The 113,899-nt window shown below is 64.4% G+C and carries 100 protein-coding genes (2 of these 100 running past the window's edge); 36 read left to right on the forward strand and 64 right to left on the reverse strand.

Annotated features, from left to right (window positions below; all coding sequences use genetic code 11):
• From SR858_RS23420 to SR858_RS23430, 3 genes are all read right to left on the reverse strand, one after another.
• Positions 1-626, reverse strand: the start of a protein-coding gene (locus SR858_RS23420) for a PAS domain-containing hybrid sensor histidine kinase/response regulator (RefSeq protein ID WP_019923316.1). It extends 1,516 nt beyond the left edge of the window; 626 of the gene's 2,142 nt are visible here — the first part of the coding sequence; the start codon lies at positions 624-626; the stop codon falls past the left edge of the window.
• A gap of 71 nt (positions 627-697) precedes the next feature.
• A complete protein-coding gene (locus SR858_RS23425; protein WP_019923317.1) occupies positions 698-2,146 on the reverse strand; it encodes a sensor histidine kinase in 1,449 nt (482 codons plus the stop codon).
• A gap of 63 nt (positions 2,147-2,209) precedes the next feature.
• Entirely contained in the window at positions 2,210-2,716 is a 507-nt protein-coding gene (locus SR858_RS23430) for a hypothetical protein (protein ID WP_019923318.1), read from the reverse strand.
• Between the two features lie 80 nt (positions 2,717-2,796).
• On the opposite strand from SR858_RS23430, the gene SR858_RS23435 reads away from it, so the two are divergent.
• Entirely contained in the window at positions 2,797-3,885 is a 1,089-nt protein-coding gene (locus tag SR858_RS23435; RefSeq protein ID WP_019923319.1) for a porin, read from the forward strand.
• Between the two features lie 7 nt (positions 3,886-3,892).
• Here the strand turns inward: SR858_RS23435 and SR858_RS23440 are convergent, their stop codons facing one another.
• Positions 3,893-4,138 carry a hypothetical protein gene (locus SR858_RS23440; RefSeq protein WP_154820010.1) on the reverse strand — a complete coding sequence of 82 codons (246 nt, stop codon included), beginning with the start codon at positions 4,136-4,138 and terminating at the stop codon, positions 3,893-3,895.
• A gap of 239 nt (positions 4,139-4,377) precedes the next feature.
• Here SR858_RS23440 and SR858_RS23445 point away from each other — a divergent pair, with 239 nt between their 5' ends.
• On the forward strand, positions 4,378-4,764 hold the full coding sequence (locus SR858_RS23445) for a hypothetical protein (protein WP_019923320.1): 387 nt from the start codon (positions 4,378-4,380) through the stop codon (positions 4,762-4,764).
• Positions 4,765-4,770: 6 nt separating this feature from the next.
• On the opposite strand, the gene SR858_RS23450 is transcribed toward SR858_RS23445, so the two are convergent.
• Both SR858_RS23450 and queC read right to left on the reverse strand, forming a co-directional pair.
• Positions 4,771-7,845, reverse strand: coding sequence for a CHASE domain-containing protein (locus tag SR858_RS23450; protein WP_322534027.1), 3,075 nt, complete (start codon positions 7,843-7,845; stop codon positions 4,771-4,773).
• An 18-nt stretch (positions 7,846-7,863) separates the two neighbouring features.
• A complete protein-coding gene (gene queC / locus SR858_RS23455) occupies positions 7,864-8,571 on the reverse strand; it encodes a 7-cyano-7-deazaguanine synthase QueC (protein WP_019923322.1) in 708 nt (235 codons plus the stop codon).
• Positions 8,572-8,724: 153 nt separating this feature from the next.
• On the opposite strand from queC, the gene SR858_RS23460 reads away from it, so the two are divergent.
• Both SR858_RS23460 and SR858_RS23465 read left to right on the forward strand, forming a co-directional pair.
• Entirely contained in the window at positions 8,725-10,650 is a 1,926-nt protein-coding gene (locus SR858_RS23460) for a BamA/TamA family outer membrane protein (protein WP_322534029.1), read from the forward strand.
• A complete protein-coding gene (locus SR858_RS23465; protein ID WP_019923324.1) occupies positions 10,650-15,188 on the forward strand; it encodes a translocation/assembly module TamB domain-containing protein in 4,539 nt (1,512 codons plus the stop codon). Before SR858_RS23460 ends, SR858_RS23465 begins: the two co-directional genes overlap by 1 nt.
• Positions 15,189-15,203: 15 nt before the next feature.
• On the opposite strand, the gene SR858_RS23470 is transcribed toward SR858_RS23465, so the two are convergent.
• Positions 15,204-17,696 (reverse strand): alpha/beta hydrolase family protein, encoded by a 2,493-nt coding sequence (locus tag SR858_RS23470; protein WP_019923325.1) that lies wholly within the window; start codon positions 17,694-17,696, stop codon positions 15,204-15,206.
• A gap of 168 nt (positions 17,697-17,864) precedes the next feature.
• Here SR858_RS23470 and SR858_RS23475 point away from each other — a divergent pair, with 168 nt between their 5' ends.
• Positions 17,865-18,392 (forward strand): hypothetical protein, encoded by a 528-nt coding sequence (locus SR858_RS23475; protein ID WP_322534030.1) that lies wholly within the window; start codon positions 17,865-17,867, stop codon positions 18,390-18,392.
• 57 nt (positions 18,393-18,449) lie between these two features.
• Here the strand turns inward: SR858_RS23475 and SR858_RS23480 are convergent, their stop codons facing one another.
• From SR858_RS23480 to SR858_RS23500, 5 genes are all read right to left on the reverse strand, one after another.
• The gene (locus SR858_RS23480) at positions 18,450-21,299 is read right to left on the reverse strand and encodes an ATP-binding protein (protein WP_019923327.1); all 2,850 of its coding nucleotides are present in this window, start codon (positions 21,297-21,299) and stop codon (positions 18,450-18,452) included.
• A gap of 3 nt (positions 21,300-21,302) precedes the next feature.
• The gene (locus tag SR858_RS23485) at positions 21,303-22,106 is read right to left on the reverse strand and encodes a hypothetical protein (RefSeq protein ID WP_019923328.1); all 804 of its coding nucleotides are present in this window, start codon (positions 22,104-22,106) and stop codon (positions 21,303-21,305) included.
• A complete protein-coding gene (locus SR858_RS23490; RefSeq protein WP_019923329.1) occupies positions 22,099-23,454 on the reverse strand; it encodes a hypothetical protein in 1,356 nt (451 codons plus the stop codon). The genes SR858_RS23485 and SR858_RS23490 overlap by 8 nt, the downstream gene beginning before the upstream one ends.
• Before the next feature lie 246 nt (positions 23,455-23,700).
• Positions 23,701-24,462 carry a DUF3108 domain-containing protein gene (locus tag SR858_RS23495; protein ID WP_019923330.1) on the reverse strand — a complete coding sequence of 254 codons (762 nt, stop codon included), beginning with the start codon at positions 24,460-24,462 and terminating at the stop codon, positions 23,701-23,703.
• A gap of 1 nt (position 24,463) precedes the next feature.
• Positions 24,464-25,654 carry a DUF3108 domain-containing protein gene (locus SR858_RS23500; RefSeq protein WP_019923331.1) on the reverse strand — a complete coding sequence of 397 codons (1,191 nt, stop codon included), beginning with the start codon at positions 25,652-25,654 and terminating at the stop codon, positions 24,464-24,466.
• A gap of 141 nt (positions 25,655-25,795) precedes the next feature.
• On the opposite strand from SR858_RS23500, the gene SR858_RS23505 reads away from it, so the two are divergent.
• Positions 25,796-26,533 carry a PhaM family polyhydroxyalkanoate granule multifunctional regulatory protein gene (locus tag SR858_RS23505; RefSeq protein WP_154820008.1) on the forward strand — a complete coding sequence of 246 codons (738 nt, stop codon included), beginning with the start codon at positions 25,796-25,798 and terminating at the stop codon, positions 26,531-26,533.
• A gap of 323 nt (positions 26,534-26,856) precedes the next feature.
• On the opposite strand, the gene SR858_RS23510 is transcribed toward SR858_RS23505, so the two are convergent.
• The 3 genes from SR858_RS23510 to SR858_RS23520 form a co-directional block, all read right to left on the reverse strand.
• Positions 26,857-27,072, reverse strand: a complete 216-nt coding sequence (locus SR858_RS23510; RefSeq protein WP_019923333.1) for a hypothetical protein — start codon at positions 27,070-27,072, stop codon at positions 26,857-26,859.
• Positions 27,073-27,140: 68 nt separating this feature from the next.
• Positions 27,141-28,841: a response regulator gene (locus SR858_RS23515; RefSeq protein ID WP_019923334.1), complete on the reverse strand. Its 1,701-nt coding sequence runs from the start codon at positions 28,839-28,841 to the stop codon at positions 27,141-27,143.
• A complete protein-coding gene (locus tag SR858_RS23520) occupies positions 28,838-29,587 on the reverse strand; it encodes a sensor histidine kinase (RefSeq protein ID WP_019923335.1) in 750 nt (249 codons plus the stop codon). Before SR858_RS23520 ends, SR858_RS23515 begins: the two co-directional genes overlap by 4 nt.
• An 83-nt stretch (positions 29,588-29,670) precedes the next feature.
• Here SR858_RS23520 and SR858_RS23525 point away from each other — a divergent pair, with 83 nt between their 5' ends.
• Positions 29,671-30,024, forward strand: a complete 354-nt coding sequence (locus SR858_RS23525) for a hypothetical protein (RefSeq protein ID WP_154820007.1) — start codon at positions 29,671-29,673, stop codon at positions 30,022-30,024.
• Positions 30,025-30,157: 133 nt separating this feature from the next.
• Here the strand turns inward: SR858_RS23525 and mnmC are convergent, their stop codons facing one another.
• The 4 genes from mnmC to SR858_RS23545 all read right to left on the reverse strand — a co-directional run bounded on the left by mnmC (position 30,158) and on the right by SR858_RS23545 (position 36,157).
• Positions 30,158-31,942 (reverse strand): FAD-dependent 5-carboxymethylaminomethyl-2-thiouridine(34) oxidoreductase MnmC, encoded by a 1,785-nt coding sequence (mnmC, locus tag SR858_RS23530; protein WP_019923337.1) that lies wholly within the window; start codon positions 31,940-31,942, stop codon positions 30,158-30,160.
• Positions 31,939-32,493, reverse strand: coding sequence for a DNA-3-methyladenine glycosylase I (locus tag SR858_RS23535; RefSeq protein ID WP_019923338.1), 555 nt, complete (start codon positions 32,491-32,493; stop codon positions 31,939-31,941). The genes mnmC and SR858_RS23535 overlap by 4 nt, the downstream gene beginning before the upstream one ends.
• Positions 32,494-32,552: 59 nt before the next feature.
• The gene (locus SR858_RS23540) at positions 32,553-35,453 is read right to left on the reverse strand and encodes a sensor domain-containing diguanylate cyclase (protein WP_019923339.1); all 2,901 of its coding nucleotides are present in this window, start codon (positions 35,451-35,453) and stop codon (positions 32,553-32,555) included.
• Positions 35,454-35,662: 209 nt separating this feature from the next.
• Positions 35,663-36,157: a winged helix-turn-helix transcriptional regulator gene (locus SR858_RS23545; protein WP_019923340.1), complete on the reverse strand. Its 495-nt coding sequence runs from the start codon at positions 36,155-36,157 to the stop codon at positions 35,663-35,665.
• A 416-nt stretch (positions 36,158-36,573) separates the two neighbouring features.
• Between SR858_RS23545 and SR858_RS23550 the strand changes: the two genes are divergently transcribed.
• The gene (locus SR858_RS23550) at positions 36,574-36,849 is read left to right on the forward strand and encodes a hypothetical protein (protein ID WP_154820006.1); all 276 of its coding nucleotides are present in this window, start codon (positions 36,574-36,576) and stop codon (positions 36,847-36,849) included.
• A 130-nt stretch (positions 36,850-36,979) separates the two neighbouring features.
• Here the strand turns inward: SR858_RS23550 and SR858_RS23555 are convergent, their stop codons facing one another.
• The 4 genes from SR858_RS23555 to SR858_RS23570 are packed head-to-tail and all read right to left on the reverse strand — an operon-like array spanning position 36,980 to position 41,617.
• Positions 36,980-38,011 carry a Csu type fimbrial protein gene (locus tag SR858_RS23555; protein WP_154820005.1) on the reverse strand — a complete coding sequence of 344 codons (1,032 nt, stop codon included), beginning with the start codon at positions 38,009-38,011 and terminating at the stop codon, positions 36,980-36,982.
• Complete coding sequence (locus SR858_RS23560) at positions 37,993-40,344, reverse strand: fimbria/pilus outer membrane usher protein (RefSeq protein WP_019923343.1); 2,352 nt, start codon at positions 40,342-40,344, stop codon at positions 37,993-37,995. Before SR858_RS23560 ends, SR858_RS23555 begins: the two co-directional genes overlap by 19 nt.
• A gap of 40 nt (positions 40,345-40,384) precedes the next feature.
• The gene (locus tag SR858_RS23565) at positions 40,385-41,098 is read right to left on the reverse strand and encodes a fimbrial biogenesis chaperone (protein ID WP_154820025.1); all 714 of its coding nucleotides are present in this window, start codon (positions 41,096-41,098) and stop codon (positions 40,385-40,387) included.
• 33 nt (positions 41,099-41,131) lie between these two features.
• Entirely contained in the window at positions 41,132-41,617 is a 486-nt protein-coding gene (locus SR858_RS23570) for a Csu type fimbrial protein (protein WP_322534633.1), read from the reverse strand.
• Positions 41,618-41,889: 272 nt separating this feature from the next.
• On the opposite strand from SR858_RS23570, the gene SR858_RS23575 reads away from it, so the two are divergent.
• Positions 41,890-42,714: a response regulator transcription factor gene (locus tag SR858_RS23575; RefSeq protein ID WP_019923346.1), complete on the forward strand. Its 825-nt coding sequence runs from the start codon at positions 41,890-41,892 to the stop codon at positions 42,712-42,714.
• A 2-nt stretch (positions 42,715-42,716) separates the two neighbouring features.
• On the opposite strand, the gene pnuC is transcribed toward SR858_RS23575, so the two are convergent.
• From pnuC to SR858_RS23590, 3 genes are all read right to left on the reverse strand, one after another.
• Entirely contained in the window at positions 42,717-43,295 is a 579-nt protein-coding gene (gene pnuC, locus SR858_RS23580; protein ID WP_019923347.1) for a nicotinamide riboside transporter PnuC, read from the reverse strand.
• Between the two features lie 25 nt (positions 43,296-43,320).
• Positions 43,321-44,550: a pilin gene (locus SR858_RS23585; RefSeq protein WP_019923348.1), complete on the reverse strand. Its 1,230-nt coding sequence runs from the start codon at positions 44,548-44,550 to the stop codon at positions 43,321-43,323.
• A gap of 83 nt (positions 44,551-44,633) precedes the next feature.
• Positions 44,634-46,655, reverse strand: a complete 2,022-nt coding sequence (locus tag SR858_RS23590) for a hybrid sensor histidine kinase/response regulator (RefSeq protein WP_051120359.1) — start codon at positions 46,653-46,655, stop codon at positions 44,634-44,636.
• Between the two features lie 118 nt (positions 46,656-46,773).
• On the opposite strand from SR858_RS23590, the gene SR858_RS23595 reads away from it, so the two are divergent.
• Both SR858_RS23595 and SR858_RS23600 read left to right on the forward strand, forming a co-directional pair.
• The gene (locus tag SR858_RS23595) at positions 46,774-46,980 is read left to right on the forward strand and encodes a hypothetical protein (RefSeq protein ID WP_019923349.1); all 207 of its coding nucleotides are present in this window, start codon (positions 46,774-46,776) and stop codon (positions 46,978-46,980) included.
• A gap of 191 nt (positions 46,981-47,171) precedes the next feature.
• On the forward strand, positions 47,172-50,162 hold the full coding sequence (locus SR858_RS23600) for a TonB-dependent receptor (protein WP_019923350.1): 2,991 nt from the start codon (positions 47,172-47,174) through the stop codon (positions 50,160-50,162).
• 316 nt (positions 50,163-50,478) lie between these two features.
• Here the strand turns inward: SR858_RS23600 and SR858_RS23605 are convergent, their stop codons facing one another.
• A complete protein-coding gene (locus tag SR858_RS23605; protein WP_019923351.1) occupies positions 50,479-51,585 on the reverse strand; it encodes a catalase family protein in 1,107 nt (368 codons plus the stop codon).
• 246 nt (positions 51,586-51,831) lie between these two features.
• Here SR858_RS23605 and SR858_RS23610 point away from each other — a divergent pair, with 246 nt between their 5' ends.
• The 11 genes from SR858_RS23610 (at position 51,832) to SR858_RS23660 (ending at position 63,254) form a co-directional block, all read left to right on the forward strand.
• On the forward strand, positions 51,832-52,389 hold the full coding sequence (locus tag SR858_RS23610; protein ID WP_019923352.1) for an outer membrane beta-barrel protein: 558 nt from the start codon (positions 51,832-51,834) through the stop codon (positions 52,387-52,389).
• A gap of 129 nt (positions 52,390-52,518) precedes the next feature.
• Positions 52,519-53,037 (forward strand): sigma-70 family RNA polymerase sigma factor, encoded by a 519-nt coding sequence (locus SR858_RS23615; RefSeq protein ID WP_019923353.1) that lies wholly within the window; start codon positions 52,519-52,521, stop codon positions 53,035-53,037.
• Positions 53,037-54,038, forward strand: a complete 1,002-nt coding sequence (locus SR858_RS23620; protein ID WP_019923354.1) for a FecR family protein — start codon at positions 53,037-53,039, stop codon at positions 54,036-54,038. Before SR858_RS23615 ends, SR858_RS23620 begins: the two co-directional genes overlap by 1 nt.
• Before the next feature lie 89 nt (positions 54,039-54,127).
• Positions 54,128-56,575 carry a TonB-dependent receptor gene (locus tag SR858_RS23625; protein ID WP_019923355.1) on the forward strand — a complete coding sequence of 816 codons (2,448 nt, stop codon included), beginning with the start codon at positions 54,128-54,130 and terminating at the stop codon, positions 56,573-56,575.
• Positions 56,576-56,585: 10 nt separating this feature from the next.
• On the forward strand, positions 56,586-58,382 hold the full coding sequence (locus SR858_RS23630; protein WP_154820004.1) for a PepSY-associated TM helix domain-containing protein: 1,797 nt from the start codon (positions 56,586-56,588) through the stop codon (positions 58,380-58,382).
• A 281-nt stretch (positions 58,383-58,663) separates the two neighbouring features.
• Positions 58,664-58,957 carry a hypothetical protein gene (locus SR858_RS23635; protein ID WP_051120360.1) on the forward strand — a complete coding sequence of 98 codons (294 nt, stop codon included), beginning with the start codon at positions 58,664-58,666 and terminating at the stop codon, positions 58,955-58,957.
• 101 nt (positions 58,958-59,058) lie between these two features.
• Complete coding sequence (locus tag SR858_RS23640) at positions 59,059-60,282, forward strand: MFS transporter (RefSeq protein WP_019923358.1); 1,224 nt, start codon at positions 59,059-59,061, stop codon at positions 60,280-60,282.
• A gap of 184 nt (positions 60,283-60,466) precedes the next feature.
• The gene (locus tag SR858_RS23645; protein ID WP_019923359.1) at positions 60,467-61,411 is read left to right on the forward strand and encodes a dihydrodipicolinate synthase family protein; all 945 of its coding nucleotides are present in this window, start codon (positions 60,467-60,469) and stop codon (positions 61,409-61,411) included.
• A gap of 20 nt (positions 61,412-61,431) precedes the next feature.
• Positions 61,432-62,082, forward strand: coding sequence for a GntR family transcriptional regulator (locus SR858_RS23650; protein ID WP_040378042.1), 651 nt, complete (start codon positions 61,432-61,434; stop codon positions 62,080-62,082).
• 226 nt (positions 62,083-62,308) lie between these two features.
• Positions 62,309-62,848 carry a hypothetical protein gene (locus SR858_RS23655; protein WP_019923361.1) on the forward strand — a complete coding sequence of 180 codons (540 nt, stop codon included), beginning with the start codon at positions 62,309-62,311 and terminating at the stop codon, positions 62,846-62,848.
• A gap of 70 nt (positions 62,849-62,918) precedes the next feature.
• Positions 62,919-63,254: a carboxymuconolactone decarboxylase family protein gene (locus SR858_RS23660; protein ID WP_019923362.1), complete on the forward strand. Its 336-nt coding sequence runs from the start codon at positions 62,919-62,921 to the stop codon at positions 63,252-63,254.
• A 12-nt stretch (positions 63,255-63,266) separates the two neighbouring features.
• Here SR858_RS23660 and SR858_RS23665 read toward each other — a convergent pair whose 3' ends face one another.
• From SR858_RS23665 to SR858_RS23745, 17 genes are all read right to left on the reverse strand, one after another.
• Positions 63,267-64,871 carry an alkaline phosphatase D family protein gene (locus SR858_RS23665; RefSeq protein ID WP_019923363.1) on the reverse strand — a complete coding sequence of 535 codons (1,605 nt, stop codon included), beginning with the start codon at positions 64,869-64,871 and terminating at the stop codon, positions 63,267-63,269.
• A gap of 151 nt (positions 64,872-65,022) precedes the next feature.
• A complete protein-coding gene (locus SR858_RS23670; RefSeq protein ID WP_026637555.1) occupies positions 65,023-65,358 on the reverse strand; it encodes a DUF2004 domain-containing protein in 336 nt (111 codons plus the stop codon).
• A gap of 92 nt (positions 65,359-65,450) precedes the next feature.
• Positions 65,451-65,909, reverse strand: coding sequence for a hypothetical protein (locus SR858_RS23675; RefSeq protein WP_154820003.1), 459 nt, complete (start codon positions 65,907-65,909; stop codon positions 65,451-65,453).
• A gap of 297 nt (positions 65,910-66,206) precedes the next feature.
• The gene (locus SR858_RS23680) at positions 66,207-66,980 is read right to left on the reverse strand and encodes an enoyl-CoA hydratase (RefSeq protein ID WP_019923365.1); all 774 of its coding nucleotides are present in this window, start codon (positions 66,978-66,980) and stop codon (positions 66,207-66,209) included.
• A 75-nt stretch (positions 66,981-67,055) separates the two neighbouring features.
• Positions 67,056-68,252 carry an acetyl-CoA C-acyltransferase gene (locus SR858_RS23685; RefSeq protein WP_019923366.1) on the reverse strand — a complete coding sequence of 399 codons (1,197 nt, stop codon included), beginning with the start codon at positions 68,250-68,252 and terminating at the stop codon, positions 67,056-67,058.
• Between the two features lie 15 nt (positions 68,253-68,267).
• Positions 68,268-70,667: a 3-hydroxyacyl-CoA dehydrogenase/enoyl-CoA hydratase family protein gene (locus SR858_RS23690; protein ID WP_019923367.1), complete on the reverse strand. Its 2,400-nt coding sequence runs from the start codon at positions 70,665-70,667 to the stop codon at positions 68,268-68,270.
• Positions 70,668-70,679: 12 nt separating this feature from the next.
• Positions 70,680-72,470 carry an acyl-CoA dehydrogenase C-terminal domain-containing protein gene (locus tag SR858_RS23695; protein ID WP_019923368.1) on the reverse strand — a complete coding sequence of 597 codons (1,791 nt, stop codon included), beginning with the start codon at positions 72,468-72,470 and terminating at the stop codon, positions 70,680-70,682.
• A gap of 68 nt (positions 72,471-72,538) precedes the next feature.
• Positions 72,539-73,126 (reverse strand): TetR/AcrR family transcriptional regulator, encoded by a 588-nt coding sequence (locus SR858_RS23700; protein WP_019923369.1) that lies wholly within the window; start codon positions 73,124-73,126, stop codon positions 72,539-72,541.
• Positions 73,127-73,407: 281 nt separating this feature from the next.
• The gene (locus tag SR858_RS23705; protein WP_019923370.1) at positions 73,408-73,779 is read right to left on the reverse strand and encodes an RNA-binding S4 domain-containing protein; all 372 of its coding nucleotides are present in this window, start codon (positions 73,777-73,779) and stop codon (positions 73,408-73,410) included.
• Positions 73,776-74,942, reverse strand: coding sequence for a cardiolipin synthase ClsB (clsB, locus tag SR858_RS23710; RefSeq protein WP_019923371.1), 1,167 nt, complete (start codon positions 74,940-74,942; stop codon positions 73,776-73,778). The genes SR858_RS23705 and clsB overlap by 4 nt, the downstream gene beginning before the upstream one ends.
• Positions 74,943-75,116: 174 nt before the next feature.
• A complete protein-coding gene (locus tag SR858_RS23715) occupies positions 75,117-75,935 on the reverse strand; it encodes an endonuclease/exonuclease/phosphatase family protein (RefSeq protein ID WP_026637556.1) in 819 nt (272 codons plus the stop codon).
• Positions 75,936-76,019: 84 nt separating this feature from the next.
• Positions 76,020-76,421 carry a type II toxin-antitoxin system MqsA family antitoxin gene (locus tag SR858_RS23720; RefSeq protein WP_019923373.1) on the reverse strand — a complete coding sequence of 134 codons (402 nt, stop codon included), beginning with the start codon at positions 76,419-76,421 and terminating at the stop codon, positions 76,020-76,022.
• A gap of 2 nt (positions 76,422-76,423) precedes the next feature.
• Positions 76,424-76,729 carry a type II toxin-antitoxin system MqsR family toxin gene (locus SR858_RS23725; RefSeq protein WP_040378000.1) on the reverse strand — a complete coding sequence of 102 codons (306 nt, stop codon included), beginning with the start codon at positions 76,727-76,729 and terminating at the stop codon, positions 76,424-76,426.
• Between the two features lie 116 nt (positions 76,730-76,845).
• On the reverse strand, positions 76,846-77,298 hold the full coding sequence (nudB, locus tag SR858_RS23730; RefSeq protein WP_019923375.1) for a dihydroneopterin triphosphate diphosphatase: 453 nt from the start codon (positions 77,296-77,298) through the stop codon (positions 76,846-76,848).
• Between the two features lie 70 nt (positions 77,299-77,368).
• Entirely contained in the window at positions 77,369-79,168 is a 1,800-nt protein-coding gene (gene aspS / locus SR858_RS23735) for an aspartate--tRNA ligase (protein ID WP_019923376.1), read from the reverse strand.
• Positions 79,169-79,227: 59 nt separating this feature from the next.
• Positions 79,228-79,857 carry a DUF502 domain-containing protein gene (locus SR858_RS23740; RefSeq protein WP_019923377.1) on the reverse strand — a complete coding sequence of 210 codons (630 nt, stop codon included), beginning with the start codon at positions 79,855-79,857 and terminating at the stop codon, positions 79,228-79,230.
• 20 nt (positions 79,858-79,877) lie between these two features.
• A complete protein-coding gene (locus tag SR858_RS23745; RefSeq protein ID WP_019923378.1) occupies positions 79,878-80,189 on the reverse strand; it encodes an FmdB family zinc ribbon protein in 312 nt (103 codons plus the stop codon).
• A gap of 243 nt (positions 80,190-80,432) precedes the next feature.
• Here SR858_RS23745 and SR858_RS23750 point away from each other — a divergent pair, with 243 nt between their 5' ends.
• On the forward strand, positions 80,433-80,675 hold the full coding sequence (locus SR858_RS23750; RefSeq protein ID WP_154820002.1) for a hypothetical protein: 243 nt from the start codon (positions 80,433-80,435) through the stop codon (positions 80,673-80,675).
• Here SR858_RS23750 and SR858_RS23755 read toward each other — a convergent pair.
• The 5 genes from SR858_RS23755 to ubiE all read right to left on the reverse strand — a co-directional run bounded on the left by SR858_RS23755 (position 80,623) and on the right by ubiE (position 85,357).
• Entirely contained in the window at positions 80,623-81,216 is a 594-nt protein-coding gene (locus SR858_RS23755; protein WP_019923379.1) for a methyltransferase domain-containing protein, read from the reverse strand. The genes SR858_RS23750 and SR858_RS23755 overlap by 53 nt on opposite strands.
• A gap of 15 nt (positions 81,217-81,231) precedes the next feature.
• The gene (gene ubiB / locus SR858_RS23760; protein ID WP_019923380.1) at positions 81,232-82,797 is read right to left on the reverse strand and encodes a ubiquinone biosynthesis regulatory protein kinase UbiB; all 1,566 of its coding nucleotides are present in this window, start codon (positions 82,795-82,797) and stop codon (positions 81,232-81,234) included.
• Entirely contained in the window at positions 82,794-83,405 is a 612-nt protein-coding gene (locus tag SR858_RS23765) for a ubiquinone biosynthesis accessory factor UbiJ (protein ID WP_026637558.1), read from the reverse strand. Before SR858_RS23765 ends, ubiB begins: the two co-directional genes overlap by 4 nt.
• Positions 83,406-83,493: 88 nt before the next feature.
• A complete protein-coding gene (locus tag SR858_RS23770) occupies positions 83,494-84,483 on the reverse strand; it encodes a Tim44 domain-containing protein (protein WP_026637559.1) in 990 nt (329 codons plus the stop codon).
• Positions 84,484-84,622: 139 nt separating this feature from the next.
• Positions 84,623-85,357 carry a bifunctional demethylmenaquinone methyltransferase/2-methoxy-6-polyprenyl-1,4-benzoquinol methylase UbiE gene (ubiE, locus tag SR858_RS23775; RefSeq protein WP_019923383.1) on the reverse strand — a complete coding sequence of 245 codons (735 nt, stop codon included), beginning with the start codon at positions 85,355-85,357 and terminating at the stop codon, positions 84,623-84,625.
• A gap of 116 nt (positions 85,358-85,473) precedes the next feature.
• Here ubiE and SR858_RS23780 point away from each other — a divergent pair, with 116 nt between their 5' ends.
• A complete protein-coding gene (locus SR858_RS23780) occupies positions 85,474-85,851 on the forward strand; it encodes a lysozyme inhibitor LprI family protein (protein WP_019923384.1) in 378 nt (125 codons plus the stop codon).
• A gap of 14 nt (positions 85,852-85,865) precedes the next feature.
• On the opposite strand, the gene SR858_RS23785 is transcribed toward SR858_RS23780, so the two are convergent.
• The 3 genes from SR858_RS23785 to SR858_RS23795 are packed head-to-tail and all read right to left on the reverse strand — an operon-like array spanning position 85,866 to position 90,681.
• Positions 85,866-87,146, reverse strand: a complete 1,281-nt coding sequence (locus tag SR858_RS23785) for an alpha/beta hydrolase family protein (protein ID WP_019923385.1) — start codon at positions 87,144-87,146, stop codon at positions 85,866-85,868.
• Complete coding sequence (locus SR858_RS23790; protein WP_019923386.1) at positions 87,146-88,438, reverse strand: LLM class flavin-dependent oxidoreductase; 1,293 nt, start codon at positions 88,436-88,438, stop codon at positions 87,146-87,148. Before SR858_RS23790 ends, SR858_RS23785 begins: the two co-directional genes overlap by 1 nt.
• Positions 88,438-90,681, reverse strand: a complete 2,244-nt coding sequence (locus SR858_RS23795) for a TonB-dependent receptor (RefSeq protein WP_019923387.1) — start codon at positions 90,679-90,681, stop codon at positions 88,438-88,440. The genes SR858_RS23790 and SR858_RS23795 overlap by 1 nt, the downstream gene beginning before the upstream one ends.
• 224 nt (positions 90,682-90,905) lie before the next feature.
• Here SR858_RS23795 and SR858_RS23800 point away from each other — a divergent pair, with 224 nt between their 5' ends.
• The 4 genes from SR858_RS23800 to SR858_RS23815 all read left to right on the forward strand — a co-directional run bounded on the left by SR858_RS23800 (position 90,906) and on the right by SR858_RS23815 (position 93,769).
• A complete protein-coding gene (locus tag SR858_RS23800) occupies positions 90,906-91,958 on the forward strand; it encodes a LacI family DNA-binding transcriptional regulator (protein ID WP_019923388.1) in 1,053 nt (350 codons plus the stop codon).
• Between the two features lie 8 nt (positions 91,959-91,966).
• Positions 91,967-92,908, forward strand: a complete 942-nt coding sequence (locus SR858_RS23805; RefSeq protein ID WP_019923389.1) for a sulfonate ABC transporter substrate-binding protein — start codon at positions 91,967-91,969, stop codon at positions 92,906-92,908.
• Positions 92,909-92,991: 83 nt separating this feature from the next.
• Positions 92,992-93,483, forward strand: a complete 492-nt coding sequence (locus SR858_RS23810; protein WP_019923390.1) for a PIN domain-containing protein — start codon at positions 92,992-92,994, stop codon at positions 93,481-93,483.
• Complete coding sequence (locus SR858_RS23815; RefSeq protein WP_019923391.1) at positions 93,464-93,769, forward strand: hypothetical protein; 306 nt, start codon at positions 93,464-93,466, stop codon at positions 93,767-93,769. The genes SR858_RS23810 and SR858_RS23815 overlap by 20 nt, the downstream gene beginning before the upstream one ends.
• Here SR858_RS23815 and SR858_RS23820 read toward each other — a convergent pair.
• From SR858_RS23820 to SR858_RS23835, 4 genes are all read right to left on the reverse strand, one after another.
• Positions 93,766-94,209, reverse strand: a complete 444-nt coding sequence (locus SR858_RS23820; RefSeq protein WP_019923392.1) for a gamma-butyrobetaine hydroxylase-like domain-containing protein — start codon at positions 94,207-94,209, stop codon at positions 93,766-93,768. The genes SR858_RS23815 and SR858_RS23820 overlap by 4 nt on opposite strands.
• Positions 94,206-94,640 (reverse strand): HIT family protein, encoded by a 435-nt coding sequence (locus SR858_RS23825; protein WP_019923393.1) that lies wholly within the window; start codon positions 94,638-94,640, stop codon positions 94,206-94,208. The genes SR858_RS23820 and SR858_RS23825 overlap by 4 nt, the downstream gene beginning before the upstream one ends.
• Positions 94,640-98,656 carry a DUF3683 domain-containing protein gene (locus tag SR858_RS23830; protein ID WP_019923394.1) on the reverse strand — a complete coding sequence of 1,339 codons (4,017 nt, stop codon included), beginning with the start codon at positions 98,654-98,656 and terminating at the stop codon, positions 94,640-94,642. Before SR858_RS23830 ends, SR858_RS23825 begins: the two co-directional genes overlap by 1 nt.
• Positions 98,657-98,879: 223 nt before the next feature.
• Positions 98,880-99,371: a YqaA family protein gene (locus SR858_RS23835; protein WP_019923395.1), complete on the reverse strand. Its 492-nt coding sequence runs from the start codon at positions 99,369-99,371 to the stop codon at positions 98,880-98,882.
• 281 nt (positions 99,372-99,652) lie between these two features.
• Here SR858_RS23835 and ilvA point away from each other — a divergent pair, with 281 nt between their 5' ends.
• The 7 genes from ilvA (at position 99,653) to SR858_RS23870 (ending at position 105,427) form a co-directional block, all read left to right on the forward strand.
• Positions 99,653-101,188 carry a threonine ammonia-lyase, biosynthetic gene (gene ilvA, locus SR858_RS23840; RefSeq protein ID WP_019923396.1) on the forward strand — a complete coding sequence of 512 codons (1,536 nt, stop codon included), beginning with the start codon at positions 99,653-99,655 and terminating at the stop codon, positions 101,186-101,188.
• Between the two features lie 177 nt (positions 101,189-101,365).
• Positions 101,366-102,199: an NADPH-dependent 7-cyano-7-deazaguanine reductase QueF gene (gene queF / locus SR858_RS23845; RefSeq protein ID WP_026637562.1), complete on the forward strand. Its 834-nt coding sequence runs from the start codon at positions 101,366-101,368 to the stop codon at positions 102,197-102,199.
• Between the two features lie 196 nt (positions 102,200-102,395).
• Positions 102,396-102,878 carry a PTS sugar transporter subunit IIA gene (locus tag SR858_RS23850; RefSeq protein WP_019923398.1) on the forward strand — a complete coding sequence of 161 codons (483 nt, stop codon included), beginning with the start codon at positions 102,396-102,398 and terminating at the stop codon, positions 102,876-102,878.
• 62 nt (positions 102,879-102,940) lie between these two features.
• A complete protein-coding gene (hprK, locus tag SR858_RS23855; protein WP_040378044.1) occupies positions 102,941-103,876 on the forward strand; it encodes an HPr(Ser) kinase/phosphatase in 936 nt (311 codons plus the stop codon).
• A gap of 110 nt (positions 103,877-103,986) precedes the next feature.
• Positions 103,987-104,847 carry an RNase adapter RapZ gene (rapZ, locus tag SR858_RS23860; protein WP_019923400.1) on the forward strand — a complete coding sequence of 287 codons (861 nt, stop codon included), beginning with the start codon at positions 103,987-103,989 and terminating at the stop codon, positions 104,845-104,847.
• A gap of 60 nt (positions 104,848-104,907) precedes the next feature.
• The gene (locus tag SR858_RS23865) at positions 104,908-105,213 is read left to right on the forward strand and encodes a type II toxin-antitoxin system RelE/ParE family toxin (RefSeq protein ID WP_019923401.1); all 306 of its coding nucleotides are present in this window, start codon (positions 104,908-104,910) and stop codon (positions 105,211-105,213) included.
• Positions 105,206-105,427, forward strand: coding sequence for a hypothetical protein (locus tag SR858_RS23870; protein ID WP_026637563.1), 222 nt, complete (start codon positions 105,206-105,208; stop codon positions 105,425-105,427). The genes SR858_RS23865 and SR858_RS23870 overlap by 8 nt, the downstream gene beginning before the upstream one ends.
• On the opposite strand, the gene SR858_RS23875 is transcribed toward SR858_RS23870, so the two are convergent.
• The 8 genes from SR858_RS23875 to SR858_RS23910 form a co-directional block, all read right to left on the reverse strand.
• The gene (locus SR858_RS23875; protein WP_019923402.1) at positions 105,357-106,451 is read right to left on the reverse strand and encodes an enoyl-CoA hydratase/isomerase family protein; all 1,095 of its coding nucleotides are present in this window, start codon (positions 106,449-106,451) and stop codon (positions 105,357-105,359) included. The two genes, SR858_RS23870 and SR858_RS23875, sit on opposite strands and share 71 nt — an antisense overlap.
• Positions 106,448-107,410: an alginate lyase family protein gene (locus SR858_RS23880; RefSeq protein ID WP_019923403.1), complete on the reverse strand. Its 963-nt coding sequence runs from the start codon at positions 107,408-107,410 to the stop codon at positions 106,448-106,450. The genes SR858_RS23875 and SR858_RS23880 overlap by 4 nt, the downstream gene beginning before the upstream one ends.
• Before the next feature lie 60 nt (positions 107,411-107,470).
• Positions 107,471-107,830: a ribosome hibernation-promoting factor, HPF/YfiA family gene (hpf, locus tag SR858_RS23885; protein WP_019923404.1), complete on the reverse strand. Its 360-nt coding sequence runs from the start codon at positions 107,828-107,830 to the stop codon at positions 107,471-107,473.
• Positions 107,831-107,905: 75 nt separating this feature from the next.
• Entirely contained in the window at positions 107,906-109,390 is a 1,485-nt protein-coding gene (locus SR858_RS23890) for an RNA polymerase factor sigma-54 (RefSeq protein ID WP_019923405.1), read from the reverse strand.
• 3 nt (positions 109,391-109,393) lie between these two features.
• Positions 109,394-110,146: an LPS export ABC transporter ATP-binding protein gene (gene lptB, locus SR858_RS23895; protein WP_019923406.1), complete on the reverse strand. Its 753-nt coding sequence runs from the start codon at positions 110,144-110,146 to the stop codon at positions 109,394-109,396.
• Position 110,147: 1 nt separating this feature from the next.
• Positions 110,148-110,750, reverse strand: a complete 603-nt coding sequence (lptA, locus tag SR858_RS23900; protein WP_019923407.1) for a lipopolysaccharide transport periplasmic protein LptA — start codon at positions 110,748-110,750, stop codon at positions 110,148-110,150.
• A 9-nt stretch (positions 110,751-110,759) separates the two neighbouring features.
• Positions 110,760-111,362, reverse strand: a complete 603-nt coding sequence (gene lptC, locus SR858_RS23905) for an LPS export ABC transporter periplasmic protein LptC (protein ID WP_026637565.1) — start codon at positions 111,360-111,362, stop codon at positions 110,760-110,762.
• Positions 111,362-112,360 (reverse strand): KpsF/GutQ family sugar-phosphate isomerase, encoded by a 999-nt coding sequence (locus SR858_RS23910; protein ID WP_019923409.1) that lies wholly within the window; start codon positions 112,358-112,360, stop codon positions 111,362-111,364. The genes lptC and SR858_RS23910 overlap by 1 nt, the downstream gene beginning before the upstream one ends.
• A 126-nt stretch (positions 112,361-112,486) precedes the next feature.
• Here SR858_RS23910 and SR858_RS23915 point away from each other — a divergent pair, with 126 nt between their 5' ends.
• Positions 112,487-113,899 carry the 5' portion of a monovalent cation:proton antiporter family protein gene (locus tag SR858_RS23915; protein ID WP_019923410.1) on the forward strand. 570 nt of this gene lie beyond the right edge of the window, so 1,413 of the gene's 1,983 nt are visible here — the first part of the coding sequence; it begins with the start codon at positions 112,487-112,489; the stop codon falls past the right edge of the window.

Genomic DNA, 113,899 nt, shown 5'->3' on the forward strand with positions numbered 1-113,899 from the left:
GTAACATCGAGATACTGCCCCAGCAGGCGGGTACTGTGTTCCATGATGGTGGCCGGCTCGGCGGCCAGGCGGGTGGCTTCGCCGATCTCGTCGAGCAGGCGCAGGCGCTCCTCGACCTGGCGCACCTTGCCGGTGGTTTCGCTGCACACGCACAGCACGCCGGCAATCGCGCCCGACTCGTCGCGGATCGGGCTGGTGGAAAAGCTGGCGTAGATGTGTTCGACAAAGCCGTTGCGGGTGAGCGTAAACGGCTGGTCTTCGTACCACAGCGATTCACCGGCCATGGTGGCGGCCAGCATGGGGCCGACCTGGTCCCACACCTCGGCCCAGACCTGGCTGAACGGCTGCCCCAGGATCTGCTGCGGCTGGTCGGCCTTGGCGCCCAGCACCTCGCGGTAACTGTCGTTGTAGAGCAGCGCCAGCTGCGGCCCCCACGCCACGTACATCGGGTGGCGCGCCGCCAGCATCATGCCGGCGGCGGTGCGCAGCGACTGCGGCCAGGTTGCCAGGGGACCGAGCGGCGTACCGGTCCAGTCGAACCCGCGCACCACGGCCCCCATCTCGCCGCCGCCGGCAGCAAAACCGAGGTCGGGGTTGTAACCGGCGGAGCAAGGTGCAGTGGGCATGGCGGAACGAGAGTGCTCGAAAAAGTGGACAAGCCGCACCATAGCATTTTTGCGCTAAAGCAGCCGCGCTCTTATTTGCGTTTGACCTTGGGGAACCGCAGCTTGTAGTGGAGGCCCATGCCGGGCGCGCTGGCCACCTTGACGGTGCCGCCCAGCGCGCCCGTGACCAGGTTGAACAGGATGTGCGCGCCCAGGCCGCTGCCGCCGGTGCCGCGCTTGGTGGTGTAGAACGGATCGAACAGCTGGCCCAGGGTGGACGTATCCATGCCCACGCCGTCGTCGCTGTAGTCGAAGTTGACGAAATCACCATCGACCTTGCCGGTGATCTTGATGCGGCCCGGCTGCCCTTCGTCGAACCCGTGGACCAGCGAGTTGACCACCATGTTGGTCAGTACCTGCGACACGGCCCCTGGAAAACTGGCCATGTTGATGTTGTCGTCGCAATCGATGTCGATCGTGACCGGCTTGCCCTTGAGCTTGGGCTGCAGCGACAGCAGCACTTCGTCGAGGTACTTGCGCAAATTGAAACTGCGGATGTCGTCCGACGACTGATCGACCGCCACCTGCTTGAAGCTGCGCACCAGCGCCGCCGCCCGCTGCGTGTTGGTGGTCATGATGCGCAGCGACTGGTGGACGATGTCGAAGAACTGGTTCAAGCCGTCTTCGTCGAGGATGCCGGCCGCCATGTCGGCGCGCGTGAGCTTCAGTTCTTCCACCAGGTGGCTGGTGGCGGTGACGCAGATGCCCAGCGGGGTATTGATTTCGTGCGCCACGCCGGCGACCAGCCGGCCCAGCGACGCCAGTTTTTCCTGCCGTACCAGCTCGCCCTGGGCGTCCTTGAGCGAGGTCAGGGCGTTTTCCAGCGCGGCGTTCTGTTCTTCGAGCGCATCGTTGGCGTGGCGGATCTCGTCTTCGGCGCGGCGCCGTTCGGCCACCTCGTGCGCCAGCAGCGCGGTGCGGTCCTGCACCGCGCGCTCGAGCCGGTCAACACTCTGCAAGCCGCGCAGCGCGGCCGAGACGAAGTCCGCGATCAGCGCGAACAGGGCCTGGTCTTCGCCGCTGAACGTATGCTGGCGGTCGTAGCTCTGGATCACCATCGCGCCCAGCGCCTGGTGCTCCTGGTCCAGCAGCGGGCAGCCCATCCAGTGCTCGGCAATGGTGCCGATGCCGAAGGCGGCGTTGTCGAGCCTTTTGGAGACGTGCTCGGCGGCCGTCATCGCCATCGGCCGGCCGCTGGCGATCACGGCAGCGGTAGGCGATTCGCCGTCCGCCAGTTCGAACAGCTCGTCCCTGGCCGGGGCCGCATCGACCTCGTCAACGAAATACACGAAGCGCACGTGGTTGGCCGGTCCCTCGTGGTCGCTGAGCGCGACAAAAAAGTTGGCGGCGTACATGATGCGTCCCAGCGCCGCGTGCACCGATTGCAAAAATTCGCTGATATCGGTGCAACTGCCCGATTTACGGCCGATTTCAAGCAAGATGGCCTGGACGGCTTCAAGACGGGCGAGACGGTCTTCCATAGTATTTCCTGTAATTAGTACGCACAGGAAATACTATCAGTCAGCCCCGGCAAGGGCCAGTGATCATTGCGGTTTGCGATACTCGTTGTCTATCCATGTGGTGGCGCTGGTCACACTGAGCTTGAAAGTCGGCACAACGCGCACTTTGGCGATTTCTTCGCCATACACGTCGAAGGCGGAGAGCATGGCGTACGGGTCGTCCTCGTCGGGCACGATATCGAGCGTGACCTTGATCTGGCCGCCGTCGTCGGTGTTGACGAAGACGTTCTTGTGCAGTTGCGCGTGCAGCTGCTGTTCGTGGCGGCGGATCACTTCGTTGGCGGTCTTGACCAGCGTGTTGAAGGCGTTGACGTCGAGTGGCTTGGGGTTTTTCTTGTCGCGGCCCATGGTCCAGGGACCGACCAGCGCCGGTTCCGGCTCGCCGTCCTTGATCATCGCCACCGCCCAGCCTTCGTCATCGTCGTTCTTGATCACGCGCGCGGTCCAGCCATTGCCCTGCCACAGGCGCGGTTCCTGGATCGGGGCGTCGTTGTCCGGGGTATCCGGTACATCGGGGAAGTCGTTACTCATACTTTAGGCTCGGGTGTCTTGGCATCGGGGGTGAAATAATAAGCGCCTTATACCGGAACAACAATAGAAAGTCACCACGGATGCATAAACTTGGCCTCGCCCTCCTCCTCACCGCCACCACTGGCGCCGCTTGCGCGCAAAGCAACGTCACCGTGTACGGCCGCCTCAACACCGGCCTCGAATCGTTGCGCAGCTCGGGCGCCGGCTCCAGCGTCGCGCGCATGAGCAATTACCGTTCGGTACTGGGCTTTCGCGGCACCGAGGACCTGGGCGGTGGGCTGAAGGCAATCTTCCAGATCGAGGGCACGCTGGCGCTCGACACCGGCGCTGGCGGCCTGGCCTCGCGCGACACCCGGGTGGGCCTGGAAGGCTCTGCCGGCACCGTATTCATGGGGAACTGGAACTTGCCCTATAACACCGCCACTGCCAGCCTCGATCCGTTCTATCCCACCACGGCCGGCTACATGAGCATCATGGGCAACGGCGCGGGCGCCACCGTCAACAATACCAGCGACACGTCCTCGTTCGACCGCCGCCAGCAAAACAGCCTGCATTACTGGTCGCCCGTGTGGCACGGCGTGCAATTACGGGTGGCGCGGTCGGCTGCCGAAGAACGCCCGGCTAGCGGCGCCAAGCCCTATCTGAACTCGGGAGCGCTGGTGTTTGAACAGGGCAGCTGGTACGCCACCGGCGCCATCGAGCGCCACCACGAATACCAGGGGCCGGGCAGCAGCGACACCGGCGCCAAGCTGGGCGCCGCCTACACCGCTGGCGCCACGCGGGTGGCGCTCGTCGGCGAACAGTTGAAGTACGAGCTACCGGGCGGCACGCTCAAGCGCCGCGCAGCCTATGTGTCGGTCACGCACCAGGCCGGGCGCCATGCGTTCAAGCTCGGGATCGCGCGAGCGGGCGATGGCAAGGGCAGCGCCCCCGACGGCGTCCAGGTGGGCAAGGTGCGCAAAGGGGCCGATACGGGCGCCACCCATTACACGGCCGGCTACGACTACCTGCTCAGCAAGCGCACGACCGTGTTCGCGTTTTACACGCACCTGAAAAACCAGCGCAATGCCAGCGTGGATTTTGCCATCAACGGTTTGGGCGCCGCTGCGGGCGCCAGCCCGGGCGCCACGCTCAAGGGCGTGTCGCTGGGCTTGCGCCACAACTTCTAAATGACAGTCAGCACACCACGCTGGGCCGGCGCTGCACCAGCGGCGGCTTCGGTGGCTTGTAGCGCGGATCGATCGCCGGTTCGGGCGTGTGATAGCTGAACGGCGTGATGATGATCGGCGGGATTGCCGGCGGCGCCGACGGCGGGCCCTTTGGGCCACCGCCCGAAGAACGCGTGGCGCCGCGTTGGCGCCCGGTTGTGTGTGGACACGCGGCGGGGATAGTTTGCCCCTCGCTCCATACTAGCCATGCCATGTTGTGGTCCTCCCTCAACTGCGTAGAGATTCAGTATAGGACGGCATAACTTTAAATCAAGGAACAATCGGGCTACCTGGCAACTCCGGCCTGCCGCGCGGCTGGTCGCCGCCTGCCGGCGTTCCAACCCGCCATTTCTACGTTTTGTCGCAATCCGGTGGCTGGCAAGGCCCCTGGCCGGTACAGTTCAACCATGCCAAACGGCACCTGAACAACACACACAACAACGGGGAACCACCATGACCAGCACCGCCAAAAAACTGTTAGCCGCCGCCATCGTCTTCGTGCTTGCCCTGTCCCTGTGGGACTCGGTGCTGGGCAATAACATGCACATCAATATCGACGGCGATGAATTCGACGGCCCGCTCGGCGCCCTGTTCGGCCTGGTGCTGGCCGGCGGCGGCATCCTGATCGCGGCAGTGGCCGTGACCTGCGCCGCCGTCTTCGTGGGCGTGCTGTGCGCCGGTATCGGCATGGTGCTGGTCAGCGCGCTGGTACTCGCTGCGGTGATCGTGCTGGCGGCCATGTCGCCGCTGCTGCTGCCGCTGCTCATTCCCGTGGGCCTCTACTGGATTTTCACCGCCCGCGCCCGCCGCCAGCGCCGCGCCTACCAGCAGACCGCTTAAACCCTTTCAATCGGAAGCGGTCGGGGTTTGCAGCCCCGGCCGATCCGACCCAATACCGTCCTGTAGCTCCACCCGATTGCGCCCTGCGCGCTTGGCGCGGTACAAGGCCTGGTCCGCGCGGATCAGGGCTGCGTCGCCACCGGGCAGTTTGCCCCCCATGACCGAAATGCCGATGCTGACCGTGACGTGCAAGCTCACGCCGCTGCCCAGTTGCAAGGGACTCAGCGCCACCCGCTGGCGCAGCCGCTCGGCAAACACGGCGGCCGCCGGCAAGGTGGTCCCCGGCAGCAGCATGGCAAATTCCTCGCCGCCCATGCGGCCCACCATGTCGATCTTGCGCTGCTCATCGAGCATCAGCACGCCGAGCTGGCGCAGCACCGCGTCGCCGGCCGCATGGCCATGTTCATCGTTGATGCGCTTGAAATGGTCGATATCGAGTTGCAGCACCGCCGTGCAGGCGCCGATGTCGCGCCGCAGCCGCGCCTCCTCGTCGGCAAGGCGGTGCATGAATTCGCGCCGGTTGGCCAGCCCGGTGAGGAAGTCGGTGGTGGCCAGCACGCGCAGCTCGTCGTGCATGCGGCGCTTCTCGGTCGTGTCCACGGTGGAGACGATGACGAAGTCCAGGCTGTCGGTGTGGCCGGGCATGATCATCAGGGTCAGCTCGTTGTGGCGCATCACGCCGTCGAGACGGCGGAAACTGCCCTCGCACACGAAGAAATGCTCGCCGCGCGCCAGCGCCGCCAGCGCCTGGGCAAACGCCGGCATGGCGGCGGCTTCGAAGTTTTGCGCCAGCGTGATGGCGGCCAGGTCCTGCGGACCGGCGCCGACCTGGCGCCGCGCCGCCGCATTCAAATCGACGATGCGCACCAGCGCCGCCAGCCGCGCCACCTGGCTCGGATTGGCTTCGAGGTAGCGGCCCATGTCGTCGATGCCGGACGCGGTGAGCTCGGCCAGCGCGGTGTGCAGCGCCGACCAGTCCTGCTGCCACAGCGCCACCGGCGCGTGGTCGTACAGGCGGCGGAAGCGGGCCTCGCCGGCGCGCACGGCCTGCGCCGCCTGCGCCTGTTCGATGGCGATGCCGGCCAGCCGCGCGGCCTGTTCGATCAGGGCGATATTGGCCATGCTGGGCTGGCGCGCTTCGCGCTGGTACACCGAGAAGGTGCCGATCACCGCGCCGCCGGCGCCGAAGATCGGATCGGACCAGCCGGAAGCGATGCCAGCGCGCAGTGCGATGTCGCGGTGTTCCATCCATGCCGGCGCGTTATGCAGGTCTTCCACCACCACCCGGCGCCCGGACAGCACGGCTTCCACGCATGGTCCGCCGTTGCCGTGCAGCGCGGTGCCGTGGATGGCGGCGTTGAAGAACGGCGGCAACCTTGGCGCAGCCGCCACCAGCAGGTGCTCGCCCTGCTCGTCGAGCAGCAGCACGCTGCACAGCAATTCCTCGTTGTCCGTCTCCACCCCGGCCACCACGCTCTCGAGGATGGTCTTGAGCGGCGCGCCGGTGGCCAGCAGCTCCAGTACGCGGCGGCGGGTCTGTTCGCGCCGTTCGCCGTGCACCCTCTCGGTGACGTCGCGGAACGACCAGATGCGCGCCGGCTCGCGGCCCAGTTGCAGGCCGCGCGTGTGCTGCTCGATCACGCGGCCGTCCTTCAACCGCAGCAGCGCCTGCTGCGGCGCTTCCCAGTCGCCATCCTGGTCGGACGGTGATGCTCCGGGTTCGAACTGACCCTCCTCGGGGCGCGAGAGCTGGGCGCGCAGGTGCGCCATCAGCACCGCGCCGTCGCTGTCCCAGTCAAAATATTCGGGCACGTTCCACAGTTCGCGGAAGCGCCGGTTGGCGTTCAGGATCGAACCCTTGAAATCATCCGCCAGGATGCCATCGACGGTGGAATCGAGAATGCTGCGCAACATGGCCTGGCTGCGCCGGGCGCTGTCGGCCATGGCCAGCAGCGCGCCCTGCCCGTCCTTGAGTTCGGCCGCCAGCGCGGTGCTGCGTGCCAGCGCCTGGTGGGCGCGCACGCGGCCGCGCGCCAGGGCCCAGGTCAGGCAGGCGGCCAGCACGCTGAGCAAGGCGCCGCACAGCGCGATCAGGCGCATGCGGTCAGTGGCGGCCACGTGGGCCGCATGCGGCATGGCGATGCGCAGGGTCCAGCGGTGGCCGCCCAGCGACAGTTGCTGGATGCTCGACCGCATGCGCACCGGCGCGGCATTGACGGCGCCAGTGGCGCCAGCGCTGCGGTAAACCAGGTTGTCGCTGGTTGCGCTCTCGCCGTCGTGGACCTCCACCACCAGCCCGGCCGTGCGCGGGGTGCCCAGGCGGACCATCAAATCGCCCACCCGGAACGGCGCGAACACCCAGCCCGTGAGCGCCGCGCGCCGTTCGGCCACGGTGGTTGCCGGCTTGCCGCGGCCGTACAGCGGCAGCAGCATCAGGAAAGCCGAGCGCGGCGCTTCGGCCAGGTCGTCGAGCAGGCGCACGGCGCCGGTCATGGCCGGCAGCCCGGTGTCGCGCGCGCGGTCAAGCGCGGCTCGGCGCAGCGGCTCGCTGGCAGCGTCGAAGCCGAGCGCGCGCAGGCTCAGGGGATTGGGCGGCTCGCTATAGACGGTGGGGGCATACCAGGCGCGTTCGCCGGCCGGGTAGATATGGTAGTCGGGATTGGCGCCCGGCTCGCGGCGCACCGCCGCCTCGTGCGCCGCGCGGGCGCCGCCGGGCACCAGCTGCATGTAGCCGATCGACTGCACGCCGGGCGAATGGCGCGCCAGTCCCTGGCCCTCGAGATACGTGCGGAACTCGCGGCGGGTGACATCCTCGGAGCTGTAGAACAGCCCCTGCACGCCGTACAGCACCTGGACATAGGTTTGCATGCGCTGGTCGAGCTGGTTGACCAGTTCGCGCACGCGTACTTCGAAATCGGCTTGCAGCTCCTGGTCGGCATCGTTGCGGGCATCGCGCCACAGCAGGCCGGTGAGGCCCAGGCTCACGGCTAGTACCAGCGCAGACAGCACGCGTGGCGATTGTGCCAACGCCAGCGCCGGCGCCAGTGCCGACGCCAGGTAGCGACGCTGGCGGGATGGCACGGGCGCGGCCGGATCCACTTAGTTCCCGGCGCCCGTGAACTGGCGGTAGCCCCGCGCGCGCAATTCGCACGCCGGACAGGTGCCGCAGCCATAGCCCCAGTCGTGCAGCGCGCCGCGCTCGCCCAGGTAGCAGGTGTGGGTGCCGGAGCGGATCAGGTCCACCAGCGGCGTGCCGCCCAGGTCCTGCGCCAGTTCCCAGGTCTGGCGCTTGTCGCGCCACATGAGCGGGGTTTCGAGCTTGGTGCGGGTGTCCATGCCCAGGTTGAGCGCCACTTGCAGCGCCTTCATGGTGTCGTCGCGGCAGTCCGGGTAGCCGGAAAAATCGGTTTCGCACATGCCGCCGACGAGCACCGTCAGGCCGCGCCGGTAAGCCACGGTGGCGGCCACCGTCATGAACAGCAGGTTGCGGCCAGGGACGAAGGTGTTGGGCAGGCCGTTGGCCTGGGTTTCGATGGCGATATCGTGGGTCATCGCGGTTTGCGAGATCTTCGAGATCAGCGACAGGTCGATCATGTGGTCTTCGCCCAGCTTGGCGTCCCACGCGGGATTGAGCGCGCGCAGGCTGGCAATCAGTTGCGGGCGCACGGTGAGTTCGACGGCATGGCGCTGGCCGTAATCGAAACCGATGGTTTCGACGCGCGCGTAATTCTTGAGCGCCCACGCCAGGCAGGTGGTGGAATCTTGTCCACCGCTAAACAGGACCAGGGCGGAATCGGTTGGCAGCATTGCTTTTCTTTCCAGATGTATCAACTATTATTAGTACGCCATGATTCGGGGCATTCCGGTACCATGCGGTGAACGCACCACCCCTGATGGAGTCTCATGTTACCGGCATCGCCCGCAAATAAATCGGCAAGACCACGAATTTTGGCACATCTTGTGACAAAAGTATCCGTGCTGCTTGCAACAACCGCAGTGACGGCCGTGGTTCCCTCGTTGGCAATCGCCCAGGAGGAGCAAACCACCGCGCCGGCGCCGGTTTCCGAACCCGCTACTGCGCCTGTCGCCACGCCCGCCCCCGTCGCGGCCAGCGAGGCCACTGTCGCCGCCAATGCCGCACCGGTCATCATCAAGTACACGGTGCGCATCGACGCGCCCGGGGACTTGAAGGAGTTACTGGAAGACAACCTCGACCTGCAACGCTTCCGCGACAGCCCGCGCATGACGCGCGAACAGCTGTTCCGGCTGGTGCGCGCCGCGCCCGAGCAAATCCGCACGCTGATCTCCACCAGCGGCTATTACACGCCCGAGGTGTCGGTGACGTTCGACCGCAACGCCACGCCGGCGGTGGTCGATGTCAAGGTGGTGCCGGGCGAACCGGTACGCGTGGGCGAGACTGACCTGGTACTCGAAGGCTTCGCGCCCAATCCCGAGCAGCCAGCCGACAAGCAGTTCGACGCCAACGCGCTCAAGGCCAGCTGGCCGCTCAAGAAGGGCACCGTGTTCCGCCAGGACGAGTGGGAAGGCGCCAAGCGCGCCATCCTGCGCCAGGTGGTGCAAACCCGCTACCCGCGCGCGCAACTGACCGACAGCCGCGCCACCGTCGATCCCGAAGCACACACCGCCAACCTGCGCGTGGTGCTCGACAGCGGCCCCGAGATGCGCTTCGGCGAACTGCGCATCGAAGGCCTCAAGCGCTACCCGGACACCGTGGTGCGCAACCTCAATGCGATCAAGCCCGGCGACTACTACAGCGAGGCGGCCCTGCAGGCCTACCAGTCCAAGCTGCAGGACACCGGCTATTTCGCCAGCGTGGAAGTGAGCGCGGACCTGAGCGCGGTGCTCGACCAGCAGCTGGCCACCGCCGAAGGCGAGCCTGGCGCCCCGGCCACCACTGCCGCCTCCATGGAGCCGCTGCCGCTGCTGGTGCGCGTGACCGAAAACAAGCGCAAGAACGTCAGCGCCGGTGTCGGTATCAGCACCAACACCGGTAACCGGGCCTCGGTCACCTACGACGACTTGCAGGTGTTCGGGCTGCGCATGAAAAGCGCGCTCACGCTCGAGACCAAGAAGCAGACCGCCAAGGCCGACCTGTACTTCCCGATCACCCCCGAGGGCTACAACCACAGCATCGGCGTGACTTACGAGCGCAGCGACATCGCCGGCGAAGTGACGGCCGTGTCGAGCATCGCCGGCAAGCGCGCCTGGGGCACGCCGCTGCTCGAGCGCAGCTTCACGCTGGAGCTGCTGTCCGAGACCAAGTCGGTCGGCGCCCTGCCCAAGGTCACCAGCAAAAGCTTGCCGCTCACGTACGCCGTCACCTGGCGCCGGCTCGACAACCTGCTGCTGCCCACCAAGGGCTACGCCATCAACGCTCAGATCGGCGGCGCCGTGCTGCCGGTGCTCACCGATGAAAAATTCGTTCGTGGCTACCTGCGCGGCGTGTACTACAAGCCGTTCGGCGCCAGCTCCAACATCATCCTGCGCGCCGAAGCCGGCGCGCTTGGTTCCGGCAGCAAGAACGGCGTGCCGTCCGTGTTCCTGTTCCGCGCCGGCGGCGACCAGTCGGTGCGCGGTTACGCGTACCAGGAGCTGGGGGTGAAGGAAGGCGACGCCACCATCGGCGGGCGCTACCTGGCCACCGCCAGCGCCGAATACCAGTACTGGTTCAAGCCCACTTGGGGCGCGGCCGTGTTCTACGACGCCGGTAACGCCGGCGACCGGGTCAAGGACCTGCATCCCAAGTCCGGCTACGGCGTGGGCGCGCGCTGGAAAAGCCCGGTCGGTCCGCTCAATGTCGACGTGGCGTACGGCCACGCGGTTCAAAAATATCGTTTGCACTTCTCGCTGGGATTCACTTTCTGATGTCCGACCAACTTAACCACGATCCCCAAGAGAGCGCGCCGGAGTCTGCCAAGAAGCCGCGCCGCTGGCCGCGCCGCGCATTCATCTCGCTGATGGTGCTGGTGCTGCTGCTGGGCGGCGCCTTCTGGCTGCTGGGCCGCGAATCGACCTTGCAGCAGCTGGTGCAGCGCGTGGCCAGCGCCAGCGGCGGCAGTATTTCCGTCACCGGCGTGACCGGCTCGCTGTACCACCGCATGCATATCGGCCAGCTGGTCTATAAAACCAAGGACAGCACCGTCACTGCGCAAAGCATCGACATCAACTGGTCGCCGTTGCAGTATTTTTCGGAAGGCCTGCAAATCAGCGAGCTGCACGTGGCGGCGCTCACCGTGCGCAGCACCGGCAAGTCCGACGAACCGACCACCATGCCCGCTTCGCTGGCCTCGCCGTTCCGCCTGAGCCTGTCCGATGCGCGGCTCGACAAATTGATCATCGCCAGCGATACCGGCACCACCGTCATCGACAACCTGCGCTTCGCGCTGTACGGCGACAAGACCAGCTGGCACTTGCAGGACGCTTCGGCCGGAACCCCGTTCGGCCAGGCCAAAGCCGATCTGACGATTGCCGGCGCGCGCCCGTTCGCGCTCAAGGGCACGGCCTCGCTCACGCAGGCGCTGGTGGCCACGCCGGCCGCACCGGGCACCGCCGCCACGCCGGTGGGCCAGGCGCCTACTCCGGCCACATTGACACTGCAGGCCGGCGGCAGCCTGGCGCTGCTCGAACTCAAGGCCAAGGGCGACGCGGGCGCTGCCACCGGCACTGCCTCGCTGGCGCTGGCGCCGTTCGATCCGGTGATCCTGCGCGCCATCGACCTGGTGGCCCGCGACGTCGATCCGCACGGCTTCAGCGCCGGCCTGCCGCCCGCCAAATTCAACCTCAAGGTGAATGCAAGCATTGCGCCCGACCAGAAGCTGGCCGGCGAGTTCGAGCTGATCAACCAGGGCAAGGCCGGTCCGCTCGACCAGGACCTGCTGCCACTGGAAGTTTTCCGGGGCCGCCTGGGCGGCACGCTGACCGTGTCCACGCTCGACAACGTGCTGCTCGACCTGGGTCCCGCCGGCCGCTTCAACGGCGGCGGCAACGTTGCCCGCACGGCCATTGACGGCGGCATCGACACGGCCAGCTTCAAGCTGCACACCGACCGCCTCGACCTGTCCTTGCTGCACACGGCCGCCAACAAGACGGCCATCGGCGGCGACATCGTCCTGGCCAGCACCGCCACCAAGCAGACCTTGAACGCCAGGCTGGCCGACAAGGGCCTGCGCCTGGACGCCGACGCCACCCTGGCCGACGCCCTGCTGCAATTGCAGCAACTGCGCCTGGTCGCCAGCAACGGTAAAAACAGCGGCAGCATCAACGCCACCGGCCAGTTGAGCCTCAAGGACCAGCAAGCGTTCAGCGCCAAGGTGCGCACCCAGAAGTTCGATCCGTCGGCACTGGTCCCAAGCTATCCGGCCGGCGACCTCAATATCGACGTCAATGCCGCCGGACATATCGCGGGCAAACCCGCCCCCGCATGGAAAGTGGCGGCCGACTTCCAGGTCAAGCCAAGCAAGCTGTATGGCCAGCCGCTCACCGGCGCCGGCAAGCTCAATGCCGATCCCACCCATATCAGCGGCGTCGATGCGCGCCTGGCCATGGGCCAGAACACCGCCACCGTTACCGGCAACTTCGGTGCGCCCGGCGAGCAACTGCGCTGGAAGGTCGATGCGCGCCAGCTGGCAGCCGTGAGCCCCGACCTGATCGGCGCCATCAATGCCAGCGGCGTCGTCACCGGCACCATGGACCTGCCACGCACCAGCTTTGAAGCCGACGCGCGCGGCCTGGGACTGGCCTCGGCCAAGCGCCCCGCCAACGACAGCGTGATCCACGCCAGCGGCGACGTCGCCATGGCCGGCGCCGCCAAGACGCCGGAACTGAAAATGACCGGCACCGTGCAGCGCCTCAATCCTGCCGCCTTTGGCGCCGCCCAGGCCGGCGCCATCAACGCCGCCTTTACGGCGGACGCGCGCCTGTCCGCCGACTGGCGCGCGGGCCTGAACCTGACCTTGCAACCATCGACGCTGTCGAACGCCCCGTTGTCGGGCTACGCCAGGTTGTCGGCCAATGCAAAAGACATCAGCAATGCCGACATCGACCTGCGCCTGGGCGCCAACAGCCTGGTCGCCAAGGGCAGCTTCGGCAGCGCCATGGATAAACTGGACTGGAAGCTCGATGCGCCGCAACTGGCCGCATTGGGGCCGCAGTTTGCCGGCATCCTGCACGCCAACGGTACCCTGTCCGGCACCACTGCCCGCCCCGCGATTTCCCTGAACCTGGACGGCAGCAAGCTGCGCGCGCCGGGCCAGCAGCAGGTCGAGAGCATTCGTGGCAGCGCCACCCTGGGCAGCACGGCCGCCGCGCCGGCAGCGCGCAATGGCAATCGCGCAGCGGCAGCAACGGCGGATGTGCCCCTGATCAGCGATATCGAGATTACCGGTTACGAATCGCCGTCGATCAAGATCGCCAAGGCACGCCTGCAAACGGCAGGTACCCGCAGCGCCAACACCATCACGCTGGCCGCCAACAACAGCGACTTCGACGCCACTGTACGTATAAAAGGCGGCTGGGCCAACGACACCTGGACCGGCGCCATCGACGCGCTGCAAAACAAGGGCCGCTTCGCGCTGGCGCTGGTGGCGCCCGCGCCGCTGCGCCTGGTCGCACCCAAGGACAGCGGCGTGGCCGGACTGGCGCGTCCCGAGCAGATCGCGCTCGGCACCACCACCATCAAGATCCGCGACGGCAGCGTGCGCATCGACAACCTGGAAAAAAATGGCGGCGCCTGGCGCAGCAAGGGCCAGGCTTCGGCGTTGCCGGTCTGGTACCTGGGCCAGTTGTCGGACGCGTGGCGTGACAGCGTGCGCGGCAACATGACCATCGGCGCCGACTGGGGCCTGAACCTGCAAGCCGGGGCGAAAAACGCAGCACCAGTGCTGGCCGGGTCGTTCCACGTGTTCCGCGAACAGGGCGACATCACCATCATCGGCGCCGACCTGTCGCAGCCCCTGGGCCTGAAAACCCTGGACGCGCGCGCCACCGTCAACGACGGCGCACTGCGGGTGGAACTCAATGTCGATGGCACCCGCGTGGGCCAGGCGCGCCTGGACGGCACCGCCCAGCTGCGCGACGGCCGCCTGGCCAACGACAGCCCGTTCACCGTGACCGGCAGCGCCAATATGGGTTCGCTGGCGTGGCTGGCGCCCCTGGCCGGCCAGCCGGGACTGGAAATCGACGGCATCCTCAAGCTGGCGCTCGATGGCAGCGGCACCATCGGCGCGCCGCAACTGACGGGCGACATCAACGGCCAGAAGCTGGTGGTCAACTTGCCCGACCAGGGCATCAAGCTGCGCAACGGCGTGCTGCAGGCGCGCCTGACAGGCGACCAGTTGCAGCTGCAAACGCTGAGCTTTGAAGGCCAGCAAGGCCGCGCCCAGGCTGACGGCTGGATCCGTTACGCCGGCAACGAAGCGACCATGCAGCTGAAGCTGACCGCCGACAAGCTCGAAGTGCTGTCGCGCCCCGATCGCCTGCTGGTGCTGAGCGGCCAGAGCACGCTGGTGCGCGACGCCAAACACTTCCAGCTCGACGGCAAATTCCGCGCCGACCGCGCGAATATCGAACTGGGCGACGAAAATGCGCCCACGCTGTCGAACGACGTGGTCGTTCTCGGCAAGGGCGCGCCAGCGCCGGCCACCAAGCCAGCGCAGGGCCTGCCCCTGAATATCGACGTCGAGGCCGACCTGGGCGATTCGTTCAAACTGAAGGGCATGGGCATCGAGACCGAGCTGGCTGGCGCGGTGCGGGTACGCATCACCGACCGCCGTCCGCCGCGCGTCAATGGGTCGATCCGGGTGGTGGGCGGCACGTACGCGGCGTATGGCCAGAAGCTGGCGATCGACCGTGGCGTGATCAACTTCACCGGCGCCTACGACAACCCGGGCCTGAACATCGTGGCCGTGCGCCGCCGTCCCGAGGGCGAGCAGCTGAGCGAGACCAACGTGGAAGCCGGCGTAGAAGTACGCGGCACAGCGCTGGCGCCATCGGCCAAGCTGATCTCCACCCCGACGGTACCGGACAGCGACAAGCTCTCCTGGCTGGTGCTGGGCCACGGCATCGAAAACACCGAGGGCAACGACATGGCGCTCCTGAGCACCGCCGCCGGCGCGCTGTTCGGCGGCAAGGGCCAGGGCAAGCTGGCCAGTTCGCTGGGGCTCGACGAACTGGGCGTGGGACAGGCGTCGGGCACCGCAGCCGGTGCGGCCACCGGCTTGCAGAACACCGTGGTCACCGTGGGCAAGCGCATTTCGTCGCGCGCCTACCTGAGTTTTGAACAGGGTGCGGGCACGGCGACCAGCCTGGTCAAACTCAAGTACAAGCTCAATCCGCGCATCTCGCTGCAGTTCCAGACCGGGACCAATAATGCGCTCGATGTGTTGTACAGCTGGGCGTTCGACTGATCCTGTATAAAACCGCTAAACCCCGCCCTGGCGGGGGTTGGCGTTCTTGACGTACTTCTCCAGCCACGCGTTGGTCTCATACAGCATGTGCATGATCGATTCCCGCGCCCGATAGGCGTGGGATTCGTTCGGCAGCATCACCAGCCGCGCCGTCCCGCCCAATCCCTTGATCGCCTGGAACATCCGTTCGCTTTGCAACGGGAACGTGCCGGAGTTGCTGTCTTCCGCGCCGTGGATCAGCAGCATCGCATCCTTGATGCGGTCGGCGTGGTTGAACGGCGACATGGCCTGGTACACGTCCGGCGCCTGCCAGTATGGCCGCTCTTCCGACTGGAAGCCGAACGGCGTCAAGGTGCGGTTGTACGCGCCGCTGCGGGCGATACCCGCGCGGAACAGCCGCGTGTGGGCCAGCAGGTTGCCGGTCATGAATGCGCCGTACGAGTGGCCGCCAATGGCCAGCCGTTCGCGGTCTCCCACGCCGCGCCGCACCACCTCTCCCACCGCCGCCTCGGCATCGGCCACCAGTTGCGCCAGGTACGTGTCGTTCGGCTCTTCCTCGCCATTGCCGATGATCGGGAACGACGGGTTGTCCAGCACCGCGTAACCCATGGCGAGGTACGCCGCCGGCCCCCAATAGCTGACCGCATTGAAACGGTACGGTGACCCGGTGGTCTGGCTGGCCGCACCGGCCGACTTGAACTCCTGCGGGTATGCCCACATCAGGAGCGGCAGCGGGCCGTCGCGCGCGCTATCGTAACCGGGCGGCAGCATCAGGGTCGCCGTCAGCTCCACGCCGTCGTGGCGCGGGTAGCGGATTTGTTCTTTATGGATGTCGCGCAGCTGCGGCGTGGGATGGGGATAATGCGTGAGCGCGCGCAGTTGGCGGTCGTCCGGTTTGGTCAGATCGCGCAAATAATAATTGGGGCGCTCGAGCGGCGACTCGCGCGTGGTGAGCAGCAGCGTGCCGTCGTCGTTCAATACCGCCGCGACGTTTTCAAAGTATGGCGCCTGGCTCTGGAACAGCCGGGTCTTTTCGCGCGTGGTCAGGCTCAGGCGGTCGAGGAACGGCCGGTCGCCTTCGGGCGTGGCGCCCGCGCCGTCGAGCAGGATGGTGGTATTGGGGCCGATCAGCAGGCGCGGGAAGCCGCTGGCGTCGGCGCGCATCACCGGCGAGCCGGGGCTGTTGTAGCGGTCTTCGTACGAGCCGGTGTGAATCAGTTCCGGTGGCGTGGACAGGTGACCGGGAGCGATCATCCACTGCCTGTACTGGCGCGTCTTGTGCCAGCGCTCGTTGACCAGCGCCACGTCTTCGCGGCCCCACGCCACGCCGCCGTAGCGCATCGACAGGCGCGCCAGCACCAGCGGCGGTGCATGGAACGGCGCCGCGTGCAGGTACACCAGGTCGCGCACGCCGTCCGGTACGTCGCGCGCGGGGTCGCCGCCGTCCTGCGCCTCGGCCCAGACCAGCGACGCCGGCGCGTCGGCCCGCCATGACACGTGGCGTACGCCGCTTGATACGGCATCGTTCCCCGGCGGCAGGCCTTCTTCGAGCGGCAGGTTGGCCACCGTGTGCAGCAGCATGCCGTGCAAATCGCGCACTTCCACCCGCTCGCCAAAGCTCGATGCGGTGACAATATACGAGTATGGGCGCGTCACACTTTGCGTGAGCAGGTACTCGCCGCCCGGCGCCACCGAGGTGCGCGAAAACTGCCCTGGCTCGCCGATCGGACGCGCCTTGCCATCAAGGCTCAACAACACCATCTGCACGGTGATGTAGTACTCGAACAGGCGCGCGTCGTCCTCGTTGCGCAGCAAGTCCTGGTAGGTGCGCAGCTGGCGCACCGCGCCATCGGCTTCGCTGTCCTGCAGGATCGGACCGGCCGGCACGCCGCTCGCCTGCGGCGGCTTGCCGATGCCCACCGGGCGCCAGTGCACCAGCAGGCCGCTGCTGTCGGGCAGCCAGTTGAAGCCGCGCGTGAGTACGGCCGACAGAGGCTGCGGCGACAGCTTGCGCGCACGGCGCGCGGCGATATCGACCAGCCACAGTTCCACTGCGCCCGTGTCCACGCCCACGCCGCCCACGCCATCATTGAGCGCCACGTGGGTAAAGGCGAGATGGCGCTGGTCGGGCGACCAGCTCAGGTCCGACAACCGCAGATCCGGCGGCAAGCCGGCAATCGTACTTTCCTCGTGGCTGGCGATATCGAGCAGCGACAGGCCGGTGCCGAACGAAAAGCGCGAACCGGCATACGTGCGCGGGTTGATGCGCAGGCCGGCCAGTTTCAGTTCGGGTTGCGCCACTTCGGCGATGCCGGGCAGCGCGGGCGTTTGCACCACGGCGGCGGTGTCGCGGCGCGGGCTCAGGCTCAGTGCCGGCGCGCGCGGCGCATCGACAATCGCCTGCAAAGGTTCGGGCGGCAGGCGGTAGCCGGTGTCGGACGCGCCCTGTTGCGGCGAGGCGGCCATCAGGCCGGGGGTTGCGGACGGCACGGTGCGTTGTTGTTTCATGGAGATCCTTTCCAGTGGCCGGCGACGCGGGCGCTGCTCGAACCCAGTGCCTGGGTCGAGTGTGCCGGGTTGAGTGTGCTTATGCTAACCGTGAATGTCAATCGCCGGGCACACTACTCTGGCGTACAATCGCTGTTCTCGAAAAATCGCTGTGGGCAGATTATGGAAATGACTACTATTGTGCTGTTGCTGCTGGTGCCGGTGGCCGTGTGGCGCATCTACTCGCGCCTGAAAGCCATGCTGGTGCGCACCCAGTCCGAATTATGGAAGCACTACACCATGGCTGGCATCATGGCCGCCGCGCTGCTGGTGCTGCTGGTGCTCTCGATCGGCAAATGGCCGGCACTGGGCGCGCTGGTGGCCGGCGCCGCGCTGGGCGCCTGGCTGGGCCGGCGCCAGTTCGGCCTGACGCGCCTGCGCAACCTGCCGGAAGGCTTTTTCTATACGCCCGACCGCCGCCTGCCACTGCTCATCATCATGCTGTTTGTCAGCCGCCTGATTTACCGCCTGTTCGAGGCCTACCTGCATATGCACGACGGTATCGCGCTCGACCCGGACTTCCTCGGCAGTCCGGTCACCACCGTCGTCTTCGGCCTGCTGGCGGGCTTTTATCTGACCTACAGCGTGCTGCTGGTACGCTGGCACAAGGGCCAGACGCCGTTACCGAAGCCGATCAACATCTTCGATATCAAGTAAAAAAAGGGGCAAGGAGTGAAGACTCCCTGCCCCTTTTACCATCCAGCCTTCTAGCCGTCAGGCGGCTTTGGCGGCTGCCTTGCCAGCTTCCACATCCGCCGCCCGCCGTTGCAGCACGAAAATCGGCTGCGCCCACTGGGTGTCCTTCTTCTTTTTGCTGGTGATCAGCGTCAGCTCCGAAGGGTCATAGACGTCGGTGTTGTGCGTGAGCGGCGTCGTCATCAGGTACTGGGCGTCGGTGTTCTTCAGGAACTCGCCCACCAGCTGGATGTTGCGGATGTCGAGGTGGGCAAACGGTTCGTCGATGAACACGAAGCCGCCGGAACCCTCTTCCGATTTCAGCAGCGCGATCAGCAGCACCAGCGACTTCATCACCTGCTGGCCGCCCGACGCTTCGCCGTCGTTCATGCCGATAATGCCCTTGCCGTCGAACTTGAAGCGCACGTGCAGGCCGGCCTGCGACAGCAGGACGTCGTCGTTTTCCAGCTTGACCGGATCGGCGTGCACCTCGATGCCGGCCAGTTCGCCGAGCTCCTTGATGTTCTTCGAATAGGTCTTGATGGTGTAGCGCAGCCGCTCCATGTAGGCCCCGCGCGCGTTGCCGGTGGCTTCGATGGCGCGGTTGTTCTGGTAGCGGCGCTCTTCGGTTTCCGACTGGCGCCCGCTCAGTTGCTCGTTCAGGCGCGTGTACTGGTCGATCACGGTGGCGTCCAGTTCCCAGTCGCTGCGGGCGAGGCTCGCTTCGAGCGTGTGCAGGCGCAGCGTGACCTGGTGCGTGTTCTGGTGCTCGGCCACCAGCGCCAGGCGGCGCTCAAGGCGGCGCCAGGCCTTGGGCAGGTGGCGCCAGTTCTTGCGCAGCGTGAGCAAGGCGCGCGCGTGGTCGGCGCGCTGCTCGATCTGGCGCTTGAGGTTCAGGCGCGTGCCCGCTTCCGCTTCCGACAGGGCAAAGCGCGCGTTCTGGCACGTGGTGTCGGCACGGGTGCGCGCCACCACGGCGGTCTTGATCAGGTTTTGCAGCTCGCCCAGGCGGCTGCCCACTTCCGTGCGCTCGGCGCGCAGCGGCACCGCGTTGCGCGCCGCTTCCTCGAACTCGTCGTGGCGCGCCGCCATTTCCTTGGCCGCGTCCACACCCGCCAGGCGGGTTTTGAGTGCGCTGATTTCGGACGCCAGCTTCGATACCGCCAGCGTCAGCGTATCTTCCTGCGCTTCCAGCGCCGGCAGCGCTTTCTGGATCGCTTCCATGCGCTGGGTGCGGCCGGCCGTGCCGAAGCGGTAGCGCGAGGCTTCCACGAACAATGAACGGCCGCCGCGGCGTTCGCGGTGATAGGCCTCGGGCGTGATCCACTCGTCGTTGTTACCGAGCCTGGCGCCGGCATCGACACTGTCCACGCGGGTGATGCGCGAGAGCTGTTCGACCAGCCACGCTGGCACCTTGGCGGCGAACTTCACCACCGACATCAGGCTGTCGTCACGGGTACTTTGAGCGTTGACCAGGTCGGTGACGATGAAGTGGCGATACCGCTCTTTTTCCGCCAGGCGGTACGCCGAGGTGGCGTCGCCGGCTTTATCGAGCAGCACCACCGACGCGTAACCACCGAGCACACCTTCCACCGCACCTTGCCAGCGCGGGTCGGTCACTTCGACGATGTCGGACAGCATGGCATGGCTGATGCCGGCGTCGTTGAGCGCGCGGCGCATGCTGCGCTGCGCTTCCGGCTCCGGCATCGCGGTCTTGCCCTGCAACGCCGAGATGGTGGCCATTTCGCCGGCGATTTTCGCCGCAACGGCGTCGCGCGCATTGCGCTGGCGCGCCAGCTCGATTTCCTTCTCTTGCAGCTGCTGCGCCACTTCGGCCAGGTCGGCGCCGGAGTCGGCCGCCAGCTTTTGCAGGCGCGCCTTTTGCTCTAACAGGCTGTCGAGCGGTTTGAGTTTGCCGTTGATCAGGTTCAGGCGCGATTGCAGCGACGTCGATTCCTGCTCGAGCACCGTCTCGTGCTGCTGGGCCTCGGTCAGCGCCTTGGCAAAACTGGTCACCGCGTTGCGCTTGTCGGCCAGCTGGGCATCGGCCTGCTGCAATGGCTTGCGCGCTTCGCGCAGCTGGCGGCTGACATTGCCCTGCTTTTCGCGCGCCTCGTGGTATTCCAGCGTTGGCAGCGCTTCCTCTTGCAGGTTGCGGCGCTCCTTGTTCAGGTCTTCCCATTGATGGTAGTTGGCCACGCGCAGGCGCAGGCCTTCCAGGTTGGTCTTGGACGCGTCGAGTTCCGCTTCGAAGCGTTTCAGTTCTTCCTCGGTGTCGCGCTGGTGGCGCTTGGCTTCGTCGTAGGCGTCGAGCACCTCCTTGTCGCCGAAGACCTGGAACACCAGGTCGAGCAGCTGGCGCGGCGCGTATTCGCACAGCTTGTCGGTCTCGCCCTGCTCCAGGGCCAGGACCTTGGCCATGGCCGGCGACAGGCCGGCGTTGGCCAGGCGCTTGCGGTAGTTTTCCACGCCGAGCCAGTCGTTGCCGACGTCGCCGATGTCTTCGATCTGCACGTTACCGGGCCGCATCAGGTACTGGCGCTTCCAGTCGCCGCCGTTCTTCTGGATCTGGCAGAACAGCGTGACTTCGTCGTCGCTGAAAAAGCCGGAGCTGCGGAAGGGGCGGTTGGACAGCTGCCGGCCGACCGCCTTGTTATCGACCACGGCGCGCAGCCAGGCCGTCTGCTGGCCGCTGTGGCGCGCATAGTGCTTATAGGTGCGGCCCATCGAGCAATCGAGGCCGAACAGGGTGCGCAGCGCGTCGAGCAGCGTGGTTTTACCGGAACCGTTCTGGCCGGCGATGGTGATGATCTTGGCGTCGAGCGGGATGTTCTTGATGCGCTGCCAGTAATCCCAGTGGACCAGCTCCAGCGATTTGATATGAAACATGGCTTAATCCTTGGGTGGTTCTTGGGTGTCTTCAAAGGGCACGTCGAAGACCGGCACGGCATTGCCATCGGCGTCGTAGTCGGGATTTTCCATCTCCGGCTCGATCGTTTCCACGGCATTCGGCGCATCGTCCTCGTACGCGCGCGGCTTCGGAATCCGGCGCGGCACGGCCATCTCCTGCGGCGGCGTGCGTTTGAAGACGTCGGCCAGCGCGCCGTTGATGATGCGTTCTTTCAGCAGGTCGGTATCCATCAATAAATCAAGCAGCGGGCCTTCGAGCACCACGTCGCCGCGGCGTTCGATGAAACCGAGCTTGGCCAGGATGGACAGGTTCATGTCCAGCCGGGTCTTTTTACCGAGCTTGTCGCCGAAGTCGGCCAGCAGCGCCTTGTAGGCGATGCCGATCGAGGTGTCTTCGGCGCGCGGCAGCGGGCGTTCGGTGCCGAACATGTCGTTCTGCTTGTCGTCCGCGTGCTGGTGGTTTTCCTGGCGCTCGCGCTTGGGCAGAATGATCTGCGCCCACAGCACGACCAGCAGGGCCACGCCGTCGCGCGACAGGCCGAAGTTATTGTTCTGCCAGACGTCCTTGGCGCCGAAAATCTTCGGTTCGATATTGCGCGTCAGGGCCACGGTCACATGGTCGGCATACACGTTGTCGAGCAGTTTCAGGCCCACGGCCAGCAGGCGCGCATCGACTTCGATGCGGAACTGCTCGTCCGCCAGTGCGCGCTTGACCAGGCGGTCGTCGCGGCGCAGGGTCTGATGCGCGAGCAGGCGCGCGATCAGGATTTGTGCATCATCATTCATCGGACTTGTCGCCTTCCGGGTTCAAAGACAGGGTAAGCGAAGCGAGGGACATCGCCGCGACGTGCAGGTCGGGCAGTTGTACCATTTCGTCGCTCGGAGTAAACGTGACGGGCAGGCGCGCCAGGTCGCCGGTGGCGCCTTGCAGGCGCGCTTCGTCGGCGTCGCCCAGCAGCGGCAGCATCGAGGCGCGGTACGACGCCACGGCAAACGACGCCGGCAACAGCGATTCGTGCACCTGGATCGTCGGCGCCGCACCGTCCACGCTGGCGGGGAATTTGCCGGGCGCGGTAAAGTCGGCCAGGCGGGCCAGCCATTCGTCGAGTTCTTTTTGCATCGGTGGTCCGTCGCTGATGGTGGTGGGCGCATCTTCGCCGCTGGGCAGGCCGCCCTGCACGGCGCTGGCGGCGCGGTCGGACAGCAGTTCGGCCTCGGCCACGTCGATCATCTCCGCCGGCGTAATAAACTGCGGCACCACCGGCAGGTCGATGGCGCCCACGGCCAGCGAGGCCAGGTCGTCATGCAGCAGCAGCCAGCGCTTGATGTCGGTGGTGGACAGGCCGGACTGGCCCAGGTGCACGCGCTGGCGCTCGATCTGGTTCAGTGCGCGCGAGAACATGCCCTGCATATTCAACAGCGACGACTGTGCGCGGCCAATCGCTTGCGCAGCGCGGTGCGTGGCGTGATCGGCGTTTTCGTCGCTGGTGATCGCGCGCAGGATCTCGGAGCCCTTCTCCACCCAATCGCACGCCACGTGCCACTTCGCCTGCGATTCCCGCAGGCGGAACTCGGAGCCGGATGCAATGGCGTCGGCAAATTCCTCGGTCAGTTCCACCAGGCGGCCCAGCAGGTGGTGCAACTGCTCCACCGTGACGCCCCCCATCATTTGCGAGCCGGCCACCTGCGACAGCAGGTAGCCCATGTCGGCCGGGTCTTCCTCTTTGCCCATGGCCAGCAGCGCGTCAATGGCCGACAGCACGTTGCGCGCCATCGGCGTGACGCGATAGACGGCCTGCTGCGGATCCCACGCCAGCAGCTGGTTGGTACGCAGGCGCATCAGCACCGTTTCCAGGCTTTCCGGCAGCAGGTAGGCCAGGCGGGTGTTGATGTCCGGGCGCGTAAAGCTGGCCGACGCCGTGTCGGACGCCAGCTCGCGCAGCACCAGCAGGCGCACCAATACGCCGTCGAAACCGCCGTGGAACAGCGCCGTGAACACTTGCAGCAGCGGCTGCGCGCGTTTCAGGTGGTAGACCTGCTCGATTTCATCGGCCGAGATGTTGGGCTTGAAGTGGGCCTGCAGGCCGTCCTGTTGCGGGTCCAGCGCCGGGTCGGGCGCGGACTCGGTTGTCATAGTTTCTATCATTCTTTGCCATGTTGGTCGCAACAATCACCGCATTAAGCACCCTGCCGGACTTGGGATCGTCAGCTGCAAAAATACCTGGTCGGTTCATATTTCGCCGCCTTCTCGGCCCATAGTCCACTATGGGCACTGCGAAATCGGCAAAATCTGTCCTCGACCAGCTATTTTTTCGCTCTGACTCCCCAAGCCCGACAGGCTGCTCACGGGGGCGACAGTATAGCAGTTGCGATCTTGCGCTTACTTTTTGGTGAATTTATCAAGTGTCTGGTCCACGTAGTCGCCATCGGCATCCTTGAACACCACGCGCACCGGGTACCAGTCCATGGACGGCGCCAGCCACAGGTCCACCTGCGAATCCTTGTCGTCGGTCTGCTGGCGCACCAGGTGCAGCGCGCTGATCTCGCTGCCGCCCACGGTGATGGTCTCGGTCTTGACGACCCTAAACACCCACTGCTCGGCGTTGCGGCGCGCGGCGACGAAATACGCCCACTCGCTGCCGGGCTTGAATTTATCGGGCGTGGCGCGGGCGTTGGCGGCCAGTTGCCACTGGATGCTCACCCGATCCTGCTCGCCGCCCCTGATCGGATAGGTTTCGTCGCCCACGCTGAAGCTGATGGTTTTCGTGTCGCGCTTGAACGTGGCGGTGGTGGCTTCCTTGCGGAAGCGCTTTTCCATGAACGACGCCGGCGCCAGGCCGTAGTCGTCGATGGCGCCCTCGCTGCGGGTTTCCAGGATCTTGCCGAAGATCGGCGCGCGGCTTTCGGCCGCCACCGAGTACTTGCCGTCGCCGGCGCGCCACTGCACGGTGGCCGTGCCGTTGATGGTGAGACCGTGCTGCTTGGCCTTGATGGCGTAGGTCAGGTCCGCCGATGGCGGCGCGCTGAAGGGACGCTTGACGGCCGGGTGCTCGCTGTCGGCAGCATGGGCGCCGGTGGTCACGGTGCCCAGCGCCAGCATGGCAGCCACGCTCACCGCGTGAAAAGTATGGTTGATTTTCATATCATTGTCCGGTAGTTGTTATTCTGGAGACGGTCTGCGTGGTGAGCGCGCCGCTCGCTTCGGTATTGCGTATCTGGACCGGGTACCACTGCATGCCCGGCGCCAGCCAGATGTCGAGCCGCGACGAATAAGTGCCCGGCTTGGGTGGCCGCGTCAGGTGCCAGGTGACCAGCTTGCCCATCTTCGTGTTCAGTTCATCTTCGCCCACCAGCTGGAAGCGGAACAGGGCGGCTTCCTTGTCCTCGCCCACCTGGATGTCGATGTCGCCGCCGAACTGGTTGACGTCGGCGCGGCCGATACCGGCCAGCTGGAACGGCACCGTGGCCTTGTCCTGCGCGCCGGCCAGCAGCGGGTAGCTGCGGTCGGAGGCCGAGAACGAGATCGTGTTCGCACCGGCCGCATTGCCGCCGCCATTACGGTTGAAGTGGGTGGCGGTCTCGGACCGGCGCGCGCGCTTTTCGGTGACCCGCTCGGGCGCGATGCCATGGTCGTCGATGGCGCCCTCGCTGCGCAGTACCAGCAGGTTCAGGCGCGTGACCAGCAGGCTCACGCCCGCCTCCACCGACGCCCGGTAGCGGCTGCCGTCAGTATGCCATGTCATCACGGCAGACCCTGTCCATTTGGTGCCGTCGGCGTCCACCCGCGCCACGTCCATATCGAACGTGGCCGACGGCGGCAACTCCACCTTGTAGCGGCGCCCGCCCTGCGGAACCGGTTCGGCGGCCGCCGGCGCGGGTACGCCGGTGGCCGTGTCAGGCATTGCTGCCGATCCCTGGGCCGCCGCCGGCTCGGGCGCGAGCGCCAGTTCGAGGTCGGCGGTGTCGATGGCTGGCGCGGGCGCTGCGCTGTCCACCGGCGTGATGGCGGCTCCCGCCTGCGCCTGCGCTGGTACCGGCGCCGGCGCAGGCGGCCTGGCAAAGGCCGGGCTGGCGACGGGCGGCTTGGCGGGCGGTGTAGCGGCAGGCGGCTTGGCAGCATCAAGCGGTGCAATCTCCTGCAACGGCGCGCTGGCCACGCGCGGCGGCAAGGCCAGGCGCACTTGCGCAGTCACCACCGACGGCGACGCGTTGACGGTGGCCGATGCCGCCAGGTGGCTGGCGGCCCAGTCGATCGCCAGTCCGTGCAGCACCACCGTGGCCGCGCAGAACAGTACCATGCGGCGGCGTTGGGAAAGGAAGGAGGCGATCGTCATGGCGCTAGTTTAACGTGTTCGGCCGAATGCTTCCGGCGCAGCCTTTGCATGGCGGTTGCCGGCGGCAAGCAACGTTGCCAGAAAACTTTGATCGGTACCGCGTTATCTGCTACGCTGAACCAACTACTACAGGAGACTTTCATGGCCCAACCGCAGATGCCGCACATTCCCGGCGCAGCAGTGATGAACGACACGCTCGATTTCGTGAAGAACCTGTGGGGTAGCATGGGCGTGCCCGGCCTGACCACGCCCACCCTGTCGGTCGATGAACTGGACAAGAAGATCAACGACCTGAAGGCGGTCGAGGCGTGGCTCAACCTGAATATGAGCATGCTGCGCGGTAGCATCCAGGCGCTGGAAGTGCAGCGCAATACCATCGCCACGCTCAAGTCGGTGGGCGCCAGCCTGGCCGCCGCCGTCAATCAGGGCGCCGCGCCAGGGCAGGCGCCAACCGCCGACCACAAATCGATTTTTGACGCCAACCCGTACACCTCGGCCTTCTTCCAGCATGCGCGCGAGGCGGACAAGCAAAAGCCGGCCGCCGAGCAGCCACCGCCGCCACCGGCCCCGGAACCCAAGGCAGCTGCACCGGCAGAAGACGCGCCGAAACAGGCCGACGCCACCGCCGGTGCAGCCGCGCTGTGGTGGAATCTGCTGCAGGATCAGTTCAAGCAGGCGGTATCGACCGCTGCTGCATCGGAATCGATGATGGCCGAGACGGCAGCGAAATTCGCTGCCGCGGCGACGGCCAAGCCGCCAACCGAAGCTGTGCCACCAGCCGCCGAGGCGCCGGAGCCGGCACCGGACAAAAAACCCGCCGCCAAACGCGCCGAAGCCAAACCTTCGGCCAAATCAGTCAAACCGGCAGCAGGAAAATAAAGCCAAGAGCGCCTGAGAAACCTTCAGAGCGAGGCGCAGCGACGAAGACAGTACGACTGTACGGCAAGGCGCTGCAACGAAGCTATGGAGGCTTTATCAGGCGCTCGACAAGCCAAGAGCGCCTGAGAAACCTCCAGAGCGAGGCGCAGCGACGAAGACAGTACGACTGTACGGCAAGGCGCTGCAACGAAGCTATGGAGGCTTTATCAGGCGCTCGACAAGCCAAGAGCGCCTGAGAAACCTTCAGAGCGAGGCGCAGCGACGAAGACAGTACGACTGTACGGCAAGGCGCTGCAACGAAGCTATGGAGGCTTTATCAGGCGCTACGCCAGGCGCAGTATGCGGATGGCGTCGATCAGCCCATCTGCCTGGCGCGTGACTTTCTGGACATCGATCAAACCTTCTTCTTCGAGCAGCTTGGCGTTGTCGAGTGCGCCCTGGAAGCTCTCGATGGTGTCACCCTTGGCGGCGACCGGTTTTACCCAGGCTACGCTGCCGACCTTCATTTTTGTATAGACTTCTTTTGCGATATCGCGCATAAATTTACATCCTCTCTCTTGGTGGTGCGTACTTGATTGCCGCACCTGTTTTAATTCATCTAAACGGTTTAGCGGTCCGGGACCGCGCCGTTGGCCGCCTCGTATTCGCTGGCGGCGGCTGCCGCCACCACGCCTGACACCGGCGCCAGCAGCGCCAGTTGTTCCATCAGCTGGGCAAAGCGCGGCTGGCCGGGGGCGATGGCATCGACATGCATCAGCACCTCGATCGCCTCGTCGGCCAGCTCGCGCACGTAACCGGTTTGCTGCAGGCGCGAGACCAGGATCTGCGCCGAATTGAACAGGATGCGCATATTGTGCGGCAGCGCGTGGCGCGCCACGCGCATCCAGTCTATGGCCTCTTGCAGCCGCTCGGACTTCCACAGCAGCACGCCCTTGTTCATCATGTCAGCCGCTTCCTTGCGCGAGGAGCGGATCAGCTCCGTGCCCTCGTCGCCCATGCGCGCCTTGTCGAAAATCTTCTGCAACTCGTCCATCAACGGCACGTTATCATGGTTGTTGCGCGCAATGTAGCACAGCAGTCCCACCGGCGCCTCCTTCACGCCCACCGCGAACAGCAGGGTCGCCATGTCCAGGCACGTGGCGGTGTCGGGCCGGTGGCGGCTTTCATCGGCCAGCATGCTTTCCAGCTCGTCGCCCGATTTGCGCGCGCGCCGGAAGTCGCCCGTCTCGTGGTACACCAGGCCCTCGGTGATCTTGGCGCGCAAGGTGACCTGATCGCCGCCGAACTGGTGGACCGCCGCGTTGAGCAGGCGGATTGCTTCCTTGGTGTCGTTCTTGCGGCCGCACACGCGCGCCATGCCGAAGTACGCATCGACCGTTTTGGCCACCGAGTACTCGCCGATGTCGATACACTTGCGGAACGCCCGCTCCGCCACCGGGATGTTCTCGAGCTTGAGCGCGGTCTGGCCTAGCGTGCGCTGGCGCGGCACCGAATTGGGCGACAGCTTGGCCGCCTTTTGCAGCACGTCGAACGCTTCCTCGTGCTTGCCCTGCAGCTGGAACGCCTGCGCCAGCTGATCGAACGCGTCGATATAGAAGCGGTTGTCGGCGATCACCGCCTGGAACATCTTCTGCGCCTCTTCCACGTCGCCGTCGTGCATCATGATCTTGGCCAGGCCGCAGCGCGCCCAGTTGTAGTCGCGCTCTTCGAGCACCTGTTCGTACACCTTGCGCGCGCCCAGCGGGTCGCCGGCCTTGAGCTGCAAGGTGGCCTTCATGCGCAGCAGGTCGATCGCGTGCAGCGGGTTGACGGGAATCTGCTCCTCGCACAGGCGGGCTGCGCGCAGGTAGTCCTTGTCGGCGTAGGCCTGGTCGATCTCGCTGAAGATCTGCTTCTTGATCCACACCCGGTTGAGGCGCGTGAGCAGCACGCCCTCGGTGATCGGCTTGATGATGTAGGCGTCGGGCTGATGCTCGGCCGCGCCCATCACCGACTCCACGCTTTTTTCGGCGGAGACCATCAGCCACACGCTGCTGGGCAGGATCAGGTTGCGGATGCGCGCTTCTTCGAGCACTTGCTGACCGTTCTTGCCGTCGCCCAGGTTGTAATCGCACAGCACCACGTCGTAGCGGGTTTTGGCCAGCAACATCATGCCCTCGCCGCCGCTGGCCGCCTGGTCGATATGCTTGGCGCCCAGGTTGCGCAGCGACTCGCGCAGCAGCTGGCGGATGCCCACGAAATCGTCGACGATCAGGTAGCGCTTCGCGCCCCAGTCGATCTCGCCGTCGCTCTGTACCATGGCCGTCATGGCAGCCGCAGGACGAAGCAGCCGCCACCCAGGTCACCGCCATTTTCCAGGGCGATGGCGCCGGTGCGCTGGCGGTGGCGGTGCATGCGCGCCACCTCGCTGGAAAAGTACAGACCCAGGCCGCTGCTGTTGCTGGAGAACCGCACCTGCACGTCACGCACGTCCATGGCTTGCGCGCCGGCTGCCAGCATCGCCGGCGGGAAACCGTCACCATTGTCTTCCACCCGCAGTTCCAGGTAGTCGCCGTCCGCCCGCACCGACAGCCGGATGCGGTCGCGCGTATAGCGGATGGCGTTGTTGATGGCATGGACCAGCACCCCGATCACCAGTTCTTCGTCGAAGGTCCAGATGGCGTCCGGCGCAAAGTCGGTGTCGAAGGCGATGCCGCGCGATTGCAGCAGGATGCGCGCCTGCCCTTCCACCTGCTCGACCAGTTCGCGCACGCTGCGCGGGCTGGGATCGAACGGGTAGCCGGGCTTGCCCACTTCCTTGTACAAGGCAAGCAACTGGATCAGGCTGTCGTTCAGGCGGCGCGTCTGGTACAGCATCTGGCCCAGTTGCTGGTACTGCACCGGCTCGGCGGCGGCAGGGACAGGTGCCGCTGCGGTCGCAGGGACGTTGGTCAGCAGGTGTTCGAGCGTGCCACTCAGGACGCTGATCGAATTTTTCATGTCGTGCACGGTCGACGCCAGGAACATCAGCAGTTCCGGCGAGCCTTGATAGTGCTGGGACAAGTCGTCATCCATCGCGTCGCTCTCCGTGGATTCAAACCGGGATTATATATTACCGCCTGTGGCCGAATGTGCGGCATTCGCCATACACTATGCCCATGAACCGAAAATCCACTTTGCGCCAGGGCTGGCGTTCACTCTGGGAGTTGCGTCCGCACCACGACACCTCCGCCGCCATGCGCCTGCTGGTCGCGTCGCTGCTGGCCGTGGCACTGGCCCTGGGCCTGATGTCGTTCGTGGCGATTTTCGGCCGGGTGTCGCGGGCCGGCTGGTGGTGGGCCTCGCTGCTGCCCAATATCGGCATCTGCCTGTGTATCGTGCACAGCATGTTCGGCGTGCTGCGCGTGGCCGAACGCGTACTGCCGGCGTCCCTGGTGGCACGCATGGCCGATGTGCGCGACATCCGCGCGGGCATGGCGCTGAGCAGCCTGGCCCTGGCATACAGCGACTGACAACTGACAACTGGCTGTTGGCTACTGGTTGCTGGACAATGGCTGATGGCTGATGGCTGATGGCTGATGGCTAATGGCTGATGGCTGATGGCTGATGGCTGATGGTTGCTGGTTGTTGGCTGCCGGTTATTAGCTACTGGCTGCGGCGCCGCTGCTTGAGCAGGAAGCGGCCGGGGTCGAGCGCCTCCACCAGCGCTGCCTCGACCGGTGCCGGCGCGCCTTCCAGTTGCGACACCAGCAGTTCGGCCATCAGCGGCGCCCAGATCAGGCCGCGCGACGCATAGCCGAGCAGGCCGTACAGACCCGGGTGGCGTGGCACGTCACGCAAGTGCTCCAGGCGACCGGCCGATTCGACATCCGGCAGCGCGCCGGCCAGCGGCAGGCGGTCCGGCGCGGCGCTGCGAAAGCCCACCCGGCCGGCCAGCGGCGCGGTATCGATCAGGGCCGCCACGTGCGCACCGGGCACGATCTCCGCCAGCCGCGCCAGGTTTTCCCGCTGGCTGCTTGCGCGCAGTACACGGTCGTCGTCATTGTCGTAGGTGGCGCCAGCGCAAACGATGCCGTCGGCAGCCGGCGTCACGTACGCTTCGCGGCATACCACGAGCGGCAGTTGCGGAGCACTGGTCCCCACAGCCAGGTGGGTCACCTGGCCGCGCAGCGACTGCAACGGCAACTGGGCCGCCTGGGCAATCTGCACGGCGCCAGCGCCGTTGGCCAGGATTACCGTGGGCGCTTGCGCCAGCAAGGTAGCGCCGGCTCCCTCCACCAGCCATTCGCCGTCACCGGTGCGGCGCAAAGTGATCGCCTCGCTGCAAAACACGCGCTGCAGGCGGTCACCGCAGGCGTCCAGCATGGCCGCGCACAACGATGACGGGCGCGCCCAGCCGCCTTGCGCGAACAGCCAGCCACCGTGCGGCGTGGCGCCGCCCAGCAGCGCGCCCGCTTCCGTTGCGTCGGCCCAGCGCGCGAACGCCGGCGGATAGTTCCAATGGTCGAGCACCGCGCGCTGGACGGCGGCGTGGCCTGCATCGCGGGCCAGTTGCAGCACGCCGCAATCGGCGCCGATGAAGGCCGTGCCCACGCCACCCAGCCGGCGCCACTCGCGCAGCGCAAACAGGTAGGCGGCACGCGCCAGGCGGGTGGGAATGTTGTCGTCTTTCGACAGCAGCGGCATGAAGATGCCCGCCAGGTTGCCGGACGCCTCCTGCGCCGGCTGCGCGTGGCGCTCGATCAACGTCACCTCCCAACCGCTGGCGCACAGGCGGCGACAGGCGCTGGCCCCCGCCAGGCCGGCGCCGATGACCACCGCGCGTTTATCGCGCAACGGTGGCGCGGCCAGGGCAGCGGATAATCCTGCGCCAGCGACAGGAGGTGTGGCGGTAGCGGCGATCGGTGCTGCACGATCAGCAGGCGGTGCGGCGGGAGCGGCAGTCGGTGCTGCACGAGCGACAGATGACACGCGGCGGCCCCGGTACTCGGCAACGATATCGTCGCCGCCATCTACCCGGCAGCAGGCGAAACCGGCAGCAGCCAGGGCCCACACCAGCAAGTCATCGGGCGCGCGCGCGTCAAGCGTGGCGCCGGGAGATGCCAGCCGCGCCAGCGTGCGCGCCTGCCCGGGCGCCAGCGCGCCGATATGAAAGGTATCGACACGGGCCAGCACCTGCGGCAGCACGGCAGTCATTTCGCCCGCCAGCAGATCGAGCGTGACGCGGCCGTCGTCGAGGATGATGCGGTGAAAACCCGGCACGTCGAGCGGCCACAGGGCGCGCAGCTGCGGATCGGCGATGGTCGCCGCATCGGCCACGCGCGCGGTCAGCGCAAGGTAATGGAGCTGCCGGTCATGCCGCGCGCGCGCCTGCGCAAAGCGCGCACCGTCGCCAAATTCGGTGTCGAGAACGACATGCGACACGGTCATCGGTGGCGGCAGAAACAGTCGGCATCATGGTCGTCCACCATGCCGATGCCCTGCATGTATGCATAAACGATGGTCGAACCGACAAACTTGAAGCCCAGCTTGGCCAGGTCCTTCGACAGCCGGTCCGACAGCGCGGTCTTGATGATGCGTTCACCGGTGTTGTTGACGATGGGCTGGCCATCGACGTAAGACCACAGCAATTGATCGAGGCTGCCGCCACTGGCGCGCAGGCGCAGGTAGGCCTGGGCGTTGGAAATGGCCGCTGCTACTTTGAGGCGGTTGCGCACGATGCCGGGGTTGGCCAGCAGTTCGGCCACCTTGTCCGGGCCGTAGGTGGCGATCTTTTCGGCGTCCCAGCCATCGAAAGCGGCGCGGTAGGTTGCGCGCTTGTTGAGCACCGTTTCCCACGACAGGCCGGCCTGGGCGCCTTCGAGATTGAGCATCTCGAACAGGCGCAGTTCGTCGTGGCACGGCACGCCCCACTCGGTATCATGGTATTCCAGGTACAGCGGGTTGGTGGGCTTGGCCCAGGCGCAGCGGATGATGGTCATGATGGATTTTTGTCGGGAAGCGAACCCGCAGTATACAACTCTGCAACCCCGCAACCGCGCTACAGCTCCAGGTCGATCGACAACCCGGTGCGGCGCCGTTCGCCATCGAGTTCCAGCGGTCCCGCCAGGTTGCTCACCACGCGCACTTCGCCGTCTTCCAGCGCTTGCGGCAGCGCGTGCATCAGGCGCGGGAAGAGGTCCACCGCATCGCCCTCCCCGGTAGCGTGCAGCGCGGCCCAGGCATTGCGGCCGGAGCGCTTGGCGATATACAGCCCCTGGTCGGCCAGTTCCACCACCTGCGGCCACGACAGCAGGCGCGGTTGCTCCGGCAGGAACGGAAAACAGGCAAAGCCGATCGAGCAGGTCTTGTGCAGTTTTTCGCCGTCGGGCAGCACGAAGTCGCGTTCGGCCACGGCGCGGCGCATGCGCTCGGCCAGGGCGCCGGCGTCGTCGCGGTGGGTGGCGCGCGCCAGCACCAGGAATTCCTCGCCGCCCCAGCGGATCACGTAATCCGATTCGCGGAATACTTCGCGTAGGCGGGCCTGCATCTGCACCAGGATCGAGTCGCCGGCGGCATGGCCGTAACGGTCGTTGACGTGCTTGAAGTGGTCCAGATCGACCATGTAGAACACCAGGTCGTTGGGCGCCTGGCGGTCGCAGTCGTTGGCGGGCCGGGGCTGGCCGCGCTGCTGCGCACGCTCCTGCATATTGTCGTAGCCGCGCAAGCTCATGGCGACGTCGGCATCGACGTTGCGCAGGAAGAAGCGGCGGTTGCGCAGGCCGGTCAGCTGGTCGGTCAGGCTCACTTCTTCGAGCGCCTGGTAGGCGCGCTCGAGTTCCAGGTTCTTGTCGAGCAGCTGCTGCTGGGTGGCAGCCACCTGGCGGTAGGCGCTGGCGTTGTCGAGGGCGATGGCGCCGTACGCGCACAGGGTGCGGAAGATCAGCCGTTCGCGTTCGCCATAGGCGTCGGCGCGCATCGACTGCACCGTCATCACGCCCAGCACGCGCTCGCCCACGGCCAGCGGCGCGAACAGCATGCTCAGCGTGGGCAGGGTGCCGGAGATGTGGTTGACATTGGCCTCGCCCTCTTGCAGCGCGACCAGCAGTTCGCGGCGCTCGCGCACGCAGCGCGCGGAATTGGCGTCGGGGTCGTCCAGCGCCACCCGCAGCGGCGGCAGCGGCCGGCCCGCTTCCACGCCAAAGGCGCTGGCCAGCCACTCGCCCCCCGGCTCGATCAGGAAAATGGAGAACAGGGTGGCGTCGAGCAGACCGTGGACGTGGCGGTCCAGCGCGCGGAACACGGCCGCCGATTCCAGGTGGGCGGTAATCTCCTGCCCCACCGCGCCCAGGTTCGCCAGCGTGGCGCTGGTGCGCTGCAGGATTTCGGCGCGGCGCGCCTCGGCCGCCGCCAGCTGGCGGTGGTGCTCGCCCTCGGTCTGGGCGCGCTCGGTCTGGTATTGCACCTGCATGGCGATGGCGCGGTTGGTCGCTTCGCGGCTATGGGTAAGATCGCGCGCGGCGCCGGCCCGCAGCGCGATGGCGTAGGCGCGCTCGAAGTCGCCCACCGCCGCGTATTCGCGCGCGGTGGCGTCGAGCAGCGCGCCGGGCACGGTGTAGCCGTCGATGGTGGCGGCGATGTCCAGCGCCAGCAACAGGTAATGCAGCGGCGCGCTGGGAGCGCTCATGCCGGGCGGCGGCGCCAGCGCCGGATCGTCCGCGCTGCCCGGGCGGGCATGGATGTTGGCCAGCACCTGCAGGGCGGCAATCTGCGCCAGCGTGTCGCCCTTGGTGCGGGCCAGCGCCAGCGCGCCCTGCGCCACGGTCAAGGCCTCGCCGGCCCGGCCCAGATGCGCCAGCGCGTGCGCCTGGCCGCGCCGCGCGCTGCTCTGGAAATCGCCCTGGCCCAGCGCGTCGCCGCGCGCGGCCAGCCGGGTGAAGCTGTCGAGCGCCGCCGCGTGGTTGCCCAGGTCGAGCGCCAGGTCGCCCTCGTATTCGAGCGCCACCGCGTAGGCGCGCGAACCGGCCAGTGGCGCGAGCACCACCAGCGATTCGCGCAGCAGGGTTTGCGCGGCCTCGCGCTGGCCCAGCTGGCGCAGGGTTTCGGCGGTCTGCATCAGGCACATGCCGATCGACAGCGGCCAGCCGGTGGGGCGCGCCAGGTCCTGGGCGCGCTGCATCCAGTCCAGCGCCGCCTCGTTGGCGTTCAGGCAGGTAAAACCGTTACCGATATTGGTGGCGATGATGATGGCGCGGCGCAGCTGGCCGCTGGTCAGCGCCGTGTCGAAACTGCGCATCAGGTGGCCGATGGCGCGGCCGTATTCGCTGTGCTGGAAGGCGCGGGTGCCGAGAAAATCGCTGATCCAGCCGGCAGCGATGGCCGGCATGGCATCGAGGTCGGTGTCCAGGGTGGCTGCCGGGGGGCGCCACGACGCCTGCACGCCCACGCCGGCGCCGTCGGTGAAGGCGGCGCAGATGCCGGCAGCGGCGCCGATGATATCGCCGCGCACCGGATCGGATGCGGCGCGGGCAGCTTCAGCCGCCTGCGCCAGCCAGCCGCTGGCGGCGATGCTGTCGCCGCGGTCGTTGGCGATCCAGGCCTGCACCCAGCAGGCGTCGGCGCGGCCGCGCGCGGCGGCAACCTGCAGCGGCGCGGGCGCTGCGGCGTCGTGGGCGAGCAGTTGCAGCGCCTGGTCGGCATGGTACTGGGCGGTATCGAGCTCGCCGCGCACCCACGCGCCCTCGGCCGCCACCAGCAGCAGCCGCGCGCGCAGCACCGGCGCGTCCTGCGGCGCCACGGCCGGCAGCATCGCCTGGGCCTCGCCGGACAGCTCGCGGGCGCGCACGGGATCGCGCTGGCGCAGGTGCCAGGCCAGCGCCGCCAGGTGCGGCAGGCGCGCCAAGCCGGTCAAGTCAGGCAAGGTGTTTTCCCATTGCGCCAGGTCTGCGTCGCGCACGAACATGTCCACTCGGTGATTCCTCCTGCTATAGGTGGCGGTCGATGCCGGCCAGTTGCTGCATTATTCCACAGTTTCCAGACAACACAGTTTCCTATTTGCAATTATTTTTTTTCTTCGGTTCAAACCCGGTACACGGTGGCGCAATCACAGCGAGACGGCAAAAAAAACGCCGGCCATTGCTGGCCGGCGCGTGGTCGCAGCGAGGGAACGGGTCAGGAAGCGTGCTTGCTGATCTCGTTGAGGCGGATGCGCATGCTGTCGGTGGCAGCCGGGCCCGGCGCGAACATATAGTCCTCGTCGTTGATGGCCAGGCCGCTGTTGGCATCCACCAGCACCTGGTCGGCTGGTTTGCCGGTCTCGCGGCTGACCACCAGCAGGCTGGCGCCTTCGGGGGCCAGGTGGTCGTTGCCCCAGGCGATGAAGGCCAGCAGCACCGGCTTGAAGTCGCGGCCGGACTTGGTCAGCACGTATTCGTAGCGCGGCGGTCGGGCGCTGTACTGGCGCCGTTCCATCAGGCCGCCCTCGACCAGGCCGTTCAGGCGCCGGGTAAGCATATTGGGGGCGATCTTGAGGCTCTTCTCGAATTCATCGAAGCGGCTCAGGCCATAGAAGGCGTCGCGCAGGATCAGGATGCTCCACCATTCGCCTACTTTGCCCAGGCTGCGGGCGATCGGGCAAGGCATGCGGCCAAAGTCGGTATGTTTCATTGTTTACTCCTCGGTTCCAGGTTTTAAATCGGAAAAAACTGCCAGACAGTCACTAAGTCGAGTTCGGTGAGATTCAGTGACTTGCATGTTTGAGGTGAAAATTTGTGAACTTTGCCGGCGGTGGATGCTGCGTGACATTGTGTGTATTTTGGTCTCTCAATTTTCTTCTCCTGTTGTGATACATGACCCGGATGTTTCTCTATGAAAACTTCGTTTTGTAGACGATCGTGACACCCCTCAAAAATAGGCTAAAAAGAGGGGTTACAAACTATCCAAATTCCACTATTTGAAGAGAAGTTGATCTCGCCTGAATTGTGTAGATTGGATAGAATGTTTATGTAGGGTAAAATTCGTTTCGTGGTTGCACGTAGAGACAAGCACTTCCGACTGATGCACACCTTACCCCTCTGACAAAAATGAAACTTCTTGTTAAAGCACTCGGCCTGGCCCTGATGACGTTGCCACTGCTGGCTTCGGCCGGCACCAAGTCCGCTTCGATGCAAGTAAGTTTCACCGTCACCGACGCCTGCACCGTGCAAGCCGGCGCCACCGCCGCCAAGGCCCCGACCGTGGCCTGCCAGCTCAACGCGCCGCACCTGATGACCCAGACCCCACCAGCGCCAGTCACCTCCGCCGAGGCCGCAGCCGTGCGCCCCGCCGCCAGCGCGCAAGACTGGACCGTCTACTTCTAAGCCCTGAACCGCCAACGTCTCGGAGCGCCCGAGAAAGCCTCCACAGCAAGGCGCAGTGCCGAAGGCAGTACGACAGTACGGCGAGGCGCTGCAACGCCGCTCTGGCGGCTTGATCAACTGCCAGGCGCGACTAGAACGACACAGTGGCGGTCACCGTATCCTTGTAGTCCCCCGGCGACGGCGTGTTCTGCGCCGGCACCATTCCATAGACCGTCATCGCCTGCGCCACCCCGGTGCCGGTCCCGGTGACCGCTACGGTGCCCCCGGTGCCATCGCCCCAACTGGCGCCGTCTAGCCCGCTGGACACCATGTAATCGACCGTCTCCGCCGTGCCGGTATTGCGCATGCGCCGCGCGGTGGTGCTGGCGCCATACGTGCCGGCGCCGAGCGTGATGCGGTAGGCGGTATTCTTGCTGCACGTGACGGACAGGCTGGACGTGGTGCGCACGGCGGCAGTCAACAGCCGCGATTGCGGAAACGCCAGGTTGCCGATATTGATATTGCAATCGTTGATCACCGGCGCGCTCACCGTGAACGGAATCGCCACCGTCTGCGGGACCAGGCAGCCGAGCAGGCCCAGCAACGCGAACTGGTAATTCATGACCGCGCTGCCGGCGCCAAAATTGGACGCAAAATTGAGGTTGTCCGGCCCCACCGACAGGCTCGACAGAGTGGAATCCGCCTCGAGCTTGCCGTAGATCGTGACGAACCGGTCCAGGCTACCCGGTCCGCCGCTCTTGGTCATGGTAAACACGATGCCGTTGCCCGAAGTCGTAGTCCCGGTCCAGCCGCCCCAGATCTTGGCCGGCGCGTAGGTGGCGTCGGTGTACAGGTTGTAGTTGACCCGCAGCGACCCGCTCGACAACTGCCGCGACGTGGTCGCGGTAGTTGACGCGTTGCCGCTGCCGGCGCCCAGGTTCAGGCAGATGGTCGCGTTGGGCGTGAGCAGGCCGGTCAGCACGTCGGTCGCGGTCCAGGTGCAGGTGATCTTGAAGGTCGACGATGCATATACGGGCCCGGGGCTGATCGAGCTGACGCTGGGGAACACGACATTGGCCGGCGTGATGCCGCAACTGTCGGCGCGCGCCTGACCGCCGCACAGCATCAGCAACAGCAGCAACGCCGAAGACACCAGGCGCGCCATCACTGCACGCTCCGGCACACGACCGGTCCGATGGTGGGCATGGCATTGCCCTGCTCTTTCACGTAGGCGAATTCGGCAATACAGCGCCGCCCTTCCACCACGGCCTGCACATGGTTGAGCGGGGCCAGGTTGTCGATGAAGGCCAGGCCGTCGAAGCCGGTGACGGTGGTGGCGCCGCTTTCCAGGTGCACCACTTCGAGGCCGGTCGCCAGTGGCTGGCCGGCAGCGTCGTGCAGGATCACGGTGGCGGCGGCATAGGTTTCGACCGGGAACTGCGCCACCACGCCCGAGCGCCGCGCCGGGACCACGGTCAGCGTGGTGCGGGCGATGCGCGCGTCCAGCGGCAGGCTGCTGGTGTCGATCGAGATCTGGTTCGACAGGTACGGCGTGAGATTGGGCACCAGCAAATAGCCGCTGCTGCTGGTGGTGCCGATCGGCCGGTTTTCCTGCAGCACCGGCAAGCCGCCCACGCCGGCCGACACCAGCGCGAAGCCGGCCCCCACCTGGCGCGCCGCGTGCACGCTGCCATCCATCACCACCACCGAGCCGGACGCGCTGAACGCGGTTTCGCGCTTGCCGCCGCTTTCCTGCAGGAAGGCGCCGACCTGGCCGTAATTGCCGAGGTAGGTGCCCTGGGCCTGGCGCAGGGTGGCGCCGTTGTTTTCCAGCGACTGCAAGCCCCAGCCGAAGCCGCCCGCGTAATCGACCGTGCGGCCCAGCGTGAGGTTTTTCGATTGCACGCCGTTCTGGCGGCCTCTGCTGGCATTGGCCGAGAGCCGGTCGCCAAAAGTGCCGCTGAGGCTGAAGAACACGCCGCGCGTGTTGGCGTCGCGAAAATCGCGGTAGGCGCTCACGCTCAGGTACAGACCGGCGCCCAGCGTGGCCGCGTACGAGAGCGCCGCCACCCGCGCCGGCGGCGATACCGGCACCCGCTGGCTGATGAACGATAGGCCCAGGGTCTGGCCGCCGAACAGGCCCATGTTGACATTCACGCGGTTGCTGGCGCGCACGCCGGGGCCGCCTTCGGCAGTACCTAGGTCGCTGTAGTGGCGGCTGGCGCGCAGCGATTCCATGTCCACCGAAAAGCCCGGGCTCAGGTACTGGTACCCGATGCTGGCCTGGGCCCCCTTGCCGGTGCCGGCGCTGGCTGCGACCGAGCCGGTCAGTACACCGATCTGGCCCATGCGCCACATGCCGCCCACGCCGCCGTTGACCACGCCGTTGCCGGCCTCGCCGTGCGCTTCCACGGTCACGCGGTCGGTCACGCCGCGCCGCATCGAGCCGCTCAGCGCCGGCGAGTGATCGTAATGAAAGGACTTGCTGGTGTAGTCGCGCCGCAGCACACCCAGCTCTACCGAGTAGTCGGTCAGCCCCTCGGCCAGCAGGCGGGTATCGACATACAGCGGCACCACCGTGGTGACGGCGCGCCCGGCGGTATCGCGCGTGACCAGGGTGGCCTGGCCGGCGCCGCTCAGGCCCGACACCTGGTTGATGACGAACGGGCCGGACGGCACCGCCGTCTCCATCTGGCGCACGCCGTTGACGTACAGGCTGACCGCGCTCGGCACCACCGACGATCCGGCCAGCGACGCCACCGGAAAGGTCAGCAAATCGGGCCGCAAATCGAAGCTCTTGCGCCACTGCACGCCGCCCATGCGCAGCGACCGGCTCCAGGTCAGCGACGAGGAAATCAGGTCGCCCACCTGCCAGGTTTCCAGCGTGTGCGGGTCGGAATGGACCCAGGAAGAATCGAGACGCACGTACTGGGTCAGCAGGCTGCTGGTGTTGAACACGCCAGTCGTGCTGAACACGCCATTGTTATTGAAATACCGCAGCTCGTTGGCCACCGACAGGTAGCGCTCGTCGCCGCGGCGGGCAAAGGCGTCGTAGCTGAACACGGCGCCGGGCGTGACGCTGGCCTCGCCCGGCTGGCGCAGGCTGCGCGCGTTCAGCGCCACCGGCGTGCGCAACGCGTCGTCGAGGCGCAGCGCAAGGCGCTGGCTGGCGGCGTCGTAGGTGTAGCGCAGCCCGGGCACATCGTCGAGGTTGACGGACTCGCGGTCGGCCACGCCCAACCGTTGCGGATCGAGCTCGAGGTCGCGCAGGTTTTGCACTGTCGTGTTCAGTCCGGTACTACCGAGCACGGTGCCGGGCTGGCGCGTGAAGCGCAAGATCAATCCGGTCTCTTGGCCGTTCAAAGTCACCTCCAGAAATAGTTCTTCCTCGGACGCCGCCGAGGTGGTTGCCGACGCCGGTGCCGAGGCAGGCACCGGCATCGGCGCCGGCGCGGCAGGCATCTGCGCGCGCACGCCGTCCATCGCGCCCCCGGCCAGCAGGGCCAGCACTGCCATCGTCACCTTCAGGCAAGGCAGCCGCCGCCACATGGCGCGGCTACTCGAGTGCCGCCACGGTGCTGGCAGTTGCGGGCTTGGCATTGATATTGGCTTTGACCGCCAGCGTGCCGGACAGGTCGGCGTCGGCTGGTACCGGCAGGCGCCATTCGCGCTCGCGGCCGGCCAGCACATAGCCGAACAGGCCTTCGGCGATCGTAAAATTCTTGCCACGGGCATTGCTCAATTCGAACGAACCGATCTGCGCGCGCAGGGTGCCGCTGTTGCGCACCTTGAGCCGCCAGTGATCGTCCTTGCGGTAAACGGACCAGGCCAACGCCGGAGCGATACGCTCGTCGGCGGGCTGGACAAACATGGGAACGGAATAGCGCAGGCGGATATCGACGCCACTGGCGGGGCCTTCGCCCTCGCGCGGGATTTCGTCGATGAGGATCCGGTAGCTCAACTCGCGGCTGGGGAGTTGACTGCTGCGTCGCACGAGGCGAATGATCTGGCTGCTTTTAGGCCCGATCTGCAATATGGGGGGACTGGCTACTACTTCTTGTGTCGGGGTCAACACATCTTCCGTGTTGTTCTGGTCCCACAAAAACACCCTGACCTGGCCATACACGGGAGTGTCTCCCATGTTCTGCATGGTGATGCCGGTGGCACCCTGGCCTGCACGCAAAATAATCATGACTGGCGATATCTGCAAATTAGCAGCGCTCGCTTCCAACCCCAGCATCCCGCTCAGCACGAGCATACCGAGTTTCATCCAGCACACCAGGCGCACGGATAAGGTCATCGTTTAGAAATACACCGTGGCCGTGATGGTCGATTTATAGGTGTCCGGCTGCGGCGTGGCCTGCGCGGGAATGGCGCCATAGACGGTGAGCGTTTGCGCGGTGCCCGAACCGGTGCCGGAGCGGGTGTCGGTGCCCTGGGTATTGCCCCAGTTGGTGGCGCCGGCGGCCTGGAACAGGTTGTAGGCGACGGTGCTGGTGTTGGCGCCAGTGCCGCTCATCACTCTTGCAGCCGTGGTGGAGCCGGTGCCGGTGCCCGCGTTCAGGCCCACGTTGTACGGCGTGGTGTTGGTGCAGGTGACGCTCAGCGTGGTGTTGACGTTGACCGTGTTGGCCAGCACGCCCTGGCTCTGGCCGAAGTCCAGCGGCTGGGTGGCGATGGTGCAGTCGGCGATGATCTTGAGCGTGACGTCGAAGTTCGCCGTCTTGCTGCCATTGGAATACGTCACGGCGTCGGCCATCGGTGCGGCGGCAAGCAGGGTGGTGGCCATGGCAGCAGCGAGCGCGGCGCGGCTGGTTTTACGGGTGATCATATAACCTCCTTCAGAAATGAATGACAAAAGTTGAGGTCCGGAGCCTTAAAAATTGCCCAATCCCAACACATGATTCAATTATTGATGATCTAAAAAAACTCTGCTTCTGCTGGAGGAGACGAAGGTTTTGCGTGCGTAGAAATCCGCCAAAAAAATTTCCAAACATGGGCATAATGGCGACAGGTGCGCAACACTTCGTATCAAAAGATGACCAACCTTCAAGGTGAGCCATGCAGACTGCCGATAGCACCATGAGCAAGATTCTCATCGTCGACGACTCGGCGTTCGAGCAGCGTTTGCTGGTCGATCTGCTGAGCGAAATGCCGTACAAGGTCTCGGTGGCGCATAACGGCCTGCAGGGTTACCACCTGGCGCTGGCCAACCACCCAGACCTGATCCTGCTCGACGTGCGCATGCCCGACATGGACGGCTACACCGCCTGCCGGCTGCTCAAGGCCAATCCGGCCACCCAGGACATCCCGGTGATTTTCCTCAGCGGCGCCGACGCCGACGAGGAGCGCATCATGGGCTTGTCGATCGGCGGCGTCGATTACGTGTCAAAACCGTTTTCGCCGGGAGAATTGGCGGCGCGCATCCAGGTTCACCTGGCGCTGGCCCAGCGCGCCCATGGCGCTTCGGCCGCGGCAGCGCCGGCGCCGGCCAGCGATCCGGCAGAAAGTCACCTGCCCGCCTCGCCCTACGGCGTCGATCCCGATGCCGTGACCGTGGCGGCCGTCAAACGCCTGATCGCCGGCAACCTGGCCTCGCTGCCGGGCCTGGCCGAAATCGCCCGCAGTGTTGGCACTTACCGCGAAAAGCTGTCGCAGGTGTTCCGCGAACAAACCGGCATGACGGTGTTTTCGTTTATCAGGGAGGCGCGCATCCGGCGCGGCGAGGAACTGCTCAAGGATACAGATATCGATGTCCAGGACATCGCGCTGTTAATCGGTTTTAACAACGCCGGCAACTTTGCCACCGCGTTCCGCGAAAAACTGGGGGTGACGCCCACGGCGTACCGGCAGGCAATCCAGCAGCGGCGCTCGCCGTTGAACTGACATCAAGCTGGCAGCTGCACCGCCGCTTGCTGCATCTTGCGCCGCCAGAAGAACCACGACGCCAGCGCATTGATCCAGTACACGCCGTACAGTACCGAGGTCAGGTACAGGCCGCGGCTGGCGTACAGCGGTACGGCGATGGTATTGACCAACAGCCAAAATTGCCAGGTTTGCAGGCGGCGTCCCATCAGCAGCAGCTGGGCGATCACGCTGAACATCAGCACGCCCGAATCGATGTACGGCGCATAGGCGTTGGTGTAGGCTTGCAGCAGCAGGCCGTAGATGGCGGTGGCAACCAGGCCGAGCGCCCCCATCCAGATCAGCGCCTGCGGCCGGGCGCGCGTGATCGGCAGCGCTGCGCCGGTGCCGCCGCGCAGCCAGCGCCACCAGCCGACCACGCAGGTGACGATGAAGAACAGTTGCAGGGTGACGTCGGCGTACAGGCGGGTGTCGTAGAACAGCACGGCGAACAGGCCGCAGCCGATGATGCCCAGCCACCACGAATGCACATTGTTGCGCCCCGCGAGAATGATCGAAACCGTCATGACGGCATTGGCGGCGATTTCCAGCAGAGAAGTCAAAAGTATCCTTGGGAGGCGAAAGCGGTCAGTCGCGGCAATCGGGTGGCAGCACGGCGGCGGGAAGGTCTTCCCCGCTGCAACGCCAGAGCACGCGCCTATTCTCGTCCACGCGGGGCGTGAACGCAAGCGCGCCGCCGCGGTACCGCATATCGGACGGGTACACCCGGACCACGCCGTTGCCGGCATCGACTTCCAAGGCTTGCACCACGTGGCCAGGGTCGATCAGCGCGTAGCCGGCCTGCTCCAGGGTGGCCGGGCTTTGGCCGTTGGCATAGTAATAGCGCTCCACCGCCGCCGCTGCCTCGCGGCCCACGGCAACCGCTTGCGTCATGCGGGTGCGCGCTTCCAGGTTCTGCCAGGCGGGCCAGGCAACGGTGGCCAGCACGGCCGCCAGCGTCAGCAGGGTCAGCAGCGCACCGGGTGCGCCCAGCCCCAGGCTCACGCGCGGCACGCACAGTGCCAGCACATACGCGAGCCCGTGCCGTGGCGCCCCAGGTTCGACCGGCGCGCCCTGCGCCAGATCGCGCACCACCGCCATGCGCTTGACCAGCCACGGACGGTCGCTGATCAGTTCGTGGAACGACATCCAGAAGCCGCCCGCCTGGCGCGCCTGGGCCGCGTAGCCGGTGCGGTCCAGGTGGCGCCAGCGCTTGCCGCCGGCCGCCAGCGCCGCCAGCCCGGCCTGGGCGCTGGCCAGCTCGGCGCAGGCGTGGAAGCCATGGCGGTCGCACGAGTATTCACGGGCGCGGGCATACGCCGCGCCCAGCAGCGGCAGCAGCGCGGCCGGCGCCAGCAGCAGCGCCCGGTGCAGGTGGCGCCGATCGAGGCCGCCGATGGCGTGGCCGATGTGGAAATTGATGGCGTCCGGGCGATCGTCGAGCGCATCGACCAGGTCGCTGTCGAGGACGATGTTGTTATTGCCGGGAAAACGCCTGGCCAGCGCATGAAAACCGCCACCCGCTTGCAGCAGGTAGGCTTCGGGCACGGACGTGCGCTCAAGTCGTGCGCAGCACGCAAGCACCCGTTGGTGCAGGTCGGGAAACTGTTGCGCCGTGATGCGTACGCCGGTGCCGGTCAGCCAGGCCACCAGCGCCGATTGCGCGACGTAGCAGGCCAAATACCAGGCCAGGTAAAACGCCGCCGCGTACAGCAGCGCCTGGCCCAAGGTGCCGATCAGCAGCGCGCCCCACGCCAGCATGGACACCGCCAGCATCACGCCGAACAGCAGTTTTTCGTTCTTGTACACCAAGTTCATGCGGTTCCCGGACCAAAAGTTTCCGGGAGGCATTTTATAGATATTTTGAGAAAAAGTTAACGCTTTATGACAACAATCTCATCTCAAGGCAAGGCGGTTTGCAGGTCGCCGAGATTAACCGGTTTGACCAGGTGGGCGTTGAAGCCGGCCGCGCTGCTGCGCGCCTTGTCGTCGGCCCTGCCATAGCCCGACAGCGCGATCAGGGTCACTTGCGCGCCATGCGGCATGGCGCGCAGGCGGCCGGCCAGTTCGAAACCGTCCATGCCGGGCAAGCCGATGTCGAGAATCGCCACCTGCGGCATCGATACGCTGGCGGCGGCGATGGCCTGGGCCGGATCGTAGGCGACACTGGCCTCGTATCCGAGCGCGCCCAGCAGTTCGGCCAGCGAATCGGCTGCATCCTGGTTGTCGTCCACCACCAGCACGCGCACGCTGCCGCTCGCTGCCGGCCCGGGGTTGGCCGGCGCTGGGGCCGCGATCGGCACCAATACGGGCGCGGGAACAGCCTCGGCCATCACCGAGTCGGGCAGGTTGATGGTAAACGTGCTGCCCCGCCCCTCGCCGCCGCTGTAGGCCTGGATGGTGCCGCCGTGCATGCGCACCAGGTTGTGCGCCAGCGCCAGCCCGATGCCGAGGCCGCCCTTGGCGCGGTCGAGCTTGCGGCTGCCCTGGACGAACAGATCAAAAATGTGCGGCATCAGGCTGGCCGGGATGCCGTTGCCGTCGTCGGTGACCAGGATTTGCAGGTCGGCCCCGCGCACCCGCGTGGCCAGCGTGATGTGGCCGGCATGCGGCGTGTAGCGCGCGGCGTTGTTGAGCAGGTTGGCGACCACTTGCGCCAGCCGCGCCGGATCGCCGTGCCAGCGCACGGTGGGCACGTCCACCAGCAGGCGGTGCTGCTTTTGTTCGATCAGCGGCGCGGCCATCTCGATGGCGCGGTTGAGGATGTCTGCCAGCGGCGTGGTCTCCTTGCGCAGCTCGACCTTGCCCCGCGCCAGGCGCGAGACGTCGAGTAAATCGTCGACCAGCCGTACCAGGTGATCGACCTGGCGCTGGATCACTTCCTGCTCGTGGCCGGTATCGGCGCCATCGTGCGCGCCCGCGCCGCGCAGCTTCATCAGCTTGAGCGCGGTGACGATGGGCGCCAGCGGATTGCGCAGCTCGTGGCCCAGCATGGCCAGGAATTCATCCTTGATGCGCGCCGTGGAATCGAGGTCGCCGTGCAGGCGCTCGCTCTCGGCCATGGCCAGCGCCAGTGCACGGTCGGCCTCGAGGCGGCTCAGCGTGGCGCACACGCTGGCGGTGAATTGCGCGAGGAACTGGCGGCAGGCGGCGTCCACCGGCAAATGCGGCGAGACGTGGAAGGCCAGCGCCAGCTCGGCGCACAATTGCAATTCGGCGCCCTGGATCACGACCAGGCCGGCATCGGGGGCCGAGACGGCAGTGCCGGACGCTTCGCCACGCAGCAGTTCCACGCTGCGCAAGTCGCGCGGATGGTCGGCCGCGCAACGGTCGATGGCGGCAGCCACGTCGGCCTCGCTGCGGCAGGCCAGCAAGGCCCGGCCCAGCAGGTCGAGCGCATGGCGGCGCCGTTCGGCCAGCACCTGCACGGTGGTCTCGGTGCACACCAGCAGCACCCCTGCCACGCAGTCGTGGTCGTCGAACACTGGCGTAAAACTGTAATTCCAGTAGACGTCTTGCAGGCGGCCGTGGCGCAGCATCGGCAGCAGCTGGTTGGCATACACCTGCGGCTCGCCGCTGCGCCGCACATGGGCGATCTGCGGGCCGACCGTGGACCAGGCCTCGGCCCAGCAGGCGGGTCCGCTTTGACCGAGCGCCTCGGGATGTTTGCCGGCGCCGAAGCATGGCGCGAAGGCGTCGTTGTAGATCTGCACCAGGTCGTCGCCCCAGTACAAGAACATCGGCTGGGCGGCGTGCAGCACGACACCGACGCAGGTGCGCAGCGAAGCCGGCCAGCCGTCGATGGCGCCCAGTGCCGTGGTGTGCCACGGAAAGGCACGCACCAGGTCGCGCATCGGCGTGCCGGCGCCGATGAAGCGGTGCGCGGGCGTTGCCGGCAGGGAGGAAACGGGTAAGGCCGCCATGATCTATTTGTCTGAGGAAAGCAGAAGTGTAGCAACTGGGCAGCGACGCGGCGCACGATAGACGGCAAGTTATCGCTGGAGAATCGCCTGTTCGGCTGCATGATTTTATATTGTCTTTATGATATTTTTCCTGCGGTTGATCCGCCATGGCGATCCGAACGGCCCCGGTCTGCCGCACTGGCCGGCGGCGGCCGACCGTGACGGGTCGCTGTCGCTCACGCTGGCCGGCGCCATGGCCGTGCATGGCTCCCGCGCGGCCGTGTGCGACTTGCTGTTTGCGCGGCGCGATCATCGGCCGTCGAGCATCGTGCCGCCCGCACCGTAGCGGTTCGCTTGCCAAACTGTAGTTATAGCGCAACGACCCGGCGGGCCCGACGGCCCGGTCGTACCAAAAGAAGTATCAATAAAATCAACTGCGTGACTGTTTCCGGCAGCCCCGGTTTTTGGTCCGGATGCCTCGCATATGATCGATTCACCCGCAAGGGGGAGACGAATCAATACTATAAGAGGATACGCATGAAGAACCGGAACCATAGCAGTCCGCTCAAGCCGTCCGTGCTGGCAGTCATCGGCGTACTTGCCGCCATGAGCGCCCAGGCACAGGAAACCACCGCACCCGCCAGCGCCAGCGAAGCCAAGAGCGCCGAAGAACAGGTCGTTGTCGTGACCGGCTTCCGCGCCAGCCTGAACAGCGCGCTGAACACCAAGCGCGCCAGCGACGGCATCGTCGATGTGATCAAGGCCGAAGACATCGCCAAGTTCCCCGATGCCAATCTGGCCGAATCGCTGCAACGCGTGCCGGGCGTGTCGCTCACGCGCGGCGACGGCGGCGAAGGCAAGCAAATCACCGTGCGCGGCCTGAACGCGGGCTTTACCCGCGTGCGCATCAACGGCATCGAAGGCGTGACCGCCACCGGCGCGTCCGACATCAACGGCAGTACCAACCGCGGCCGTGGCTTCGACTTCTCGGTGTTCGCCTCGGAACTGTTCAACAGCCTGGAAGTGCGCAAGACATCGGAAGCGGCCGTGGAAGAAGGCTCGCTCGGCGCCACCGTCGATCTGCGCACGGGCCGGCCGTTCGACTTCAAGGGCCGCACCTTCAGCATCGGCGCCCAGGGCATGCACAACTCGGTGTCCAAGACCAACGACCCGCGCGTGACCGCGCTGTACTCGGACCGCTGGAAAACCTCGTACGGCCAGTTCGGCGCGCTGATCTCGGGCGCGTACTCCAAGCGCACCGCGCAGGAAGAAGGCTACGAGGCGGTCGAACTGCTCAGCGCCAGCAACGACGGCGGCTTCTGCTCGCCACTAGGTGCGGCCGTGCAAAATCCGGCCAACAACGCGGTCAAGGGCGTCACCGCCACCAATTGCGGTTTCGGCGTGCCGCGCACGTCCAATACCGCCGCCTACAACGACGTGATGGGCCGCACCGACAATTACGGCGGCACGGTCGCCAACCCGCTGCCGGGCTCGGGCGCGTTCGCGCCGCGCATTCCGCGCTTCCGCCGCTCGCTCACCGAGTACGAGCGCACCGGCCTGACCGGCGCGCTGCAATGGCGCCCGAGCAGCGCCACCGAGTTGAACCTCGACCTGATGGGCGGCAAGTTCAACAACAAGCGCTACGACAACTACATCTCGGCCATCTCGTTCGGGCGCAGCATGGCGCAATCGAACGGCAAGCCGCAGACATCGATCGTCGATGCGCACTTCAACGACAACGGCAGCTGGGACTACGGCAAGTTCAACGCGGTGGACATCCGCACCGAGGGCCTGCTCGACGTGTATTCGACCACCTTTAAACAATACGTGCTGTCGGGCCGCCACGACGTCACCGACCGCCTCAAGCTGGAATTCCTGAGCGGGCGTTCGCGCTCGGACCTGGACGAGCCGCAGCGCACCACGGTCCAGTTCGACTCGCCCAACGCCAACGGCTTCTCTTACGACTTCCGTAACAATCGTAATGTGCCGACGATTAACTTCGGCGTCGACGTGACCAACCCCAACAATTTCAGCTTCGCGCCGCAGGAAGCGGACGGCACCTTCCACGGCCAGTTCGTGGGCCGCTACCTGCACACCCGCAACACGCTGAAAACCAACCAGGTGACCGCCGCATTCGAAGCGAACGACAACCTGACCCTGCGCACCGGCCTCTCGCGCCGCAATAACCAGTGGACCAACGTGGAAATCGGTTCGGGCGGTAACGGCCTGCGCCTGCCGGCCGGCGTCACCATGGACTCGATCTCGCGCCAGATCAGCGGCTTCGGCAAGGGGCTCGGCGGCTCCGGCGTCCCGAGCTCGTGGGCGGCGGTGGACTTGAACAAGTTCCTCGCGGTGTACAACATCGAGTGCCATTGCGCGGCCGTGCCCGGTTCCGAATATAACTACCTGAACCAGGCCAACCGGGGCGTCGAGGAAAAGATCGACGCCGCCTTCCTCATGGCGGACTTCAACTACGACCTGTTCAACATCCCGCTGCGCGGCAACGTCGGTGTGCGCCACGCACGCACCGAGATGAACTCGTTCGCGCTGGTCAACGCCAACGGCACGCTGGAACCGGTGCGTGGCCGCAACCGCTACAACGACTACCTGCCAGCGCTGAACGTGTCGGCCACCTTGCACCGCGACGTGATGCTGCGCTTCTCGGCCGGCAAAACCCTGGCGCGTCCCGAGTACACCGACCTGGCGCCATCGAGCACGCTCAACGCACAGGTGCAGACTGTCAATATCGGCAACCCGAACCTGTCGCCGATCCGCGCCAAGACCTTCGACCTGCAAGCCGAGTGGTACTACGACAAGAACGCCATGGTGTCGGTGGGCGCCTTCCACAAGAAGATCGGCACCTTCATCCAGGGCGTGTCGGACCGCGCCGTGTTCTCGAGCCTGGGCCTGCCCGACTCGGTGCTGCTGGGCGGCGGTTGCAGCATCACTGGCGGCACGCCAGCTTGCGCAACGTTACCTAGCACCACGGTGGTGGTGAACCGCCAGGTGAACACCCCGGGCGGTCCGCTGACCGGGTACGAGTTCAACCTGCAAGCACCGTTCAGCTTCCTGCCCGGCATCTGGAGCAACTTCGGCCTGCTGGCGAACTACACTTACGTCGATTCGAAGATCACCTACATCACGCGGGTGGACAATCCGAACACGCCGGCCAACGAGCAGCTGACCCAGCGCGCCAACTTCACCGGCTTGTCGCCGAAGGCGCACAACCTGACCTTGTTCTACGAGGACCCGAAGTTCAGCGCCCGGGTTTCGGCCGCGCACCGTTCGTCGTACCTGCTCAACGTGCTCGGCAACGTGCAGGGACACGACTTCACCATCGTCGATGGCTCGACCAACGTCGACTTCAGCATGTCGTACAACCTCACGCCGCAACTGCGCCTGAGCTTTGAGGGCCAGAACCTCAACGACACGCCGCTGCGCTACGGCCGCGACAACCAGCGCAACGACACGCTGTTGTACGTGCATTCAGGCCGCACCTTCGTGGTGGGGATGAATTACAAGTACTAAGTTAGCTTGCACCAATGAAGAGGGGCGCCACTGCGGCGCCCCTTTTTTTATTAAAAAACGGTCAGAGCGAGGCGCCAGCGCCGCAGACAGTGCATGAGCACGGCAAGGCGCTGCAACGACGCTCAGAGCGAGGCGCCAGCGCCGCAGACAGTGCATGAGCACAGCAAGGCGCTGCAACGACGCTCAGAGCGAGGCGCCAGCGCCGCAGACAGTGCATGAGCACAGCAAGGCGCTGCAACGACGCTCAGAGCGAGGCGCCAGCGCCGCAGACAGTGCATGAGCACGGCAAGGCGCTGCAACGACGCTCTGGCCGTTTTTAGTGTTCTTGCCAGTGGTCGAGGTTGTGGGGTTCGGCTAATGGCGTGCCATTGCGTTCGGCGCGGAATCGCGCCGACGCTGCGTACACGGCGCGCCGCACCCGCATGATCGAGCCGAGCGGGCGGTGCGCGGCGAGGCAATGCCACGGGCTGAACTGCATGCCCTTGTCCACCAGCACCGACAGGCCGTGCGTCCAGCCCGCCTGGGCCGGGGCCGCGATGCGCGCCACGGCCACCCACGGCGTGGTCCACTCCACGGTCGGGTCTTCGATCGGCGTCTCGTCGAGGTCGGTGCACAGTTGTACTCGCAGTTCCCACTCGGCCGCGTGCTCGGTCATGAAATCGACTACCGCGCCGCGCAAGCCGTTGGGCTTGTGGTCGAGATCGACCGGCTGGTCCTTGAGCATGGCCAGCTCGGGCGACACCGGCACCAGTTGCAGCTTGGCCATGTAACGACCGAACAGCACCGGCACCTGGGTGAAGAAAGTTTCGCCGAGGATGTGGGTTTCCGGATGGCCGCCCATGCTGATCAGGGTGGCGCTTTCGCCGCCGACCGCTTCGATCACTTTTTCGGCGCCCTGCAAGGCGGCCGACAGCGCTTTCTTCAAGCCTGGCGCCTTGTCGGTGGTGGCGGCCAGCAGCTTGACGCCGCCGAGGAATTTTTTGGCGGTCGGGGTCTGGAACGTCGGGCCATTGACCATGACGAAGTCCTGGGTGACATCGCCCTGGCCGTCGGCCAGGCGCTCGCCCGGCACGCCGATCACCTTGATGGCCATGCCGCGCGGCGTGGACACTTTATCGTCGAGCAGATCGCCGGGCGTGGTGGACAGGCGCATCACCACCGGGTATTCACCGCTGGCGGCAAACAGCCCCTGCGAGTAATCGGGCGGCAGGTTGTCGAGCACGCGCAGGGTGCCGCGCAGCAAGCCGTGGCTCTTGGCATGCACGCCGCGCGGGGCGTGGCCGCTGTCCTTGTGGACAGTGCCGGCGATATCGCGCATCTGCTCCTGCAGACCGGCGATGGTTTCCGCTTCGTCCTCCTCCAGTACTTCATAGGAAGGATCGTAGGGCAATGGCTGTTTCAGGTGACGGGTGGGAAAATCCATGAGGGTATCCTGCTGGCTGGTTGGCTGACATTGCCATCATGGCGTGGTTGCGAGCTGGCGTCTGTGGTGACACGCACGCACGGCCCGAGCCTTCCTTACGCTCGCGCCGGTTCCGCACCAAAGGCGCGCACGATTGCGCACCAAATTAAAGCATTTCAGCGCGAACGTTAATTTATATATATAATATTGCGCTCACGAAATATCAATTAAACCACTTCGTGAATTGACCCATTTAAAGAGAGAAATATGAAAAACACCATCTTGTTCGCCATGCTGGCAGCACTGGCCGGCACCGCCGCCGCTCAATCGCAAGGCGCTTACGTCGGCGGCAGCGTTGGCCGTGCAGAACAAAAACTGTCGATCGGTTCGACCAAGGACCACGACACCGGCTTCAAGCTGTTCGGTGGCTACAACTTCAACCAGAACTTCGGCCTGGAAGGCGGCTACACCGACCTGGGCAAGCTGGAACGCTCGGGCTTTGGCGCACGTGCTTCCTTCGAACCAACTGCAGTGTATTTCGCTGCGACCGGCACCCTGCCGCTGGACGCGCAATTCTCGCTGATCGGTAAAGCCGGCGTGGTCCGTTCCGAAGTGAAGGCCAACGCTTCGCTCAATGGCTTCAACGTGAACGACAAAGCAAACCGCAGCTCCGCTTACGTCTCCGTTGGCGCTGCCTACGCCATCAACACCAACTTCAGCATTGTTGCCGAATACGAATACTTCGGCAAAATCGCCAAGTTCGAAGACAGCAACGACAACCTGAAAGCCAACATGGTGTCGGTCGGCGTACGCTACAAGTTCTAAGCAATACCCGTTCAGTATCGATCAGCGGCAGGCGTGCACAGCGCCTGCCGTTTTTTTTGCCGATTGTGCCGGCATGCGGGTTTGCGTATAATCAAATGAGAACCATTTGCATTTACATCCACTTCACCCATGTCCGCCACCGATCACGCCCTCGCGCACGAAATCACCATGCTGTACAGCGACCACCACGGTTGGCTGCGCGGCTGGTTGCGCAAGCGGCTCGGTGACGCCCACCAGGCTGCCGACCTGGCGCACGACACCTTTATGCAACTGCTCACCCGCTCGCAACCGGTGGCCGTGCGCGAGCCGCGCGCCTTTCTGACCACGGTGGCGCAGCGGGTACTGGCCAACCATTACCGCCGCCAGCAGCTCGAGCGCGCCTATCTCGACGCCCTGGCCGTCCTGCCCGAGGCGGTGGCGGTGTCGCCCGAGGACCGCGCGATCGTGATGGAAACGCTGGTCGAGATCGACCGCATGCTGGGCAACCTGGCGCCGGTGGTCAAGCGCGCCTTCCTGATGAGCCAGCTGGACGGCATGAGCCACGGTGAAATCGCCAGCGCGCTCGAGATCTCGGTCACCAGCGTCAAACGCTACCTGGTCAAGGCAGGCGAGCAGTGCTATTTCGGCGCGCACGGGGTGGTGCTCTGATGGCGGCCGCAGCCGTCCCGCAGGATATCGCGCGGCGCGCGGTCGAGTGGATGGTGGAATTGCAATCGCCGCCGGTGCCCGACGAATTGCTGCGCGAATGGCAGCAATGGCTCGCCAGCCACCCCGACCACCAGCGCGCCTGGCAGCGCATCGAAGCAGTCAACGACCGCCTGCGCGGCCTGGGCGCCGGCCAGCAACACCCGGCCCCGGCCCTCACCGCCGCCCTGCTGGCGCCACGCGGCTCGCGCGGCCGGCGCCAGGCCGTCAAGGCGCTGTCGCTGGCGATCTTTACCGGTACGCTGGCCTGGACCGCCGAAGAACACCTGCCTTGGCGTGCCTGGAGTGCCGACGAACGCACCGGCCCCGGCCAGCGCCGGCGGGTGGCGCTGGCCGATGGCAGCCGGGTGGCGCTCAACACCGCCAGCGCCGTCGACATCGCCATCGATGGCGCCGCGCGCCGCCTGCGCCTGCATGCGGGCGAATTGCTGATCGCCACCGCTGCCGATACGGCCCGGCGGCCATTGTTTGTGCACACGGCGCAAGGCGTGCTGGCAGCGCTGGCGGCCAGCAGTGCGCGCTTTGCCGTGCGCCTGTATCCGCATGCCACCCAGGTCAGCGTGTTCGATGGGGAAGTCGCATTGCGGCCGGCCAGCCTGGCCGCGTCGCCGGTCTTGCAGGCAGGCCAGCAGGCGCTGTTCGGCAGTGCCGCCGTCATGCCCACGCTGGCAGCTGACGAGGACAGCGTGGCCTGGACCGACGGTTTCCTGATCGCCAAAGCCATGCGGCTCGACGCCTTCGTGGCCGAACTGGAACGCTATAGCGACGTCGCGCTCGGTTGCGCAGCGGAAGTGGCGGGGTTGCGGGTCTCGGGCAGTTTCCGGCTCGACGACATCGGCCGGGTGCTCGAAACCCTGGCGGCCACGCTGGCGCTGGACATCGAAACCACCACCCGCTTCTCCGGCCACTGGCGTAGCGGCATCCGGCTGGCGCCGCGTCCCTGAAAATTTTTTCTTCCAACCTGGTCTGATTTGAATTCTCGCGTGACATAGCAGGTAAGCAAGCAACTTACCTCTCCGCGAAAGGCTACTCCATGGCACGCAAGCGCCCCTCGATCCTGACCCTCACCACCCTGGCGCGCGCGCTGGCCGTTCCCACCTTCGCCGCTGCCGTGCTGACAGCGCCGCTGGCCGCATTGGCGCTGGAGACCGCGCAGCGCAGCTACAGCATCGCCGCCGGCCCGCTCGAAGACGCGCTGAGCCGCTTCGGCCGCGCCGCCAACATCACGCTGTCGTTCGTGCCGGAACTGACCGCCGGCCTGCACAGCAAGGGCTTGCAGGGCAGCCACTCGGTGGACAATGGCCTGGCACGCCTGCTGGCCGGCAGCGGCCTGGAGGCGGTGCGCCAGCCCAACGGCAGCTACCTGCTGCACCGGGCGCAGCCACGCGCGGTCCAGGCCGATGCCACACTGCAGGCGATCGACGTCCACGCCGCCTCGGACCGGCTGTTGCCGGTGGCCGCAGGCGGGCAAGTTGCCACTGGCGGCCGCCTGGGCGTGCTGGGCAATGTCAGCATGATGGATGCCCCGTTCAACCAGATCAGCTATACGTCCGAGCTGATGGCCAACCAGCAGGTACGCGGCCTGATGGACGTGCTGGAAAACAACCCTTCCGTGCGTAACAGCGCCCCGATCGACGGCGAAGCCGACATCATCATGATGCGCGGCTTTGAAATGTTTGGCCGCGAAATCATGGTCAACGGCATTGCCGGCCTGGCCGACAACCGCGGCGGCATGATCGAGGCGGTGGACCGGGTAGAAGTATTGCAAGGGCCAAGCGCCATGCTGAACGGCGTCAGCCCGTGGGGCTCATCGCTTGGCGGCTCGATCAACTATATCCTGAAGCGGGCTGAAGATACGCCCACCGCGCAGATCACGGGCAGCTTTGCCTCGGAATCGCAACTCGGTGCGCACCTCGACCTGGGCCGCCGCTTCGGCGCCGACAAGCAGTACGGTGTGCGCGTCAATACCGTGTATAAGAATGGCGACGGCGCCATCGACCGCACCGCCAACCGCCAGGCCTTTACTGCCGTGGCGCTCGACTACCGCGGCGGCAGGCTGCGCCTGACGGCCGACGCCACCTACCAGGAAAAGGAACTGCATGGCGGCCTCGCCGCACTGCGCATCGGCAGCTCGGTACCGATTCCGCCAGCGCCGCGCGCGGCCAACAACTACAAGCAGCCGTGGGAAGTGTATGAGTCCGACAACCGCTCGCTGCAACTGGGCATGGAATACGACATCACGCCGGACTGGGTATTTTCCGCCAGTCACGGCCAGTCGCTGAACGACGAAACCTATTTGCAGGCGGTCAGTTCGATCAGCAACGTCAATGGCAACCTGTCCGGCTCGGTATTCTGGATTCCGGGCCGCAGCACCAACAAGGGCACCAATATCAGCCTGCGCGGCAAGCTGATTACCGGTCCCGTCAAGCACACGCTGGTGGCCGGCTTCGGCGATGTGACCGCGCGTCGCGGCCAGGCGACGCTGGCGGTAGGCACGGCAGCAGCATCGAACCTGTACAACCCGATCGTGCAACCGTATCGTGACGGCCAGGGGCTCTCCACCGACGTGGACATGCTCAACCGCTACAACGCCAAGTCCACTGTGCTGACCGATACCATGGGCCTGTTCGACGACCGTGTCATCGTGATGGTGGGCGCGCGCAACCAGGCCATCGGCACCAAGTTCTTCAGCCGCGATGCCACGACCGGCCTGCTGACGCCAACCCGCGACAAGAATTCCAACAAGATTTCGCCGGCCGCCGGCCTGGTGGTCAAGTTCGGCGGCAACCTGTCGGTGTACGGCAACTACATCGAATCGCTGCTGCCAGGACCGGTGCCATCGACGTATTACCAGAACTCGCTGCAAACCTACGACCCTTACCCGAGCAAGCAATACGAAGCGGGCATGAAGTATGAGATCAACAAGCTGACCGTCACCGGCAGTATTTACCAGATCACTTTGCAGAACGGTGTCGAGCAGCCGTCGAACAACGCCGATCCGCGCCCGATCTTCGCGTTGGACGGCGAGCAGCGCAACCGCGGTTTCGAGCTCAACACCATGGGCGAAGCGGTGCGCGGCGTGCGCCTGCTCGGTGGCTACTCGTACATCGATGCGCGCCTGGTCCGCACCCAGGACGGACTGACCGACGGCCGCCGCGCCCGTGGCGTGCCCAAGCACAACCTGAACTTGGGCAGCGAATGGGACTTGCCGTTCCTGGCGGGCGCCACCGTCACTGGCCGCATGGTCACTACCGACCGCATGTTCATCGACACCAATAACACCCGCGTCCGCAGCACGGCGTCGTGGACCCGCTTCGACCTCGGCGCCCGGTACGCCACCAAGATCAACGGCCACGACACGACCTTTCGCCTGAACGTGGACAACGTCGCCAACCGCAATTACTGGGCCTCCGCTTCGCGCGGGGTACTGGTGGTGGGGGCGCCGCGCAGCGTGCGCCTGTCGGTGAGCACCGACCTGTAAGGGGCGGCGCGTGTTTCCCGTGGGAGGCGGCTGGCGTCAGACCATGGCGTGGCTGCACACCTGGACCGGCCTGCTGGCCGGCTGGCTGCTGCTGGTGATGTGCCTCACCGGCAGCGCCGCCTATTATCGCGACGAGATCAGCCTCTGGATGCAGCCAGCTTGGCACGCGGGTGTGGCCGCCAGGACTACCGCGGACGGCCAGCGCGAAGCGGCGCGGTTCGCGCTGGCGCACTTGCAGCACACGGCGCCGCAGGCAGACAGCTGGATCATCGACCTGCCGCAGCCGCGCAAGCCGTACACCGAAATCAGCTGGACCAGCGCGCGCGGCCAGCGGCTGGGGCCGGGCGCCGGCAGGCCCGGCGGCAATTTCGAGTCCGCCGCGCTCGATGGCGCCGGCCAGTTGCTGCCGGCGGAGCGCGCCACGCGTGGCGGCGGCTTCTTTGCCGTATTCCACTTCACCCTGCACTATCTGCCCGTGCGCTGGGGCCGCTGGATCACCAGCATCGCCACCATGGTGATGCTGGTGGCGCTGGTGAGCGGCGTGATCACGCACCGGCGCTTCTTTGCCGACTTCTTCACTTTCCGCCCTGGCAAGGGACAGCGCTCGTGGCTCGACGCCCACAACGCGCTGGCCGTGCTGGCCCTGCCCTACCACGCCATGATCTGCTACAGCGGCCTGGCCACCCTGATGCTGCTGACCATGCCGGCAGCCGTCAACCAGCTCTATCCCGACAATCGCGGCGACTTCGTGCGCGCCGCCCTGCCGCAGGCGCCGCCGCTGGTTGCCGCCAGCGGCCGGCCAGCCTTGCTGGCGGACACAGGGCCAGTGCTGGAGCAAGCCTACGCCCGCTGGAACGGCGGCCTGGCCACGCGCCTGACCGTGCAGCGACCCAACGACGCGGCGGCGCGCTACATCGTCCAGCGCGACGAGGCCGAGCGGCTGTCCAGTGAGCGCCAGAGCCTGGTGTTCGATGGTGTTGCCGGCACGGTGATCGGGGGCAGCGGCGCTGCGCGATCAAGCGCCACTCCTTCGGAGGCCTCACCCTTGGGGGCCGCAGCGGCGGCTGCCACTGCATCGATTAACGCAGCGTCGGTTGCCGCAGCGCCTGCGTCAGCGGCTTCGACTGTCACCGCATCGGTTGCGGCACCGTCGGTTGTCGAACCTTCGGCGGCAGCAGCATCGGCTGACGTACCTTCGGGTGCCGCAGCATCGGCTGCCGCAGCATCGGCTGCCGCAGCATCGGCTGCCGCACAAACCCGCAATACGCTGGTGGGTCTGCACCTGGGCCATTTTGCCGATCCGCTGCTGCGCGCGCTGCTGTTTGCCTGTGGCCTGGGCGCCTGCGCCCTGATGGGTACTGGCGTGCTGCTGTGGACGGTGAAGGCGCGGCTGCGCCCGCGTCCACCGGCCGGGCTGCGGCTGGCCGAAAGCCTCAACCTCGTCACCCTGGCCGCGCTGCCGGCAGCGATGGCCGGGTACTTCTGGCTCAACCGCCTGCTGCCCGACACCATGGCGCGACGGGCAGCCGCCGAGATCGACGGCTTCTTCATGCTCTGGGGCATGCTGGCCGTGGCCGCGCTGGCCTGGCCGTCGCGCCGCATGTGGATGGTGCAGTTGCTGCTGGGCGCCGCCCTGTTTGCCGCGCTGCCGGTACTTAACCTGGTGACCGCGCCGGCCGACGCCCATGTCGCGCTGCTCGATATCGGCACCGGCATGGTGGCCGCCACCGACGCCGGCCTCCTGCTATGCGGCGCACTGCTGGGCTGGGCCGGCTGGCGCCTGCGGCCACGGGTAGTGGCGCCATGAAGCGGCCTTCCTTGCCGCGCCCGGATCCAGTGTCTTCGAGCGTTGACGCCACGAGGCAGCCTCCCTTGCCGCGCCCGGATCCAGTGTCTTTGGGCGTTGACGCCACGAGACGGCCGCTCTTGCCGCGCCCGGATCCAGTGTCTTTGGGCGTTGACGCCACGAGACGGCCGCTCTTGCCGCGCCCGGATCCAGTGTCTTTGGGCGTTGACGCCACGAGACGGCCGCTCTTGCCGCGCCCGGATCCAGTGTCTTTGGGCGTTGACGCCACGAGACGGCCGCGCTTGTCGCGCCCGGATCCGTGGCGTTGGCAAGTGGCGCTGCGCGCCATCACTGCCATCGCTGGCGGCTACGCGCTCACGGCGCTGGCGTCAGCTACCCTGGCGGTGCTGGCCCTGGCGCTGGGGATGGCGCGCGTGGACGCGGCGCTGGCCGGCATGCTGGCCAGCTTTGCCTGCTATGGCGCCATCATCGTCTGGAGCTTCGGTGCGGCCACGCTGGCGCGGCTGTGGGGGTCGCTGGCGGCGGCGACAGCGCTGCTGTGGGTGGTGCGGGCGGTGGTGACGGCACTGGCCTGAGGCGTCTAAGTAGGACTACGCAAGCCGGGCCGTGGCCAACGCAGGTCGGCCAAACATGCTAAGGTTGACCCTTTTTGCCACTGATTCTTCAGCCACTGCCGATGCATTCCGACCCTGTTTCCGACACCTCCCTCCCCGCCGTTCCGATTGCCGCGCCGCACGGCGCCGGCCTGGCCAATTTCGCGCTGGCCATCGGTGGCCTGGCGATAGGCACCGGCGAATTCGCCTCGATGAGCATCCTGCCGATCGTCGCCACCGACCTGCACACCGACCTGCCGCACATGGGCCACATGATCAGCGCCTATGCGCTGGGCGTGGTGTTCGGCGCGCCGCTGATCGCCATCTTCCTGGCGCGGATGCCGAAAAAGGCCATGCTGGTGATGCTGATGGCGCTGTACGCGGCCGGCAACCTGCTCAGCGCCGCTGCGCCGGCCTACGGTTCGCTGCTGCTGGCGCGCTTCGTGGCCGGTATTCCGCACGGCGCCTATTTCGGCGTGGCCGCGCTGGTGGCGGCCGCGATGGCGGTGCCGGAAAAACGCGGCCAGGCCGTCTCGCGCGTGCTGCTGGGACTGACGATTGCCAACATCTTCGGGGTGCCGCTGGCCACGTGGCTGAGCCAGGCCTTCGGCTGGCGTTCGGCATTCCTGGTCGTCGGGGTGCTGGGCGTGGTCACCGCGCTGATGGTGCGCCGCTACGTGCCGTTCATCGCCGCCGGCGACGCCAGCCCGCGACGCGAGCTCGGCGTGTTCCGCCGCGCCCAGGTGTGGGTTACCCTGCTGATGGTGTCGGTGGGCTTTGGCGGCCTGTTCGCCGTGTACACGTACGTGACGCCGACCCTGCTGGAAATCACCAAGGTATCGCCGAACATGGTGGCGGTGCTGCTGGCCCTGATCGGCGTCGGCATGACGCTCGGTAACCTGGTAGGCGGCTGGCTGGCCGACCGCTCGCGCCTGTGGACCATTTTTGGTGCGCTGGTCTGGAACGTGGTGGCGCTCACCGCCTTCTACTACACCAGCGCCAACGTCTGGGCCGTGGCGATCAACCTGTTCCTGATCGGCTGCGGCATCGCCGTCGCGCCAGCCGTGCAAACGCGCCTGATGGACGTGGCCGGCGACGCCCAGACCGTCACCGCCGCCCTGAACCACTCGGCCTTCAACTGCGCCAACGCAGCCGGCGCCTGGTTCGGCGGCATGGCAATCGCCCACGGCCTGGGCCTGCAATCGACCGGCCTGGTCGGGGCCATGCTGGCGCTGGGCGGGATTGCGGTGCTGGGGGTGTCGGTGTTGATGGAGCGGCGGTCGATGCCGGCGGCGGTGCCGGCCTGATCGCCGTGCTGCGGCAGTTCGTCATCTCGACGGCAAATTCACTCGCCGTCGAGATGGCAAAGTTTGCTCGAATGAGCACCTTGCACGACTAAATCTGCATAGCCCCCACCTCGATTGTATAAAATATCCAAAACCGCAGTATGATTTCGCCCATGCCCTTTCCCCTCCATCTGAAGGAAACACCATGAGCGACAATATTTTCACCGGCACCATCCCGGCCCTGATGACCCCGTGCACCGCCGACCGCACGCCCGACTTCGACGCTCTGGTGCGCAAGGGCCGCGAGCTGGTCGATGCCGGCATGAGCGCGGTGGTGTACTGCGGTTCGATGGGCGACTGGCCGCTGCTGACCGAAGCGCAGCGCCAGGAAGGCGTGGCGCGTCTGGTGGCCGCTGGTGTGCCCACCATCGTCGGCACCGGTGCGGTCAATTCGAAAGAGGCCGTATCGCATGCCGCCCACGCGGCCAACGTCGGTGCGCAAGGCCTGATGGTGATTCCGCGCCTGCTGTCGCGCGGCTCGTCGCCGGCGGCGCAACACGCGCACTTCTCGGCTATCCTGCAAGCGGCGCCGGCGCTGCCGGCCGTCATCTACAACAGCCCGTATTACGGCTTTGCCACCCGCGCCGACCTGTTCTTCGAACTGCGCGCCAAGCACCCCAACCTAATCGGCTTCAAGGAATTCGGCGGCGCTGCCGACCTGCGTTATGCGGCCGAGCACATCACCAGCCAGGATGACGATGTCACCCTGATGGTGGGCGTCGATACCCAGGTGGTCCACGGCTTCGTCAACTGCGGCGCCACCGGCGCCATTACCGGCATCGGCAATGCGCTGCCGCGCGAGGTGCTGCACCTGGTCGCCCTGTCGCGCAAGGCTGCCGCCGGCGACGCCGTGGCCCGCCGCCAGGCGCGCGAACTGGAAGCGGCGCTCTTGGTGCTGTCGTCGTTCGACGAGGGTACCGACCTGGTGCTGTTCTACAAGCACCTGATGGTGCTCAACGGCGACACCGAGTACACGCTGCACTTCAACGAGACCGACGCCCTGAGCCCCAGCCAGCGCCGCTACGCCGAATCGCAATACGCGCTGTTCCGCGACTGGTACGCCAACTGGAGCCGGGAAGTAGTCGCGTGAAACATGCCGGCCTGGCGGTGATGACCGTCGCCGACCAGGCGGCGGACGCGCTGCGCCGCAAAATCATGTCGGGCGAACTGGCCGAAGGGTTTTCCCTGCGCCAGGACGCCCTTGCCGCCGAGTTCGGCATCAGCCGGATCCCGGTGCGCGAAGCGCTGGTGCAACTCGAGGGCGAAGGGCTGGTCAAGATCGTCGCGCACAAGGGCGCGGTGGTGTCGGGCTTGTCGCTCGACGAGATCAGCGAGCTGTTCATGCTGCGCAGCGTGCTCGAACCTTTGCTCCTGAAGAAGTCAGCGCCAAAGCTGACGCTGGAAGACTACGCCCAGCTCGACGCCATCCTGGCCGAATACAAGGTGGAATTACTGGCCCAGCACACCACGCGCTGGGGCGAACTCAACATGCGCCTGCATGACGTGCTGCTCGCGCGCGCCAACCAGCCGCGCACGGCGGCCATTGTCGCCGCCCTGCTGCAGCAAACCGACCGTTATACGCGCATGCAGCTGTCGCTCAGCGCCGACAGCATCCGCCAGGCCCAGCACGAGCACGAGGAACTTGTTGATCTCTGCCGCCACGGCGACGTGCGCGGTGCGGCAGCGTTGCTCAAGCGGCATATCGAGCACGCCAGCCGTGATCTCGAGCGCTTCATTTTGTCGAATCGGCGCGCAGGTTAGCTGCCCCAAGGGACGGTTGAACCGTGCCAGCAGCCGTTCGCTGACATTCCCATAACCGGGGCTGCAACGACCCGTGTCCCCGCGCACGTGCGCCCGCTTGCCAAAAGTTAGTCCCGCCCCGTCCCTCCCGGACAGTATTCGCAGCACGGCAATCTCGCTATTCTCATTACACGTTTGCGGCACATTCCCGGTTGCCGCGAGCCTCATTGACCTTTAGGAGAGTGCCATGACCGTTATCCGTTCCGACCTGATTCTGTCCCAGTCCGCCTTCAGCCACGTCATCGATGTGCCGTTCGAGAAAGTCGATATTGCCAAGTGGCTGTTCACGCTGCCCGACGCCGAATACCAGCGCTGCGCCCCGCCCGACCACATTGCCGCCGGCGCCACGTTCACCGATGACGGCCGCCGCATGTCGATCAACGTCGAAATGATCGGCTCGGGCCTGGTGGTGCAGCACTACGTGGGCGAGATTACCGAAGCGGCGCACTGCAAGATGGTGTCCACGTCCGACGTGTTTACGCCCAGCGGCCGCACCAAGGTGCAGGTGATCTGGGACCTGAGCGTGAAAAAAATCGACGACAACCGCTGCGAGTACACCAACGGCGTCGTGTCGCATCCGACCGAGGAATTCCTGGCGTTCATCAAGGAACACGGCATCTCGTGGGAAAAAGCCTGCGCCGACCGCCAGTCATCGTCGGGCGACCATAACCGCCGTGAGACACCGCTTTTTGCCGAGAGCATTGCCCGCGCTGCGCGGGCGGCCTGACCGGCAACACCGCTGCCTGGCGGTTGCCGCAATGCGACAGCCGCCGTCTACCAACCCCCAGGAGTTATGTATGCCAGACATCGATTTCACCAGCCCCCGCGCCGCTGCCAGGCCATTTACGCCCAAGCTGGCGGACCTGGTCGAGCAGCCGCTGTTTTCACAGGTCTGGGCCGACCCCGACCTGGCGCCGCGCGACCGCAGCCTGATCACCATCGCTTGCCTGGTGGCGCTCAACCACATGGACGAATTGCCCGCCCACCTGCACCGCGCCGTCGCGCATGGCGTCACGCGCCAGGAGCTGGCCGCCGCCATCACGCACCTGGCGTTCTATGCGGGCTTTCCGGCGGCGATTTCGGCATCGGCCCATGCCCAGGCAGCGCTGGGCGAGGCCGGCGAGTCTGCGTGACCTGCTGGCGCTTTACACGCCTGCCGCCGGCAGCGTCTGGGCAAACTGCGAAACACCGTCAAGGTTGAACAGCTCGACCTTCATCGCCCTGGTGCGCGGGTCGATATTGACTTCGCCGAAGAACTGGTAGCCGGCAAACGGCGACGAGTTCTGGATCAGCGGCGCTTTCGAGAAGACCGCCGTGGGGCCGAAGGTCTTGTCGAGCACGCCCGGGCCGAAGGCGCCGGCATTCATCGGGCCGGCGACGAATTCCCAGAACGGCGCAAAGTTCGTGTACCGGGCCTGGGCGGGATCGTAATAGTGGGCGGCGCAGTAATGAACGTCGGTGGTGATCCAGACCACGTTGGGGACATCCTTGATGCTGCTGAGCAGGCGCGCCATTTCAAGTTCGCGGCCCAGTGGCACGCCGTCGTTGCCGTTGGCCAGCGCTTCCCATAACGCTTCGCCCTGGGCGTTCTTGCCGTCGCCGACATTCAGACCGATGGGCATGTCGGCGGAGATGACTTTCCAGGTGGCGGTCGAGGCTTTCAGCCCGGCGATCAGCCACTCCACCTGCTCCCGGCCCAGGAATGCCGAGCTGGCGTCTTCCGCGCTCTGCAGGTTGGTGCTGTTAGGGCCGCGGTAGCTGCGCATGTCGACGACGAAGACGTCGAGCAGCGGGCCGTGCGAGATGGTGCGATAAATGCGCTGAGGTTCGCTTTGCTTGTAATAGCGCATCGGCGCATATTCGAGGAAGGCGCGGCGGCCGCGCGCGGTGAGGGTCGCAATGCTTTTCTCGGTGTACCGCGCATCGGCCGACAAATCCTTGGACGCGCTGTAGTTATTGGTCACCTCGTGGTCGTCCCATTGCCAGATCTGCGGCACCTGGGCAGCGAACTTGCGGAAGTTCGCATCGAGCATATTGTAGGCATGGCGGCCACGGTATTCCTTCAGCGTCTCCGCGACCTTGCTCACTTCTTCCGTGACCAGGTTGCGCCACACCTGGCCGTTTTCTGCGGTTGCCTGGGCCAGGATCGGGCCGTCGGCATAGATCGTGTCGCCATTGTGGATGAAAAAATCAGGGTCGCGCAAGCGCATCGCTTCGTAGATCTTCATGCCGCCAAAATCGGTATTGATGCCCCAGCCCTGGCCGCACTGGTCGCCGCTCCAGTGAAACCGCACGGCGCGGCTGGCATCGGCAGCGGGCGTGGTGCGAAACTGTCCGGTAATGGTTTCGCTTTCGATTTTCGCATTGTCAGGGTCCACGTAGCGCACGCGCACGAAGACCGTCTGGCCGGCCGGCAAGCCGGCCAGATCGACACGGGTAGTGAAATCGGTGGCGTCGCTGGCGGTGGGGCCATTGATGCGGCTGGCGTTGCTGAATCGTTCGCTGGTATCGTATTCGACGATCATCTGCGCGTTGCGATCGCTGCGGCTCCAGATGATGGCCCGATTATCGGTGATGTCGCCAAACTGTATTCCCGATGGCATCTTCGGCCGTTCCTTCTCGCTCACTCCGATGGCCGCATGGCTGCTGCCACCGCAACCGGCCAGCAGCAGCGAGCCGCCCAGTGCCGAACTGCCGACCAATGCCCCACCCTGGGCCAGGAAACTGCGACGCGAAATCGATGAAGTCATGCTTGCTCCGATCATTTAAGAGCGGACAAGCTTAGGTTTTTTATATGACGTGGCGATGAAATCGGCAACGGAGCGGGGGTGGCGGGGGCAAGATCACGCGGTCTGTTACGAAGGACTGAATTCCCCATGGCAGACCTTGATCTACGTAACGCTAACTTTCCATCGATATTTCTTCAACTTCTCCAGTCTCATCGAAGCGAACGCTGATCACATAGTCCGTGACGTCATCCGGAAGCGTAAAATCAAAGACATCCAAACCATTATCGTCATCATCTCCCCAATGCGAGTGTAACTTGAGGATATCGAGGACTCGAATCGGCTCCGGTCTGCTCGTTCCGAGATGTTTCTTCCAGTATTCGCCGTCTAACTCATCTAGATGATGGGATGCGAACAGGTCAACACCTGACTCATCTTCACCTGTTCCAAAGGACTGTTTGATAGCAGCACGGGCAGCCGCTTCTCGCCTCGAAACTTCGTCTTCACTCATAAATCTGCTCCGGTTATTTGTATATTGCTTTCAAAGCGACTTCTTGCTTAGGCCCGCTTCTGGCCGGTCATGGTCCAATATCGCAGCATAACTTAGAGTTGAGGGTGCAGGTAGCCAGCCCTTCCGGAAAAAAGGCCGGGTGCCCACGCTGCGCAGCGGCCTACGAAGCTGACAGTCGCACTCTGCCCTGCTACGGACTCCAGTTCGACTATGCATACAAAGGGTTCACCTCTGATGCCGGTATAGCCGACCTGTACTGGAGCGTTGAACTGCACAGTGAGCGTCGCTCGTTTTAGGAAATGCCAGGCGACGTTCTGCTTAGACAGCGCTGTGCGCAAAGCGGCCGATTGCTCAACAACGACGTTGGTGGTGATTTTATTAGTTGGGTAGGCATCCCCAGAAATGAGATCAAGCTCGACGCGCCACGGTGTTGTGCGCACGCTGCTATATAGCACACCTAATGTCCAGAAACCTTGGTAGTCGTTGTTGCGGCCTATGAATCTGGCAAGTAGGCCGGAAGCGACGTGATTGAGGCAGGAACGAATTTTCATGCGTGGTCCTAAAAAGGGCAAGCGCCCTTTCAGCCCATCCGCGATGCGGAGCACCCCATCATATCACCACTGTGACCGATATAGGTTACGTCCACCTTACCCAATGTCGGGGCAAAGTTCCAAGGTCCGAGCGTGGCCAAAAGCGGAAGTCCGACCAGTATACGGCAGCCGCCCTTTACCTCACAACCAGAGGTTCGTCTGACAGCGGCTCTCAACAGGCGCGTGGGCATCATTTCGCTTATTAACGTACTTCCAGGGCTGTTCCGCCGACTCGCCGTGCGCACGCGCCTGGCGTCATCAGGCAAACTTGGTGAAGTCCGGCTTGCGCTTCTCGAAAAACGCCGTAAACGCTTCGCGCGCCTCGGGCGACAACAGCATGGCGCCGAAGTGCTTGTTTTCAGCCGCGATGGTGTCGCTGATCGCGTTGCTGCGGCTGGCCTTCATCAGCTGCTTGGTGGTGCGGATCGAACTCGCTGGCAGAGCGACCAGCTTGGCCGCCTGGCCGCGGGCAAATTCCAGCAGGTCGTCGGCCGGCACCACTTTCGACACCAGGCCCATTTCCAATGCTTCGGGCGCGAGGAACGCTTCGCCCAGCATCAGTTTTTCCGCCGCGCGCGGGTAGCCGGCGATTTGCGTGAACAGCAGGCTCGAGCCGAATTCCGGGCACAGGCCCAGTTGCGCGAACGGCATCGAGAACTTGGCGTTGTCGGCAGCGTACACGAGGTCGCAATGCATGAGCAGCGTGGTGCCGATGCCCACGGCCGCGCCGGAGACGGCAGCCACTACCGGTTTCGTCGCGCCCGACAGCGCCAGCATGAACTTGTAGACTGCGCGGTCTTCCAGGTCGCCGCTGGTGGGGGCGTTTTTCATGAAGTCTTCCAGGTCGTTGCCGGCCGTGAAAATTTCGGGCTTGCCGGTGATCAGGATGGCGCGGACGGCTGCGTCTGCTTCGGCATCGTTGATGGCGTCGGCCATGGCCTGGTACATGGCGGCGGTGATCGCGTTCTTGCGCTCGGGGCGGTTGAATTCCAGGGTCAGGATGCCGTCTTGCTTGGTGCTCAGAATGTCCATGCTATCTCCAGATTATTTGCAAAAAGGGCGCCGAGGTTTGCACCACAGCGCCCTTTTTTATCGATAAGAAACTGCTTATACGCGTTCGATGATACCTGCCGCGCCCATGCCGGCGCCCACGCACATGGTGACCATGCCGTATTTCAGGTTGTTACGACGCAGTGCGTGCACCACGGTGGCGGCACGGATGGCGCCGGTGGCGCCCAGCGGGTGGCCCAGCGCAATCGCGCCGCCCATCGGGTTGACCTTGGCCGGGTCCAGGCCCAGGTCGCCGATCACGGCCAGTGCCTGTGCAGCAAACGCTTCGTTCAGCTCGATCCAGTCCAGCTGGTCCTGGGTGATGCCGGCTGCCTTGCAGGCGTCGGGAATCGCGAACTTCGGACCGATGCCCATGATTTCCGGTGGCACGCCCTTGACCGCGAACGACGAGAATTTCGCCAGCGGGGTCAGGTTGTGCTCGCGCAGGAAACGCTCGGACACGACCAGCAGCGCACCGGCGCCGTCGGACATCTGCGAGCTGTTCGCAGCGGTGACCGAACCCTTGGCGGCAAACACCGGCTTGAGCTTGGCCAGCGATTCCACGGTGGAATCGGCGCGCGCGCCTTCGTCGGTGTCAACGGTGCGGGTCTTGATGTCGATCTCGCCGGTGGCCAGGTTCGGCGTGCGGGTAATGATCTCGACCGGCGTGGTCTCGTCCTTGAAGAAGCCGGCCTGCTGCGCGGCGATGGCGCGGCGGTGCGATTCGACTGCAAACGCGTCCTGCGCTTCGCGCGAGACTTTCCACTGGGTCGCCACTTTTTCGGCGGTCAGGCCCATGCCGTAGGCCATGCCCACGTTCTCGTCCGAGAACATATTCATGTTCATCGATGGCTTGTTGCCCATCATCGGCACCATCGACATCGATTCCACGCCGCCGGCAATCATGGCGTCCGCTTCACCGACGCGGATGCGGTCGGCCGCCATGGCCAAGGCGGTGATGCCCGAGGCGCAATAACGGTTGATGGTGACGCCGCCGACGGTTTTCGGCAGGCCGGCCAGCAGCACCGATTGGCGGGCAATATTGAAACCCTGCTCCGCTTCCGGGAACGAGCAGCCGATGATGGCGTCGGTAATCAGCGCCGGATCGAGGCCCGGCGCTTGCGCCAGTGCCGACTGGATCACGCGCACCAGCAGGTCGTCCGGGCGGGTCTTGTTGAACATGCCGCGCGGCGCCTTGCCGATCGGGGTACGGGTGGCAGCGACGATGTATGCGTCTTGAAGTTGTTTGGTCATTATGTTCTTCCTAGATTAGTTGCGTACCGGCTTGCCGGTTTGCAGCATGCCCATGATCCGTTCTTGCGTCTTTGGATGATTCAACAGCTCGAGGAAGGCCTTGCGTTCGCGATCCAAAATCCACTGCTCGCTCACGAACGAACCCTGGTCGATGTCGCCGCCAGAGACGATCTCGGCGATCATGTCGCCCAGCTTGAAGTCGTGCGCCGAAATGAAGCCGCCGTCGCGCATATTGACCAGCTGCGCCTTGATGGTGGCCCAGCCGTAGCGGCCGGTCACCTGGATCGGCGCTTTTACCGGCGGACGGTAGCCCTTGTCGAACATGGCGCGCGCTTCCACCTTGGCCACGTGCAGCAGCTCGTAGGCGTTGAACACGATCACGTCGTCTTCCTTCAGGTAACCCATCGCCTGCGCTTCCAGTGCCGACTTCGACACGTTGGCGGTAGCCGCATTGGTGAAACCGGTTTTCAGGAATTGCAGGATGTCGTTGCCCTTGGCTTCCTTGTAAGCGCGCGATGCCGCTTCTTTCAGGCCGCCGCCGGCAGGAATCAGGCCCACGCCCACTTCCACCAGGCCGATGTACGATTCGATCGAGGCCACGCGCTTCGATGCATGCAGCACCAGCTCGCAACCGCCGCCCAGCGCCAGGCCAGCCACTGCCGCAACCACCGGCACGTTGGCGTATTTCAGCGACATGAACGCGTCCTGCAGGTCCTTGATGATCGGATCGACCGCCTTGGCGCCGCCTTGCATGAAGGCTGGCAATGCCGATTGCAGGTCGGCGCCGGCCGAGAAGGCGCCGCCTTCGGCTGCGTCCGCGTTCCAGATCACCAGGCCCTTGAAGTTTTTCTCCGCTTCGGCCAGTGCCTTGGTAAAGCCGGTAATCACGTCCGGGCTGATCACGTGCATCTTGGTTTTCAGCGAAATCACCAGGACTTCGTCGTCCATGTGCCAGATGCGCACCGAGTCGTCCTCGTGGAACGTGGTGCCGGCCGTACGGCCATCGATGGCGCCTGCGCCCACCACCGGTGCACGGAACGCCTGGCGCTCGTACACCGCCAGGGTCGAACGTGGCACGAACGATTGCGACACGGCCGACCACGAACCCTCAGGGGTATGCACGCCGCCCTTGTCGGCGACCGGGCCTTCGAAGACCCAGGCCGGCAGCGGTGCGGACGACAGCGCCTGGCCGGCATCGATGTCTTCCTTGACCCACTGCGCTACCTGCGACCAGCCGGCGGCCTGCCAGGTTTCGAACGGGCCGACGGTCCAGCCGAAGCCCCAGCGCATGGCGAAGTCGATGTCGCGGGCGTTGTCGGCCACGGTGTCGAGGTGCACGGCGATGTAGTGGAACGCGTCGCGGAAGATCGCCCACAGGAACTGGCCCTGAGGATTGGTCGATTCGCGCAGCGCTTTCATTTTCTTGACCGGATCTTTTTCTTTCAGGATGCGGCCGATGATGTCGGCAGCCTTGCCGCCGCCCGGTACGTAGTCACCGGTGGCGAAGTCAAGGCGCAGGATGTCCTTGCCGACCTTCTTGTAGAAACCGGCGCCGGACTTCTGGCCCAGTGCGCCCTTTTCCACCAGCTTGGCCAGCGTTTCCGGCGTTTTATAGACGGCGGCAAACGGATCGTTCGGCAGGTTGTCCTGCATGGTCTTGATCACGTGGCCCATGGTGTCCAGGCCCACGACGTCAGCGGTGCGGAACGTGCCCGACTTGGCGCGACCGAGCTTGGCGCCGGTCAGGTCATCGACCACGTCCACCGACAAACCGAATTTTTCGGCTTCATGGATGATGGCCAGGATGCCGAACACGCCCACGCGGTTGGCGATGAAGTTCGGCGTGTCTTTCGCACGAACCACGCCCTTGCCCAGGGTGGTGGTCAGGAAACCTTCGAGCTGGTCGGCGATTTCGGGCTTGGTGAACTCGGTCGGGATGATTTCGACCAGGTGCATATAGCGCGGCGGGTTGAAGAAGTGCACGCCGCAGTAGCGCGATTTCAGGTCGGCATCGAAACCTTCGGACAGCGTGGTGATCGACAGGCCCGAGGTGTTCGAGGCAAAGATGGCGTTGGCGCCGATGTGCGGAGCGACCTTCTTGTACAGGTCATGCTTCCAGTCCATGCGCTCGGCGATCGCTTCGATGATCAGGTCGCACTCTTCGAGCTTGGCCAGGTCGTCTTCGTAGTTGGCCACTTCGATCAGGGCGGCGTGGTCCTTGTTACCCAAGGGAGCTGGCGACAGTTTTTTCAGGCCTTCGATGGCTTTGAGGACGATGCCGTTTTTCGGGCCTTCCTTGGCCGGCAGGTCGAACAGCACGACAGGCACTTTGGCGTTGACGCAGTGGGCGGCGATTTGCGCGCCCATCACGCCGGCGCCCAGCACGGCTACTTTTTTAACGATGAAATTGGTCATGTCGTTCCTCTCTTAGAACAGGTCGGCGTCGAGGGCCATCAGGTTGGCGGAACCCGAGCGGGCCTGGCGGATCAGGGTGGCGGTTTCCGGTTGCAGGCGGGCGAAGTAGAAGCGCGCCGTGGCCAGTTTTGCCTTGTAGAAGTTGTCGCCGCTGTCTTCCTTGGCCAGTGCGATCTTGGCCATTTGCGCGAAGAAGTAACTGTACACCAGGTGACCGACCACACGCAGGTACGGTACGCAGGCAGCGCCGACTTCGTCCGGGTTCTGGAACGCTTTCATGCCGATTTCCATGGTCAGCTTGGTGACCTTGTCGCCGAGGTCGCCCAGCGGGGTGATGAATTCGCTCAGCGCTTCGTCGGTGCCGTTTTCTTCAACAAAATTCTTGATCTTTTCGCCGAACTTGCGCAGCTTGGCGCCGTTGTCGCCGAGGATCTTGCGGCCCAGCAGGTCCAGCGACTGGATGGTGTTGGTGCCTTCGTAGATCAGGTTGATGCGGGCGTCGCGCACGTACTGCTCCATGCCCCATTCGGCAATGTAGCCGTGGCCGCCGAATACCTGCATCGCTTCCGAGGTGGCGATCCAGCCGTTGTCAGTGATGAAGGCTTTGACGATAGGCGTGAGCAGCGCGACTTCGTCGGCGGCTTCCTTGCGCACGTCGGCGTCCGGGTGGTGCAGTTCGCGGTCGATCTGCAGCGCCACGTACGACGTGAATGCGCGGCCACCTTCGGCATAGGCCTTGGCGGTAAGCAGCATGCGGCGCACGTCCGGGTGCACGATGATCGGATCGGCCGGCTTGTCCGGGAACTTGGCGCCCGACAGCGAACGCATCTGGATGCGGTCCTTGGCATAGACCAGCGCGTTCTGGTACGCGACTTCGGTCAGGCCCAGCGACTGCATGCCCACGCCCAGGCGGGCCGCGTTCATGAACACGAACATGGCGTTCAGGCCCTTGTTCGGCTGGCCGATGATCCAGCCCTTCGCGCCGTCCAGGTTCATCTGGCAGGTGGAGTTGCCGTGGATGCCCATTTTTTCTTCGATGGCGCCGCAGGTGATCGGGTTGCGCGCGCCAACGGTACCGTCGGCGTTTGGCAGGAATTTCGGCACCAGGAACAGCGAAATGCCTTTCGAGCCTTCCGGTGCATCCGGCACGCGGGCCAGCACCAGGTGCAGGATGTTTTCCGCCATGTCGTGTTCGCCGGCCGAGATGAAGATCTTGTTGCCGGTGATCAGCCACGAGCCGTCTTCCTGTGGCAGCGCTTTCGAGCGCAGCATGCCCAGGTCGGTGCCGCAGTGCGGTTCGGTCAAGCACATGGTGCCGGTCCATTCGCCCGAGACCAGCTTCGGCAGGTAGGTCGATTTCTGTTCGTCGGTGCCGTGTTCTTTCAGGCATTCGTAGGCGCCGTGCGACAGGCCCGGGTACATGGTCCAGGCCTGGTTGGCCGAGTTCAGCATTTCGTAGAACGAGTTGTTCAGCAGTACTGGCAGGCCCTGGCCGCCGTATTCCGGATCGCACGCCAGCGCCGCCCAGCCGCCCTCGACGTACTGCTTGTAGGCTTCTTTAAAACCTTTTGGCGTGGTCACGGAGTTGGTCGCCACGTCCAGCTTGCAACCTTCGCGGTCGCCCGAATGGTTCAGCGGGAACAGCACTTCCGACGTGAACTTGCCGCCTTCTTCCAGTACCTGGTTGATGATGTCGGCATCGATTTCGGCGTAGTCCGGCAACGCTTTCAGTTCTTCCTGCACGTTGAGCAGTTCGTGCAGCACGAATTGCATATCCCGGATTGGCGCGACGTATTGACCCATGGTGTTCTCCTGATGACTTTTATTGACTGCAAAAATGGTGGCTTGCGTAGGTGTTACCAACTGCCTTGCTAATTCTTGTACGACACGATCAAACGTTCAAATCCATTACCGGCCCGTTCCAGGCTGCCGGGGATGCGCAGGAAGCGCGCATCGTGGTGCAGTGCCAGGATCAGGCCGTACATCTCGTAGACCATCTGGCGCGCATCGCTGTCGGCTTTCAAGTCGCCCACTTCGATACATTGCTGCACGCAGCGCAACAGCGCGGCCTGCCAGGCGCCGACCATGGCCATCAACTCTTCGCGGATCGGGCCCGGGCGATCGTCGTACTCGACCGCGCCGCTGATATAGATACAGCCCGACGCCACTTCCACGCTCACGCGCTTGACCCAGCGCGCAAACATCGAGCGCAAGCGCAAGATGCCGCGCGGCTCTTTGACGCTGGGGAAAAACACTTCCTGCTCGAAACGATGGTGGTACAGCTTGAGCACTTCCAACTGCAAATCCTCGCGCGAGCCGAAATGGGCGAACACGCCGGACTTGCTCATGTTCATCTTGTCCGCGAGCAGGCCGATGGTCAGGCCTTCCAGCCCGTCCCGGCTGGCCAGGTCCAGCGCCACGTCGAGAATTGCCGCCCGTGTCAGTTCGCCCTTGCGCATAAATTTAGTTGAGGTATTAATAAGAATGGATCCCGAGGTGAATTTGGCCGTGGAGCAAAGTATTCTGCGCCACTTAAATTTACTCCGTGTGAAAAGAATTGCGAACGCTCGTACTATTATCCAGCGCGTGACAAAAGTCAAACGCTACGTTTAGAGTCGAGGTTCTATTGCTGCGGCGCAGCATGGGGATATGCGACGTGTGCACTCACCCGTAACGGTGATCTGTTGCAGGGTGGCGCCTTGCGCGCGGTCCGGCCCCGCGCATCAGGCTGGAATTGAGCCTACAATTTGCCGAGCTGGCGACGGTCGCGCTTGGTCGGGCGGCCCTTGAAGTCGGCGGTCGGCTCGCGGAACAGGCGGCGGTTTTCCGCCACCAGCGCCCGCCGCTGTACGCTCCCGTCGGTCTCTTCGTACAGGTTGCGCGCGATCGGCGCGGCGGCGCGCACGTCGGACAGATTCATCACATCGACTTCCCAGCGGTCGGAGCCGTTGTCGATGTCGAGCTGGTCGCCGATGTGCACATTGCGTGCCGGTTTGACCTTGTCGCCGTTGACTTTGACCTTGCCGCTGTCGATGGCATCGGTGGCCAGGGTACGAGTTTTGAAGAAGCGCGCGGCCCACAGCCACTTGTCGAGTCTGACGGTATCACTCATGCATATTTTCCTACTGAGAACAGGCGCATCACGGTCCGGTAGAACACGAACGCGATCTCGTAACCGATGCGGCGAAAACGGCCGACATGTTCGAAGTCGGCATAATCAATCGGTACGCCATCGGCGACGGCGTCCTCGATATGGGCGCGCAAGGTCTGCGCAAATGCGGCATCCTTGATCACCACGTTGGCTTCCTGGTTCAGGAACAGCGACAGGCCATCGACATTGCTCGAGCCCACGGTGGCCCAGTCGTCGTCGATCACGGCCACCTTGGCGTGCAATTGCGTCTTGCGGTACTCGACGATCTTGACGCCGGCCGCCAGCAGTTTCGGATAAAACGAGTGGGCGACCGCATCCTGCAGCCAGATCTCGCCCACGCCGATCAGCAGCGTGACATCGACCCCGCGTTCGGCGGCAGCGGCCAGCGCGCGGCGAAACTTGCGCCCCGGCGCGAAATACGGATTGGCCAGCAGCACGCTTTTACGCGCGCGGCCCAGCGCCTGCAAGTACGCGCGCTGGATGGTGCTGCGGTTGCGCAGGTTGTCGCGCACCACGAAGCCGGCCTGCACCATGTTCTCGGCGGCAGCCTTATTCACCTTGCGCATGTCGCGATACAGGCTGATGCGCTTGATGAGGTTCATCTTGCCCAGCCGGCGCCACTGGGTTTCCTGCTCTTTTTGCACCGACGCCACCAGCGGCCCGCACACTTGCACCGCGAAATCCCAGCGCGGAAAATCGAGTGGAATCGCGTGGTTGTAGTCGCAGAACATGTCGTCGTTGATGTTGATGCCGCCGACCAGCGCCACCTCGCGATCGACCACGCAAATCTTGCGATGGGTGCGCGTGACGCCGCGCTTGAACCACGGATTGAACACGCGGTGTTCGACACCGCCAGCCACCAGCTTCTCGTGCATGCTGTTGACCTGGCGCCGGCCCGTGCCCCACCAGTCGGTGATCATGCGCACGTGAATGCCGCGCTGGGCGGCGCCGATCAAGGCTGCCATCACGCGCTGGCCGGTGTCGTCAGGGGCGAAGATATAAGTTTCGAAATAGATTTCGTGACGGGCGTTGTCGATCGCTGCAATGAGCGCGGGAAAATAATCCGTGCCGGTATGCAGGAGCTTGACTTCGTTATCGGCGAGGAAGTTGACAGAGGTGCCCATGGTTCCATTCTAGCAGCCTGTCGGACTTGGGGAGTCAGAGCGAAAAAATAGCTGGTCGAGGCCAGATTTTTGTCGATTTCGCAGTGCCCATAGCAGGCTATGGGCCGAGAAAGCGGCGAAATATGGACCGATCCAGGTATTTTTGCAGCTGACGATCCCGGGTCCGACAGGCTGCTATCCAAGTGATAGCGACGCGACAATCGGCGCGTGATCCGACAGCTTGGCCCACAGCGACCCGTGCAAGACCTCGGCCGTATCGACCTTGAAGCCGCGCACGTAAATCCGATCGAGGCGGAAAAACGGCAGCGCCGACGGGAAGGTGCGGGCCGGATTGACGGACGATTTGCGGCGCAGTGTCCGCATGATGTCGCTGAGCGCGGATGGCGGACCGCCAAGCTGGTCGAACGCCTCCACCACGCCGAGCGCATTGCGCAGTTCGGCGCTGAGGGTGTTGCGCCAGTCGTTGAAATCGCCGGCAATGATCACCGGTTCGCCATCGGGCGCCGACGCGCGCACGGCGGAAATCAGGGCCTGGGTCTGGCGCCGGCGCCCGGCCTCGAACAAGCCCAGGTGCACCACGTAGCAGTGGACGATGCCGTGCGGGGTATTGAGTACGCAGTGCAGAATGCCGCGCTGTTCATACGCGTGGTCGGACACATCGTGATTGGCCATATTGGCGATCGGGAAGGCACTGAGCAGCGCATTGCCGTGGTGGCCGTGATCGTACACCGCGTTCATGCCGTAAGCCGCGTGCAGGTGGCGCGATTCGCCGGCAAAGTATTCGTGCTGCGACGCGGCGGGCCAGTGCTTGGTGCCGAGGTGCTCGGCGCCGTACTTGGCCGCCTTCAGGTCATGCTTGCCCTGGACCTCCTGCAGAAACACCACGTCGGCGTCGAACATGCCGATAGCCTGCTTGAGCGCCAGAACACGCGGCTCGGCCCGGATCGAGGACACCCCTTTATGGATGTTATATGTGGCAACACGGATTTTCATGGAAACATTGTAACCCTGAGTCCGCGACGCTGTACGTTCGCCGCCGCACATACCAATTTTCCGGCGAACAAGGGTACAACTTCGTTACGCTGCCGCCACTTCCTGCAACAACTCCGGGTGATTGTTCAAGAGCTTCAGCAGTTTGACGGTGGCCAGTGGCGGCCTGGTTTTGCCCAGCTCATAGCGCGAAAATGCATTGACACCACCGCCGAAAATCTCGCCAGCCTGGCGCTGGTCGAGATTGAGTTTCTTGCGCACGCTGACGATGAATTGCGGATCGACCGCCGCCGCATTGACTTGCTTGTTAAAGGCCAGCATCAGGTCCATCGTGCGCCGGGACTCTTGCGGACCGAGCACGGATTCATCGCAGACGGAGCAGAAATCCCCTTCTACCTGCGGCAGGATCGTGGTTTCGCCCTTGTACGTATAAGGCACGTCGCGCACATCGTGCACCAGTGCGGACGCGCCGCAGTTTTCGCATTTCATCGCTATAACTCCTTGAAAGAGACGATCAATACGCCGTTTTGTATCATCAGCTTGAGATAGACCGGATCTCCCGCCGACGTTCTGGTGTGGTAGACATCCATCCAGTGTCCCGGGTTTTTGAGCGACTCCATGGTCTTGTAAAACCGGCCCCTGGCTGGCAGATCCACCACGACGTCAATCAGGCCGGCTAGGTCGAGTCCCAGAGCGACGGCGCCAACGCGCGCCACGTGAGTCGTGCGGAACTGCCCCTGTTTTATCAGCGCAATCATGCGCGAGAGGTCGTGTGTCGGAATACTGTAGCTGGTCATGGCGATTGTCCCAAGCTGGATCGAAGATTAACCCAGTTGGTTAATTTAAGCAACCAGGTTAATGCAGAGTAGCTTGGGTGCACAGCCGGGGACTGCGGTAGATCAATCGAGCAGAGCTACCCCAAGTGCCGTGGCAGCAGCAGGATCGCCTCCGCATTCGAAGACGAAAAACACTTGTCGGCCGCCTCCAGGTGGGGCAGCCAGGCGTGGTTGATGTGCTCGCGTGGCGACAGCGTGACCGGCGTGTCGCGCGGGACTTCCACGCTGAAGATGTGCTCGGTGTTTTCGACTACTCCCGGTGCGTAGCGGTGGCGCCATTCGGGGTAGATGGTGTAGATATTCGACAGTTGCCAGTCGCGCAGCACGATGCGTTTGCCGTCGGCCACGATGCCGGTTTCCTCGAACAGTTCGCGCGCAGCGGCCTCGATGAACGGCTCGCCAATCACATCGATCGAGCCGGTGACAGATTGCCAGAAACCGGGACGGTCGGCGCGTTCGATGAGCAGCACTTGCAGGTCGGCGGTGTGGATTACGACCAGGACGGATTCGGGGATCTTGTAGGGCTTCATGTTCAGGGCAAAAGAAAAGGCGCCTCGGTATCCCGGGCGCCTTTTCATTATGCCAGAAGGCTAACTAAAATCAGCTAGCGACCTTCGGCTCCGCCGCACGCAAACGGATGTGCAGTTCTTTCAATTGCTTCTCGTCGACTTCCGACGGTGCCTGGGTCAGCAGATCCTGGGCGCGCTGGGTTTTCGGGAAGGCGATCACGTCGCGGATCGAATCGGACTTGGTCATCAGCGTGACGATACGGTCCAGGCCGAAGGCCAGGCCGCCGTGCGGTGGCGCGCCGTATTGCAGTGCGTCGAGCAGGAAGCCGAACTTCAGGCGCGCTTCGTCGGCATCGATTTTCAGCGCGCGGAAGACTTTCGACTGCACTTCTTCGCGGTGGATACGGATCGAACCGCCGCCCAGTTCCCAGCCGTTCAGGACCATGTCGTAGGCCTTGGCAATGCAGGCGCCCGGGTTGGTTTCGAGCCAGTCTTCGTGGCCGTCTTTTGGCGCGGTGAACGGGTGGTGGGTGGCGGTCCAGCGGTCCGATTCTTCGTCGTATTCGAACATCGGGAAGTCGATCACCCACAGCGGCGACCAGACGTCGTCGAACAGGCCGGCGTTCTTGCCGAATTCCGAGTGGCCGATTTTCACGCGCAGCGCGCCGATGGCGTCGTTGACGACCTTGGCCTTGTCCGCACCGAAGAAGATCAGGTCGCCGTCTTGCGCGCCCGTCAGTTCCAGGATCTTGGCCAGGGTTTCGTCGTCGATGCTCTTGACGATCGGCGACTGCAGACCGTCGCGGCCCTTGGCTTTTTCGTTGACCTTGATGTACGCCAGGCCACGCGCGCCGTAGATGGCGACGAACTGGGTGTACGCGTCGATTTCCGAACGCGGCATCGAACCGCCTTGCGGTACGCGCATGCCCACTACGCGGCCGTTAGGCAGGTTGGCGGCGCTGTTGAAGATCTTGAATTCGACGTTTTTGACCACTTCAGTCAGTTCGGTGAATTCCAGTTTGACGCGCATGTCCGGCTTGTCCGAACCGTATTTGCCCATCGCTTCGGAGAAGTTCATCACCGGGAACGGGTTAGGCAGTTCAACGCCCATGGTGTTGGTGAACACCTTGCGGATCATGTCTTCGAACAGGTCGCGGATCTCCTGTTCGGTCAGGAACGAGGTTTCGCAGTCGATCTGGGTGAATTCAGGCTGGCGGTCGGCGCGCAGGTCTTCGTCGCGGAAGCACTTGGTGATCTGGTAGTAACGGTCGAAGTTGGCGACCATCAGCAGCTGTTTGAACAGCTGCGGCGACTGCGGCAGCGCGAAGAAGCTGCCGGCGTTCACGCGCGATGGCACCAGGTAGTCGCGTGCGCCTTCAGGCGTGGACTTGGTCAGCATCGGGGTTTCGATGTCGATGAAGCCCAGGTCGTCCAAATACTTGCGCACTTCCATCGTTACCTTGTAACGCAGGCGCAGGTTGTTTTGCATCTGCGGGCGACGCAGGTCCAGCACGCGGTGGGTCAGGCGGGTGGTTTCGGACAGGTTGTCGTCGTCGAGCTGGAACGGCACGGCCACGGAAGGGTTCAGCACTTCCAGTTCGGCGCAAACGACTTCGATCTTGCCGGACTTGAGGTTGTTGTTGACGGTGCCAGCCAGGCGGTCCTTGACCACGCCGGTCACGCGCAGGCAGAACTCGTTACGTACGGCTTCGGCGGCCTTGAACACTTCGGCTTGTTCCGGATTGCAGACGATCTGCACCAGGCCTTCGCGGTCGCGCAGGTCGATGAAGATCACGCCGCCGTGGTCGCGGCGACGGTGTACCCAGCCGCACAGGCTGACGGTTTGGCCAAGCAGCGCTTCAGTGGTGAGGCCGCAGTAGTGAGTACGCATTGAGGACATGATTATTTCTCGGTTCAGGTTAAATTACTCAGAGAGTTCGGCTGTATCTTTTACTTGGTGATGCGGTCCGGCAGGGCGATGGCTTGCGGAACATCTTCCGGCGCCACCACGCCCATCGAGACGATGTATTTCAGGGCGGCATCGACGGTCATGTCGAGCTCGACCACATCCTTGCGCGCCATCATCAGGAAAAATCCCGACGTCGGGTTGGGCGTGGTGGGCACGTACACACTCACGTAGTCGCCCACCAGGTGATTTTTCACGTCGCCGCCAGGCGTGCCCGTGAGGAAAGCGATGGTGTACGAATTCTGGTGCGGGTACGGAATCATCACCGCCTTGCGGAACGCGTTGCCGGACGACGACAGCAAGGTGTCGGACACCTGCTTGACGCTCGAATACAGCGAGTTCACCAGCGGGATGCGCTTGAGCAGCTTTTCCCACACGCGCAACACGTAGTTACCGACCAGGTTGTTGGTCAGCAGGCCGGTCAGGAACACGATCACCACGGTCAGCAAGGTGCCCAGGCCCGGGATGTCGAAACCGAACAAGGTACGCGGCTGCCAGCGGTGCGGCACGAACAGCAGCGACTGGTCCATGGTGCTGATCACCAGGTTCAGCACCCAGGCGGTAATCGCCAGCGGCACCAGGATCAGCAGCCCGGTAATGAAATATTTACGCATCGGTTGCTCTGCTCACGGGATCAATCCCCCTTGGTGGTGCTGGAAGGCGCCGCAGCCGCCGCCGGTGCCGCAGCGGGCGCCTCCGACTTGGCCGGCGCCGACGAGGCGATCGCGCCCGACGGGCTGGACACGCCGGTGGCTGGCGGCGTGCCCCCACGGAAATCGGTCACATACCAACCCGAGCCCTTGAGCTGGAAGCCGGCGGCGGTCAGTTGTTTCTTGAACGAGTCCTTGCCACATTCTGGGCAAACAGTCAGCTGCGGGTCGGAAATCTTCTGCAAGACATCCTTGGCAAAACCACATGCCTCGCAGCGGTAAGCGTAGATCGGCATCTATTACTCCGCAAAAATCATCAAAACCCTGAATTATAAAGCCTTTTGGGCGCCCTACTCCTGTTTCCTGCGGCCAAGGTCAGCCGGTGGCGAATAGTTAATCGCTTTCATTGAAAAAAGCTATTCGCCAGCGGTTTAAATTCATGGTCTAATCCACCCTCATGCGCTGATTTCCCAATCCCTGAATCGTTGCGCGCCTTGCCGTCCAGCCGTCGACGCTTACATCTCTTGATTGGGAAACACATGAAAAAGTACGTCTTTGCCGGCCTGTTGGCCACTACCCTGTTCTCTCCTGCCTTTGCACAGAGCAAGTTCGTTGCCGAGTCCCCCAGCGAACCGTTGCACCGCCGTTCGATCGTCTTGTGCGCACTGGCGCTGGTCGCGGGACATGCCTGCGCCAGCCGCCGTAAACTACCCGGCAAGCGTCCGTTGCTCAACGCCGGCGCCACACCATCCAGCGCTCCCTGCCTGCAAACACAGCAATAGAATCACTGACGGCCTCGTCCGCTTCGCAGGCGAAATCGGCCTGCAACAGCGCGTCCAGCGCGGTGCGGCCGATGCCGAATGGCGGACCTTTCGGCCTGCCGTCAAAAAAGAAATAACCAGCCAGCAGCGCGCCCGCCGGTAACAACTGCGCCCAGCGCGCGGCCACTTGCGGCCACATGGCCGGCGGCATCGCGCATAAAAAAGCCTGCTCGTAAATCAGTTGCAGTGTCTGTGGTGGCTCCCACGTGAAAAAATCCGCCTGCACCACGTGCTGACCATGGCTGCCTGTCACCACCTTGGCGGCAGCGACGGCGGCCGGCGAAAAATCGATGGCGGTGGCGTTCCAGCCGGCGTTGCGCAGCAGTACCAGCTCGTGGCCGGCGCCGCAGCCGGGAATCAGCGCGGCCATCGGCGCGTTGGCAGCGACGAAATCGTGCAGGGCTTGCGGTGCGGCGCCCCGGTCCCAGGGCGTGAAACGGCGCTCGAAGCGTTCATCCCAGAACGCTGGCGACAGGGGATCGCGCTGGGCAAAGTCCGTCATGCTGGTTGCATCACCTTATTGCGGCATGAAATGGGGCCAGAACTCGTAGGATACCAGCGCCAGCACCACCAGGGTAACGGTCCAGGCCGCGCCACTGAGCAGGCGGTTGGTGCGCTGCTGTTCGTGGATCAGCACCTTGAGCAGCTCGGTATTGTCGCTGGGACGCTCGCCCTGCTGTTCCAGCGCCCGGTGCAGCAGGCGCGGCAGTTGCGGGAAGATCTGGGCATAGCGCGGCGCCTCGGCCTTGAGCTTCTGGTACAGGCCCTGCCAGCCGACTTGCTCGGCCATCCAGTTTTCCAGGTACGGCTTGGCGGTTTTCCACAGGTCGAGGTCGGGGTCGAGCTGGCGGCCGAGACCCTCGATATTGAGCAGCGTCTTTTGCAGCAGCACCAGTTGCGGCTGCACTTCCACGTTGAAGCGGCGCGACGTCTGGAACAGGCGCAGCAGGATCTGGCCGAACGAGATATCTTTCAGCGGGCGATCAAAAATCGGCTCGCAGCAGGCGCGCACGGCAGCTTCGAGCTCATCGACGCGGGTTTCCTTGGGCGCCCAGCCCGATTCGATGTGGGCCTCGGCCACGCGCTTGTAGTCGCGGCGGAAGAAGGCCAGGAAGTTTTGCGACAAATAATCCTTGTCGTAATCGGTCAGCGTGCCGACGATGCCGAAGTCGAGCGCGATGTAGCGGCCGAACGTTTCCGGTTCGATCGAGACCAGGATGTTACCGGGGTGCATATCCGCATGGAAGAAACCGTCGCGGAACACCTGGGTGAAGAAAATCTCCACGCCGTCGCTCGACAGCTTTTTCAGGTCCACGCCGGCCGCAGCCAGGCGGTCGATCTGCGAGACCGGGATGCCGTGCATGCGCTCCATCACGATCACATTGCTCGAGCAGTAGTCCCAGTGCATTTCCGGCACCAGCAGCAGATTGGAATCGGCAAAGTTGCGGCGCAGCTGGCTGGCGTTGGCGGCCTCGCGCATCAGGTCCAGCTCATCGTGCAGGTATTTGTCGAACTCGGCCACCACCTCTTTCGGTTTCAGGCGCTTGCTGTCGGCCCACAGGCGGCTGGCCAGGTCGGCGGCGATCTGCATCAGCGCCACATCCTCGTCGATGGTCTTTTTCATGCCCGGGCGCAGCACCTTGACTGCCACCTGCTTGCCATCCTTGAGCGTCGCAAAGTGTACCTGGGCAATTGAGGCCGAGGCCACCGGCGTGCGCTCGAACGAGGCGAACAGCTGGTCCGGGTGGGCGCCGAGCGACTTGTGGATTTGCGCAATGGCGATATCGGAATCGAACGGCGGCACCCGGTCTTGCAGGCGCGCCAGTTCGACGGCGATATCGGGGGGAATCAGGTCGCTGCGGGTGGAGAGCACCTGGCCGAACTTGATGAAGATCGGGCCCAGGTCTTCCAGCGCCAGGCGCAGGCGCACGCCGCGCGGGGAAGACAGGTCGCGCCAGAAAATCACGGTGTCGATGAACCGCGCCGTGCGCGGCACCTTGAAGCCGGAAATCGCTATTTCGTCGAGGCCGTACTTGATCGCCACCCGCATGATCTTCAGGAAGCGGAGTAATTTCAAAATCATTGGGTTCCCAGTTTCTGTTCCAGTTTGGCCAGGCGCTTGGCAGCGCGCTCGACGTCGTCGCGCAGGCGCGTGACGTCGGCCGATAATTCTTCCACCGCGTGCGGGCGCACCAGCAATTGTTTTTCGTCGAGCAGGTATTCGGCGACGTTTTCAGCCAGTTTCTGGTGACCGTTTTTCACCGCCTTGAGCACATCGCGCGCACCTGCCGCCAGGCGGTTGGCCGCCAGCGGCCCCACCAGCTTTTCCAGGTCCACCTCGGCCTCCCAGCGCAGCGACTGGCTCAGGCTCGACAGCGCGTTGGCGAACTCGGCATCGCCCTCGATGCGCACATAGGAAAACGCCCGTGCGCGGTCCTGCACGATCAGCGGCAGGTCGGTGGGTTTCACGCGGATGGTCACGCTGGCCACCTCTTCGACCGGGGCCGCTTCGAGCAGGCCGTCGGCGGTCACGCGCAGGCGCAGGCTTGCCACGCCGGCGTCGATGGCGGCCACCTTGCCGGCATGGCGCTGCAACTCGCGGCGCGCCCACGGCTCCTGGGCCAGCAGGTGGTTGATCACGGCGCTGGCGGGCACGGCGGCAGAAAGAACACTGGGATTGGGGATCGTCATTCGGTACGCTATCAAAACAGGGCCACAAAACAAAACCGCCCATCTGCGGGCGGTTTTGATCTTACCATTTTGCGGGGAAACCCACGGTTCAGGCCACCTGTTGAATACCTGCCAGCAGCCAGCCGGCCGAACCCGACACGGGCTTGCTCAGGTTCCACACTTCGTTGAGCGGCTCGGCCAGTGCATCGCGGGCCGGCTTGACCATGCCCGTAAAGCGTACGCTGGCCAGGTAGTCGGTCGCGGTGGTCTCAATGCCCAGCAGTTCGGCTTCGAGGCTGACCACGTCGGTGTAATCGGCCTGGGTGCGCTCGGACAGTTGCAAACGCATTTCGGCAAACACTTCCGGCGTGGTGAATTCGCGGATATCGTTGGTATCGCCCTTGTCCCAGGCTGCTTGCAGGCGGATGAAATTGCCTTTTGCGACACGCAGGAACGACGCTTCGTCGAAGTCCGCCGGCACGCCCCATTTCTGATGCGCGGGCACGGCAGCAGGCTGGTACTGGTAGTTCTGGCCCGATGCCAGGCCCGAACCGATTTCCGGCGTGGTGTTGCCGCTATTGAATTGCGCAGGCTGCTGGGCTGGCGTGAACGGCTTGACGTTGTCGTTATAGCCACTGTTACCACCATTGCCGCCGAAGCCGCCGCCGTTACCGCCGAACGCCGAAGGCGCCGGTTGCGGCTGCGATTTACGGCGGATCATGCGCACGATGAAGAATACCGCGCCGGCCAACAACGCCAGCATCAGGATGGTGCCGATGGCGCTGCCCAGCGCGCCACTCAAGCCCAGGTGCGAGAACAGTGCGCCCAGGCCCAGGCCCAGCAGCGCGCCGCCCAGGATACCTTTCCATGGGCTGGCCGGTTTTGGCGGCGTGGCGGCGTTGGGCGTGGCGGCTGGCGCCTGGCGCTGCGCGCCTTGCGGAGCCTGCTGAGGAGCTGCGGCCGGCGGCATGCGCTGGACGTTTTGCGACTGGCGACCGATCGAACGGCCACCCCCGGCAGGGCGAGCGATGGCTTCGGACACCATCGAGAAGACGGAGACGGCCAGCACGGCGGTCATCAGGAATTTTTTAACAGTCATGGTCTCTACCCTACAAAGTAATTGCTCGTTGCGGGGACCCGGAGCCTGTTGTGGTGCGCGTCGTTTTGTACGCGACGCGCGGGCGGCCCGGTGTCCTTCGAGCCGCCAGCTTACCTGCAAAGGGGCTGGACAGGCTTAGTTACAGCTTAATGCCGGTGTGCAACGCGGCCACGCCGGCCGTCAGGTTGTAATACTTGACGCTTTCCAGGCCCGCCGTTTCCATCATGGTCTTCAGGGTTTCCTGGTCGGGATGCATGCGGATCGATTCGGCCAGGTAGCGATAGCTTTCGGCATCGCCGGCGATCTTCTGGCCCATCCACGGCAGCACCTTGAACGAATACAGGTCGTACGGCTTTTGCAGCGGCTCGATCACTTTCGAGAATTCCAGCACCAGCAACTTGCCGCCCGGTTTCAGTACGCGGCGCATTTCCGCCAGCGCCTGGTCCTTGTGCGTCATGTTGCGCAGGCCGAAGGCCACGCTGACGCGGTCGAAATAGTTATCGGGGAACGGCAGCTTCTCGGCATCGCACAGCAAGGTGGGGGTCAACAGGCCGCGGTTCAAGAGGCGATCGCGCCCCACGCGGAGCATCGATTCGTTGATGTCGGTGAGCCAGACTTCGCCGGTAGGGCCGGCCTGCTTGGCAAACGCCTTGGCCAGGTCGCCCGTGCCGCCGGCGATATCGAGGCATTTGAAGCCCGGACGCACGCCGGCATTGGCGATCGTGAAGATCTTCCAGATGCGGTGCAGGCCACCGGACATGACGTCGTTCATGATGTCGTACTTGGCGGCGACAGAATGGAAAACCTTGGCGACTTCGCGGACTTTGTCGTCTTCCGCGACGGTTTTGTAACCGAAGTGAGTGGTATTGGTCATGGTGGCAGGCCTGTTAGTTTGCCTGCATTATACAAGGTAGGGAAACTTGTGAGCGCCGGGGAAACGTGGCAAACTTGGCAACCACCACCTGACCGGATGCTCCCGGATAATCAAAAATGAAAACAGTCATTGCCGCCCTGCTGCTGTGCGCATCGGGCGCCGCCTTTGCCAATTCCGCCTGCGACAAGCCAAAAAGTGATTTCGATGGCCTCTACTGCTTGAACAAGGTCTACCAGGAAGCGGACAAGGAACTCAACACCAATTACCAGGCGTTGAGCCCCAAGCTCGATGCCGATGGCAAGAAAGCACTGAAAAGCGGACAACTGGCCTGGATCCAGGAACGCAACGACAACTGCTCGCGCCGCGAGGCCCGGGGGTTCTTCGTCAACCTCCAGTGCGCGACCGACACCACCATCAAGCGCTCGCAGTTTCTGCAGGACCGGGTGCGCGAGTGCAACAGCTCGGGGTGCCAGAACAGCAAGCTGAAAGAGTAGTCACGTTCTTCTGATCATCGCGCCGGCAGATGCCGCCACTCCAGCCCCAGCGCAGCGCGTTTGGGGAAGCCTTGCCACAGGCCGGGGTCGGGTTTGATGGTGCCGTCGGCGGTCAGGGGCGGCAGGTCGAGGTAGCCTTGCAGCGGCTGGCCCTTGAGCTGGACGCCGAGGAAGGCGGTGACGAAATGCTGGTTGATGTTGTTGATGCGGCGGCTGTCCCACACCGGCTCGGCGTACGACTGGAAGTCGTCGGGGTTGCTCCACATGGCCGGTGACGGCGGGTTCGGCGCGCTGTTGTGGCGCCCGCCCACGTAGGTCAGCAGGTAGCGGTCGGCGTTGACCGTGCCTTCGAACAGGCGCTTCACGCCGTCCTGGTAGCCGGCCACGTCGTCCTGGTCGCCGCTGATGAACAGTACCGGCGTGCGCACGCCGGCCAGGCCGTCGGCATCCCACACCTTGTGCGCGCCGCCCCATGGCGCGAATGCCACCACCGCCTTGATGCGGGCATCGCGCTGCTGCGCATATTGGGTATTGCCCTGCTGATTGACGGCCAGCTTGCCGCCGGGGACGAACGCCACCGCCGCTGCACTCACGCCCGCCCCCACCGTGTTCAGGGCGCCGTAACCGCCCATCGAGTAGCCGACCAGCGCGGTGCGGTCCACGTCCACCAGGCCGGCCAGGAAGTTGCCGCTGCCCGGCTTGGCCCACGCGGCGACGGTGTCGAGCACGAACAGGTCATCAAACCGGCGGTTGAGCAGGGTACTGGCAAAGCCGGCCTTGTCGGCGCGGGTCGATTCGGGATGGTCGATGGCGACCACCACGTAGCCTTTCGAGGCCAGGTTCTCGGTCAGGTAGCTCATTTGCAGGCGCGAACCGGGGTAGCCGTGGGAGACGATCACCAGTGGATAGCTTGTACCCTGGACGGGCGCGGCATCGCGTGCCGCGCGGCCGTTGAACTGGAACGGCGTGTTGGGCCGCTTGGGGTCGTTGGGGCCGGAGCCCAGGACATCGGTATAAACGGTATGCTCGACCTGACCGTTGGCCAGGGCGGCCGGGTACCATACTTCGAGCGTGAGCTTGCGCGTGGTGCGCGGGTTGGGCACCTGTTCGGTCACGCGCAGCACGTCGAGCTGGTCGCGGTGTTCGATCGCCAGCGTGCGTACGCCTACCTTGGCCGGGCCGCGCGCGGCCAGTTCCGGCGCGTCGGGCCGGGCATCGCCGAAGTACTCCTGGGCGTGCGGAGCGCCCATCATCATCAACAACGCTACCGCCACTACCCTGCTCACTGCCTTCATCAATACTCCTGTAATCCCAAGTGGTCGCGCAAGGTGGTGCCCGTGTACGCGGTGCGGAACAAGCCGCGCCGCTGCAACTCCGGCACCACCAGCGCCAGAAAATCATCGAGGCCGCCCGGCAAAGCCGGCGCCATGAAGTTGAATCCGTCGGCCGCCCCGCCCTCGAACCAGGCTTCGATCTGGTCGGCCACCGTCTGCGCCGTGCCGATCACGGTGAAGTGACCGCGTCCACCGGCGATGCGTTCGTACAGCTGGCGGATCGACAGGTTCTCGCCCTGCGCCAGGTTGGTCAGCAACTGCTGGCGGCTGCGCTGGCCGTCCTGGGTTTCCGGCAACTCGGGCAGCGGGCCGTCGAGCGGATAGCCGGACAGGTCGAAATTGCCGATCATGCGGCCCAGCAGCGCCAGTCCCGCCTTCGGTTCGATCAGGCTTTGCAGTTCGCCGAACTTGTCGTCCGCCTCCGCTTGCGACGCGCCCACTACCGCGAACAGGCCGGGCATGATCTTGAGCGCATCGGGATGGCGGCCCTTGTCCGCCACGCGGCGCTTGATGTCGCGGTAAAAATCCTGTGCGCCTGCCAGCGTAGGCTGGGCGGTAAACACCACTTCGGCGGTGGCCGCCGCCAGGTCCCGGCCCGCTTCCGATCCGCCCGCCTGCACCACCACGGGCCGGCCTTGCGGGCTGCGCGTGACGTTCAGCGGGCCGGCCACCGCGAAGTGCTCGCCGCGATGATCGAGCTTGCGGATGCGCGATGGATCGGCCAGCACGCCGCCCGCCTTGTCGTTGACCAGCGCGCCATCTTGCCAACTATCCCACAGTCCTGTGACAACCTGATGAAATTCGCGGGCGCGCGCATAGCGCTCGGCGTGGGCCACGTGCTGGTCGCGGCCAAAGTTGGCCGCCTCCGCCGCGTTGTCGGACGTGACCAGGTTCCACCCTGCCCGGCCGTCCGACAACTGGTCGAGCGAGGCGAACTGGCGCGCCACCGTGTACGGCTCGTTGTACGTGGTGGTGGCGGTGCCGATCAGGCCTATCTTCTCGGTCGATGCGGCCAGCGCCGACAGCAAGGTCAGTGGTTCGAGCGACGGGATATTGCCGGTCAGCGCCAGGCTGTCGGCAAAGAACACCGCGTCGAGACACGCCGCTTCGGCGTTACGCACCTGCTGGCGGAACACCTTGAACGGATTGCTGTCCAGGTCCGTTTGCGGGTGGCGCCACGCAGCCACGTGGTGGCCGTGGCGCATCATGAAGGCGGCGATGCTCAGTTGTCGGCGGGCGGCTGGTGCAGTCATCAGAACTCCTTGCGCGCGGTCAGGCCGAAGTAGCGCTCGTCGTCGCGCGGCACGGCGCGGGTGACGTAGCCGGTGGCCGTGACCAGGTTGGTGGCGTACGACTTGTTGGCCAGGTTTTTGCCCACCAGCGCGATGCGCCAACCCGCCACCGGCGACGACAGCGCAATGCTGGCGTTGACAATGCCATAGGCGCCCTGGATTGCATCCGGCGACTGGAACAGGTCGAACTGGGTCTTGGACTGGTAGGCGTAATCGGCCGAGAAGTCGGCGAACAGGCCGTTTTGCAGCGCCAGCGCGTAATTGGCGCGGGTGAAGGCCTTCCACTTCGGCGAGAACGGCAGCGGCTGGCCATTGAGGTTGCACGACGCGGTGGCCGCCGGCGGGCAGTTGAAACTGTCGATCCTGGCGTCGGTGTAGGCCAGCGCACCGGACAGCGTGAATTCGCGCGTGGGGCGGGCGGTGACATCGAGTTCCACGCCACGGGTGGAGACCTTGCCGGCGTTGATCAGGCGCGTGATCACGGTGCCGCCCACGGTGTCGAAGAAATTGGCCTGGTAGTTGTCGTACCTGGTGTGGAACACGGCCAGGTTGGCGGTCAGGCGACGGTCGAAGGCGCTGGTTTTCAGACCCAGCTCGAACGAGTCGGACGTCTCGGGCTTCAGCGCCAGCGTGTCGCGCGCCAGCATGTTGAAGAACACGTTGTAGGCCGGGCCCTTGTAGCCGCGCGAGTAGGTGGCGTAGGTGTTGACGTTGTTCGAGACATCGTGTTGCAGGCCCAGGCGGCCCGAGTAGCCGTCCTCGCTGGTGGAGCCGCTATTTTGCACGCCGGGCTGCACGCCGGGGAAGGCGGCCGTGGACGTCGAGGTGCGCACATGGTCGTACGACAGTTCATCGCGGGTGGCGCGCGCGCCGACGATGGCGCGCCAGTCGGCGGCAAAGTTGATCGTGCTTTCGCCGAACAGCGAGTAGCTGTCGTTCTTGACGCCATAGTCGGCGCGGCCGGCATTGAACACATTGGTGGTAACCAGGCGCTGGTAGGTTTCGCGGTCCTTGCCGTGCAGGTAGTAGGCGCCCACCACGTAGTCGACAAACTGGTCTTTGGGCGATGCCAGGCGCAGTTCCTGCGACACCTGGCGGAAGTCCACCGTGCCGATATCGCGCGTAGCCGGATACGCGGCCGTGACGCGCGACGGTTCGGCGGCATTGCCGATGGCCGAGGTGCTGGTGTACTGGGCGTTGTCCCAGTCGCGCACCGCCGTGATCGAGGTCAGCGTGTGGCCGCCCAGGCGCCAGTCCACTTGCGCGGACAGGCCACGGTTGGTGTCGCGGATGTCGCTCGGGATGTCGGTAATGACCTGGCGATTTTCCGCGCTGGCCACCACCGGCGCGATGCCCGCCACAAACGGGGCGCTGGTGGCAGCGGTTCCGGTGAGCTTGTACGGCGTGAAGGTGGGCGATGCGTTGGAACGCAGGTAGTCGGCGATCAGCACGATATCGACATCTTTATTGGGCGTGATATCGATGCGGGCGCGGGCGCCCTTGCGGTCGTACCCGTTGACCTTGCCACCGCCGGCGTGGAGGTTATCGACATTGCCGTCGTAGTCGGCATACAGCGCGGTGAACGAACCGCGCACCACGCCCGGCTGGATCGCGCCCGAGACGCCGGCGCGCACGCGCTTCTCGTTACCTTCGTACCAGGACGCATCGACATACCCGCTGGCCTGCTCGCCCGGCTTGCGGCCGACGACGTTCAACACGCCCGACGACGCATTCTTGCCGAACAGCGTGCCTTGCGGGCCGCGCAGGATTTCGATGCGGTCGATATCGAGCAGGTCGAGCGTGGCCTGGCCCGGCCGCGCGAACACCACGCCATCGACCACGGTGGACACAGTGGGTTCCACGCCGGGCGACGTCGAGATGGTACCGATACCGCGCACGAAAATGGTGGAATCCTTGTTGCCGCCCTGCTGGCGGAAGGTGGCGCTCGGCACTTCCTGGATGATGGTGTCAATGCTGTTACGGTTGGATTGGGCCAGCTGCTCGCCGTCGATCACCGACACGGCCACCGGCACCGATTGCAGCGACGCGCTGCGGCGCGTGGCGCTCACCGTCACGGTGGGAATCGATGCAACTTCGCTGCGGTCGGCTATCGGCGCGGCATCCTCCGCAGGGGTTGCCCATGCGCTGCTGACCAGCAAAGCGCCCGTCGCCAACACGCCGATTTTTTTAGTCTTGTTTTTCATTGCAGAGTCCTTGATTGAGAAGCGCGCCTTGCGCCATATGCATAAATTGACTTTTGATCGGTGAAGAACCAACTTAGCTGGGCAGCTGCTGTTTGCTACACTTTGGCTACACTTCGATGGTACCGATACCCTTTTTTTAGTGTCGTGGCATGCAGTTTTGAAGTCAAAGAATTAAAAAAATCATCGATATGTCTTTTTGGAATATGCCTTTATGAGCGCCATCCATGACTGAATCTGCAGCACCAAGAAAGCGCCGCGGCTCCGGCCGCGCCACCATTCACGACGTGGCGCGGCTGGCCGAAGTAGGCTCGATCACGGCCTCGCGCTACTTCAGCGAACCGACCCGCGTGGGCGCCAAGCTCAGTGCGCGCATCGCCGCCGCCGTCAAGCAGCTCGGCTATGTACCGAACCTGGTGGCCGGCGGCCTGGCCTCGTCGCACGGGCGCATGGTGGGCATGGTGATCCCGAATATCTCGGGGCCGATCTTTGCCAACACCATCCAGAGTTTCAGCGACACCCTCACCCGCCACGGCTACCAGCTGCTGCTGGCGTCAAGCTATTTTTCGGCCAAGCAGGAGGAGAGCGCTGTGCGCACCTTCCTCGGCTGGAAGCCGGCAGCGCTGGTGGTGACGGGGCGCTTCCACAACCGCGCCACCGACAAGCTGCTGGCCACCGCCGGCGTGCCGGTGGTGGAAACCTGGGACTACCAGCCACGCCGCCGGCATATCCAGGTGGGCTATTCGAACCATGCAGTGGGCGAGCAGGCCGCGCGCTACCTGTACGCCAAGGGTTATCGCCGCATCGCCTTCGTGCAAAACAGCGTGGCCGGCGACTTGAGCGCGGTCGATCGCAGCGACGGCTACGCGGCCGTGATGCGCGAGCATGGCCTGGAACCGGTGATCTACGTGCCCACCATGGAAGCGCCGTTCGACGCCGGCAAACAGGCCATCGAAGCGCTTGCGCTGGCGCCGGCTAAAAAGAGCAAGGCGGTGGAAGCGATCATCTTCGCCAACGACAACCTGGCTGCCGGCGCGCTGCTGGCCGGCCAGCGCGCCGGCCTTGCCATCCCCGGCAAGTGCGCGATCGTCGGCTTCGGCGACTATGCGTTTTCGTCGCTGCTGCTGCCGAGCCTGACCACGATACGGCCGCCGGCGCGCGAGATCGGCGAGATCGCCGCACTGCGCATCCTCGAACAACTGGGCGTGCTGCCCGCGTCCCATGCCGATTCGCGCTTGAATCTGCTGGCCTGTGAATTGATAGAGCGCGAAAGCGCATGAGGAACAACATGAAGAAATGGATCGTGACGATAGTCGCGGCAACAGCCCTGCCCCTGGCTGCCCAGGGTGCCGAAATAAAAATCGGCTTTCAAAAGGGCAGCGGCCTGCTCAGCATGATCAAGGCGCAAGGCTCGATGGAGAAGGCCCTGGTGGGCCAACAGATCAAGTGGATCGAGTTCCCGGCCGGGCCGCAGATGCTCGAAGCGCTCAACGCCGGCAGCATCGATTTCGGCAGCACCGGCGCACCGCCGCCCGTGTTTGCGCAGGCCGGCGGCGTCGATCTGCTGTACGTGGGCGCCGAGCCGGCGCCCGTCAACAGCGAGGCGATTTTCGTGCCCAAGGATTCGCCGCTGCGCAGCGTGGCTGCGCTCAAAGGCAAGCGGGTGGCATTTCAAAAGGGTTCCGGCTCGCACTTCCTGCTGGCCTCGGCCTTGAACAAGGCCGGCTTGAAGATGGCCGACATCGTGCCCGTGTACCTGTCGCCGTCCGATGCGCGCGCGGCCTTCGTTTCGGGCAGCATCGATGCGTGGGTGGTGTGGGATCCGTATTTCGCGTCCGCGCAAAAAGCCTACCAGGTGCGGGTGCTGGCCGACTACACGGGCCTGCCGCTGGCCAACGGCTTTTACCTGGCGTCGCGCCGCTTCACGCAGCAATCGCCGCAACTGGTGGCAACCTTGCTGGAACAGGTGTCGGCGTCGGGCCAGTGGGCCAATGCGCATCCGAAGGAAACCGGCGCCAGCCTGGCGCAGCTGACCGGGCTGCCGGCCGATATCGTGGCCACGTGGCTGGCGCGCTCGCGCTTTGGCGCCACGCCCGTCACGCCCGAGATTGTTGCCAACCAGCAGCGCGTGGCCGACCTGTTTTATGAGCAGAAACTGATACCCAAGCAAGTCAACATCGCCAGCCGCGCCTGGGTCTGGCAACCGAGACCGGCCGTGCGGCCCGATTGATGTAGCCGAAACTAGCTGATGAGTTCGATGCTACGCTGGTCAATGCCGCCGGTTGCGCGGCATGCCAGAGCGAGGGCGACTCCATGCTCCAAAAGGTCTACATCGACACGTCAGTGATCCGCTTCCTGACCGCTCCGTTAAGCCGTGATCCGTTCGTGCGCGGATGCCAGAAACTCACGCGGCAATGGTGGGCCCGCCGCGACCCCTTGATGACGTACATCTCCGACGCCGTGCTCGATGAGATCAAGGCCGGCGATCCCAAGCGGATCGCCGCGCGGATGGCCATCGCGGAAAAGCTCATCTATTTTCGCCCCGATCCGGAGGTGCCGATCTTCGCTGAACTTTTGATATTGGGCGGCGGTCTAAACGCCACGGCCAGAATCCCGGCGCAACATATTGCCAGCGCGGCGTTCCACGACATGGATGTCCTGTTGTCGTGGAACTGTGTCGACATCATCAATGCACGCAACTGTGCGGTGCTGCGCAAGCTGATGATGTTGAAAGACCTCGAACTGCCGGAGCTGGTCACACCGTTCGCGCTGATGGAGAACAGTTATGAAGATCTACAATATTGAGATGCCGCCCGACTTTAATTTTCCCGACCTCGACAGCGACACCAGGGCAGCAATCGATGCCTTGCACGCCGCCATGCTGCGCGACAAGGCGGAGGCCGACGCGTTGGTCGAGCGGCGCCGCGCCGAAGGCTATGTCATCCCCACCCACGAGGAAACCATAGCCCGCATGCGCTGCGATAACCGGCCGCTGCGCCCGCCGGCCCTCAATGTCGCCGCGCTGCGCGAATTACCTCCACGCATGCAAGCGATCTTCGCCTATCTATACCGGCACGATATTACCTATTAACTTTTGCAACCGCAGCTACCGCTCCCGCAGCCACCACCCTGCTTGGCAGCCGACGGCCCGGTCAGCGAGATACCGCTGTCGCGTCCACTGTCGCCGTCGAAGCCGGACGCGTGCAGGCGATCCATGTAGGTGGCCCACAACGCCTCTTTCTCGTTGCCGAGCTTGTACAGGTAATCCCAGGTGAAGATGCCGGTGTTGTGGCCGTCCGAAAAGGTCGGCTGTACCGCGTAGTTGCCCACCGGTTCCACGCCAGCGATGCCCACTTCGCGCTTGCCGGTTTGCAGCACTTCCTGGCCGGGGCCGTGGCCCATCACTTCGGCCGACGGCGAGTACACGCGCAGCAGTTCGAATGGGATCGAGAATTTGGCGCCGTCGTCAAACGCGATGTCGAGTACCTTCGACAGGTTGTGAACGGTCAGTTCGGTGGGGTTCCTGGTCATGATGATGCTTTCAGATTTTCAATAATCGCCGCGTGCAGGGCTGGCAACAGGGCGCGCCGCGCCGCCAATGCCTCGGGCGTGGACGCGCGTACTGCCGGCGCCCAGGTGGGGTTCGGGAAATGCGCGTCGTCGCGGTAGCGCGGGATCACGTGCCAATGCACGTGCGGCGTCATATTACCAAAGCTGGCCAGGTTGATCTTTTCCGGCGCCATGACGGCGCGCTGGGCCGCTTCCACCGCCCACACCACGTCCATCACGCGGGTGCGCTCCAGCGGCGCCAGGTCGGTCATTTCCTTGACGTGGGCGTTCCACACCACGCGCGTAAAGCCCGGGTATTCGGCTTCGTCGACGGCCACCACCGACAGCTGGTGATCGGCCCAGACCAGGGCCGCGCCTGGCGTTTCAAGCAACTTGCACAGGTCGCAGGCCATTACACCAGCACCCGTTCGATGCCGCCGTCATTGGCGCGCTTGACGTAGTCGGGCATCCAGTTCTCGCCCAGCAGGTGCTTGGCGATCTCGACCACGATGTAGTCGGCCGTGGTGCCGGCGTCGTCGCTGTAGCGCGACACGCCGCCCAGGCACGACGGGCAGGAGGTCAGAATCTTGACTTCGCCATCGAAACCGTCGGCGCGCAGCTTCTCGGCGCCCTTGATCATTTCCTCTTCCTTGCGGAAACGTACTTGCGTGGAAATGTCGGGACGCGACACCTGCAAGGTGCCCGAGTCGCCGCAGCAGCGGTCGTTCTTCTCGATCTTGACGTTATCGACCGTGGTGATCAGCGCGTTGATGGTTTTGCCCGACTCTTGCAGCTTCATCGGGTTGTGGCACGGCTCGTGGTACATATAACGGGTGCCGTTGACGCCTTCGAGTTTCACCTTCTTTTCCAGCAGGTACTCGTGGATGTCCATGATGCGGCAGCCAGGGAAGATCTTGTCGAACTCGTAGGTGGCCAGCTGGTCGTAGCAGGTACCGCACGAGACCAACACGGTCTTAATGTCGAGGTAATTGAGCGTGTTGGCCATGCGGTGGAACAGCACGCGGTTGTCCGTCATCATCTTCTCGGCCTTGTCGAACTCGCCGTTGCCGCGTTGCGGATAGCCGCAGCACAGGTAGCCCGGCGGCAACACCGTCTGCACGCCCACTTCCCACAACATCGCCTGCGTGGCCAGGCCCACTTGCGAGAACAGGCGCTCCGAACCGCAGCCAGGGAAGTAGAACACCGCTTCCGTATCGGCATTGGTGGTCTTGGGGTTGCGGATGATCGGGATGACCTTGTCATCTTCGATATCGAGCAGCGCCCGCGCCGATTTCTTCGGCAGGTTGCCCGGCATCTTTTTATTGATGAAGTGGATCACCTGCTCGCGCACTTTCGGCTTGCCCACGGTCGGTGGCGGCGCCTTGGTCTGCTTTTTGGCAAATTTCTTCAACACATCGTGACCGAGGCGCTGGGCCTTGAAGCCCCAGTTCGACATCACCTGGCGCGTGGCGTTGATGGTGGTCGGATCGCTGGCGTTAAGGAAGAACATCGTCGCGGCCAGGGCCGGCTTGAAGCTCTTCTTCTCCATCTTGCGCAGCAGGTTGCGCATATTCATCGACACGTCGCCGAAGTCGATATTGACCGGGCATGGCGTCACGCACTTGTGGCAGACGGTGCAATGGTCGGCCACGTCTTCGAACTCTTCCCAGTGCTTGATCGAGATGCCGCGCCGGGTTTGCTCTTCGTACAGGAACGCTTCGATCAGCGACGACGTCGCCAGGATCTTGTCGCGCGGCGAGTACAGCAAGTTCGCACGCGGCACGTGGGTCGAGCACACCGGTTTGCACTTGCCGCAGCGCAGGCAGTCCTTGACGCTGTTGGCGATCGCGCCGATATCGCTTTGCTGCATGATCAGCGATTCGTGGCCCATCAGGCCGAACGATGGCGTGTACGCGTTGGACAGGTCCGCTTCCATGCCGGGCAGGTTCAGCAGCTTGCCCTTGTTGAAGCGGCCCTCCGGATCGACGCGCATCTTGTAGTCGCGGAACGGGCCGATTTCTTCTTCGGTCAGGAACTCGAGCTTGGTGATGCCGATGCCGTGTTCGCCCGAGATCACGCCGTTGAGCGAACGGGCCAGGATCATGATGCGCGCGACGGCCTGGTGCGCCAGTTGCAGCATCTCGTAGTGGTCGGAGTTGACCGGCAAGTTGGTGTGGACGTTGCCGTCGCCGGCGTGCATGTGCAGCGCCACGAACACGCGGCCGCGCAGCACGCGCTTGTGGATCGCGGTCGCTTCATCGAGGATCAGCTTGTAGGCGGCGCCGTTGAAGATCTGGCGCAGCTGGGCGCGGATTTCCTGCTTCCAGGTCACGCGGATGGTGCGGTCCTGGACGATGTCGAACAGGGTGGCGTCGGGCTGGGCTTTCAGGCGTTCTTCGAACACCGGCAGCAGGCGCTCCATGCCGTGGGCGGCCAGCGCATTGGTGATGCCGGCCAGCGGCAAGTCGAGATTGGCCAGAAGATAGGTCCAGCGCGCCTGCACCTGCGTGAGCAAGGCGTCGGTTTGCTCGGCGCGGTCACCGAGCATTTCGGCGTCGCCCACCGCATCTTCGGCATCGTCGCTCTTGCCGATCGGCAGGTTGCCGGCGGCAAAGAAGGTCTGCAGTTCATCGACCAGTTGCAGCTTGTTCTTGATCGACAATTCGATGTTGATGCGCTCGATGCCGTCGGTGTACTCGCCCATGCGGTTCAATGGGATCACGACGTCTTCGTTAATCTTGAAGGCGTTGGTGTGCTTGGCAATCGCAGCCGTGCGGGCGCGATCAAGCCAGAATTTCTTGCGCGCTTCCGGGCTCACTGCCACGAAACCTTCGCCGACGCGGGTATTGGCCAGGCGTACGACTTCCGAAGCGGCAATCGCCACGGCGTTTTCATCGTCGCCGACGATGTCGCCGAACAGCGCCATTTTCGGCAGCACGCCGCGCTTGGACTTGGTGGCATAGCCGACCGCGCGCAGGTAGCGCTCGTCCAGGTGCTCGAGACCAGCCAGGCGCAGGGTTTTGAATTGTTCGCCGGTGGCCGGCAGGCCGTCGAGGTAATCCTTGATTTCAACGATCGACGGAATCGCGTCGCGGGCCTGGCCGAAGAACTCCAGGCAGACCGTGCGCGCGAATTTCGGCATCTTGTGCAGGATCCAGCGGCCCGACGTGATCAGGCCGTCGGTACCCTCTTTCTGGATGCCGGGCAGGCCCGACAGGAACTTGTCGGTAACGTCCTTGCCCAGGCCTTCCTTGCGGAATTTACGGCCTTCGATTTCCAGGATCTCGGTCTTGAACGGCGCGCCCTTGGCTTCGCCCAGGCGGTTCGGATGGGTCCACTCGAGCTGGAAACGGGCCAGCGGCGTATCGTGGATTTTCGACAAGTTGTGGTCGAGCCGCGTGACCTCTAACCAGTCGCCGTTCGGATCGACCATGCGCCACGAGGCCAGGTTGTCGAGCGCGGTGCCCCACAGCACGGCCTTCTTGCCGCCCGCGTTCATGGCGATATTGCCGCCGATGCACGACGCGTGCGCCGAGGTCGGATCGACCGCGAACACGAAACCGGCCTTCTCGGCCGCTTCCGACACTTTATTGGTGATGACGCCGGCGCCGGTGTAAATCGTTGCGTATTCCTGGTCCAGGCCAGGCAGCACCTTCATTTCCACCGCGCCCATGTTGAGCAGCTTTTCGGTGTTGATGACGGCCGACATCGGCGTCAGGGGAATTGCGCCGCCGGTATAACCGGTGCCGCCGCCGCGCGGGATGATGGTCAGCCCCAGCTCGATACAGCCTTTGACCAGGCCCGCCATTTCATCTTCGGTATCGGGCGTGAGCACCACGAACGGGTACTCGACGCGCCAGTCGGTGGCGTCGGTCACGTGCGAGATGCGCTTCATGCCGTCAAAGCAGATATTGTGCTTTTCCGTGTAGCGGCCCAGGACCTTGGTGGTGCGCTTGCGCAGGTCGTACACTTGCTTGAATTCTTCGCCGAAGTCGGCCACGGCCTTGCTGGCCGCGCGCAGCAGTTTGACCACGTTGTCGCTGCGCTGGCGCGCGTGCGCATCGTTCTCTGCGCCGTCGTCTTCCACGGTCAGGCGGCGTTTGTCGACTTCGGCCAGGCGGTGATGCAGCGCGTCGATCAGTTCCTGGCGGCGCTTGGGGTTGTCCAGCATGTCGTCCTGCAGGTACGGATTGCGCCGCACGGCCCAGATATCGCCGAGCACTTCGTACAGCATGCGCGCCGAGCGGCCGGTCTGGCGGGCGCCGCGCAGTGCATCCAGCAAACTCCACGATTCCTCGCCCAGCAGCCGGATGACGATCTCGCGATCGGAAAACGACGTGTAGTTATAAGGGATTTCGCGCAGGCGCGTGGCCTCCGGACCGTGGGGCGTTTCCGCCAGTAATGCTTGGATTTGTGCAGGGGCATTCATTGTGCGATTGGACTAGTCTACTGAACCCGGGACTGCCATTTTAGCGTATTGCGGTGCACCACGCGGGAACAGCCTTGCTTTACCAAGGGACACTCACCGCGCAATCAATCCGGCTTTTCTACGTAAAAACCGCCGTTTATTGGCAATAAAATTCAACTTTGCAATTTAAGCGGAATTTAATTCAGCATCCAGCCTCTGTCGCAGTAGGATCGGTTGCACCGTTTTAGCCCAGCAACTGTCCAATCCGGTGCCAGAAGCCGTCCGGCACATACAACAGCAGCGTGGTCATGGTCAGATAGCGCAGGCACTTGCCCACCGCCATGTAGGCCAGGCTCGGCCAGAATGGCAGCTTGAGCCAGCCGCCCAACGTGCACAGCGGATCGCCGACCACCGGCAGCCAGGCCAGCAACATGGTCTTGGCGCCGTAGCGCTCCAGCCAGTGGAACCAGCGGCTCTTGCGCTCCTTGGCAAAGGTCTGCTTGGCCTGGTAGCCCATCCAGTAATCGACCGCACCGCCCAGGGTGTTGCCCACGGTGGCCACCGCAATCGCGCTCCAGAACAATTCGGGATTGGCCTTGATCACCGCAAACACGGCCGGCTCCGAGCCCAGCGGCACCAGCGTGGCCGAGATAAAACTGATGATGAACACCGACGTCAGCCCCACTTCCGGCGCAGCGATCACGTTCAGCAGCCAGGCGATTGCAGATTCGATCATCGGTTTCTTTGAGGTCTGATAAGGGTGTCCATTATAATGATCCGCACACCGCACGATTGAACAGTTCGGTCCATGCCCATCCGCGCGGACCTGCGCCCCTGCTCCACCCGGTCACCCGCCGGATAGTTAGCATCGACCACTGCGGAACCATCCCCACTTCGGGGTCAGTGCCGACATTTAGACACGGCCTCAGCTTTTAGCAGCAGAGCTCGTGTCCGAATGTCGGCACTGACCCCGAAGTTAGGGGCTGGCTCCATCGCTCTTTTTCTTGTTTGCAGACCATGACTATCGACTATCTGAAGAAAGTACTGACCGCGCGCGTTTATGACGTTGCCCAGGAAACCCCGCTGGAACTGGCGCCGACCTTGTCGCAGCGCTATGACAACCGCATTTATTTCAAGCGCGAGGACATGCAGAGCGTGTTCAGCTTCAAGATTCGTGGCGCCTACAACAAGATGGCCCACCTGAGCGAAGCGCAGCGCAAGCGCGGCGTGATTTGCGCCTCGGCCGGCAACCACGCCCAGGGCGTGGCGCTGTCCGCCGCCAAGCTCGGCTGCCGGGCGCTGATCGTCATGCCCACCACCACCCCGCAAGTGAAAATCGACGCGGTCAAGGCGCGCGGCGGTTCCGACGTGGAAGTGGTGCTGCACGGCGAGTCGTACACCGACGCCTACAACCACGCCCTCACGCTCGAGAAAGAACAGAAGCTGACCTTCGTGCACCCGTTCGACGATCCGGACGTGATCGCCGGCCAGGGCACGATCGGCATGGAAATCCTGCGCCAGCACTCGGGACCGATCCACGCGATTTTCGTTGCCATCGGCGGCGGCGGCCTGATCTCGGGGGTGGCCGCGTACGTCAAGGCGATCCGCCCCGACATCAAGATCATCGGCGTGCAGACCATGGATTCGGACGCGATGGCGCGCAGCATCAAGGCCGGCGAACGCATCACGCTGGCCGACGTGGGCCTGTTCTCGGACGGCACTGCCGTGCGCCTGGTGGGCGAGGAAACTTTCCGCCTCACGCAACAGTACGTCGATGACATCATCATCGTCGATACCGACGCCATCAGCGCCGCCATCAAGGACGTGTTTACCGATACCCGCAGCATCCTGGAACCGGCCGGCGCATTGGCGATTGCCGGCGCCAAGGCCTACGTGGAACGCGCGGCGCTGTCGAAAAATCCGGTCAAGAACGAAACCCTGATCACGATTGCCTGCGGCGCCAACATGAACTTCGACCGCCTGCGTTTTGTCGCCGAACGGGCCGAGCTGGGCGAAGCGCGCGAGGCGCTGTTTGCCGTCACCCTGCCCGAGCAGCGCGGCAGCTTCAAGCGCTTCTGCTCGCTGGTCGGCCCGCGCAATGTCACCGAGTTCAACTACCGCATCAGCGACAAGGACGAGGCCCACGTGTTCGTCGGCGTGCAGATCGCCGACCGCGGCGAATCGAGCGCGCTGGCGCGCACGTTCGAAGCGAACGACTTCCGCACGCTGGACCTCACGCACGACGAGCTGGCCAAGGCCCACGTGCGCCACCTGGTCGGTGGCAAGAGCGCGCTGGCCAACAGCGAGCTGCTGTACCGCTTCGAGTTTCCCGAGCGCCCGGGCGCGCTGATGCGCTTTTTGAACAGCATGGCGCCGAACTGGAATATCTCGCTATGCCACTACCGCAGCCAGGGCGGCGACGTCGGCCGCATTTTGATCGGCTTGCAGGTGCCGCCGGGCGAGATGGACCAGTTCGGCCAGTTCCTGACCACGCTCGGTTACCGCTACTGGGATGAGACGGCCAATCCGGTGTACAAGCTGTTCCTGGGCTAAGGCGCTTCCGACAGCCGGGCGAACGGCAGCGGCAGCGGCCGCGATCGGTGCCCGGACGTGGACCTGCCCAGCCCGTCTGCGGCACTGCCGGCCGCTTGACGGGCGCCGGCAGCGCCCTAAAGGGTGCAGTACAATGTGGCGCTTACAATGCCATCACTGCACCCCACCACGCCCGCCATGACCAATACCGTCGACTTGTCCCCGCTGGGAAAAACCTCCGCCTACCGCACCGATTACGCGCCGGAACTGCTGTTCCCGATCCCGCGCCAGGGCAAGCGTGACGAGCTGGGTTTGTCCGGCACACTGCCCTTTTTTGGCGTCGATATCTGGAATGCCTACGAAATCTCGTGGCTCAACAGCCGTGGCAAACCGCAGGTGGCCATTGCCCGCATCACGGTGCCGGCCGATTCGCCCAACATCATCGAATCGAAATCGTTCAAGCTGTACCTGAACTCGTTCAACCAGACGCGGCTGGAAAGCGTCGATGCGCTGCACGCGCTGCTGCAACAAGACCTGTCGAAAGCGGTGGGCGCATCCATCCACATCGTGCTGACCCAGCCCGACGGCTTCGACAAGGTCGCCATGGGCGAGCTGGACGGCCTGCTGCTCGACCGCCTCGACATCGAGATCGATTACTACAGCCCGGCCCCGGAACTATTGAAGGCGGCGCTGGACGAGGAACCGGTCGAGGAAAAATTCGTGTCGCACCTGCTCAAGTCGAATTGCCTGGTCACCGGCCAGCCGGACTGGGCCAGTGTGCAAATCCACTACAGCGGTCCGCAAATCGACCAGGAAAGCTTGCTCAAGTATCTGATCGGCTTCCGTGAGCACAACGAATTCCACGAGCAGTGCGTCGAACGCATCTTTGTCGATATCCTGCGCCAGTGCGCGCCGCAGCAACTGGCCGTCTATGCCCGCTACACGCGGCGCGGGGGCCTGGACATCAACCCGTGGCGCAGCAACTTCAGCACCGGCCGCAATCCGCCCAACCTGCGCGGCGCCCGGCAATAAATACTGATCACGGCAGGCAAGCCGCATCGCCTCGCTGCGATGGTAGCTTCTGCATAAATCAGGCGTATGATGACGGGTCGGCCCGAGGTTTCGGTCCATTGATTGAAATACAACTCGGACGCGAGCGATTTCATGTTACACGGCGCACAAACAAGCCTATAATTCGGGCCGTGCGCCGCAACACTATTGTCGTCATATGAACAACCTGAGCAAAATTCTCTCTCTCGAAAACGTCCTGCTGGACCTGGAAGTGTCCAGCAAAAAACGTGCTTTTGAGCAAGCTGGCCTGATTTTCGAAAACAACTGCGGCATCGCCCGCTCGACCGTGTCGGACAACCTGTTCGCCCGCGAACGGCTCGGTTCCACCGGTCTCGGCCACGGGGTGGCCGTACCGCACGGGCGCATCAAGGGCATGAAAAGCCTGAAGTCGCCGCTGGCTGCGTTTGTCCGCCTGTCGGAGCCAATTCCGTTCGAGTCGCCCGATGGCAAGCCGGTCAACCTGTTGTTTTTCCTCTTGATCCCCGATCACGTGACCCAGCAACACCTGGAAATCCTGTCCGAGATCGCGGAAATGTTTTCCGATGATGCGTTCCGCACCGCGCTGACCACGGATCCCGATCCGAAATCGGTGCACTCGCGCATCATCAACTGGCTGCCCAGCCTGCAAGCTGCGGGTTGATCCGCCGCCAGCAACTTGCAGTACACTAGGCTCTCCCTCTCCTGATTCGGACCACGATGCCCATGCTGCAAACCCCGCTGACGATACAACGCCTGTACGACGACAATCGCGAAAGTTTGCAGCTTGGCTGGTTTGCCGGCTTTCCCGGCGGCGAGCGCCTCATTTCCGGCGATGTCGCTTCGGCCGCCGACCAGGTGGGCCACCTGAACATGATCCACCCGGGTCGCATCCAGGTCTTCGGCCACCAGGAAATCAATTACTACCAGCGCCTGAAGTCGCTCACGCGCGCCCACCTGATTGGCGAACTGATCGGCGGTAATCCGCCGGCGCTGATCGTCGCGCAGGGGCTGGAAACGCCGCCCGACATCCTGGCCATTTGCGACGAAAAAAATATCCCGCTGTTCTCCACGCCGCTGCCGGCCGCGCAGGTGATCGACTTCCTGCGCGTGTACCTGTCGAAGAAACTGGCGCAGCGCATCATCATGCACGGTGTGTTCATGGACGTACTGGGCGTGGGCGTGCTGATCACCGGCGACTCGGGCCTCGGCAAAAGCGAACTGGGCCTGGAGCTGATTTCACGTTCGCACGGCCTGGTGGCCGACGATGCCGTGGAATTTTCGCGCATCGCCCCCAATATGATCGAAGGCCGCTGCCCGGCCCTGCTGCAAAACCTGCTGGAAGTGCGCGGCCTGGGCCTGCTCGACATCAAGGCCATTTTTGGCGAGACGGCCGTGCGGCGCAAGATGCGCCTGAAACTGATCGTGCACCTGGTCAAGCGCGGCGGCCAGGAAGAAGAAGTCGAACGGCTGCCGTTCCAGTTCCCCACCGAAGACGTGCTGGGCCTGCCGATCCGCAAGGTCGTGATTCCCGTGGCGGCCGGCCGCAACATCGCCGTGCTGCTCGAAGCGGCCGTGCGCAACACTATTTTGCAACTACGCGGGATCGACACCCTGCAAGAGTTCATGGAGCGGCAACGACTGGCAATGAGTGGAGATTGAATGTTGCTAAGGAGTCGCGCCAAGCATGGCGCAACCGTTACGCAGGCGCAGAGCGATGCTCTGCGAATTCCCTGCTTCACCAACGCCTCGCCATGAGCGGAGACTGAGTTATGCGTATCGTCCTCATCACCGGAATTTCCGGTTCCGGCAAATCGGTGGCCCTCAATGTCCTGGAAGACCTCGGCTACTACTGCGTTGACAACCTGCCGCCTGCCCTGCTGCCGCACCTGGTCTCCACCCTGGTGGGCGAAGGCTTGCGTTCGCTGGCGGTGGCGGTCGATGCGCGCAGCGCCGAATCGCTGGCCACGTTGCCCACCGATGTGGCGCACCTGCGCGAGGAAGGCCACGACGTGCGCGTGATGTTCCTCACTGCTAACACCCATTCGCTGGTGGCGCGTTTTTCCGAAACGCGGCGCAGCCACCCGCTGTCGCACGAACTGCGCCCGGGCCAGAACCCGGCCGCGCGCCGTACCCTGATCGAATGCATCCTGGAAGAACGCGAACGGCTGTCGGCCATTGAGCAGCTGGGCCACGTGGTCGATACGTCGGAGCTCAGCGCCAACAAGCTGCGTGCCTGGGTCAAAGACCTGGTCGAGCTCGAACACGCGCCGCTGACCCTGTTCTTCGAATCGTTCGCCTTCAAGCTGGGTGTGCCGATGGATGCCGATTTCGTGTTCGACGTACGGGCGCTGCCCAACCCGTATTACGACCTGTCGCTGCGCCCGCTGACCGGACGCGATGCACCGGTGATCGAATTCCTCGACGCCCAGCCCAGCGCCGGCGAGATGCTGGAGGACATCCGCGCGTTCGTGGAAAAATGGCTGCCGTCGTTCAAGACCGACAACCGCAGCTACCTGACCGTGGCCCTGGGCTGCACCGGCGGCCAGCACCGCTCGGTATACATCGCCGAAAAGCTGGCAGCTTACTTCCACGCCAGCGAGCGCGTGGTGATACGGCATCGCGAGCAGTAAAATTTGCGCGCGATAGAGCTTGATCAAAGCCGGGGTGGTTGTCTAAACTAGCCTTGATGGATGATGCAGATCATCCAATCAGAAACATTCAACAAGTGGGCCGCGGGGCTGCGCGATCCACAAGCGCGGGCACTGGTGGCATCACGGCTGCTGCGCCTGTCGCAAGGCATGGCCAATGACATCGCCGCGCTCGGTGACAGTCTTTTCGAGCTGCGCCTGCATATGGGGCCTGGCTACCGGATCTACTTTATTCGCGAGGGAGCAACCGTGGTTGTGCTGCTCAGCGGCGGCACCAAGGGCTCGCAGGTGCGCGACATTCTCAAAGCGAAACACCTTGCTCATCAGTGGAGACACCACCATGACTGAACATTTCATCCCATTCGACCCTGCCGAACTACTGACCAGCACCGAAGCGATCGATGCCTTCATGGCGGACGCGATCGAAACCGCCGACCCCGCGCACATTGCCGCAGCGCGCGAGGTCGTGCGGCGGGCGCGGGCGCACGCGGTCAGGCAGCGCCGTGAAAATGGCGCAGCGGATGCGCGTGGTCCGGCCACGCGGGCGCCAAAATCTGCCTGACCATCTCGTCGGTTACATCGGCCAGCGCCGGCGGCGTCCAGCGCGGGGCGTGGTCCTTGTCGATCACCAGCGCGCGGATGCCTTCGATGACCTGGCCGTTTTCCAGCGTGCGGCGCACGGCCGCGCGTTCCATGCGCAGGCAGTCGGCCATGCTCATTGCCGCCCCCAGCTCCTGCAAGGCATGCGCCACGCACATCATCAGCGGTGAGCGCGTGGCCATGAGCGCCAGCGTCGCCCTGGCAAACTCGCTGTCGTCGTGTTGCAACGACGCGACAATGGCCGGCACCGGTCCCGCACCAAAATGACGGTCGATGGCGGCACGGTCGCGCTCAAGTGAACCTGGCCCGGCAGCGGCCTTGAACGGCGCGGCAAAGGCCGCAATCGCCGCCGGCAGGCCAGCACCGCCACCCGCATTCAAAACCGCTCCCAGCGCCGTTAAATTGGCCGCCGGCACGTAATGGTCGGCCAGTCCCGCATACAGCGCATCGGCCGCGCCGATGGTGGCGCCGGTGATACCCAGGTACAGTCCCAGCCGTCCCGGCAAGCGGGACAGGAAATAGCTGGCGCCCACGTCCGGGAACAGGCCGATATTGGTCTCCGGCATCGCCATCCTGGTGCGGTCGGTCACGATGCGTGTGCGGCTGTGAGGGCCGGCCTGCGCCACGCCCATGCCGCCGCCCATCACCACGCCGTCCATCAGCGCAATAAACGGTTTCGGGTAATGGTGGACCAGGTGGTTGAGCGCATATTCCTCGGTGAAGAAATCCTCGACCAGCGCGCTGCCCTGCTGCGGCGTGGCGCGGCCCAGGTCGTGGAAGAAGCGGATGTCGCCGCCGGCGCAAAACGCCTTGTCGCTGCTGCTGCGCACGACCACCGCCTGCACGGCGTCATCGTCGCGCCAGGCCAGCAGGGTGTGCGTGATGGCGCGCACCATGTCGAGCGACAGCGAGTTGAGCGCGCGCGGACGATCGAGCGTGATGACGCCGGTGCCGTCACTGACGGCAGTTAATACGTGTTCGCTCATGGCTGTCCTGTGGATTTGTTCGACGACGGAAAATGTTCTAGCGGGTTGGGCAAGGTTAAATCGCCGCCGAGGCGGGCCTGGAATTTTGCAGCGGCTGCTGGCGGGTGCCCCATGTGGCGCGCGTAGATCACGGCAAACGGCATGTCATTCACCGCTTCCTGCTTGAAACCGGTCGCCTGGTTCATGGCCGAAGGATTGCGCGCGGCGGCCAGCGTAAATGTCACCAACCGGTCCAGCATCGGCGACTGCAGGTCGAGGATGGACGCCATCATGGTCAGCGGCGCGGCAGCAAACGCGTGGTAGTGCAGCGCCTTGGCGCCGCGCGCCATCTCGGCCGGCAGCGCGCCGTCGGGTGCCACCTGGGCCATGGCGTTGTCGAACACGCCGTGGCCCCAAGTTAATAGACGCTGGTCGTGGGTGACGGCGCCGACGGCAGTCACTGCCAGCCCTTCCCAGTAGTAATGGTTGTTGCGCTTGCCCTTGCGGGTGTCGGCGTGGACCAGCGTGGCGTCGGCCAGCGTGGACAGCCACGCCTCGATCGCTTGCTTTTGCGCGGGCATGGCGGCTGCCTGCACGCGCGCATAGCTGAGCGCCAGTCCGCCCAGGGTCCACTTGCGCACGAAATACGCCTGTTCGCTCGACATCTTGCCCAGCATGGCCTGCTGGCCGGCCCAGCTGTCCAGCCAGTTCAAGGCGCAGGCGGCGTCTTGCGGCTTGCCGTTGGCCTGGTAGCGGCTGGCGTTGCGGGCGACGCCAGACAAGAATTGTTCGACCGGCTCGGTGCTGGCGATGTTTTTGGCGCGCCGCGCCGGGTCGATCACGGAATGGTTGGCGTCGTTGTAGTAGCTGTTGGCGTCGATGTCGATGACGGCGGCCGGCGCCGGCTGGCAGGTGGCGGCGACGGCGGAAGCAGCGGAGGCGGAAAGGAGAACGGTATAAACCAGATAAACAATTTTCATGTAGCTCCAAAAACAAGAAAGGGCGCCTTGTGCGCCCTTAGTTGGTGTGTCGCGCCGTTGTTAAAGGGCGGCGGCAGCTGGTTCGAAGTTATCCGGGAGATGCTTGATCGCATCGTGGCCGTGCTGTTGGACTTTGCCTTTGTACTTCATGACCTGGCGGTCCAGCTTGTCGATCAGGGTGTCGATCGCAGCGTACAGGTCTTGCGACAGGCTTTCCACGTAGACCGTTTTACCGGACAGGCGCAGATTGATTTCAGCCTTTTGGCGCTTGGTTTTCTCTTTAAGGTTATCTACGGTCAGAATGACAGCAATATCAATCACTTGATCAAAGTGCCGTGTCACGCGTTCGAGCTTGCTCTGCACGTATTCACGAATGGCGGCGGTCACTTCGAGATGATGTCCACTGATGGTGAGATTCATACACACTCCTAAAGATAAATGTCGCTGACGGTTCGTGCTTTACCCATTGTTGCCGAGTAAGCAGGAACCAGTGCACTACAAAGACTTGCGGAGACTGACTGGAGGGATTTTGAGGGCTTCGCGATATTTGGCAACAGTGCGTCGCGCAATCACCATGCCCTGTTCTCCCAGCATGTCCGCAATCTTACTGTCGGATAAAGGATTTTTAGGGTCTTCAGCTCCTGTCAGTTGCACGATCAGTGCCCGTATCGCCGTCGAACTGGCTTCACCTCCCGCTTCGGTGGCGACGTGGCTACCAAAAAAATATTTCAGCTCAAACATGCCGTGCGGCGTCAGCATGTATTTCTGAGTTGTTACCCGAGAAATGGTGCTCTCGTGTAAACCCAGTGTATCAGCAATTTCGCGAAGCACAAGGGGGCGCATGGCAACGGCGCCGTGCGAGAAAAAGTTCTTTTGTCGTTCTACTATCGCTTGCGCCACGCGCAGGATGGTGTCGAACCGCTGGCGCATATTCTTGATCAGCCACTTCGCTTCCTGCAGCTGCGCGCCCATGGCGCCCTCGCCTCCCTCGCCCTTCTTCTGCTTGAGCAGGTTGGCGTACATGGCGTTTACGCGCAGGCGCGGCATGACGTCGTTGTTCAGGCTGACCTGCCAGCCGGTGCGCGATTTTTTCACGATCACGTCCGGCACCACGTAGTCCGACACGTCGGACGCGAACGCCGCACCGGGGTGCGGATTGCACTGGCGGATCACGGTCTGTACTTCGCGCAAGTCTTCGTCGTCGCACAGCAGCGCTTTTTTCAGCTTGTTGAAATCGCGCTGGGCAAACCACGTCAGGTGCTTTTCGACGATGGCCACGGCCATCCGTCGCGTCACCAGCGCGATGCCGGGCAAGCGCTTGATTTGCAGCGCCAGGCACTCGGCCGCATTGCGCGCCCCCACGCCGGCCGGGTCGAAACTTTGCAGCAGCGACAATGCCGTTTGCAGCTCGTCGAGTTCGACTTCCAGTTCCTCCGGCAGGCGCGCGTGGATCTCGTCGAGCGCTTCTTCGAGGTAGCCGTTTTCGTCGAGCGCGTCGATGATCAGCTCGACCAGCGCGCGGTCGCGCAGCTCGAGCACGGTCACCCGCATCTGCTCCATCAGGTGTTCGCGCAGGGTGCAGTGGTGCGCTTCGATTTGCGGACGCGCGTCTTCGTCGTCGGGCGCCTTGCTGCGGCCGGCGTCGCTCCAGTCCATGTCCGCTTCGGCGGTGGTACTTTCGGTATCGGCGGCGGGGCCTTCGTAGGCGTCGGCCTCGCCGGCGGGCGCCGCTTCCTGCGGGCCCGATTCGGACGGCGCTTCGCCGGACGGCGCCTGCTGGCTGATGGCGCCGTCGGACAACAGCCGCAGCGAATGGTCGAGCGGGTCGTCTAACCGCTCGAGCAAGGGATTGTCGGTCAGGAGTTGTTCGAGTTCCTGGTGCAGCTCCAGCGTGGAGAGCTGCAGCAAGCGGATCGATTGCTGCAGTTGGGGCGTCAGCGCGAGATGCTGCGAGGTCCGCAGTTGCAACGACTGTTTCATGGATTACATTCGGAAGTGTTCACCCAGGTAGACGCGGCGGACCGACTCGTCGGCGATGATGTCGTCCGGACGGCCCGAAGCCAGCACCGAGCCCTGGTTGATGATATATGCGCGGTCGCAGATGCCCAGCGTCTCGCGCACATTGTGATCGGTAATGAGGACGCCGATTTGCCGCTCCTTGAGAAAGCGCACGATGCGCTGGATCTCGATCACGGCAATCGGGTCGACCCCGGCGAATGGTTCGTCGAGCAGCACGAAGCGCGGGTTGGTGGCCAGCGCACGGGCGATCTCCACCCGGCGGCGTTCGCCGCCGGAGAGCGAGAGCGCGGGGTTCTCGCGCAGCTTCTCGATTTGCAAATCGGCCAGCAGGGTATTGAGCCGTTCAGTAATGTCAGCCTTGGATAAAGGCTTGCCGTCCACTTTCTGGATTTCGAGGACAGCGCGAATATTTTCTTCCACCGTCAGTTTGCGGAACACCGACGCTTCCTGCGGCAGGTACGACAGGCCGAGCGAGGCGCGGCGGTGGATCGGCAGCGACGAGACGTCGACGCCGCCGATATCGATGGTGCCGGCGTCCGACGGTACCAGGCCGACGATCATGTAGAACGACGTGGTCTTGCCGGCGCCGTTGGGGCCGAGCAAACCCACCACTTCGCCGCAATCGACTTGCAGGGACACGTCGTGAACGACCTGGCGCTTGCCATAGCTTTTCTGCAGGCCGCGAACGATCAGGGTGCTACCGCAACTTGGTTCCATGTCATTTCCCCGCAGGCTGGGTGGCCGGCACCGGCTGCGCCGGCGCGATCGGCGGGCGCTTGGACGATGGCTGGATCACCATGGTGCCGCGGCCGGCGCCCGGTTTGCTCTCGCCGCTGCTGCTGTTCTTCACCGCGAACACTTCGCGGCGGCTGTCGTAGGATATGAACTCGCCATCGACCTGGCTGGTGACCTTGCCCGACTCGAGCTGCTTGATGCGGCCCTTGGAGATCAGCTTGACCAGCTCGGTCTTGTCGTCGTATTCGATGCGGTCGGCCTGGCCTTCCACCCACTTGTCGGTCTCGCCGTCGAGTTTCTGGCGGAACGTGGCCTGCACGCCGGGCGTGCCGGTGAGCACCACGAACTGGTAGCCCTCGGGGTCTTGCGTGACCACCGCCTTCGGCGAGGTCATGCGGATGGTGCCGCGCGTGAGGATGACATTGCCGGTGAAGGTCTTGATCTGCTTGACGTCATCGGAGTCGGCCTGGTCGAACGACACTTCGATCGGCTTGTTGGAGTCGGCTTTTTCGGCGCGCGCCGGAATGGTCAGTGCCGCCAGCAGCAGTGCTGCCGACCAGAAGGTGTGCTTGGTGATTGCTCTCATAATCTTCCTTTAGCGTGCCGCATGCGGCGGCACGGTGATCTTGCCGCGTCCGCCCAATTGGGTTTGCAGCGTTGCGTTGTTGGCGGTCATGCCGACACCCGTGGCCACCGTCTTGCCCAGGTGCAGTTCGACCGGTGCGACGGTTTCCATCCGTTGCTCGTCCGGGAACACGGTGAGCGTGGACGTGGTCAGGCTCATGGCCTGGCTTTTGCCACTGGCCGGGCGTACCACGCTGACGTTGCCGTCGAGCTTGACGCGCGAGTTGTCCTGATCGACGCGGGCGGTGTCGCCGCGCACCGTCATTGGCGGATGCTCGGCCGACAAGGTGTTGATATAGGGCTTGATGATGTCGGACGCTTCTTCGGCCGGCAGGTGGGTGAGCTTGTCGCCGGAAATGATATAGGCCGGCTTGCCGTCCTTGGTCATGCGCACCACGCTGAACCGGTCGATGATGTAATCGGGCTCGTTGCGGAACTTGTCCTGCGCCGTATCCTGGTTCGATTCGTTAATCAACTGCACCATCCAGCCGGTACCGACGGCCACGAATACGCCGATGACGACCATCCAGGTGAGCGACCAGCGGTGGGCGGTTCTTTTACGTACGTTAGGCATCAGATCACCTTGGCGCGTGTGAGGTCGTGGATGTGCAGCGCGCCGACCAGCTTGCCATCGGCGTCGGCCACCAGCACTTGGTTGATGCGGAACTGTTCCATGATTGCGACCGCATCGACCGCCAGCTGTTCCGGCGCGATGCTGCGCGGGTTGGCGTGCATGACGTCGCGGATCAGGACCTGGGTGAAGTCCTGCACCTTGTCGATCATGCGGCGCAGGTCGCCGTCGGTAAATACGCCGATCGGTCTGTCCTCGGCATCGACCACGGCGGTCATGCCCATGCCTTTTTTGGTCATTTCAAGCAGCGCGTCGGTGAGCTTGACGTCGGCACGCACCTTGGGCACATCGGCGCCGCTGCGCATGACGTCGCGCACGTGGGTGAGCAGGCGCCGGCCCAGCGCCCCGCCCGGATGCGACCGGGCAAAATCTTCTTCCCTGAAACCGCGCAGATCGAGCAAGGCCACTGCCAGCGCGTCGCCCAGCGCCAGCGTGACGGTGGTGGACGTGGTGGGCGCCAGGTTCATCGGGCACGCTTCCTTGGCCACCGCTACATTGAGGTGGACGTCGGCGATGCTGGCCAGGCTGGAGCCTGGTTTACCGGTGATGGCAATGACCTTGCTGCCCATGCGCTTGACCACCGGCAGGATGGTCATCAGCTCGGTACTTTCGCCCGAGTACGAAATGGCAATGAAAGCGTCGTCAGCAGTAACCATGCCGAGGTCGCCGTGCGCAGCCTCGGCCGGATGTACGAACATGGCGGGGGTGCCGGTGGAGGCGAACGTGGCTGCCATCTTGCGAGCGATGTGGCCGGACTTGCCGATACCGGACACCACCACCCTGCCCTTGCAATTAAACAACAGTTCAATCGCTTTGACGACGGTATGGTCGTCACCCAGGCGCAGCTCCAGCGCAGTAATGGCAGCAGCCTCGTTTTGCAACGTTTCACGGGCGAGCCGCAGCGCATGCGCCGCCATTTTTGCGTCAAAAGCTTTCAGCATTGTTTTTTCATGGGTTACACTCATACCCAAGTATAGCCGAATTAAGAAAGCAAAAAACTTGCCAGTCGAAACATTGTGCCTGCGTGGGGCGAAACCACTGAATAAAAAACTGACGGCTACGGCAACATGACGTTTTCCCCGCTCGAACTGACCCTGGTGTTGTTAGGCAGCGCCGTGCTGGGCGTGGTGGCCTTCCGCATGATGCATTTGCCGCCCATGCTCGGCTACCTGGCCGTCGGCATCCTGATCGGCCCCCACGCGCTCGGCTGGGCCATGGAAAGCGAAGCCACCCACGGCCTGGCCGAGTTCGGCGTGGTATTCCTGATGTTCTCGATCGGGCTCGAATTCTCGCTGCCCAAGCTGCTGGCGATGCGCGGCATCGTGTTCGGCCTCGGGCTGGCGCAGGTGGCGTTTACCATCATTGCCACCTTGCTGTTCGGCTGGCTCATCGCCAGCCAGCTACCGGCCCATTTGCAGATCAGCTGGCAAGGCGCGTTTGCACTCGGCGGCGCGCTGGCCATGTCGTCCACCGCCATCGTGGTCAAGATGCTGACCGAGCGGCTCGAGCTCGAGAGCGAGCATGGCCGCAAGATCATCGGCATTTTGCTGTTCCAGGATCTGGCCGTGGTGCCGCTGCTGATCATGATCCCGTCGCTGGGCCAGCGCCCGGACGCGCTGGCGGAAACCCTGGCCTGGGCCGGTGTCAAGGCCGTGATCGTATTGACCCTGCTGCTGTTCGTCGGCCACCGCCTGATGCGCGGCTGGTTTACCATCGTGGTCAAGCGCCGCTCGCAGGAACTGTTCATGCTCAACCTGCTCCTGATCACGCTGGGCGCGGCATGGATCACCGAACAGGCCGGGCTGTCGCTGGCGCTCGGGGCGTTTGTCGCTGGCATGCTGATTTCCGAGACCGAGTACAAGCACCAGGTGGAAGAAGACATCAAGCCGTTCCGCGACGTGCTGCTGGGACTGTTCTTCATCACGGTGGGCATGCTGCTCAACCTGCGCATGGTGATCGACAACTGGTGGCTGGTGCTGATCCTGCTGATCGGGCCGGTGCTGGTGAAGTTTGCCCTGATCGCCGCGCTGGCCAAGCTGTTCGGCTCGAGCGATGGCGTGTCGATCCGCACCGGCCTGGCGCTGGCGCAGGCCGGCGAATTCGGCTTCGTGCTGCTCAACCTCGCCAGCGGCAACAAGCTGATCGATCCGTTCATCACCCAGGTGGTGCTGGCCTCGATGGTGCTGTCGATGCTGGTGGCGCCGCTGATCATCGCCAAGTCCGACCAGATCGTCATGAAGCTGGCCAGCAACGACTGGATGATGCAGTCGCTGGCGCTGACCAAGATCGCCAGCCGCACCATGTCCACCAACAAGCACGTGATCCTGGCCGGGTTCGGCCGCAGCGGCCAGAGCCTGGCTACCCTGCTGTCCGAAGAGAAAATCGACTACCACGCGCTCGACCTCGACCCCGAGCGGGTGCAGGTGGCGCAGGCGGCCGGCCTGCAAGTGTCGTACGGCGACGCCGCGCGGCGCGAAAGC

The organism is Duganella zoogloeoides, assembly GCF_034479515.1.
GTDB lineage: Bacteria > Pseudomonadota > Gammaproteobacteria > Burkholderiales > Burkholderiaceae_D > Rugamonas > Rugamonas zoogloeoides.

Excerpts from the sequence above, each read along its gene's own strand:
- SR858_RS23425 (WP_019923317.1), bottom strand. The coding sequence starts at position 2,146 with ATGGAAGACCGTCTCGCCCGTCTTGAAGCCGTCCAGGCCATCTTGCTT.
- SR858_RS23430 (WP_019923318.1), bottom strand. The coding sequence starts at position 2,716 with ATGAGTAACGACTTCCCCGATGTACCGGATACCCCGGACAACGACGCC.
- SR858_RS23435 (WP_019923319.1), top strand. The coding sequence starts at position 2,797 with ATGCATAAACTTGGCCTCGCCCTCCTCCTCACCGCCACCACTGGCGCC.
- SR858_RS23440 (WP_154820010.1), bottom strand. The coding sequence starts at position 4,138 with ATGGCATGGCTAGTATGGAGCGAGGGGCAAACTATCCCCGCCGCGTGT.
- SR858_RS23445 (WP_019923320.1), top strand. The coding sequence starts at position 4,378 with ATGACCAGCACCGCCAAAAAACTGTTAGCCGCCGCCATCGTCTTCGTG.
- queC (WP_019923322.1), bottom strand. The coding sequence starts at position 8,571 with ATGCTGCCAACCGATTCCGCCCTGGTCCTGTTTAGCGGTGGACAAGAT.
- SR858_RS23465 (WP_019923324.1), top strand. The coding sequence starts at position 10,650 with ATGTCCGACCAACTTAACCACGATCCCCAAGAGAGCGCGCCGGAGTCT.
- SR858_RS23470 (WP_019923325.1), bottom strand. The coding sequence starts at position 17,696 with ATGAAACAACAACGCACCGTGCCGTCCGCAACCCCCGGCCTGATGGCC.
- SR858_RS23475 (WP_322534030.1), top strand. The coding sequence starts at position 17,865 with ATGACTACTATTGTGCTGTTGCTGCTGGTGCCGGTGGCCGTGTGGCGC.
- SR858_RS23480 (WP_019923327.1), bottom strand. The coding sequence starts at position 21,299 with ATGTTTCATATCAAATCGCTGGAGCTGGTCCACTGGGATTACTGGCAG.
- SR858_RS23485 (WP_019923328.1), bottom strand. The coding sequence starts at position 22,106 with ATGAATGATGATGCACAAATCCTGATCGCGCGCCTGCTCGCGCATCAG.
- SR858_RS23490 (WP_019923329.1), bottom strand. The coding sequence starts at position 23,454 with ATGACAACCGAGTCCGCGCCCGACCCGGCGCTGGACCCGCAACAGGAC.
- SR858_RS23495 (WP_019923330.1), bottom strand. The coding sequence starts at position 24,462 with ATGAAAATCAACCATACTTTTCACGCGGTGAGCGTGGCTGCCATGCTG.
- SR858_RS23500 (WP_019923331.1), bottom strand. The coding sequence starts at position 25,654 with ATGACGATCGCCTCCTTCCTTTCCCAACGCCGCCGCATGGTACTGTTC.
- SR858_RS23505 (WP_154820008.1), top strand. The coding sequence starts at position 25,796 with ATGGCCCAACCGCAGATGCCGCACATTCCCGGCGCAGCAGTGATGAAC.
- SR858_RS23510 (WP_019923333.1), bottom strand. The coding sequence starts at position 27,072 with ATGCGCGATATCGCAAAAGAAGTCTATACAAAAATGAAGGTCGGCAGC.
- SR858_RS23515 (WP_019923334.1), bottom strand. The coding sequence starts at position 28,841 with ATGACGGCCATGGTACAGAGCGACGGCGAGATCGACTGGGGCGCGAAG.
- SR858_RS23520 (WP_019923335.1), bottom strand. The coding sequence starts at position 29,587 with ATGGATGACGACTTGTCCCAGCACTATCAAGGCTCGCCGGAACTGCTG.
- SR858_RS23525 (WP_154820007.1), top strand. The coding sequence starts at position 29,671 with ATGAACCGAAAATCCACTTTGCGCCAGGGCTGGCGTTCACTCTGGGAG.
- mnmC (WP_019923337.1), bottom strand. The coding sequence starts at position 31,942 with ATGACCGTGTCGCATGTCGTTCTCGACACCGAATTTGGCGACGGTGCG.
- SR858_RS23535 (WP_019923338.1), bottom strand. The coding sequence starts at position 32,493 with ATGACCATCATCCGCTGCGCCTGGGCCAAGCCCACCAACCCGCTGTAC.
- SR858_RS23540 (WP_019923339.1), bottom strand. The coding sequence starts at position 35,453 with ATGTTCGTGCGCGACGCAGACCTGGCGCAATGGGAAAACACCTTGCCT.
- SR858_RS23545 (WP_019923340.1), bottom strand. The coding sequence starts at position 36,157 with ATGAAACATACCGACTTTGGCCGCATGCCTTGCCCGATCGCCCGCAGC.
- SR858_RS23550 (WP_154820006.1), top strand. The coding sequence starts at position 36,574 with ATGAAACTTCTTGTTAAAGCACTCGGCCTGGCCCTGATGACGTTGCCA.
- SR858_RS23560 (WP_019923343.1), bottom strand. The coding sequence starts at position 40,344 with ATGGCAGTGCTGGCCCTGCTGGCCGGGGGCGCGATGGACGGCGTGCGC.
- SR858_RS23565 (WP_154820025.1), bottom strand. The coding sequence starts at position 41,098 with ATGAAACTCGGTATGCTCGTGCTGAGCGGGATGCTGGGGTTGGAAGCG.
- SR858_RS23570 (WP_322534633.1), bottom strand. The coding sequence starts at position 41,617 with ATGGCCACCACCCTGCTTGCCGCCGCACCGATGGCCGACGCCGTGACG.
- SR858_RS23575 (WP_019923346.1), top strand. The coding sequence starts at position 41,890 with ATGCAGACTGCCGATAGCACCATGAGCAAGATTCTCATCGTCGACGAC.
- SR858_RS23585 (WP_019923348.1), bottom strand. The coding sequence starts at position 44,550 with ATGAACTTGGTGTACAAGAACGAAAAACTGCTGTTCGGCGTGATGCTG.
- SR858_RS23590 (WP_051120359.1), bottom strand. The coding sequence starts at position 46,655 with ATGGCGGCCTTACCCGTTTCCTCCCTGCCGGCAACGCCCGCGCACCGC.
- SR858_RS23595 (WP_019923349.1), top strand. The coding sequence starts at position 46,774 with ATGATATTTTTCCTGCGGTTGATCCGCCATGGCGATCCGAACGGCCCC.
- SR858_RS23600 (WP_019923350.1), top strand. The coding sequence starts at position 47,172 with ATGAAGAACCGGAACCATAGCAGTCCGCTCAAGCCGTCCGTGCTGGCA.
- SR858_RS23605 (WP_019923351.1), bottom strand. The coding sequence starts at position 51,585 with ATGGATTTTCCCACCCGTCACCTGAAACAGCCATTGCCCTACGATCCT.
- SR858_RS23610 (WP_019923352.1), top strand. The coding sequence starts at position 51,832 with ATGAAAAACACCATCTTGTTCGCCATGCTGGCAGCACTGGCCGGCACC.
- SR858_RS23615 (WP_019923353.1), top strand. The coding sequence starts at position 52,519 with ATGTCCGCCACCGATCACGCCCTCGCGCACGAAATCACCATGCTGTAC.
- SR858_RS23620 (WP_019923354.1), top strand. The coding sequence starts at position 53,037 with ATGGCGGCCGCAGCCGTCCCGCAGGATATCGCGCGGCGCGCGGTCGAG.
- SR858_RS23625 (WP_019923355.1), top strand. The coding sequence starts at position 54,128 with ATGGCACGCAAGCGCCCCTCGATCCTGACCCTCACCACCCTGGCGCGC.
- SR858_RS23640 (WP_019923358.1), top strand. The coding sequence starts at position 59,059 with ATGCATTCCGACCCTGTTTCCGACACCTCCCTCCCCGCCGTTCCGATT.
- SR858_RS23645 (WP_019923359.1), top strand. The coding sequence starts at position 60,467 with ATGAGCGACAATATTTTCACCGGCACCATCCCGGCCCTGATGACCCCG.
- SR858_RS23650 (WP_040378042.1), top strand. The coding sequence starts at position 61,432 with ATGACCGTCGCCGACCAGGCGGCGGACGCGCTGCGCCGCAAAATCATG.
- SR858_RS23655 (WP_019923361.1), top strand. The coding sequence starts at position 62,309 with ATGACCGTTATCCGTTCCGACCTGATTCTGTCCCAGTCCGCCTTCAGC.
- SR858_RS23660 (WP_019923362.1), top strand. The coding sequence starts at position 62,919 with ATGCCAGACATCGATTTCACCAGCCCCCGCGCCGCTGCCAGGCCATTT.
- SR858_RS23665 (WP_019923363.1), bottom strand. The coding sequence starts at position 64,871 with ATGACTTCATCGATTTCGCGTCGCAGTTTCCTGGCCCAGGGTGGGGCA.
- SR858_RS23670 (WP_026637555.1), bottom strand. The coding sequence starts at position 65,358 with ATGAGTGAAGACGAAGTTTCGAGGCGAGAAGCGGCTGCCCGTGCTGCT.
- SR858_RS23675 (WP_154820003.1), bottom strand. The coding sequence starts at position 65,909 with ATGAAAATTCGTTCCTGCCTCAATCACGTCGCTTCCGGCCTACTTGCC.
- SR858_RS23680 (WP_019923365.1), bottom strand. The coding sequence starts at position 66,980 with ATGGACATTCTGAGCACCAAGCAAGACGGCATCCTGACCCTGGAATTC.
- SR858_RS23685 (WP_019923366.1), bottom strand. The coding sequence starts at position 68,252 with ATGACCAAACAACTTCAAGACGCATACATCGTCGCTGCCACCCGTACC.
- SR858_RS23690 (WP_019923367.1), bottom strand. The coding sequence starts at position 70,667 with ATGACCAATTTCATCGTTAAAAAAGTAGCCGTGCTGGGCGCCGGCGTG.
- SR858_RS23695 (WP_019923368.1), bottom strand. The coding sequence starts at position 72,470 with ATGGGTCAATACGTCGCGCCAATCCGGGATATGCAATTCGTGCTGCAC.
- SR858_RS23700 (WP_019923369.1), bottom strand. The coding sequence starts at position 73,126 with ATGCGCAAGGGCGAACTGACACGGGCGGCAATTCTCGACGTGGCGCTG.
- SR858_RS23705 (WP_019923370.1), bottom strand. The coding sequence starts at position 73,779 with ATGAGTGATACCGTCAGACTCGACAAGTGGCTGTGGGCCGCGCGCTTC.
- clsB (WP_019923371.1), bottom strand. The coding sequence starts at position 74,942 with ATGGGCACCTCTGTCAACTTCCTCGCCGATAACGAAGTCAAGCTCCTG.
- SR858_RS23715 (WP_026637556.1), bottom strand. The coding sequence starts at position 75,935 with ATGAAAATCCGTGTTGCCACATATAACATCCATAAAGGGGTGTCCTCG.
- SR858_RS23720 (WP_019923373.1), bottom strand. The coding sequence starts at position 76,421 with ATGAAATGCGAAAACTGCGGCGCGTCCGCACTGGTGCACGATGTGCGC.
- SR858_RS23725 (WP_040378000.1), bottom strand. The coding sequence starts at position 76,729 with ATGACCAGCTACAGTATTCCGACACACGACCTCTCGCGCATGATTGCG.
- nudB (WP_019923375.1), bottom strand. The coding sequence starts at position 77,298 with ATGAAGCCCTACAAGATCCCCGAATCCGTCCTGGTCGTAATCCACACC.
- aspS (WP_019923376.1), bottom strand. The coding sequence starts at position 79,168 with ATGCGTACTCACTACTGCGGCCTCACCACTGAAGCGCTGCTTGGCCAA.
- SR858_RS23740 (WP_019923377.1), bottom strand. The coding sequence starts at position 79,857 with ATGCGTAAATATTTCATTACCGGGCTGCTGATCCTGGTGCCGCTGGCG.
- SR858_RS23745 (WP_019923378.1), bottom strand. The coding sequence starts at position 80,189 with ATGCCGATCTACGCTTACCGCTGCGAGGCATGTGGTTTTGCCAAGGAT.
- SR858_RS23750 (WP_154820002.1), top strand. The coding sequence starts at position 80,433 with ATGAAAAAGTACGTCTTTGCCGGCCTGTTGGCCACTACCCTGTTCTCT.
- SR858_RS23755 (WP_019923379.1), bottom strand. The coding sequence starts at position 81,216 with ATGACGGACTTTGCCCAGCGCGATCCCCTGTCGCCAGCGTTCTGGGAT.
- ubiB (WP_019923380.1), bottom strand. The coding sequence starts at position 82,797 with ATGATTTTGAAATTACTCCGCTTCCTGAAGATCATGCGGGTGGCGATC.
- SR858_RS23765 (WP_026637558.1), bottom strand. The coding sequence starts at position 83,405 with ATGACGATCCCCAATCCCAGTGTTCTTTCTGCCGCCGTGCCCGCCAGC.
- SR858_RS23770 (WP_026637559.1), bottom strand. The coding sequence starts at position 84,483 with ATGACTGTTAAAAAATTCCTGATGACCGCCGTGCTGGCCGTCTCCGTC.
- ubiE (WP_019923383.1), bottom strand. The coding sequence starts at position 85,357 with ATGACCAATACCACTCACTTCGGTTACAAAACCGTCGCGGAAGACGAC.
- SR858_RS23780 (WP_019923384.1), top strand. The coding sequence starts at position 85,474 with ATGAAAACAGTCATTGCCGCCCTGCTGCTGTGCGCATCGGGCGCCGCC.
- SR858_RS23785 (WP_019923385.1), bottom strand. The coding sequence starts at position 87,146 with ATGAAGGCAGTGAGCAGGGTAGTGGCGGTAGCGTTGTTGATGATGATG.
- SR858_RS23790 (WP_019923386.1), bottom strand. The coding sequence starts at position 88,438 with ATGACTGCACCAGCCGCCCGCCGACAACTGAGCATCGCCGCCTTCATG.
- SR858_RS23795 (WP_019923387.1), bottom strand. The coding sequence starts at position 90,681 with ATGAAAAACAAGACTAAAAAAATCGGCGTGTTGGCGACGGGCGCTTTG.
- SR858_RS23800 (WP_019923388.1), top strand. The coding sequence starts at position 90,906 with ATGACTGAATCTGCAGCACCAAGAAAGCGCCGCGGCTCCGGCCGCGCC.
- SR858_RS23805 (WP_019923389.1), top strand. The coding sequence starts at position 91,967 with ATGAAGAAATGGATCGTGACGATAGTCGCGGCAACAGCCCTGCCCCTG.
- SR858_RS23810 (WP_019923390.1), top strand. The coding sequence starts at position 92,992 with ATGCTCCAAAAGGTCTACATCGACACGTCAGTGATCCGCTTCCTGACC.
- SR858_RS23815 (WP_019923391.1), top strand. The coding sequence starts at position 93,464 with ATGAAGATCTACAATATTGAGATGCCGCCCGACTTTAATTTTCCCGAC.
- SR858_RS23820 (WP_019923392.1), bottom strand. The coding sequence starts at position 94,209 with ATGACCAGGAACCCCACCGAACTGACCGTTCACAACCTGTCGAAGGTA.
- SR858_RS23825 (WP_019923393.1), bottom strand. The coding sequence starts at position 94,640 with ATGGCCTGCGACCTGTGCAAGTTGCTTGAAACGCCAGGCGCGGCCCTG.
- SR858_RS23830 (WP_019923394.1), bottom strand. The coding sequence starts at position 98,656 with ATGAATGCCCCTGCACAAATCCAAGCATTACTGGCGGAAACGCCCCAC.
- SR858_RS23835 (WP_019923395.1), bottom strand. The coding sequence starts at position 99,371 with ATGATCGAATCTGCAATCGCCTGGCTGCTGAACGTGATCGCTGCGCCG.
- ilvA (WP_019923396.1), top strand. The coding sequence starts at position 99,653 with ATGACTATCGACTATCTGAAGAAAGTACTGACCGCGCGCGTTTATGAC.
- queF (WP_026637562.1), top strand. The coding sequence starts at position 101,366 with ATGACCAATACCGTCGACTTGTCCCCGCTGGGAAAAACCTCCGCCTAC.
- SR858_RS23850 (WP_019923398.1), top strand. The coding sequence starts at position 102,396 with ATGAACAACCTGAGCAAAATTCTCTCTCTCGAAAACGTCCTGCTGGAC.
- hprK (WP_040378044.1), top strand. The coding sequence starts at position 102,941 with ATGCTGCAAACCCCGCTGACGATACAACGCCTGTACGACGACAATCGC.
- rapZ (WP_019923400.1), top strand. The coding sequence starts at position 103,987 with ATGCGTATCGTCCTCATCACCGGAATTTCCGGTTCCGGCAAATCGGTG.
- SR858_RS23865 (WP_019923401.1), top strand. The coding sequence starts at position 104,908 with ATGATGCAGATCATCCAATCAGAAACATTCAACAAGTGGGCCGCGGGG.
- SR858_RS23870 (WP_026637563.1), top strand. The coding sequence starts at position 105,206 with ATGACTGAACATTTCATCCCATTCGACCCTGCCGAACTACTGACCAGC.
- SR858_RS23875 (WP_019923402.1), bottom strand. The coding sequence starts at position 106,451 with ATGAGCGAACACGTATTAACTGCCGTCAGTGACGGCACCGGCGTCATC.
- SR858_RS23880 (WP_019923403.1), bottom strand. The coding sequence starts at position 107,410 with ATGAAAATTGTTTATCTGGTTTATACCGTTCTCCTTTCCGCCTCCGCT.
- hpf (WP_019923404.1), bottom strand. The coding sequence starts at position 107,830 with ATGAATCTCACCATCAGTGGACATCATCTCGAAGTGACCGCCGCCATT.
- SR858_RS23890 (WP_019923405.1), bottom strand. The coding sequence starts at position 109,390 with ATGAAACAGTCGTTGCAACTGCGGACCTCGCAGCATCTCGCGCTGACG.
- lptB (WP_019923406.1), bottom strand. The coding sequence starts at position 110,146 with ATGGAACCAAGTTGCGGTAGCACCCTGATCGTTCGCGGCCTGCAGAAA.
- lptA (WP_019923407.1), bottom strand. The coding sequence starts at position 110,750 with ATGAGAGCAATCACCAAGCACACCTTCTGGTCGGCAGCACTGCTGCTG.
- lptC (WP_026637565.1), bottom strand. The coding sequence starts at position 111,362 with ATGCCTAACGTACGTAAAAGAACCGCCCACCGCTGGTCGCTCACCTGG.
- SR858_RS23910 (WP_019923409.1), bottom strand. The coding sequence starts at position 112,360 with ATGCTGAAAGCTTTTGACGCAAAAATGGCGGCGCATGCGCTGCGGCTC.